We start from the raw sequence: 112,788 nt of genomic DNA, 5'->3' as shown, positions 1-112,788 counted from the left end.
GGTCAGACGGGAGGGAGAAGAAGTTGACCCAGAGCTGCAGAAATCCGTAGAGCGCTGCTACAAGGAAGTGTATCGCCGAATTACACACTGCGAGGGGGCTGTGCAGCATGGAGGTAACGACCGTGGACAAGCTTTTTTGGAGTAACCTGAACACAGAGGATCTGCTGGATCACTATACCGAGTTCGCTCGCATGGCTGTGTCTGAGAAGGAGGCACGGAAGGGCGGGGCGGCCGCAGAAGTATACGAGGGGTTCTGCGAGGCGCGAGCCGAGCTGCTGCGCCGCTTGAGTCAAGCGGAGGCTGCTAATGAGGAATAGGGCCAAGTACGTAGTATTTATACGAACAGGGGGAACAGCGGAGCAGCCGCAGTGGCTCGATAGGGACACGATGGTCATCGAGGCCACAAGCCCGGATAATGCTATTCTTCGCTGGCTGAAGTTCCATCCGCAGTACAATAATCCGAAGTACCTGCAGCGTGGCTGGGGTGGTAAAGGCTGGAGCTACTGGGGCTGGACGATCCGCGTCGGTACCCTGGAGCTCTGGGAAGGAGAGCTGCAATCGGCAGACCATGACTCTCTCCAAGACTTCATGAGAAACCTCAACAAAAATGCTGCGTACCTGCATCACCGTACCGATACCGAGTATGCTGCCTATGGTGACGACCAGCTCCTGATGCTCTTTGAGGCGGAGCTCAGCCTGGCCGAAACTCAGCCGGACAAATCCGATCCGGAGGTCATAGGCAGCCTTCGGGACGAGATTCTTCACCGCATGGCCTGTAGAAGCGGTCTACCGGAAGTAAACCATTTTTCGCCGCTTCGCGGCTAAAGAGAGAGAATGAGAGGATGGTCGGTATGGATCTGGCGACGATCTATAAGCCACATGCTTTTAATGTTGACTGGATGTTCTTTATTCCGAAGAATTGTAACCCTACTGCGTTTATCTCTGAGCTGGAAAAGCACCTGTTTGCACGGGGATGGGTCTTCCTGGGCAAACCACCGTTCTGCCTGAAGGGCGAATTCGGCGACCATATGGTGTCATTCACCGGTACTGTCGGTACTCCCGACGATGTGACCGAGGATGCCTTGTGGGAGGAGTTTGTCGCGTTTGCAGAGCAAAGGGGATGGCAGCTCGGCGGCGGCCACCAGCAGTTATAGCAGAGGAGGACGCTCACATGGATGTGGCGACAATAGTGCGGGAAATGAAGAGTGGCAGCGCCAAACTGATCAAAGCGGACATTGAGAAGGGTGACGCCAAGGCGATGAGCCTGGCCATGCAGGTACTAAGGGAATACCAAAGGCTTTGTGCTTTTGAGGACGATGAGTACCAGCGGCTTTTGTTCACGAAAGCATATGTGAAGTGGAAAACAGCTACCAGAGGGGATGGCGAGGACCTTGCCGTACGATGTGCCACGATATCTCGACCGAGTGCCCATCCGCGTAAAAGTGGGGGAAGGGGTAAAAACGGTTTGCCTAACGGACGCAACTGCTGAAGAACGACGCGAGTGGTTCAGTACCCTTGATCCAGCACGACTAGCTGCAGTGGCCGAGATGCTCGCCTGTAGACTGCGGGAGATTGGTGACAACCTGGATCTCTATGATCAGAGTCAATCGGAAGCATTAGGACGTCGCTAAACGGCTGATTTTATAGGCGAGATCCGGGAGCGTATAATCGCTCCCTGTTTTATACATCACAGGACGGAAAAACACGAACATACATATCGAATGAGGGACGTAGAGGGGGGGTTATTTTTCCCATTAAAAACCAGTTTAAACGAGGTTGGGCCTTTGAAAAATGACGCGCCCCAGTGCGTCCCTCATTTGATAACGAAATATGTAAAATGAACAATGTGCTGATTAAACACATGTAAACGGGCGTAAAACGGAGATATATGCTATAATATTAAGAAAAAGGCTTATTATCTCGTGAATTTGGGAGGCGAAATTGTGGCCCAGTCAGCGCAAGCCAGGAGACAAAAAGCGTCGAAATCGTTGAAGCAGGATAAGATTGCCCAGGCAGCCGTTGGGCTGCTCCTGCAGTTGAAGTTAAGGGAGACAATGGCGGTTAGAAATGTGCTTAATATCCAATCATCACCCGAAAAAAAACCTGCAGAACCCCAGCAACCGGCCGTGACCGCCAGCAGCACCCCCGAGCAGGGGAAAGCCGAATCATCTGCAGAAGTCCAGGCAACAGCATTCGCGGCCCCCGAGCCGGTCAAACTGTGCCCCATAGACGCCGAGATGGAGCGCTGTAGAAAGGCTGCTCATTTTATCGACGATGGGCAGTACTATGTAGGTGGATTGGTTGAGATGCGGGTGGAGCGTGTCGAGGCTCGATATGTCAAAACAAGATCCACCGATGGATTTGATACCGAAGCACTTTTATATATCAGGGAAATATCCGACACGGAATATATTGAGTCACCGCTTGACCACTTCATGTTCGGGGATATCTTTATCGCTCAGATCCTCAGCATCGACAACATTGGCCGGTTGAAAATATCGACGAAAGGCCTGCCGATCCGCAATTATCGGAAGCGGCCGACAGAGGGGAAAATTATGAGGACAGTAGCTCCGGCAAGTAATGTAACCGAGATCGCCAGTTATTCCGAAAAGCCAGCCCATAACCCGTTGAAGGATAAGCTGATTGGATTTAAAGCCGAGGAATCGAAGCCCGAGCCTGAGCCACCGGCACAGCCTGAACAAGCCAAGCTGCAAGCTGCTCATGACGGCCGTGAAATCGAGCAGGTCAAAGCATTTGTAAATCCAAAGCTGGGAGTACTCAGCGAAAGATCGGAGGCTATGATCAGGGAGCTTATGGACAAGCATGGCACCGTCGCCTTCACCCTGGCCATGGCTCAGGTCGTACCGGCGTTTGAGTGCGATTTGGGAGTATATCTCGCTAAGGAGATTGACGCGAAGCTCAGTGGCTGCCTTTGACTCGGAGACAGTGTACAGCCTGGGGGATCACTCTGTGCTAAGGTACCGGGAGAGAGTTCTGGGGCCAGAACATGCGGACCTGACAGACGATGAGGTTCGGCAGATCGCTGGAGAACATCTACGCCAGGCCTCTGTATTCCAGGAGCTCGGGGATCGCCGCTATCTGCGTGTCGATGACATATACGTCCCTGCAAACCGAATCGGTCCAGGCCGGTTTCTGGTCAGGTCCTTTCTGCCTGAGTGGCTCGTCGAAGAGCGCCGTGAGGCTGGGAAGCTCTGGATCTTCTAAAACACGAAAAAGCCTGCGGAACGCTCCGTAGGCTTTTTGGCGTGGAGGAGAACAGAGGTCATCACTCCCCTGTTATCCACGGAAATCAGGCTGGTGGACTGTATCCCCACCGCCTTTATCGTATCACGGACAGAGGTGCCTTACAATCTGACATTACTCCGCAGTATTAACGGGCTTGCCGGAGCGCTGCACAATGTACCCCAGGCTCTTTTGACGTTCCTGCAGCTTGCCCATGCCGAAGTCGTTCATGAACTCCTGGATCGTCAGCTCGCCGCCATAGAGGACTTCCTCGCCGTAGATCGTGCCGCCTTCTTCCAACCGGTTATCGTGCAGGTAAGGAGCAAAAGAGTACTCCGTGCGGCCATCTCCGAACGTTTCCTTGATGACACAGAAGGCCAGGCCCAACGGGTGCAGGATGCGCCGGTTGATCTCGAACAGCAGCCCGCTCTTTAGCAAGAATTCTGCGCCGTTCTCGATCTTCTCGCTTGGATCGTACCCTACCTGCTTCAGTACATCGATGAGGTTGTCAGCATACTTTTTCGTGTTTTCCATAGGTGTTTGACCTCCTGTGCCCTTAGGCGTAATGGGGATGTGTGGTTCGGGGTGGTTTACTCTTCTTGTTGGCCACGGATCGCAGCAAGCAGCTCAGCGACAATGTAGATGATCCCGAGGATCGGCCAGACCATAGTGACGGCAGCGGCGAAAGCAGCGTCGGCCGGTCCGCCCGATCTGCGATGCATGAGCGCTGTCGTGGAGATAACCAGTCCAATAACGAGATGAACGAGGATGTAGATCATATCAGGCCTCGTAGGGCGCAGCGTAGCCGAGCTGGATGAGCAGATCGCTCAGATTTGATGTTTGACCCTCGTAATACTCCACTTCGACCTCGGCCAGGTAGCGGCCATATTTATCTTTGCGATCCTTCATGGTGCGGATCTTGACGGTGTCGGTTTCAAAGCAGCTCCAGACGAATTGTTTGGCCTGCCGGCCTGCAGGCGTCCCCAGCTCCGGAGCGTTGATCCGAGCCAGGCGGACGTTCTCTTCCCGGAAGGTATTGAATCCCAGATCAATACGCAGCCGCAGGGTATCAGCGTCGATAACGCGAAGGAACAGTGCTTTATATTCATACATGATATTCACTCCCGAAAGGGTTCTTGTGCCCTTATACGAGGTGATTCCATAGAAATTTAGGGGACAACGAAAAAACCCCCCGACACTTGGTCGAAGGGTTTTTTGTTAAGCATCCGTATCTGGCTTGGACCCCGGTCACGGATCTGGGACACAGAGACTCGAAGGTCTTACTGTCCCACGCTTTTGAGATACACTCAGCTACACTAGGTAAGCTACACCATATGACTGCCTCACAACTTGCGTATGAGACATATTTGAGATAAATATAGCACACCTTCTCTTAACATGCAATATACCAATTTTCGGAGATATGTGCTAAGATAGTCATTAACCGACTGGACCCCGGTTATTTCGAGGAATCTTGCCTTTTGAGCACACCTTAGCTTGGAGTATATATGACGTATGTACGCGGCCACAAGACCGTCTTATTACGTATACCCCTAGGAAAGTTACACCTCTATTTTTGTCTAAGTAGAGGTGCTCAATAATCAGGTCGATCATACCTGTTATAGGCACTTTTTTCGTTTTAAACCGCGTCCGTACGGGGATTTTCACACATACATAGAGAAGATTATTAGGCACTTTTCTGCCGAATTATGAGCACTGGATCTTGCGAGAAGCGTTTGAAAGAGGTAAAATTAGGTTTAACAATTCGAGAAAACTCGCCAATTCTTGTGACAGTGCTTACAAGTCACGCCCTAACAAAATAAAAAAAACAACCCCACTGCGGGCTGTCTAAAAGTTTCCCCCTGCATCTCTAAACTCCCCGACCAAAGTTTGTTTAGAAGATGCTACCAAGAAACGTACAAGACAGTAACCAGTAGGGCCTTGCGAAAAGGTCAATGCCGATAAGGATGATGGGCCTTATCAGATGCATTTCATATGCGTTTTGATACCCTCATTTTATCACACTTTTTTGAAAAAGTGAAGCTTGTACCTCTATTTCCCTGTGCCCGAAAACCGCGGTGCCACAAGGAAATGGAGGTTTTTTTATGGCATCGAGAGCAAGTCTTAATCTCCCCTGCCAGAAGTATATCGAGCTTGACGACTGGGAACCCAAACTTGGGAAGGCCTATATCGTCTGGAAAAAACTGCAGACCATGGTGAATCGCAAAGACAGGGATCGCCCCTACGACAAGATAGACTGCAGTCAGAACATCTTGGCTAAAAGAATGGGGATCGGCAAGGTGACGTTCCAGAAGCTAGTTCGCCTACTCTGGGACTATGCACTGATCGATCTGGTTGACGTGAAAGCTAGGGACTGTTCCGGTACTATTCAAGAGTGCACTAATATCATTGTGCACAAATATCCGCAAAATAATCCTGAATTGGCAGAAAAACCTTTGGAGAAGGTCCGTGACTTTGATACGCAGCGTATAACAGCCAAGAGGAAAGCTGGCGCTCTGGGCGGTAGGCCAAAGCACCGTAAGAAAGAGCAGTATGCAGGCGATCTGCTGGAGATGGCTGTGGATAACTCTATATCAAAGCCGAGTTCCGATCCAGAGGGTGGTATCCAAACGAAACCACCCGGTGGTTCAGAAATTGAACCCAATAATTCTTCTAATTCTTTAAACCCTAATTATCTAAAAAATAAAAAACCTGATGATCATGCGCGTAAACGCGAGCTCACTCAGGATCAAATTATCGAAAACGCCTATGAAAGCTGCAGAGATCCTGTCACAGGGAAAATGGACCTAACGGATGCTGAATTCGACAAGATTGTGAAGCGAGTCTTGGACCACGAGCCCCGTGATCTGGAGGCCTACTTGAAAGCAGCCATAATCAGATTCTACGAGGACCGCGAGCGTGCGCTCCGCCGACGTTATTTCCAGCAAGCAGCCAAGGACAAAAAGCTGACCAAAGGCCGGCCGGCCGCAAGCCGCAAGCCGCACATCCCGTTCATCGGGGAGAATGCCAACGAAAAAACCAAAAACGCCCCTATTGGGGGGCGCTTGACTCGTGAGGAACGGGACGAGTTGTTACGACAGGACGCACAGTATCGGCAGGCGCGAAGGCACCCCGGGGCGTGAAAATCAGCCCGGTACCGGATTCGACGTTAAACCGCACGGCTTCTTTGTCGTACCGAAGCTGAATGTAACCAGGTCCCGGGAATAGGACAAGCGTCTGCAGGATTTCTACCTGGCTTCGATCACAGACGACAAATCCGCGAGGGTTGCTGCGGTTTGTGGGCTTCAGCTCCGTTGTCCAGTCACCTGTTACGCGGATATAAGTGCTCCACTCACAGCCTTTATACGTGTGTACGGTCCACTGTCGTTTTTGAACGTTCCAATGCAGGCGGGCTTTCATGCTTTCACCCGGTAGAGGACCGCATTAGGCTGTCCGTTGGCCGGATCGGTGCCGCTGAATGTCTCGACAAGCCCGAGCTCGACGAGCTTCTTCAGACGCGCCTCGATGTGGCGGTAGGATACGTTCATGGGGTAGGTAGACTGCATGACACGTGTGAGGGTCGGTGCGGTACAGGTCTGGTTGTGAATGTACGTTTTGAGGGCGTAGTAGGCGGGATAGGCTGGATCGCCTTTGAGGATGGTCATTCGGGGTAACTCCTTTATGCTGGGGTGCTCCTGCTATCACACAGACCCTCACCTCGGGGCTAACGGGAAATCGCCGGAATGGAGGGAGTCGAACCCCCTGTCTGTGGGACGCACGCGCTGCTTCCATGTCTGCTGGAATCGAACCAGGACCCTGAGGGTCTGCACCTTTTGCACTTACCGGTAACGATCCGGGCCCGCGCTGCTTGGCCTGTGTCGTAGCAGGAGAGCCGTCTGCCTTTCATGCCACACAAAGCCCTTCTGCGCTCGTAGGAGCCAATGGCGATCTGGCCAGTGGGAGCACGCCCTTGTTTCCCTCCTACAGGATTACGGGTTAGAGATTTTATGCGGCTTGAAAGACAGACGGCACTGGCTTACTCGTGATGGTCAACAATGAGGGACATGAGTTTCTCATACAGCTCGCTGCTGTCAAAATCCGTTCGGATCTCCTGGCCGCGGATGAAGATCTGGCCTTTTCTGTTGATTCGCAGGCCGGAGGGCATCCCCAGCCGGGTGATGACAATGTCGGTCTTTGAGGGAATCGAGGAATCCATAGGAGGCTCCTTTGCGGGGGGATTACATCAAACCTGCGACGGATACGGTATTGCTTGTCGTCGTCAGACAATGTGGGTCTACGATCTTCTCGCTGTCGCGGAGACGGCAATTGGAGATGGAACCGGTAATGGCGGCATTGTAGAGGTATATCGATCCTCTGTGGTTAGGGCCTTGCACCGTTACGTCGTTCACGACGAGGTCCTTCACGCCAGCCTCGACCTTAATGCCGTACTCCCCAGCTCGGTCGGATTGGTTGTTGTTCATGACCTTCGCACCGGCTCCGATGTACGTGTCGTGTGCTCCACCTGCAACCGAAATACCTGTGCGGTTGTTCAGTTTCACACTGGTGCCCTGAATGTAGTTATGCGGACCGTATACGCCGATACCGACATTGTTCAAGTCGATAAAGCCGCCGCGGACCTTGTTTTCACCGCCGCCCAGGACAATGCCCAGATCGCCGCAGCTCTCGACGAAGGTGTCGATAATCTCCGAATCAGAGCAGGTCAGGAAATTGATTCCGTTACCGCGGCCATACACACCGCTGTTTTGGCTGCCGATCAGTTTGAATCCGCAGTCCCGCACCTTCACCCGGTTGCAGCTATTGCCTGTGGAGCTGATGGCCAGCAAGCCGTTGTCTACATCCAGGTGCTCGAAGTAGCAACCGAGGACCTGCATCTCGAAGACGTCATCCAGCACAACAGCGCTGGTTCCTGGCCCCATTCCTCCCTGGAACCGGAGGTACATCAGAGCGTTGCCGCAGCCCTGCAGGAAGTTGCTTTTGAAGTTGAGGCATCCTCCTGTGGTGTTGATCGGAATGATGATCGATCCGTTGGATCTGGCGTAAGGGTTGGCCATATTCGCTACGGGTGCTTTCCCTTTCAGGACGACGCCTGGTGGAATATCCACGCTGCCAATGTGGTATTGGCCGAATGGAATCCAAACGACACCGTTACGAATTAGCGGGTTTTCGCAGACTTTGGGTAAAGCATTGATTGCAGCCTGCAGCGCTCTGGTCCATACCTGGCGGCCAAAAGAGTCGGTGTACACGTAACTCTTGTAATTTGTAATATTTGTTTCTGACATGGTGGCTCCTCTGGGTGTAATTGGCGGTACGGCTGGCTCTGAACCGGGAACGCGCCGGGTAGGGTATTCCCATACCGGCCGTGCCGCACCGGAAAAGGGACGGAGCGAGGCTCCGCCAAAGGGGGTTGGGTCGTGGTGCACGCTTGTTTCGGTGCGCAAACCGCCGCGATTCGATCCTTAGCACTTGCGGTCAGTGCATTTGGAGGAGGGGCCAGCCAGCATTCCTTTGCCCTGGAAGCTGGATGCAATGGTTATGACGGGGCCCCAATAGGGAGGATCGACGTAGAGGGGAATGGACGCTGGCCGCAGACGGGCTCAGTCTTTACACCGACAAAACGGAGACCAGGGGATTAGTCAAGGTAGTTTACGGTTAGTAAGGAGTCACAGGCCTTCGACAGCTTTTGATAGATCTTTGGGCCATCGAGCTGCCAGAGGGAGTGCGGCATGACCACCTCCAGCCGTACGTCAGTGCCGCGCACGGCATTGTACACCTGCAGGTGGTGGTACATAAATTCCAGATTGCTGGCGTACTGCTCCAAGATATCCTCCTTGTGGTGCTGCCAGTCGGGCAGATCGCTAGGCTGGATATCCACACAGACGCCCCTAAATTGGCCGCTGAGGTACTCATTCTCGTTATAGCGAAGGACGGACTGGACGAACTCATCGAGCGCCCAGAGGCCAGTTCTGAGGGCCCAGCATGGGCTGCCACCGAGGGCGAAAGGGCGGTATCTGAACCGTTGGCTCAGGTCGAGGAAGGCTGCGATCTGCAGGGGTTTGGAACGGTCGATTTGATGGGCGGAGGTCTCGATATACACGTCTCTGATCCAGTCGTCTGCCTCCAGCGTGGCATCGAAGAAGTCGCCGGGGCTGTGCAGGGTGGTATTGGCTGCAGCCCAGCCGCGCTGGTCAGTCGTTTTGAAGATCAGGTCCATGGATATCATCCTTTCGCGGTTATGTAGGGAGGAGGCAGGCACGGGGCCTGCCGGTATTGCGGGGGGATGCAGCTATGGGTTGCTGCGAGGAGGTGAGCGGTTTTCGCTCTTGGTCCCTTATACGACCCCTCGATCTGTTTGTTTAGTGCCGATTCGGAATATTCTACATTTCGAGGAGGAGATTTTTATGCTAGACAGATTCAGACGGTTTTTGTCCGAGACGGCCCCGCCCGAAGTGACGATCCGCGAGACGCTGACCATTGTAGCTCTGCTCGACTGCAAGTTTGACGGTCCCAGCAACCAGCGGACACGGCTGCTGATGCGCGAGTTTGCCCGAATAGGTGACGACCAGGTGCAGGTGATCATCATGCACAAAGGCATCCAGCGCAGCCCGGTAGAAACGCCCGATCCCGCGCTGCCGAACCTGAAGACCGTGCCCTACGGAACTGATATCCGGCCCCTCTACAATGGGCGGGTCATCATGTGGACTGACGCTCCCGAATTTGCGGGAACCCTGGCTACAGCTCACCCGAACTTGGTGGTATACGACGACCGGGAGAAGGGCATCAATAGTGCAGAGGATGCGGCTATGCACAAACTGGCCGACCTTGTGTTCAGCTACGATCTGGACACTCTCGCCCACCCGAAGATCAGCTTTATCTCTTCGACCGCAGATGGTGCAGCCAAAGCCTTGCTTACCATTCAGAAGTCGCCCAACCGGAAACCGCCCCGCCAATAGGGCGGTTTTTGCGTTGTGAAATGGTGCGGGGATCGGCCTATTCTACGTGGTATAAACACCACAAGGAGGCACCCTACACCATGGCTGAGAACGAAAAATCTATCGTTAGCACGACCAATAAGTCAAAGATAGTCAAATACGAGCTGGAGGCCGACGTCGTCAATTTGCGCAAGAGCGGCCTTTCCTTTCAAGATATCGCCGATGAGCTGAACGGAAGCGGCAAGGTACCGGCGAGTGACCCGCTCGACAAATTTGTTGTCATGCGATTCCTGCAGAAGATGCCTGAAATCAACCGGCAGATCATCCAGGGCGACAAGGCCCGCCTCGTTGAGGTGGTAAACACCAACATGGATATCGTCTCCGAGGTTCAGGGGCTATTCCACCGCGCCAAGTTCATGCTCGAAGTTATGGAGGAGAACGCAGCGGAACAAGGCAAGGTCGTCGATCCATACCGGTTCAAGGCAGTGGCCAGCGAAATGCGCGAGCTGCTGAAGCAAATGACGGAGATCCAGAAGGAAATCAACGATGCTGACAATGTCCGCAACTTCATGCAGATCGTGCTGGATACGCTGAAGGCGGAGTGCCCTGAGAAGATCCCTGTAATCGCCGAGAAGCTGCGCGTGCTGAAGGGCACCCAGTGGTTCTCCGACATGATGCGGAGGGGCTAACGCATGAGCGATCTGGATAACCTCTTAGAATCTTTTCTCACCATGGCCGATGGCTCGATCAATGCGGCCGGCCAGTGGCGGGAGCAGCCGGTGGATCTTCTCCAGTTTTTCACCAGTAAGGACTACCTGGGAGAGACTCCCTATCCAGGCAAGCAGACGGAGCTGCTGGAGGCCGTCAATAACATTCTTTGGTGGAAGCTCACAAGCGACGAAGGCCTCTGTCCTGAGGATCTGCGCCAGGTCCAGGAGATGGTCGTCATGTTCGGTAAGGGGTCGGGTAAAGACTTCCTGGCCTCTGGCATCCTCGCCTATGTCTGCTACCTCCTCTGCTGCATGAATGATCCCCAGAGCTATTTTGGCTTCGGCCAGGACGAGCCTATCGACTTGATCAACGTCGCCATCAACGCCTACCAGGCGAACAACGTATTCTTCAAGAAGCTCAAAGCCCGCCTCAACAACTGCAAATGGTTTGAGCGCACCGGCATGGAGCCCAAAACTCCGAACCAATACCAGCTTACCAAGAACCAGATCCGGTTCATGAAGGGCATAACCGCCCACTCCGCGCACTCCGAGGCTGATAGCTTCGAGGGATTTAACCCCCTCATGGTCATCTTCGACGAATTCGGCGGCTTTGAGCCTGAGAAAGCAGAAGATGCCTATGCCACCCTCCGTTCCTCCGCAGTATCCCGTTATAACGACAAGATCCTCCTGATTTTCATTTCCTTCCCGCGGCACCAGGAAGACATGATGATGACGAAGTATCGCGAGGCCACCGAGAAGCACGATCCGCTCGTCTGGGCGTCCATCGGCGCATCCTGGGTGGTCAATCCCCGGATCAAACGGCAGTCTCTCGACAAGGACTATGAGCGCGATCCGGAAGGCTCCAAGCTGAAGTATGAATGTATACCACCGGCGTACGCAGAAGGGCTGTTCCAATTCCCCGAGATGATCGACAAAGTCATCATGGTCGGTAAGGCCAGTCAGTGCCCGTCGCTTCTCGTACAAAACAAGATTAGCACGCGGCTGCTGGCCAACGGAGTGGAGCGGCATTTCATGGGGCTGGAGATCCACAATCTGCAGCTTGACCCGCAGTATACCTACTACCTTGGCGGCGACGGCGGGGTCACGACGGACAGTTATGTACTCGTTCTGGGTCATGCTGAGCCGACAATTGCAACAGTGATCGAGAACGGCGTGCAGGTGGAGAAGTGGATCAATAAGCCGGTCGAGGATCTGATCCTCGAATGGAAGCCGTCGAAGAAAGATCGGCTGCCCGTTGACCTGCTCAATGTGGCGGATATCCTGGAGTCGATCTGCCGCCAGGTGTATATCAAGAAGGCGCTTTTCGATAAATTTAATTCAGCCGAAGTCGTCCAGCGGCTGCTGGCCATGGGAATCGAGGCAGAAGATAAGAACTTTTCAAACCCGTTCCAGTTCCAGATTTATCAGAATTTGAAGTCCTTGATCTATACCGGCCAGGTAGCGCTGCTTGATCATACCGTAGATGATCCGCGGCGGCTGAATGCCGCCCAGGAACTGAAGGCTCTGAAGCTGATCAACGGTAATAAGATCGACCACGACCGGGATGGCAGCAAGGATATTTCCGATGCCCGGGCATCCTTCGTGTGGCTCTGCTCCACCGACGAGCCGGAGGCCACGACAAATTACTCCATGCCGTTGCTGGCAGGAGCTCAGAAAGGAACGGGGACCAAAAGGACCCACTAGTATAAAGGGGATGCCTCACGGCATCCCTCTTTCCTTAGGAGGCTGGGACTACTCTACTGACGAAATCGAGGTTTACGCCTGTAGGCCCTTCGTCGATCCCATCTACCAATAGAAAGGCGAGAGGTTCCAGTCCCTCGATTATCTTGATGCTAAATTCTCGAAAGTATCCAACAAGAGTTTCTTCTCCATCACCCATGTTGTAATACACCACGACCATAGCGCCTGATTGAAGCGCGTTACGTTCTACTCGCATCATCGAATGCTACCTCCATGTATAATTTTATCGGTTCTGGCATTGATTCCATAAGGTAACGCAATCACTTTTAGATTAACATGTACGGGTAAAGGTGCGTGATGATGGATGATACAGCCACTCAAACCAATGCTACTACATAAAGCTGATTCCCCGCCTGGAGCCGGTTACTGGCACCAGATCAAGTGGGACGGACATAGATGCCTGCTGCACAAGGAAGATAGCACGATCCGCCTGTTTACCCGGCACCAAACCGAATGCACACGCGCTTACCCGGAGCTGCAGGATATCCGGCTCAATGCAGCGAGTTGCATCCTGGATGGGGAGATGATTGTGTTGAAGGACGGGGTGCCTTGTTTTGAATCTGTAATGGAGCGATTCCATGCAGGCAGCAAGGGTATGACGAGACAGATGCAGCAGAACCCCGTGCATTTTGTGGTTTTCGATATCCTGCAGCTCGACGGCCGTGACCTGACCAGCCTGACACTTACGGAGAGATACGCGATCCTAAGCCAGGTGGTAAGCAGCTCCAATGCCCTCTCCGTCTCCCAGTGCTTTGATGACGGGGCAGCGCTCTTTGCCATGGTGAAGGAGAAGGGACTGGAAGGGATCGTATCTAAACGCAAAGACAGCCGCTATACGCTCGATCACCGCTCCGCTCACTGGCTAAAGGTAAAGAACTATTTGTTTGCCGAAGCTTCAATTTCGGGAATACGCAAAAAGGAGTTCGCCTGGTCTCTTGCCGATCCGGAATCGGGCCGGTATCTTGGGGTCTGTGAGTTTGCTCCTCCGGATGCGAAGAAGGCCTTCCGCGCTATAGCTAAGCAGCTTGTAGTGCGGGAGGATAAAGATTGGATTTGGCTGCAGCCGCGGATCAAAATCCAGGTGAAATTTCAGTGCTGGTCACGGAACCAGCTCATGCGGTCGCCAAGTTTCCAGTCTTTCATACTGCAGCAATCCTAGGGTTCCTTTAGTGGGGCCTTTTTTATTTGGAATAAGAACGGGCTGTGATGGGTAAACATATACTAGGAAGTACAGAATGTACATTCTGTGCACTATGTACACACTGTCCGGAATCTGATATGATAGGAGGTGAAGAGGAGGGGATGTTAGTGCAAGCTTTACTTAGTGCCACAGAGGTTCGAGCTAACTTTGGAGGATTCATCGACACTGTTGTCCGTGAGAAACCCCAGTTTGTGAAGCGCAATCGGGACGTGATTACGAGCGTATCCGTTGATCATTTGAAATTGATCCTGTCCGCCTATGAATTTACATTCGAGTATGAGGTCGAGGACGGTAAATATCTCGGTTCCATTGAGCAGATCGAAGATCTGATTAGTGAAGCCGATACGCTTGAAGAGATGAAGCAGGATCTGGCTCAGCAGCTTATCGAATATTCGCAGATGTTCTACGATGATTTTGAGAGGTTTATGGCGGCACCCAACCGCAAAGCCCATGCGCCGTATATTCTCCGCGTCTTGCTTTATAATGATGTGAGCGAGGTGGCGGAGTTACTGCATGGCTAGTTGGAAAGATCTAAGACGATTCTTGGAAGCTGACGGATGGACCTATTTGCCTGGTCGTAGCGGAAGAGACGACTGGTATGAGAAGACACTACCTAACGGAGAAATTCTTAGAAGTAGAGTCTCTAAAGGGACGGGCGAGATTTCCAAAGGGTTGTTCGCTAAGATTCTGAAGCAGCAGCTCAAAGTCGATAAGGAGTACTTCAACTCTAAAATCTAAAACAAGAGGAGCCCATGGCGGGGCTCCTTTTTTGCAGAATAAGTTGTCTAACATTAGGGGGGCACTTCAAAAGGAGCTGCTTTTAGCTGAAACCAAATAAAACCCCGGCATCCACTATCCGGGGTGTTTTGTGTCTTTTGAAGAACAATGGTATACTTAAAAGTAAAATACAGGGAAATGAGGTATGATAATGGGCTCTATTACCTGGTTTCATCTTCTTATGAATGTCGTCATTGTTGCTGCAGTTTTATTTTTAGCAAAAAGATTTTTTGACAGATGGATAAAAAGAAAAGGGACGTAAAGTCCCTTTTCCCTTTTCTACCCTACCATTCTCTAGTGCGGGTTGGAAGAACGTCTACTGCACCTACATCGGCTGTGTTAAACACGCTTTTCGGGAAGATGGCGTAATATACAGGTACTCCGCTCCATCCTTGTGCTTTTTGCTGGTGGCAATAATTCGCGTTCAGGCAATCGTTCGTTAGGGTAAGGTCTGCGATCAATCCAATCCCGCTTGTGCCAACAGCACCATACGCAGTGTATTTTACTTCATTTGTAATTTTTGGCACGTACTTGTTATCGGATACCCAACCTGCGAGGTTAGTTGTAACTGTATGTTGAATCCAACCCAAATCGGACGTTACATACCCTTGTGAGTAGTACCCGGTGCCGTTAACGTATCGTGAACCATCGTACCAATAGTGGTCTGTTTGCACAGAAGCTTCAGCCTCGGCCTCGAATCCGGCCCCGGCTTTTCTTTCCGGTACTTTCAATGCGTGTGCTTTAACATACGCCGCATCCTCTTCAGAGAATGCCTCTCCAACCTTATATTTACTATTGATCTCATCCAGTTTCTTAGCTACTTGAAGATCAATGTAGACTTTCTCATTCGCAGGTTTCGATGGGAGTCTGTTCACTACGCCCGGATCGATATTTTTATCGGCGGCGGACGCAGATGCAGCAAGGCACCCGAAAGCAATTACGGCAATGGACAGAGTTTTTAGTAGTTTCATAATACTAGAAAACCTCCCAATAATTGTATTTGGTGCTGTAAACAATATACTACTTGTCCACGGAAAAATTTGTCAAATTATGGAGGTTAAACGATAGAATTTGTTGTTTGTAACTATTATTTGTCATAGAAATAATTTATCATAGGTTAATTTGTCGACTTATATAGAAGCATAAAAAAACGGTGGCGCCATTATGGCATCCCCGTTTTTTCCTTTCCATCCTTAAACCCAGCTATAGGCATAGCCAGTTACGGTTGCACCGTCTGTGATCGTAACACGGGAGACAATGGACTTCCCTTCCCCAATATCACTGAGGTTAGTCATGACATTAGTCTGCACTTCCTTGAACGTTACCCCGCCGTCCCTCCAGATTTCGTACCTGTAAGTCCCTGATCCGTTCGTCTCGGTTACAAACATCACGTGGCTTGGGATGTAGTCGGCATCATCAGGTAGCGAGACCATTACAGCCTGCGTACCACCAGAGGCGCGCAACCGGCCAATTTGTAAGAGAAGTCTTTCACAATGGCCTCCGAACCTAAATTTGTGTTCTGATTTTTTAACGTCTGTGTTCTGATTTTTTCAATTTTGATGCCTGATTTTTTGCATTTTGATACCTGAAGTTCAGAACCAAATCTATATAAGAGAAGCTATATAAAAAGAAACATCATAAGGAATCTAGCGCGGCAAATGCACCGCGCATCTCACCCTTGCGGTCTTTTCACAAGCAAGGCCTGTGCCACGCTAGTCCCGATCTCCTCTAGCCTTTCTAGCATTTCCTTCTGTGTCCTCATAAGCGTGACCGCTTCCGCTGCCACCCCCGCCTCCGCCGCGCCGAGCAGCCGCTGCAGCGCCTCCGCCGCGCGGTTCGGGTCAATCAGGTTCGACCGCTGGAACTGATCCAGCACAAGGGTTGCGATCAGGTTCCGCGTGGCTGGGCTCCCTGCAGCGTAGGTTTGCTCCAATTCCGCCAGGATCTCATCAACCTGGTTATCCATTAGAAGTGCCATATACCACCCCTCCTCCTTTTCACTAACTCTACCATACACCCGAAGGTAAATCACAGGTTCGGCCTACTCTAATTGAGGACAACCAAGTGAACCGAGGGGGATTCAACGTGAAGCAGCTACAATCCGGTTACTCCGGTGACCATAAGTCTATGTTTATTTTACCTATTGGTGACGTCCATTTCGGCAATCGATGCCACAACCCCAAGTACCTGGATCAGGCTCTGCAGTTCGCAGACAAGAACCGGGCCCGCACCCGCATCATCCTGATGGGGGACCTGCTGGAGCTGGCTACCAAGCACTCGGTCGGCCGCGGCGTCTACGAGGAGACGTACCCGACGCAGCGCCAATTCGAGGTGGCTGTAGAGCGATTCAAGCCTTATGCCGATCTCATTGACTGCATCATCGAAGGGAACCACGAGGAACGAATTATTCGGGATACCTCATTTGAAATCGTAGAAGAATTCGCTCACCGTATCGGTGCTCATAACGCATATTCCCGCTTCAGCGGGATCATCAACTACACCCTCGGCACCGGCCGGACTTACTCCGGTTTCGCCTGGCACGGCGCGACGGGCGGCACGACAGAAGCCAGCGTCATTAATGCCATGCTGAAGATGCGCGAGAACGTGATCTCTCACATGTACTTCATGGGCCACACCCACAAACTCCTCTCCTTTGAGCGCGAAGTCGCTCTCCCCGCTCCGGGTCAGCCTGATCCGATCATTCTCAATCAGCTATTTGTAAATACGGGCGCTTCCCTCGATCACGGCGGATACGGGGAGCAAAAAGGATTCCCGAAAAGCCTGCCGGGCTACGGCGTTGTGCAAATATTCGCCGACGAGCACCGCAAGGTATTCCGCAAGATCAGCGACATTATGTAAGGAGGAACCCTATTCATGGCTGGTTTGTTTGATTTCTTTCGCAAAAAGCCGGATCAGGCCCTGGCCCGGCGCAGCGGCGGCAGCCGAAGTAGCTCCCAGGTCGTTTCGGTAAATGACTTCGGCGGCAGCCGTACGACCATCCCGAAGTTCGCCCAGGGCGGCGGCGGTGTTGGCGGGGCGCTGCCAAAGAAGGCACAGAGCGATCTACTGCTGGATGAACGCTCCTTGGCCTCCGCATCCATCGAGGATTTGATCGATATCCTCTCGGACGCTCATCCGGATGTGTCGTACGCCATCTGGAACTTCATGCGGCTCGGGAACACCAAATACAACATCTCCGTGCGCAAGCCGGGCGGCGACGGCAAGCCCGATGAGAATATGAAGAAGGTTATCACCGACTTCTTTGACATGATGGAGATGCCGGACCCGACCCGCTTCTCTGTAAACCGCGGTATCGACAAGATGCTCGGCCAGCTACTCTATGCGGTGATCACCCGCGGCGCTGCTTCTCTGGAGCTTGTCATGGGTCAGGGCAACACGGAAGTAGCTTTTATTGCCCCAATCGACCCGGCTACCGTCGAGTTTCGTTACGAGAACGAGCGCTATGTACCGTACCAGGACGAGGGCAAGATTTCACTCGATCTGCCAACCTTCTTTTACGAAGGGCTCGATGAGCGTATCGACGATCCAAACGGCCGCGGCCCGCTGCTTGGGGCCATCAACATGGTTATGTTCCAGCTCCAGGTGCTCAATGATATCAAGGCCGTCGTGCACAACCAGGGCTATCCCCGGTTCGATATCAAGATCCTGGAGGAAGTGCTGCTGAAGCGTATGCCGATCTCCATCCGCAACAATGAGAAGGAGATGCAGATTTGGCTGAACGCCCGGCTGAACGAGATCATCGATATGTACAAGAATCTCGATGTGGATGATACATTCGTACACTTTGATTCTATCGAGGTCGGTATGGCCGGTGGCGGCAAGAGCGGTGCTCTGTTTGACCCCGAGAAGCTCATGACGGTTATCGATAACCTGCTCATGACCGGATTGAAGACCCTGAGTACGATCCTCGGCCGCCGCAGTACCGGTAACACGGAGAGCTTCGCCAAGATCGAGATCAAGCTTTACATTCAGGGGGTGCGAGCCCTGCAGCGTGTCGTTGAGCGCCTGATGAGCCGGGCACTGACGGCCATGCTCAACCTCGGCGGAAAACAGGGGATCGTGAGCTTCACCTTTGAAGAGATCGAGATCCGAACGGAGATGGAGCAGGCTCAGTTCGACCAGATCCGCCTCATGAACATTGCCATGATGCGTGACCAAGGATGGATCGACCAGGAAGAAGCAGCCATGCGGGCGGTTGGCCACGCGCCGGTGGGTGAGCCGATCAATCCAGGCGGAGCAGCGAATCCGAAAAATGCGGATGGCGGTCGGCCAAGCGGGCAGACTGATACGAACCCGAACGCAGGGGGATCGGACGCTGCAGACTCTTAGTATTAAATCTGAAAATAGAATAAAATAGCATACGAGCAGCCGGCACCTATTCAGAAGAGGTGACCGGCCTTTAATTTATACTCGATGTGATTAGGGTGGCACGGGCAGAATAGTAGTGAAGGGATTCACCTCCGCTTAATCGTGTCTAACCTGTGAAATTTACCGAATCTTAATGATTTATCGACAAATATTAACATAAATGTAACTAATGATCTGATAAAATGTAGACGAAATTCTATAAAAACCCATATCTTGGAGGAATATGTAAATGAAGAAGCGATTTAAGGTACTATTACCCTCGGTGCTGACTGTAGTCTCCCTGATGCTTTCAGCTGTCCCTGTTTTTGGTGCAGATGGTACTGGAGGAGGTAACTCGGGCTTTACGGGGAAAGAGGTTATTAAGACCTTGGAAGAAGCCTCTAATGTAGATAACGGTGAACTGCGTCCCTTTGTTGCTAATGGCCTTAAGGATAAAGGTCTTTCGGATGCAGAGTTCGTAGAAAAGAATAAAGTAAAGAAAGAGGCTCCTGCGATTAAGAAGACTCTGGAAGAGAACCCTGAAGAGTTCTCCGGTATGTATTATGACGACGAAAAAGGGACGATAGTTGTACAGGTAACAAAAGATTCGGAAGAAGTGAAAAATAAGGTTAAAAATAAGATTAAAAATAAGGATAAAGTTGAGTTTAAGACTGTGAAGTACTCGAAGAAGGATATCGACGAGTCTAAGAAAAGAATCAAAAAAGAGTATAAGGACGGACAAGTACAAGTACTGATTCCTGATGTAAAAAATAATAAGCTTATCGTTATGGTTAAGGATGATAAAGACGGTAATTTGAAAAATAAGATAGAATCGTTAGCTACACCGGGTTTAGTGGAAATAAAGAAGGCAACGATAAAAGCCGAAAAACTTGCTACGGATGAGTTCGTTTATCCGGGAGAGATTCCGGGTGGTGCACGTATAACCGGAGAGTACTTAAGCGATCCTAGCGGAGATATTTACTTTACTGCTTGTTCTGTAGGATTCCATGCAGTGGACGCCTTTGACTCTAACGTTTTAGTTACTTCGGGACATTGTAGAGCTGTAAATCCGAATCCTAATAGTTATACGGGTTCACAGTGGTTTCAGTTTAGTGATGAGGACAGAGCAATAGGAAATTATAGCAGACGGACGTTCTCCTCACAGACTGACGGTAGTGATGGAGTATCTGACTCTGGATACATTGCGTATTATCCCGGTGTTTCGGGTAGTCCATCTGTAGCTTATCCATCCCAAACGGATAGAACGCCTATCGTTGGAGCTTATATCAGCGAGTTGGTAGGAGATACTGTATACTTTAGAGGTTCTTCTACTGGTTATCTGACTAAGCAAACTATTAGATATACAAATGTTGATTTCTTCTGGGGAGAGGGCGGGTACGCTTATAACGATAATGAGATTCTTACTACCGGACAAGATGCAATCCGCGGTGATAGCGGCGGAACCGTTGCTGCCCAGTATGCTTGGGACAATAATAGAGGCGGATATACTTTTAAAATTGCTGGTATTATTACGGGACGAGTATGGATTGAAGAAGCCGATAGTGACGTAGTAGAAGCGGGAATTTATAATGTTTATGACCCCATTTGGATGGTGTATAGAGACTTGCGATTGAAAGGTATTAAAGTTAGTCAGTAGTAAAAATGGGGCGCTGGAGGATTATCTAGCGCTCTCTATTCGTTTGGAGGGGATAGTGATTAAGTGGATTATGTTATTGATGGCTATTGTTATAACTGCGTGTAGCGGTGAAGGTGCGGTAAGGAAGGAGGACGATAAGGTGAATGCTACTCCTTATTCACTAGAAATCGTTGAAAGCAAAACGGAAGGAAATAAAATAGTAGCAACTTCTAAGTTAAAGAATAAAAGCGGAACTAGAAAGGGACTGTTATACGGAGAGTCTTTGATTGAACTACAAGTAGAAGACGAAAAGGAAAAACTGTTAACTAAAAAATCAAAATCAAAAGCAATAGGGCATAATGTAATAATCCAAAAAGACGGGGAAATAGAAAAGACTGTTGAATTTAACGTAAACAGTCCGGGAAAATATAAAGTATGGGTAATCTCTAAGTTTAACGTAGATGGTAAAGATATTGAACTTAAGAGCGAAACTGAAAATATTGAGATTCACTAAATCATGGGTTTAGTGAAGATTGTATATAGTATACCGTCTTTTTCTATGCAAAGTTACTATAAGAAATCTGAGCTGTTCCTGTTTTATCTTTTTATAGTGAATTCCACGAACTGTCTATTCTACGGAGTAGACGGTTCTTTTTATTTTCATAGGAGGTGCAATTGTGCCAAGACCCACACAGGATCAACTGGATCGCATCAACCGGTTCGCCATGACGCCTCGCACGGCCGAGGATACGTTTGTGTTTGAATCCATGATGATCGACGACCAGCCAACCTCGTACAGCTCCAAGCTCCACCCGGTGCTTTTGAATAAATTCGTTCAAGACGCAAACCGCGGAGTAGGCCTGCTGATGAACCACAATCACGGCAGCCTGCCGGTAGGGCGCTCCTTCGGCGCTCATATCCGAGGGGACTTCAGTGAGCACGGCGAGTACATCAATTCGGTTTACGGCGAGTTCTACATGGACCTCGGGCGGCGGACTGAATCCGGAATGACCACCGACGATCTGGCCAAAGGCATCGAGGCGGGGACGGTATTCGATACTTCCATCGGCTTCAATGCGACAAAGTGGGACTGCTCGATCTGCGGGCACGATATCCGCGATTACAGCAACTGCTCCCATTACCCTGGCCGCACTTATCAGGTTGAAGGTCCAGGCAGCGTATTCCATGAGGAAACCTGCTATGTCGTAGCCGGTGCTGACGGCAAGGGTGAGCTACTGGAGAACTCCCTGGTTTACGCCGGAGCGGCTCCAAGAGCGACGATCACCAAATCCACGCTGAGCGCGGGATCGAGTGATAGAAAATCCAAAGAAGGTTCTACTCTATCCCTTGTAGACACCTTCAAGAACATTCCGCTGAACGCCACGATCTATTCCTTCTACACGAAGGACGGCGCAGTGCTGTACACAGACACTGACGAACGGACAAGCGGTGTGGAGGTATTAGAGCAAAGGAGTGACACAGAAGTGGAATTCAAGAAATTTCAAGCAGTTCTCGGCGAGTTCGGTGTGAAGTTCGAGAACGAAGAGGAGCTGAAGAGCGCCCTGTCTGCAGTAGTAGACAAGAGTGAACTCGAAACGAAGCTCGCAGCAAAGGAAGTTGAAATGACGGAGGCCCTGGCGGCAAAAGACGCTGAGATGGCCACTATCGCAACAGACCTGGCTGCCGCACAAACCGAACTGTCCGCGAAGGATGAAGTGATCGGCGAGCTGACATTGAAGAACGAAGAGCTGTCCGTGAAAGCGGGCCTCGGCGAAACATACCGCAGTGAGCTGGAAAAGCAAACTATCGAGTACGGTGTTCGCGTCATGGGCAACGCCTTCAATACAGACCTGTTCAATAAGTTCCTGAGCACGCTGTCCGTTGAGGAAGTCAAAGCCCAGCTTTCGAGCTTCCAAGCGCAGCACGAGCAAAACCTGGGTGGCAATCGCCAATCGGAAACTACCGAGCCGGTTGAGCAGCGCCTGGGCAACGAGCCGACAAGTCAAGAAGACTTCGAGTCCGAAGTGGAATTCCGTGACTATGTGGCCGCAGAAGCAGTGAAGTACGCAAACGAGCATGGCGTGTCCCTGGTCGATGCGACGAAGCTGATGTACCAAAAACATTCCGCTAAGGAGGCCAAATAATCATGGCAGGTAAATTTACAAGACTGCAAAAGGCGTACCGCATGAAGGACGCTGACGGCGTAGCCCAGTACCTGGGCGTGGTTCTTGCCGGTGCTGAGCACTGCGAGAAGCCAAAGGCCGACAACCTGGTTCCGCTGGGCGTTGTCGATAGCGACGAGCGCGTAGCCAACGGTTACTCCCTAACGGGTGACCAAACAGGCAAGCAAATTTCCGTTAAGCTCGAAGGCATTGCAGCCATCAAGCTCTCCGGTGCCATCACTGCCGGTGACCGCGTCATCCTCGGCGTGGGCGGCGTAGCCAAGGTCCTCCCTTCGGCTGCTGGACAGTACAACGTTCTGGGCTTCTCCGAGTCCGACGGCGTTGACGGGGACGTAATCAACGTCCGCATGGCTTACCACGTGTTCACTGTATAATCATCCCCCTTAATTTCCCGCCTGGAACCCCCAAGCCCGGGCGGGTCCCCTAAATAAATCCTCGCAACACCATCCCCATACATCTAAGGAGTGACCTCGAAATGCCGAACGTACAGCGCGTCCACTTGGACAAAGCTCTGACAAACATCTCCATCGGTTATAAAAACGAATCCTACATTGCAGACCAAATCTTCAAGCCCGTTGGCGTTGCGAAGCAATCCGATAAGTACTATGTGTACGGCATGGAATCCTTCCGTCTGCACAATGACCTGCGTTCCCCGGGTACTGAAGCGAACGAGATCGATTGGACGTTCTCGAATGATCAATACTTCACGGAAGGCCATGCCCTCCGTACAGCGATTCCTGACGAAGTCGAGCTGAACGCTGATGAAGTATTCAACCTGGAAGCTGACGGCACGTCCCTGATCATGGACGGTATCCTGCAGAACAAAGAGTACGATGCTGCCAACACGCTGCTGAACCCTGCTAACTATGCTCCAGAGCTGCAGCTCACACTGGGTACGAACGGCACGCTGAAGTGGTCCGATCCAAACTCCGATCCACGCCTCGATATCGTAAAAGCGAAGTCCGCTATGCACAAGAAAGCCGGTATTCGCCCGAACACCCTGATCATCTCTGAGTCCGTCCTGAACGTGCTCCTGATGCACCCTAAGCTGGCTGCTATGGTTCAGTACGTACAGACTCCAGTTCTCTCCATCGAGCAGCTCAAAACGCTGCTGGGCGTACAGAACATCCTGGTTGGTTCCGCTATGTTCTCGACTTCCAACCTGGGCCAAGTACAGCCAGGCTCCATCGAGCCACTCGGCTATATCTGGGGTAACAGCGCAGTTCTGGCGTACATTGCACCGACAGCCGGTAAGAAGACGGTATCCATCGGGTACTCCTTCAACTGGAGCAAAGCCGGTCAAGGCACAGTCCAGACTCGCAAGTGGTACGAAGTGGGTCGTAAAGCGACTGTCATCGAGACAGAATACTTCTACGCCCACAAGATGATCTCCCAGGTAGCAGGCTTCCTGTTCGCCGACGCTGTAGTACCTTTCGCGTAAGACGCGAACCCAAACCTCCCGCTTCGGGCGGGACAACCTAAATAACCCAAGAGGCTACTACACTTCGGCTCAGGCCCTGCGGTAGTAGCCTCTTTCCATAAGGAGGAGCATTCCCATGGCAGCACCAAGAAAATCGAAATCCACCAAAGAAGTCGTGAACCCAGAAGTGATTGTAGACGTGCAGGACGTAGGGGAGACCCCGCAGCAGGCTGCAGAGCCGGCCAAGGCTGACCAGGCACTGTATACCCATGAGATGACGCTCAGCATCTACGAAACCCGCGTCTTTCCTGTGGTACCGGGCACCGGACGGATCGTGGTAGAGAACCTGGCAGGCGGAGATGCGTTTGTAAGCGAAACGGCACGGACTTTTTCGGAAGAGAGCCGCATTGCACCAGGAGAGGCCCGTGAGATTGTGGGCGCGTCGGTCGTATACCTGAGCACAGCTTCTCGTCCGCGGCTACGCATCTCGATGTTCCAGTAATCCAGGAGGTGGCCCCAGATGGCTAAGATTTTACAGACCGGCTATGAAGCCGCTGTCCGTTCCATGCTCGGAGTAAAGAAGGCCGAGCTGCCGGACGAAGATATCAATCAGCGCCTGATCCTTGGGATGGCTGAAGCACAGGTGATTAAGCGGGTGCCGGAATACGCCGTCATGACCAGCGAAGAGGAGCTCATCTACCTGGAGACGGCGGTCATCTCGTACATCTGCTACCTGCTCTGTCCGAGCATGGCGCGGCGGGTGAATACGGAAGTCAGCACCATTGACGTGAAGTGGAAGAAGGCAGCGGTGAATTGGGCGGATCGGGCTGCGGAATACCTGCAGCAATTCGAGAATGCCATGACTGTCCTTGTTCCGGAATCGCAGACCGGCTATACCGTGACCCTGATGGGGATCGCCAAGCGGGAGGAGACGACGGAACAATGATCGATATCAAACGCGACATTATCTTAACCGAGGGTACCGAGATGGAGATCATCCCCGTCTCCGGTACCCCGTCTCTTACAACCGCTCTGGTCGGCCGGGCCAGCAAGCAGTTTGACAGTTCCGTTTCCCTGGAGACGCACCGCAGAGGTCAGTTCCTCCCGGAGGCGGCGGTGAAGACGGGCGACGTACTGCGACACACGGTGGCTTCAGAGAGCTATCTGGTCATCTCGACCCTGAATGAAATCATCCAGAACGAGGTGGCGGCTATCGTTGCCCACATGTTTATCTGCAACTCGGCCATTACCGTCAGCGGGGTCACCGAGACACTTACCCCGCGGGGAGACGTGAAGAAGGTCGATGCTGTAAAATTCGCGGATCTCATCTGCTACTCCAGCAGTAAGAGCGCCCGGCTGCACCAGAAAGATCCCGGTGTGCTCATCGAAAATGACTATACCATCTATGCCCCAGCAACCACCCCCATCTCTACCCTCGATAAGCTGAGGCTGACTGCAGGCACCACTGCCGTGCCGCTGAAGGTCATCGACACCGACTATATCACCTACCCCGGCCTGGTTGTGATTGAGGCCTGCGTCGAAACGAGGAAGTGATCCGCATGAGAGTCCGTTATAGCAAAAAGAAAATCATGTGGTTTGATGCCGACGGCTATACCGAAGCCATCGCCAAGGTGCTGCGCAATGAAGTCCGGGATATCAAGGACGATCTGCTGGATGGCGTGCGAGCGGCCGTCGAAGGTCTGGAGTTTAAGGATAACCGGGTACGGCTCGGCGACGGCTCCTACACGAATGACCGGGAGCGGGCGACAGCACTCCTGGCTTCCGTTCTCGGGGATGATCTGGAGGTTATTGCAGGCAAGTCGATACGTACTGCGGTTCACGCCATGAGGGATAACTTCGAGGAATCCCATATCGGCTGGTATTACGAGTACGGTACCGGTACTGAGCAAGAGGAGCCCTACCCAATACCTGGCTTCCAGGGAACTCCCCGAAACCGTCTGAAGGTGCCGGGCATCGGGACGGCTATCGTGACCCGTTCCCGGTTCATCAACGGCGGGCAATGGGAAGACCTCGGGGGTAATATGCGACTTTCCTATGCCAAGCGGGCGGGTACCACCGACGCTGGCTTTCTGAAATATATCGACGGCGAGACACCGGCGAACTACTGGTTCAGGGACACGATCACATACATGCGCTTGAATTTCCGTAAGCGCCTGAATAGAGCCATCCTCAGTGTCCGCTTCCGTGACTACATCAAGATGATCCCGGGCGGCGTGTTTACCCTCGGGAAGAAATGAGGCCTCCATGGTAACCGAACTTTATACAGCGATCCACCTAGCCCTGCGTTCCGATCCGGAGTTTCTCGCCTTGATGGGCCTCGACCCCGCCGCCCCCGTCATGCAGGGCAAACGGATTCAGAAGAAATCGCGGCCATCGAACCTGGCTGAAGAAAACCTCCCCCTCACCACCTTCTACGCCATCCCCCAGGGTGGGGCCAACCGCCACAACCATCTCGTGTATGACGCCATCTTCATGTTCGATGTGTATACCTCCGACGATGTAGCCCTAGCTCACGATATCTCCAAGCGCATTGTGCAGCTCTTCCACGGCCAGATCAATCCATTCCAGGATGTAGAGAACTTTGAGACGCGGATCGTGGCACAGCATGAGTCGGTCAGCGACCTGGCAGATTCCTACTGCTTCTCGACGGTCCTGCACTTCACGATCACGCTGGAGAGCTAATGTTAGGAGATTTTCGACTCCGCCTATTCTAAGCAAGTAGAAACCGAATTCGCTGGCTGCAGCCGGTTTCCCACAGTGCAGCCTGTTATATCCATCAAAGGAGTGAAACACATTGTCTAAGAAGATGATTATCAAAGGCGTAGGTCAATTCCTCGCCAAGAAGTATGCTGCAGACGGTCATGGCGTTGAAGTCGTGTCCCTGGGCTCTCTTCAAAACCTGAAGATCGATCTCAGCGTTGAGCTGGAAGATATCTTCGGCGGTGACGGCCTCTTCGCAATCGACAAGCTCGTGAAAACGAAAGCTATCGAAGTGACAGCCACAGACGCCAAGTTTGACCTGGATCAACTCCAGCTCATGATGGGTTCCAAGGTCCAAGAGGGCGTAACCAGCTCCATCTGGGTGCTGAATGAGCAGACGGTCGGCCTTACAGGCGAGCTCGATCCTGCTGACCCAATGGGTCCGGACGTAGCGGTCGTTGACCCTAAGTTCGCTACGACGCTCTTTGGCGACGGAAACTTCTCGATCCGCCGCAAAGACAGCAACACACTGCTGGAGAAAGTGCCTTACAGCTCGACGGTTGCTCCTACTGTGAAGCAATACATGGTAGATACTACCGGCGCAACGCCACGCCTGGTTCTGAACTCGGTATTCGTGAACGTTGACGTGGTCTTCAGCTACCAGCGCACGGAAACGGTCGATATGGTTGATATCCTGGTGAACGAGGTTCCGTTCCCTGTTCATATCATCCACCACGGTTCGTTCCAGCAAAAGGACGGCACGTTCCAAGGTATCGAGACTGAGCTGTACCAGTGCATTGCAAAAGGTACGTTCTCCATCGATGCGGCTCGTGCGACGGCATCCAGCTCGTCTGTAACGCTGGAAATCCTTGACCCTGAACGTGCTGACAAGAAGCTCGGTTCGATCAAGCGCTTCACAGCACCTGCAAACTAAGAACCACACGAGCTGGTGAGAGATGTACGGAGGTCAGGACTCCCCCTGCCTGGCCTTTCATCTCACCGGCTTTTTTCATACCTAAGGGGGACCATACATTCTAAATCGGGGGAGATTACTTAATGAGCACTCCAATGTCTAAAGAAGAAGCAGAACTGAAGGCGTCGATTGCCATGAATCAAGCAGCCCTGGATCGTATCCGTGCTGAGGCAGCGGCGGAGGAAGAGCAGCCTGAACTAAAGCAATCCGAGCGCATTTGGTTTGAGGATGACGAAGAGGTCATGCTGCGTAACGGCAAGCGCTACAAAATCCCGCCAATGACCTTTGGCGATACCCGCGAATTCATGCAGCTTCTGAAGAGCGTCAATGTTAATGCGATCATTTTGAACTTTGCTCCTGGTAGCGGGGATCAAGAGAAGGATCTGTTCTACATCATTGCTATGGGTCTGCAGAGTTACCCGGAGATTGCCCGGCGCAATGAGAAGGGCGAACTTATCTACGACCGGAATTTCATCGATAGGAACGTGGACCTTCGGATCGCCAAATTGATCCTGGACACGATGATGGACCTGAACGGCTTAAAAAAGTAGAGCGGGCCGAGGGGGAAGAGCCGACCGGTACGGAAATCCGAGATACGGATACCGGAGAGCCGGTGACCTGGAGCGAGGTGTTTTTTTACCTCCACAAGCACTGCAACCTCGATAAGTGGCAGATCAGGAGATACACTTACCCGCAAATTCAGGAGCTCCTGAAACAGGTGCACAAATACATTCGGTTTGAAGTCGAAATCATGCAGGCCCCGCTTCGCGCTATGTTCGGCGGTGGCGGCAGTGAGGACGGCGAGCAGCCGGAAGGATATAACGATGAGGACTACCGGGATTTGGATGAGGATGGCGTCATGGCGCTGGCTCGTGCACTCGGTGGAGGATAAAACAAGGAACCCGCCTATCCTACGTAGGACGGGTTTTTAATATGATCGGGGGGTTAACCTACATGGCTAAATCACAAAACAATGCTGCTGATGATCATTCGCTGCGTGCGGAGATAGAGCTGGAGTTTGCCAGAGCTGATAAAACGGCAGGCGATTTTGCAACCCAGATTAACGAGATCGCTAATGCATTCGAGTCTCTTCAGTCGCAAGCTTCAAAGGTAGATAACAGCATCGGCCGGAAGCTGCAGAGCGTTCTCGATAACTTGAAGACGGCGCAAAGCCTCAATATAGACTCAACGGATATCCGTGAAAAGATGGAGCAGGCCCTACTTGCTGCTTACCTGAAATCGAATATTAACCTCACCACGCCTACTGGTGATCTGACGATGCACCTGACTCCAGAGCAGTGGGGGATCATTCATACCCGGCTGCAGAAGGAAATCAGCAAAACGATGGGTAAGGTTGAGCTGGACCTGACGAACATGAAGCCTATCGAGCTGCGGGAGACCGCCCTCGGTACCCTGAAGGACCGCCTGCGTAAGGAGCTTCATAAGGGCATTGACCAGTTTGCTGATTTCAAGTGGGACATAGAGGGCGAGAAAAACGCTGCGTTCAAGGTGGAACTGAAGCCTGAGCACATCGGTCACTTCATGGCTGCCGTACGCGACAAGCTCGTGAAGACACTCGCCGATCCGGAGATGTATGTATTGGATGAAGGAATTCCGACAGAGCGCATTCAGGTTGGCGGCCCAGAGCTGGCTAATATGGTCAAGAATGTACGTGCCTCCCTGGAAAGATCCCTGAAGTCCCTGCAGCTTAACGTGAAGCCGCTGGAGGATATCGTGCCGAAGTTCTCGGCGATCAATGCGGAGGCACTGCAGGAGCGGCTGGATGGTTTCGTTGGTCAGCTCAACAAGGTCATCGACACGATGCGAGGGGTGACGATTGATATCAGCGCGGTGAAGCTGGAGCAGATCCTCGGGGATATCAAAGGCTTCAAGACAAACCTGAATAGCGAGATCAATAGCCTGGTGAACTACGCGCAGGCCATAAGCATGTCCCTGAATAGAGGGAAAGGCGACAAGGCGACGGTCGTCTCTCCGGACTACGCAGCCCTGAAGGAGTCCCTGGTCGCGGAGATGCAGACAGCGGCTACGCAAATGTCGGAGCGGGTGGTATTCACCAAATCGAAGCGGTCTTCAGACAGCATCGAGGTGACTCTTCCGGATTCGGTAATCCAGAATGCTGAGCAGGCTGTGAAGAATATACTGATCGATCACGCTACGAAAATGATCACCGCGCTCTCCGGCCGGACCAATGGACTGGATGCGGTAGAGATGGATGCCTTGGACAAGAAACTGTACACCCAGTCGAAGCGGCTGCTCGACGTGATTGTCGATCAGGCAAACACCATGCTGAAATCCTTCACGGATGGACTTAACGGGCAGTCCTTCAAGTCCTTTGGCTCAGCGGAGCGCAAGAAGATCCATGAGAACCTGCAGAACAGTATGCAGGGAATGATCGCGGAGTTCTCCGCCGCCATGGGCGGGATCGAGAAGGGGGTAGGCGGCGGGAATTCCTTCCGGATGGCAGTCGCTGACCTCGACAAAGAGATCCGCGCTATTATTGCCTCGAACATGGACATGAAGGTCAGTGAGCTGAGGCAGATCAATACAGGCACCCCGGATAAAGGGAAGCTGACCGGCGCACAGGGGGCCGAGGCACTCATGCAGGCGAACCTGCAGGCGATCTTCAAGAAATTCCACAGCAAGATCCAGGACACGGCCGCGCAGATCGTCGGCGAATATGCTACGGCTATCGACATGGCCGAGGTGAAGACGGACCTTTCGCCAACATTCTACCTGGCATCCAAGATGGAAACGATCCAGAAGGATATGGCGGCCAAGCTGAAGCAGGTCATGGATGCGCAGTTCGGTGAGCTTGCCAAGGCGATCAAGGAACTGCAGGCCCACCCGGTCAGCTTCGGGTTTGAGACTCCGGAAGTAGATATGAAGGTGAAGCGCACGACAAGGGCGGAGCGCATGGCCCAGTCGGTGGGCGGCGTGCAGAATACGGCCAGCAGCCTTCCGAGCAATAACACGACGGTTATGCCACGGGGGTATGAAGACCCATTCGAGCTGCTGACGGCGTGGGAGAAGCAGGCACGGATCAATGCACTGAATACAAAGAACCGGTTCCATACAGGGGATCTGACCGATGGCGGGCGCGAGTCACTGCACAGCTTCCTCGATAATGAATACCTCGGACGGGTGACGAAGTTGGTAACGGACTATCACTCTTCGAGCAAAACGGACGCGGATTGGGCAGCGGCACGGGATGCTTACCGTGATGCCAATCTGGCACTGAAGTATACCGTAGAGCAGTTCCGCAAGCTGCAGTTCGGTGATTCGACGGCCAATGCCGTAGCCGACATGCGTACCAAGCTTGCAGGGTTTGCCCAGGACTCCAGACTGAATGTGGAAGGAGCGAAGACGCGCTTCCTCGACAAACTGACTCCCGACCAGTTTGCTGACCTCGAAGGATACCTGAACAGCTTCCAGGACAAGGTGGATCGTCTCTCCCGCACCGGCCTTATTGACGAGAAGAGCATTACCGACGCAAAGCTCAAAATGCGGGAATTAGGTCGTGAGCTGGCCACCATCACCCGCGGGTTCGACCGCATTCGTAAGCTGTCTTCCCAAGAAGGGGCAGTCGATAAGCTCTCCGAGAAAATGAACCGGCTCTTGGTCGGCAGCCATCTGCCAGTGAGTAAGCTGGCAAAGCTTGGGGACATGGTTGAAGCAGCCTACAGCGATCCGACAAAGCTTGGGGACGCAAAGGACTATTACGCCGAACTTGTACGGGAGAACCGTGCACTGCAGGCTGAGCTGCGCAGGGCGCAGTCCAGGGAAGAAGCGGACCGCCGCAGAACGGAATCGGAAGCCTACGGATTCAACGGCAACCGGGAAGCCCTGCAGCAGCGTCTTCGGATCTTCGAGAACAGCCAGCTCCTGAGCAGCTACAAGGCAATGGGCCGGTATGACGGTAAACTCTCTAACGATCAGATGGCCCAAATGACAGGGCAGTACAGCCGGGCCCTAGAGGAGGTCCGTGCACTGCAGGACGCTCCGATGAATTCACCCCAGCAAATCACTGCTGTGCGCGAGAATATGGCCCGACTCGCTGCGGATATCCGAACGATTGGCCTGGAGTGGGATGCCATGCTCAGAGGCACTAAGGCCTCCCGAGAAGTGGACCAGCTTGGAGAGAAGCTCGGGAAAATCCGCAGCATCGGCCGGCTTAGCGCCGAAGAGATTGGAGTCGTTCAGGCTGCTATTGACGCCGCGGCGGAAGATGCCTCGAAGCTCGTCGCTGCAAAGGATGCCTTGAATCGTGCCCTCGCACAGCAGGCGGACCTTATCCGCAGGGACAAAGAGGCAAACCAGCTTGTCGCTATGCAGAAGAGCCGTGAAGGCTACGCTGCAGGTCAGGACGTTATCATGGAGAAGCTTCGTGACCGGTTCTTACGGAAGCTGAGCACTACGGATTACAACCGGCTCGATGAGGAGCTGAATGCCCACCAGGCAAAGGTTGCGGGCGTGGTTAATGCATCGGCGAATACTCCGGAAGAGGCGAAGGCTCTGCAGCAGACCATCCGCGGACTCAACGTCGAGCTGGCCGAAATCAGCCGCCGCTTCAACCGGATTACCAATGATGACACATTCGAGGGCAAGCTGGCGAAGTTGCGAGGGGAGCTCGAAGCGCTGCGACTGGCAGCCAATGTAGACCCCTCCAGGCTCGAAGAGCTCGGACGGATGATCGATCAGGCGGTAACGAACAACGATATCACCCAGGCCAACGCACTGCGGCGCGAGCTTGAAGCCCTGAATAAGGAAGCAATCAAGCTGGCGGCAGCCGAGCGTAAGCGTGGTGACCTCCTCACCAATTCCACTCTCCTCAAAGGCGAAGGCACGATTTCGACCGACCAACTCGCTGCCGTTCTCGGGACCGTCGAAGCCCTCAAAGGATATGAAGTTCGCCAGATCCGTGTGAACAACGCCACCAACTCCTGGACCGCTACCATGCGGGATGCGGACGGTAACATGAAGTCGCTGACCGGTACGATCAACAAGGCGACGGGTGACCTGTTCAAACACAGTGAAGCCCTCTCCCGTGTAGCCACCAATGCCGCCCAGGCCGCCGCAGACACAAGCGGCGCGTATGTATCCCCTGCACTGGCCGCAGCGCAAGCTCGCAAGAACTCCAGATTCGACCTCACTGAAGCCACTGGAGAGCGGATGTACTTCCCTGCTCAGGTTAGCGATATGAAGAAGGCAGCCGAGCTGCTCCGTGATGAGAGCCGCGGATTCATGACTTCGGTAATGAACACGATGCGTTATATTGTCGCCGGATCGATTGTGGGCGGGCCTACCATGCTGATGGCCCAGGCTTATGAGTCCAACAAAGAGTTCGAGTTCCAAATGACCAAGGCACGGTCGAACTTCCTGGTGAAGGATGAGTTCATGACCGGCGTAGGTAAGGACCGCGTTAAGAAGGCTTATGAGAACCAGATTCGGGATGAGAACGGGAATCTGATGGTTACGCCGGAAGCATACGCCGACGAGTCCGAGCGTACGAAGCTGGAGGCCTCTGAGGCCAAGCGGATGCAGAGCTTCGTAAAGTACGACCAAAAGCGGATGGTCCAGAACATGGCCCTCGCTTACGGACTCAGCCAGGAGGATGCCGGTATTGCTTACCAATACGCTTCGATGCGTCTCTCCGACCCGACCGAAGCCCTGCGTGAAGCCCAGACCTACGCGAAGTTGAAGGTGATCGAGGACAATCCTATTGAGACGTCGGCGACCGGCCTCGCCGCTGCCGCATCCCAGTGGGGTTTGGAATCCGCAGGTACCGAGCAGCTCGCCGACATGATGATCATGGGGGCGAACTTGAAGTTCACCACCCTGAAGGATCTGCTCGAAATCCAAAAACGCGCCGGTGCAACGTTCGCCATGAACCAACCGGGCATCGATAAGGCGGAAGCTTTGGCCAACTCGGTTGCCCTCTCCGCACTCTTCACCGAATCGACCGGTAAATCCGGAGCCCAGGGCGGTACGTTCTTCAAGAACGGATTCGCTGCCCCGTTCGATAAGAAGACGGCTGATATGCTGGAAGAAATGTCGCAGACGAAGGGCCTGGAGGGGGTCAACCCTTACATCAAGCACAACGTCAACGGCGTGGAAGTCAAAGAGATGCGTAACGGCACCGAGATGCTCCTGGAGATCGCCAAAGCGTTTAAGACTCTGCCGGACGATGTGCGCAACGCTGCAATCCAGCAGTACGCCAAGTCCTGGTATAAGAACGACATGATGGCGCTGCAAGGTCAGAAGGATCTTCAGAATGACCTGATCCGTATCAACGAGTCCGGCGTGCTCGACGGCAAAGGACCTAAAGGCCTGGTTGACGAGCTGCTGGATACAAAGAACGTGAAATCCAAGGTGAACATTCTGCTCGCCAATAACATGGACACATGGAAGTTCCGTGAGCAGAACCTGAAAACCATGTGGGAAGTTTCGACTTCCGATGTGTTCGATAACCTGAAGGATGAGTTCTCCTCGGTAGCGGATGCCATTACCTCGTTCCTGAATGTGGTGAAGGACAACGCGGGCGGAATTGCCGCAGCTATCGCCACCCTCGCTAAAGTGGGGCTTGCCATGGGGGTCAACTTCTCTGCAGGTAAGGCGAAGGACTTCGTCAAAAACCGAGTGGAAGAGCAGCGGCAGAAGGAGATGGCAGAGAAGTTCGACCGATTCCGCTACCACCTTAATGAAGAGGGACGCGGCGTCAACCTGCGTCGGAATATGGTTGCCGACAACATGGCAGCCGTGCAAAACCGCCTCAATGTGGTGAACAGCAAGCGCAGCGGGCTCGACGTGGATGGGCGTAAGGCGAACCTCGAAGTACTTAAAGCGGAAGCAGCAGAAGCACACCGGGTGCGGGATCTGATTGAGTCGAAGGAAGGTGGCTACGGATCGGATGAGCATATCAAGGCTGTCCGGTCTGTCAACGCAGCCGATACCAGGGTCAAACGATCCGAGAGGAACCTCTCCCGGGCAGAATCCACTGACCCGAAGCTGGACGCGGAAGCGAAGGAGCTGGAGAAGACACTGGGCTTGCTCCAGCGCCAGATGAAGGACTTAGACAAGCAGGCAGCATCGGTGAACAGCCGTATGGAGCTGATGGAAGTGGCCATGACTGATGTGGATCTGGACGCCAACCGGCTCAAAAATTCCATGACGAAAATCGCGGGTGGATTCAGCAATGGATCGCTGAATGCGAAAAAGTTCGAGGATGAGCTGCGGAAGATGGGTACCGCCGCGGGCATGACTGAGAACGGCGTCAGCAAGCTGATTACCGACATGGACCGGCTCAATAAGGAGTTTGAGGATACCCGGGATATCGACACCTACATCCGTAAGCTCAAAGAACTGGAGCGGGCGAACCGGCTTCAAAACTCCCCGCTGAACACGAACCGGGTTACGGTTCCGGGCGGCGTGAATGGAGCTACGGCAAACAGCGGACTGTTCGGTCTCGATCTGGCAGACGCCATTATGGGGTATAGCCTCATGAAGGCGGGTGGAGCCGCTGCTGCCGGTGGTGCTGCTGCCGCTGGTGGGATCAGCGTCTTCGGTAAACTGAAGAACCTCTTCAGCGCCCAGTCGCTAAAGAAAGGACTTGATTCCGCCAGGTTGTTCACGGGTGGGGCAGTAGGGACGGCTGCGAAGAGGGTTCCTTTGATCGCCGCTACCATGGCTGGAATCGACATTGTTAGTGATGTGGTGGTTCCAAAGGGGATGCTGCAGTCGGAGCAAAATAATGCTCACGCTGAGAATCTGGTCCGGTTCCAAAACGAGGTCCAGAGCTCCGCGAACTCCAATAGCTGGCTGACCAAGGCCTTCTACGAACTGGGCTTCATGAAAGATTACTTCATTGGCGGGACGGTCAATAAGCTGTTTGGCGGAACCGGTCTATCCTATGACGAGATCGACAGAGGCCTGGATCAGCTTCGCACCGGCAAAAAGGGTGAGGAGCTCGCCGTTTCCCTGGAAGATTCACTGAAGGGTAACGAGAAAAAGGTCACTACCACAAATGACGTAACCAAAGAGCGGATGGCTATGGACAAAACGCTCGACCTTGCGGGTACCGGGGTTAAGGGCCAGACCACTAAGACCGATTGGAATCAGGTAACCACCTATGAGGAAGGTCAGCAGATGGTATCCCACCTGAACAACCTCTACGGCATGAAGGCTACCAACAATGCCGCCGCGTTTGAGCTCGAAAAGACCCGGATGATCTTAAACGGGGATCGCGAGGACTCTGAACCTATGCGGAAGCTCATGACAGAGTTCTTCACCAAGAATATCAAGGCCTTGGATGAGATGCTCAACGGTGGGGTAGATGACAACGGCAAGATGGTGGAAGGCCTCAACGCCAAGTACGATAAGCTGCCAGCCGGGGAAGCCAAGAACTTCATCAAATCGGAGATCAGCAAAGTACAGCAGCAAAAGGCACAGATCGAGCAGCAGCAATACGAGGCGGAGAAGAGTGCAGAGTTCAGCGATATCATGGGTCGGATGGAGCGGGAAATTTCACTAAGCGAGACGGACTACAAGATCCGCATGAACAATGCAGTCATCGGCGGGGCGAAGGAAGACTCCACCATCGTCAAGCAAATCCAGGCTGCTATGGCTCAGGATACAAACGCTCGGATCGGCATTACCCTTGGCGAGCTGCAGTCCCTGCTCGAAAAGAACAAGAATAACGAGACGCAGCGCAACAACATCCTGCAGCAGATCAAAGCGCTCGAACTGCAGCAAACGGACAACCTGGTGCAGATCAAGGAAACCCTGCAGAAAGAGAAAGCCACCTTCAACCTTCCGGAAGGCGTACAGGCCATGAGCTACTACGAGATGAAGATGAAAGAAGGAACGGCGAAGCAAGTATCTCTTGGCCAGGGTGATGTAGTTGTCCAGATGAACGTGACCGCAAACAGCGACCAGGATTGGCAGAAGATCGGGAACGACATTGCCAGCGTTGTGAAACGCGAGCGGGTGAACGTCTCCCGGGAGCTCGCCAACCAAGTGAAGACGGGGATGCAGAATAATCACCGATAGGGGGAACCACCATGCCAGCACAGTACCCATTCGGAGGAGCGAACGACCGCTATAAAAAGCGGTTGTTCGTGGAATCCGGGTTCGAGTACAAAGAGGTGAACTGCCGGATCATCGAGCCATACAGCCCGCCGACGCCGCAGCCTAGCCTGAAGGAAATCCGAATCATCAATGCACCGAGTCATATTCAGCAGATGGGGATCGCCAGCTACAAGGCGACCCTGACCCTGCTGTTCAAGGATAAAGCTTCGTACAACGAATACCTGGCGTTCTGCGGCTGGACCCACAAGTTCTACGACGAGAAGGGAGCCCTGTTCCTCGGATCGATGGAGAGCATGAAGCCCGCAACCGTCTGGACGTACAACAACGTGGATGCCGAGCAGGACCGGGGCCGCGGCTATAAAGTAGAGGTCGAGCTGCTGCTGATCAAGAAAGATGGGTATGACCGCAAGCACCGGTTCGAGTATCAGGATATCGAGGAACACTGGGCCAAAACTGACATTGAGCAGATGGCGGACATGGGGCTGGTGACGGTGGTATCCGTGGACGGCACGCCGGTCCTCTACTTTCGGCCTGAGGCATACATCACCCGAGCCGAGTTTATTGCATTTGTGAACCGAACACGCCGCTTTTTGGAGCGGATGCTGAGGGAGTAGCCGAAAGGGGCTATTCCCTTTTCGGTTCTATACTAATGAGTGAGGTGACGCTACATGATTAGATGGGCAGACGTTACAGAAAACGACTGGTTCTTTAGTGAAGTAATGGAAGCAGCAAACTATCTTCTCGAAGATGGGGAGCCCATGGTAACCGGCATTCCGTACGCCGTATTCGAGCAGGATGCGCCGTACCTCTATGAGGAAAAAGAAGGCATCGAGGGTCAGAAGATATTCACCCTCTCGAAGAAAATCGCACCTACCGAGGGAAACCCCCTTTTTGTATACCTGGACGGAGCTCAGACAGTCCATAAATCAATCAGCACGAATGCAGCAGGCACCACGGACGTGGAGCTGTACGTCGCGCCGCGGGCGGGAGCGACCGTCTCCTTCATCTTTCAGGGGAAAGCCAAGGTAGACCGGTTCGGGCGGCCAGAATCCCCGACGGATTACAGCGGATTCGGATACCCGGCTCACCCGCTCGATAGCGGTAGCAGCTATGTATTCGATCCCTTCAACCGGAACTATCAAGAATACTGCTATGCCTTTGGCCGGCCACTGCAGCGGATCAATGTCGATGAGGCAGAATGGAACGTCAGCGTGCACCAAGCCATTGCTGAAAAATACATCGGCTATCATACGGACGTGTATGTCGTCTCACCGGCTCCGAACGCAACGATCTATCTGCCGTACAACCTGAGCGGGGTGACCTGCAGGTTCAATTATGTAGTGTTCCAGAACGGATACTACCAGCTCAAAGGTGGAAATTTCAAAGCGACCAGTCAAAAAGTGTGGCGGACAGATAGGTTCTTCCCGGAAGGGTACATCAACCGGGCAGAGGCATTCTCCCTGATCGACCGGATGCGCAAAACGATTTATGGCCGGTTCAGTGATATCGATGCCCCAGGTGCGGAAATCGATCAGTACATTGTGGCAGAGGAAGGTCAGCGGCGCTTTCGGCTGAACGGCACTTACCCGGCCGGGCAAGGACAACTCGTCGTGCGGCGCAACGGAGTATTCCTGCAGCACAACGTGGATTACAAAGAAACGGACAATCATACCGTAACCTTCTATCAGCCGCAGGAGAAAGGCGTAAGCATTCACTTCGGGTACGAGAAAAAGCAGTCCACCCGCTTCGTCGATGTGGGAGCCCCATCGGCTATGTATATCCCGACCACGGACGAGACGATCCAGGTCGAAGGAGAGGGTGCGTGGTGGGCGGATGCTGTCCTGGCTCTGGAAGGCGAAACTTTTGAGAACGGGGAGTACCTCATCAACGGGTACGACATTGGCCGGTTCAAGGACGGGGCTGTCATCGTGGATAGCATGTATACCCCGCTGGACGGCGGAACGAACCTGGATAAGATCCCGCACTTCATGGCCAAGACTCTCCTCACGCGGGCACAGGCGGTCGCGTTCCTGAACCGGTTCCGTAAGTGGGTTATCGAGAGATTCAAGTAAGGGGGAACCATCGTGCAAGTCATTAATCAAGAGCTGCAGAAAGTGCTCTCCCAGCGGTTGAAACTGGGCGAGTACGCCCGGCCGATGTGCCGGGTGGAAGTTGATCGCCTGGCGTTCATCCCTGGGCGGACAGAAAGTATCGAGTTTGTGACCTACGAGGCCAAGAAAGAGGTCAACCTGGTCCAGACCTTTATCACGGAGGGGTCGGGCGGCCAGACGAAAACAAACTCCCTATCCATTGTCTTCCCTGTGAAGAACAAAAGCACAGATCACCTGACAGACCGGTACGGCGGGGATCGAAGCCACAAAGGCATTGATATCGGCACCGGCGTTGGTGAGGATATCCTCGCGGTATGGTCCGGGACCGTATCGGCTGCCAAAATGACCAACAAGTACAGCAGCTACGGCTACTATGTCGATATCCAGCACGGGGATGGGGTCGTCACTCGTTATGCGCACCTTAGTCAGATTCTCGTCAAGGTGGGCACCGTGGTGCAGCAGGGCGATCTCATCGGGCTGAGCGGCAATACCGGTGACGTGCGCTCAGGGGGAAAGGCTGTATCAGGGACCTTCGATGATCCAAACTCCGACCGCTCCAAGGGCAAGGGAGCTCACCTGCACTTTGAGATCCGGAAAGATGATGTTCCCCGGGACCCGCTGCCGTACCTGCTCGGCAATGCACGCCTGTTTACATCCTCCTCCAACGTGGGCGGCGGGATATCGCTGGGGGCGGAAGTGGTCGGCCACAAAGGGGATCTGATCTTCAACGAGATGTTCACGGGAAAGGAGTGGGCGGCCAACCCCGGTATCAAGAATGTCAGTGAGGAGACGAAGCTGTATTCATCCATTGAGTTCCGTGAGAAGCCGGAAGCAGGCAGCTACCTGGTCCACCGTTTTACGAAGCAAGGCTTCTCCCAGGCTCCGAAGACCTGCTACTTTGAGGTGGACATCACATGCTCCCGCGATTTTGTGGTCGATATCGGATACTACACGAGTTTCACCAACCAGGGAGCGCTCAAAGTTTACTTTAATGGCCAACAGCAGGTGAACATAATTACCTTCGAGGGCAGGGAGGAGTTGGAGGTCGCCAAGGAGATCCCGGTTCCTGCCGGTCAATATACGATGCGGGTCGAGGTTTTCTGGAACGGGCAGGCGAGCGGTGTGTTCGCACTCAACCATATCAAGATCAATGAAATTGACGGGACCCCTGACAACGGCAATGCGGCGGCTGCCGATCCGACCAAGCAGAAGGGCTACATGCAAGAGAAGGAAATCGAAAGCCTCGTATTCAACGAAGTGAAGAACCAGCATCAAATCCAGGTCGGTCAGTTCGTATATATGGATACGCTCACCATTGATAGCGTGATCTCCGTAGATATCGATGACCAGTACGAGATGGAGTCGCGTGAGGCACAGGTCGTGCTCTCGAATCCGGATGGATACTACTCCCCTGATTACAACCCCTTCTACTTCCCCGAATCTTACCAGCAGTCCCCTTGGAGCTATTACATCAACGGCTTTCATGTGGGTGTGCTTTCCGAAAACACCCCGATCCGCATTTTCATGGGTTATGGAATGAACCTCCTGCGAGTCTTCACCGGTTTAATCGATAAGGTGGATGGGGTAAGCGAGGAATCCAAGCTGACCATCAACTGCCGGGATATGTACAAGAAAGTTCTAAACCACGTGCTTCGGGAGGACAAGGCGTATCCCAAAGTGTCGGTGGTGCCGGGTACGACCAAGACCGGCGCACTCGGGGTGGTCGTAACCGACGCAGGCACCGGGGGCAACCAGTACGCTTACAACGGCACGCGCTTTGAGGAGATCGTCGCCAAGGCCAAGCGCTACGCCAAGCACGAGTACTGGGGCGGCAAGCCCATTGATTACCTTCTGCTTCTGGCCATTGCGCAGAGTGAGACGGAGATCGGAACCACCGGGCACGGGACGGAAGCCGCGGGCGGATGGATTCTCGGATATGACGTCCACGTCGGCGGATTCAATCCTGCCTATAAGGGGATAGATCGGCAGCTCTACTATGGAGCCAAGAGGATCTTCGACGCGCTTCCGAGCCGCGGCTATACGATCAACTCGCTTGCTGACGCGCAGTACCTGCGCCAGGGCGGTGACTATGGAGCCTATAGGTGGGCTGAGGATGATAACTGGCCGAATAACGTCTGGAAGTGTTACGAGCAGTTCAGGGCAGACCCTTCTCGGTTTGAGAGTATCCCCATGTACACCGGGCAAGCGTTCCGGTCGGCGGGATCAACCGGCGGGGGAGAGACGGTGCCGGTAGCTGGGGAACCCAAGGTGGCCTGGCTGAAGTCGGCCGTCGTGACCGACCTGATCGTGACCGCGGGTATGACCGGTTGGAGGCAGGCACCTGTGGACCTTCATTATCCAGATTACGTCATTGAGGAATCCTACTTTATCAGTGCGAGCCAGTCTAAGGGAACGGTCATCAAGGCCGTGCCGAACAAGGAAGGCGAGTTTATTGAAGAGGATATTGCGGCAGTCATGAGTCTTAACGGATGGCTGAATCCTTACGTCGAAGAATACGGTAAGTCGTTTGCAGCGTTCGAGCACAAGGCGGGGGATGCCATCTCCGAGATCATCAAGGATACGCACTACCGCTCGTACTGTGACCGATACGGTACCTACCGTTTGGAGGAGCTGAACCTGGAGAAGCCAGTCGTTGGCCAATTCACGGAACATGATAACCTGGTCTCCATCAACAAATCGACCGACTGGAGCCGAGGCCGCAGCCATGTCGCCATCTTTGATAACGACGGAAAGTACGAGAACTTCGTGGATACGGAGATCCTCATGGAGCTCAAAGGCGAGGTGCGTACGGCAGTTCTTAATGTGCCTTACGCCAAGACACCGGAGCAAAAGCGAAAGATTGCGGAGCGGTTCTTCTTCGATATCAAGAGGCTCTGCCGCACGTTGCAGGTTTCTATCCCTGGGAACCCGACGCTCGATTTACTCGACCGGATCTACGTGTCCGACCGGAATACGACGACGCGCTCCGTCTATACGATCAAAGGGATCAAGTCTTCATTCTCCACGGAGAATGGCTTCATGCAGGTAATCGACCTCATGTGGTCCAACGGCAAAGGAGCGATCATGTAATGGCAGGTTTAGCAAATGATTATCTGATTTACCCGATTATGGACCTCATCAAGTCCGAGATCAAGAAGAACAGCAGCACGAGTGGCAGTGTGGCGGCTGACCCGTTCGCGGGCACCCCCTCTGTCCGGCTGTTCCGGGATCATTATCTTGATCCCGAACGAGTGACAGGGGCCCTAATGCTGTATGAGTCTGGGTATACTGCGGAGTTATATATGAACCTCGGCAGCTCGGATATGCTGGGTGTCCCGATAGAGGTCGATCCGGAACATCCGGATTGGGAGTATTACACGATATGGAGACTGGCTGCAGTATCCGTAACGACAAAGCGTCCGGACGGCGAGGCGCTAGGAACCGTCATGATCCGCCTAAACTATGATAATGAGTCGGGGGCCTTAATTGGGACAACCGTAACTCGTATATAGGAGTGAGAGAAATGTCATTTCAACTCGTTTATGCGGCAGGCGGAACTATCGATAAGATCCGCGAACTGCCGTATCCGCACTTCTCCAAGTTCACCAGGCCCTTTATACGGGGCCGGATGATCGACGTGACGGACACCCCCACCAAGTTCACCGATACGTACTCCCTTCCGTATGCAACCGAGTTTCTCTCTGTGGCGTTTGCGGCCAGCGAATACTGCGTGGGCGATTGGTGGGAGCTTACCGTGAATGGGGACAAGGTGTGTGAGACGATCTATACAAAGGAGCTGCCGGAGAGCGTATCGATGGGCAATAGCTTCGGGATCGTATACCCGCTTCCAGCCAATGCCGATATCAAATTCGAGTATATGAATGTGAGCGGGACGGCCAAGCAGGTCTGGTACAACGTGAAGTTCTTACGTAAATAAGGAGGGATACCCTTGCTGAGCAACAATGTAGCCTGGATCGAGGGCGAGAGTAAGTCAGAAGATATTGTTTCCGAGTTGGCGGCAAAGATTGAGGCAGCTACGTGGGGCGAGCCGGGCGGTGCCCCAGTCACCAACCGGTGGACGAAAGTGTACGAAGCCAGCGCGGATATGTGGGTGACATATCAAGAGCTGTTTGCGCCTAACAAGGCCGGGATGTACAAGCATACGGATGGTAAGCTGTACCCGGTCACTGTCATGGCAGACTGGACGAAGCATCCCAAGATCGACTCTGCCGGGTTCGTACCCGAAATATCAACCAGTGGTGGCACTACAGGAAGAAAGCTGCAGGTCGATAAGATCACCTATACTGCGGGAGGAGTAAGCGTAAGCCGCCAGGTAGCGGGTCTTCTCCTGGTGCGTGTGCCAGACCCGGCCGATATCACCGGCACTAAATTTTTTGCTCTGATTGTAGAGCAGCGGCGGCAGGAGCTCGACGGGTCCTTCCAGGATGATAAGGGGTGGAATGAGTTTCAATTTGTGGCGGAAATGCCTGCAGCAGCCGGAGATTATGTGTATGCTCTAGGTACTCCTTTTTTCACGGCACTAGCATTTGGTTCGTACGGTAATCCGTCCAATCCAATCAGCCCGACCCCCTATACCTTCTCAGAGCGGTATTACTCGGCTGACCCGGTCCGCTATTACGACCGGACAGTAGTCTTAAATGCCACACCGGATGTACCGAACGGGATGCAGGTGACCGACTACTACGTCATGTTCAAGGTTCCGACAGGACAATACAATTACTTCGATGTATACCACGGTACCGGTTTTATCGGAACCAACTCCTCCGGGCTTTCTAGTACGACCTACGATAAAGCATGTGACTCTGCGACCGTGAAGTACGGAATGACTCCAACAATCATCAGCCAGAAGGAGGCGGAGGCAGCCTACAAACGTTGGAATAACCCTGCAGCAGGCAGCTTCGTCGCCCCAAGTGAAACATGGGACGTGGATGCGAACGGCACGAAAGTCATCAGTCCGCCAGCACACTTCTTCTATGCTTCTGATTCAGTGGTTGCCTGGGTAACCGACAAGAAGCGCAGGGCAGATTATTTTGTGAGCTACTGGATATCGGTTAATAATAACCGCGTCTCCATTATGCTTGAAGGCGACCCAGCTCCGGACATGGATGCCTATTATCGCAGCTTTGCCTATATCGGGAAGATGGTTCCATTTGCCGATTACGACCATCCGGGCAACTTCGGCATTACGACCGGCATGGGGCACCTTGAACTCAACAAGACCGGTATAGAACTGAAGGATATTGCCCCAAGCACGAACCCGATCTACGCCGGTTACGGTCGGTACACATCGAACGGCGTGACCTCCGTCTCCATGCTTCGGACCCGCTCCAGCGTTCTCTTCCAATCCTACTACCCCGCATTCATTACCCAGCTCCCCAATTACACCGGCGTTGGTACGATTCCTAATGTTCTGTCTACTCTAGTACTTGAACGTTCCGGATTTCAGGCTTCTGCTTGGACCGACAAGTACCATGCGAGCCCAATCTATCTTGTACACCAGTATGAGGGATACCGCGGCTATATGGACGGTGTGGTGGCAATCAGTGCTCACAACCTGATCAATCTCGACGAGCTTCTCGTCGAAACGGACATTCTAAAGGACCCTGCCGATCCGTCAAAAGGGACTTGGACCGAAGTCTACAAATTCTTCAGCATCAAAACCCCTGTGAGTTTCCTCAAATCGTCAGCCAATCCAGACGAGTGCTCCGTAGCCATCCTGAAGGAGATCAAGTAAGGGGAGGGCAGCCTCTCCGATTTCCCCGTACCAACCCCACATCTAAGGAGGATCATCCCCCATGGCAAATTTTCAGTATGTAGAGAAGATCACGACTTCCCAGGAGCTTCTCGACACCATCAAAAACGAGATCACAGCTACTACCAACTATCCGCATAATGCTGCAGCCGGTGAGACGCCTGAGGCCAACACCTGGACTGTTGTGAAGGAAGTCTTGGATACAGCTTCGGGTAAGATCAAGGAGCTCACGCTCGGCGGCGTAACGAAGATCGGCTCTACAGGAGCCACCAAGAGCTTTCACGTGAAATTCACACACAACGGCTTCACAACGCCAGCAGAACACAGCTCCCTAAAGGTGGAAGTCAAAGAAGGCTATAACTCCACAAACAGCACCTATGCGAGCGAAGGCCACCCGGTAATTTTTGAATGGGCCGACGAAGCATTCCTCGTGGGCGGAAAGCCGACAGACCGTACGATTACCAAGCCGGTCTACCTGTACATGAATATCATGAACAACCGCCTGGCTATGGTGGTCGTGGGCGATCCCGCGGTGCACTTTGACGACTACCGCAAATCGTTCCTGTATGTAGGAGCCCTGAAGCCATTCTCCTACAACGAGGATGACGTGGAAGGCAACATCATGATTACTGCAGGCAGCGTAACCGCCGAGCCAACGGCTCCGGTCACAGGCTTCGACTTTGGACAGTATACCTCCTTCGGTAATAACACATTGCAGATGGCAAAGACCAAGTCGGGCATTAAGTACCAGCGCCACTACCCTTCCTTCATCACACAGGCTCCAGCACCAGGGAATGCTTTTGTTGATACGAAGCTGGGTGACACAGGTCTGAAGCTCGAACCGCAAGGCTTTAACGCCAGCTCCTGGACGCGCAAATATCACCTGTCCCCGATCTACGTCGTTCACCCGTACGACGGGTACCGCGGTCAGCTTGATTTCTGCATTGCCGTATCCAAGAACAACATCCTCCACCTGGACGAACTGATCGTGGATATTCCTGCAGGTACGGCGGGCAAGACATGGAAGCAGGAGGTTTACCGGTACTTCGACCACAATACCGAACAAAACTTCATGAACCGTTCCGCCAACATCAAGATGGGGATCGCGGTACTGAAAGAGGTTCGTTACTAAATCATTGCCTGTTCGAGTCGTATAAGACAAAGAGGGGGAACTTCCGAATCCGCGAAGTTCCCCTTTTCTTCGGTGGAGGTGCAAGATGGCAAGCAGTCAGTATAATTTCAAACTCATCGATTTTCATGTTTCCCGAACCGGATACTTCCTGAAGGTTGCTATGCTGGCTCCGTCATCGAGCAGCTACCGCCTCGTATATATCCCTTACTCCAAATACCCGAGCCTACTCATGCTGGAATATTTAGTCGCCTCCCAAAAGGAGATGCCCGCCGAGCTAAGCGAGGCGCTGGCCGAGTCGGTTAGGCAGGATCTGGCTGCGGATGTAGGTATCGTCATCTTAGCAAATCCGGACCAGCGCGGAGGCATCCACATTGAATCCCAGTCCGCGGCCACTCCAGAGCAGCGCGAAGGCCAAACGGCGTTTGATCTGCAGGGAGGCAGCCGTCCGTCAGAACGAGCCGGTGAGGCTCTTGATGAAGGGGTGGAGGCAGCCCGGACACGGGCGGGTGGGTTTATTGAAGATCAGATGACCGAGGGCGAACGACCTATAGAGCAAGACACCCGCATCTTCCGCGAGGTGCACCTTTCTAAGAATGTGACCCGGGACCTGGCGAAGCTGAAGTTCAGTGACCTGGCTTACCGGATCAAGGATCAAGAACTCTACATTGACCGAGCGCAACCGGCGCGGCGGATCAGCAGCAACGAAATGACCGTCGCACGAGAGAGCTTTCAAGCCAAGCGGCCTACTGAAAAGGGCCTGACTGTGATGAGAGAAGAAGCTGCAGCTCGACGAGAGGACGCCAGCTTTCAGGCAGCCATTCTCCGGGAGCAATCCCGGGGAGAACGCTCTATCCACCTGAACCCTCTGCATATTGAGAGGGAGTGGGTTGGGGGGTATATCCCGGAACGTGTTCTGCGTATGCAGATACTCCGTGGCGTGCTACAGGGGGAAAAAGGCAATAACACTGCTCTGCATATCGAGCGGACTCTGCTATGGGCTGAACGGGCCTGGGGCCGGAGATCGTGGATTCATCAAGTTCTGCAGTCGCAAAAGCGGCTTGACCGGCCGATGCACATTCATCAAGAGATGATTCGGGCAAAAATTGCAGCAAAGCAGTACCCGGCGCTGCTCTTCAAAATCACGGAAGCAGAGAAGCGTGTGGATCGCAGTATGCACCTTCACCTGGATCAGCTACGTTCCACTAAGTATAAGGATCGGTATATTCACCGGCACGATATGCTGTACGGTCAAAGAGAATACCAATCGTCGAGGCTCTACATTCTACGTCAGATGGCGCAGGGACCCAAGCTTGTAACACCTCCTGGGGCGCGGCCGGTGATCCTGCACCGAGAGCATATGCTGGGCAGACGCAGCGCGGAATGGGATCTGTTTATCGATAAAAACTACGGGCTCGCCGACCGTGATAAAGAGTCCGGGGCCTGGATCATGCGGGAGCATACCGAGGGCAGTCGCCCCAACGGTAAAGAGCTCGACGTTCTAAAGGCCGCTCCCGAAGGAACCAGAGATCATAGCGGCAGCCTGCATATCCCGAAAGAAATGAACCAGGCATCTACCGCTCAAAGAGGACTGTATCTGCCGCGGAATCATTACCAAGGGCAGAAAGCTGATAAGGAAATGTACCTGGACTATGTCCGGGAGGCGCAGCGAAAGCATGAACGACCGACCCACCTGGATACCGTAGTGTCCTCGCGCATGAAGGAAAAGGAGTCGGTTCTCGATGAGATTCCTTTTGCGGGGGAAGGCGCTGCATATAGCTCCGAACTGCACGACGCTCTTGTCTCGCACCTGAATAATATCCGGGAGGGGAGGCCGTTCGAGGAATTGGTGGGTGGTATCCGCCAATCAGCAGGGGAAGGAACCTTCATTGAGGATATGATTCTTAGCAACGCGCTGAGGGAGTACCCGGCAACCTTCCTGGATGTGATCTTCGGGCATAAGGAGTTTCCTGCAGAGCTTATGGATGAGGTCCTGGTCGGCGTTCGGGATAACTTATCGCCAAGCGTCCTCGAAAACCTTGCCTTTATTGTCGGTCAGGAGGAGGCCCACCCGGGTCACATTGAGGAATTCCTAGCCGGTGCAAAGATTCGTCTGCAGGGTCTTATCTCCAGTGGCATCTTGGGTTATCAGAAGGCGAGTCCATCGATCCTGACCTTCGGCATAGAGGGCAGCGACGTCATGCGGCCGGCCGATCTGCCGCAGGGAATTTTAGCGGAGCAGCCAGGAAAATCCGCGGTGGTCGGTGAGGAGGCATTGGCCCAAGAGGTATTCCGGCCAACCGAGTTTCACGTCGAAAATCCGCTGGGTTACTTCGAGCCGGACGCTTCGTTTCTCCCTGAAGAAACACTTTCAGATCGACTGCAGGACGGCGGGGTTTTGGATTCGCTGCAGCAACCCCTCGGCAGCCGGTCAGAAGAACACGCTGCAGCAATGGGTGACAGCCTGGAAGGGTTCGTAAGAGAACGGATCGCCGAGCTGTCCTCAGAGTATATCTTCGGGCAGACTGAGGCCCGGGCCTCCTCTATCGCCGATATCTACTTCCTTGGCCAGGCAGGCATCCGCGACGGGATGATCCCCGAAGAGGACTTTGATCAATTCGCCAAACTGGCAGTGGAGCAGGCCATCATCGGAGAAGCCATGTTCGCAACAAACCCGGAGAAGGCAGGTGAACTCTTTGAAAGCATCATGGCTTTCAAGGGCATTGATCGAAGCGCCTATATCGAGGGAGACCATACAGAGGCCGACCGGCCGTCCTCGCACGAGGGTACCTGGGTGGAAGAGTATGACTGGGCAACCAGAGATATAGACGCGCCCGCATTCCTAGATGGTGGGCACGAGTTTGCCAGTCCTGTAATGAATCCGGCAGAAATATACTCCGAGGTCATAGCCCAGAAGAGAGATGACGCAGCACAGATCCTCGAAAATCTACTTGGTGACCGTGAGCTGGCGGAGGCAGTGGTCACAGATTACCTGCTTTCAGCAAGCAATCGCAGGGACCACAGCGGCCACTTGATGACCGAACCACCCTTAACCGGGGCGGAGCAGCTCCGGCAGGCATTCCTCGATAAGATCGATGAGATGGGGCAGGGCCTCATTTACGACTATACCAACGATTCGGAAGTGCTTGATGCAGGTATGGACCCTGAATATTGGGAAGGCGGCTTCGGAGTGCCCGAGGAGTACGATCCGGACGACCCATTCAACGACTACTTCCCCTGGACAGACGAGCGCACCTCCCTGGAGATGGGGCAGGATGACTGGATTCGTTTCGACAGTGAGGAGGTCAGTCTATGGCATCGAGACCGGGACCTGGGCGAGTTTTACTGTGATGCTGAGAACCAAGGGGTGACCGGCTACTACCGAAACGATTTCTCGCATGAGGATTACCTTTTTGAGGTTAGCTTCAAGGTTTATGACAGTACGGATGACGACGGGGCAGGGATCATATTCCGCTACACCGACCCGGCGAATTATTACATGTTCATGGTGCATGGCGGGGACATGGAAGGGAACCTGAGGCAGAGCAAACCAATGCAGCTATACAGGGTTGTTGGTGGAGACACGCAGCAGATGGGTGCCCCAATGAATCCATTCACCTGGGAGCTGGGAAAGTGGTATCAGCTTAGGGTGTCAGTGGTTGGTAATCGGATTAGGCTTTCCGTTAATGGACGGCTGCAGTATGACTTTACGGACTAGAGGTGGATTATGAAATCAACTTTCGGCATATTCACAAAATCGCAAGGGAACGTCGTCTTCGGTCGGATGAACGCATCACTCGTACAGGGCCGCGAGAACCCGAACCATCCGGACAGCCCGGGCAGCCCAAACCGTCCACGAGGGGAGAACCGGGAGGAGGGGTATGCCGACCCGATCCTCGGTGACCCGGGGACAGGGAAGATCGGCCGCTGGCAGACGATTAAGCTCGATGCATTGGAAACAGTTATTGACCAGATGATCGAGCAGTACCTGCGGGATAAATCGTGGTATGCGTCGATTCGTTGCAGGGAAGCGCTTTGGAATATGTACCGCCGTCTGGAGTGGTGGGTCAAGCAGCAGGTAGACCCGAACCGCAGCGACTACCAGCGGGCCCTGCTCATGATTCAGGACTGCATCCGCCGTATCCTCGAAGAAGCGCAAGACCCTGAGCTTTCCCATAACATCTCCCTGCCGCTTTGCCCTGCCCCGTACTACTTTCCTTTCAACGCATCATATTTCAATCACTTTGACGGAAAAGACGTCGAGCGGACTCTTTTTGATATGGCCAGCCTGCCGAAGTCCGACGACTTCCCAGGTATGTTCCGGTACGTCTCCTCGGTAGAGGATCAGGAGTGGGAGCTGGTACACGGCACGGCCGCCGATGAGTTGCAGGGCAGTGAGAATATCATGAAGCTGACCCTCGATCGCCTGCTTCCCTCCAACTCTTCAAAGATCACCTTTAACTGGCGCTTTAAGCGTAACGGCTATATCTCTTTCAAGTACTGGTCGGGAGCAGCTCCTGGAAATGGCCTGAATTTCTTTATCAATAACAACCAGGTGGGCGGCGAGTGGAGTCGGGGCACCGGTTGGCAGGAAGTTCGCTTCAACGTGTCGCCCGGTCAGACCTACAAATTTGACTGGTTCGTACGTAAGCAAACCGAGGAGCGATTCGGTAAGAATGCCGTTTACGTGAAGGATATCAAATGTATCGAGGTCATCAAGTCTTTAGGCGGGGAAACGCCTCCGGACTATGACACTATGGGGAGTGAAGCATACGACGTACCAGGGTTTGATTGGATCACCTATTCGAGCCAGAGTGTTGTCCGGACGCATTTCAACGGTGTCGTGATGGACGATGCTCGCCAGCGGACATTCGTATACCATCTCGATAACGAGTGCGACGGTAACGTCTCCTTTGCATACCGCATGGGCGTGGCACAGCCAATCCTCGAAAGCGAAAACTACTTCATGTTCCAAGATAATCTCCGTGACCGCTCGCAGCAGGGGCGGGGAAAACGTGGCAGCTCAGTCCTGGCCACGCATGATCAGGTGTGGAACTTGGATGGGAAGAGCTCCAGTACCCAGGGAAACATGGCTCGGATCAACTATGAACTCAACGTCGGCAACGGCTGTACTCTCGATGCACAGGGTACCGTGCAAATGGTTTGTCCTCCGCTGGAGATTGATCATTATGTTCCGACCATAGTAGGGACGACCGAACGGAACTGGACCTGGTCCGGTACGAACGCATGGAAGCTCGGCGGGACAGCAGGGGACAGGAATCTGCGGCTCGATAACCCTACAAAAGGTGCTGGGTCAATCGCCACTTCCGTCACACTGCCGGATGATGGGTGGTTTACCTTCAGTTTTGAGAATCGGTTGCGCCCCTCCGAAACCCTCCAAGCGCGGGTGGATGGCGTGATCGTATTTGAATCGAGAGGGACCAACAGCAATAATGCCAAGATTCCACTTAAAAAGGGAACCCACACAATAGCTTTTGTTGTGGTAGATACCTACACGGAGGAAGGCATTAGCGGAATTGTATCCAGGAATTTTGCCTACGGCCGTCGTACGGAAAGTGTTTACGGCCCATTCGGCAGTAATTTTAGTTTAAACCGGGATTGGAGTATGACTAATGCCGGTACGTACTCCAGCACCAATAACCAGGAAATTCGATACAGTGTATTTCTGCAGCCGGGTGCCTCCCTAGCCTTATCTGAGAAGCTTCGTCTCTCCCCTCCAGTGGAGAACGTTACGGCCTCTCTTAAATTTGCTGAGGATTTTAACAAAATGGGGGGAGTTCATGACCCCAAGATCACCAAGAGCTCGAACTGGCAGTGGGAAGACTTAGCGCTCCGCTTTAACCCGAACTACAATCCTGCGGTTGTAAACGATGGTGTTATGAAGGTGGAGAATAAAAATGGTTCACACAATACCATGACGCTGGCGGGAGTTGATATGGACTATGACGGATTCGTCTATTTTGAGTACGGGGGCAGCTTTGGTCCTTACGAGAACTTGGAGTTGTTCATTGACGGAAACCGCGTGTGGGCGGATGCCAAGTCCACGTTAGCTGATGAGGACAACAAGATCCGCGTACCTGTAAGCAAAGGCAGCCACGTTTATGCTTGGGTGTACCGGGACCTTGGCGGCTCTGCTTACCTACCTCCAAGCGCAGGTGACGATGGAACCGGTGGTGTGGTGATTGACAGCGGGGAATCCTGTTCCGGATCGGGCTCGGCAAGCCATCCAGTTCCATACGATCAGGCAGAATGGAGCGCCACTACGCCTCGAAATACCAAGTTCCGGACGGGCGGATCGCACTTCTACACTTCCGAGACAATGCAGGTCATCGAACGAGATGGCGCGACGATCACTCGCAATATATGGACCCCAAGCTACGGGAATACCGACTTCTATGAAAAGCTCACACTGCGGGCTGGTATCGGCGTGACCGAGCCCCCTTCAGTGGGAAGTGTTACCCCAAGTTTCCAGACCTACATTCCTTCTGTAGGTGGAACCTATAAGGGCCGTGATGGATCAGATTCTTATTACGCTTTTGATTCCAGGACCATTCCTGACGGTTTTGAACAGGGCTGGATAACAGATGGATTCCATACAGAGGGCTATATGGAGATATCGTTCAGGTACCTGGCCTATATGGTCGATAGCACCGGTATGCGCATTAAAGGGGGAGTGAATACAGCCGGATTGGACGGAAACCATCGGGGGCAATTTAGCGTTTACCTAGTACCGATTGGGGAGAAACCAGGTATAACAAATCGCAAGTTCCAGTATGTAGAGAATGTAGGTAAGCGGCAAAATGTATCCAAAATTGAAAGCTGGGATGGAAGCCAAGAATTTACGATAAAGGAAAACGTACCTGCGGGCGGGTATTATCTGTGCTTCGCGTACACGGATATTTTGCCGGATGGGGATAAGGACGCCCAAGGTTATCCGTACTATGCAGCTTTTAAGGACGTAAGAATAAGCGCAGCACAGAAGCCTGTTTTCAACACAACGACTTACGATAAGACCCAAGTGAAAGTGGAGCTTGTGAAGTCATCTACCGGAGAAGTTGTTAGCAGCTCCATCTACTCGGCGGCAGCCAATGGGGTGGGTAACTTTAATGTTTCTTTCCTGGACCTAAAACCGAACACCGACTATCAGATTGTATATACACTGCTGCGCGGCGAGAGCTACCAGGGAGGAACGTATGGCCGCGGCGGGACGGTCGAGGTGTATGACGGAAAATTCTACGAGTCCTGGGGGTCCTACTGCAAAGATAAGGACGGAAATTACTACCTCAAAGGCAGTTCTCCCTATAAACCCCCTGCAACGACTAACCCAATTCCTGTCCCTCCGGATGATTCATATTGCTGGCTTGACTCCATTCGCCTCTACGAAGTCCGGCGCGAGGTTTGCCCAGGCACGGGTGTACAAGTCACCATCAAGCAGGGCGACTCCATCCTCTCGAACGAGACTTACGCAGAACCCGGAGAGCAGCTCCTCAGCGCATTTGTTGAAAATAACACCGGTTCTACCCAACGATACGAAATCATCATGAAGAACCTGGTAGGTTGCACGGGTGACACAGCCTCCCTTTACGAGGGTTCATTCGTGCTGACAGACAAGCAGCCGCCCCCGCCTGCCTATGCCCTCATTTACGATCTGAAGATCGTCAGTAACAAGCCGATTTGGATGGGAGGCTGTTACAATAGCAAAATTCACGTCAGAGTGTTGGACGACCTTGGCCGAGAGATGAGCCACACCGTACTGGCAAGCGAGGGTCTCCATACCTTCAATGTTAGCAAACTCCCCCATTCTCCCTATTCTAAGTACAAGATACAGATCGAAACCGAGCAGCGCGGGGTTACGAGTGGTGTGACAGGGAAGCAGTATCTAACGACATTCAAGCTCATCGACTTCAAAGTTTTCGAGAACTGGAAGTTCATCCCCGATCGATTTAACGGAAAGCTGGAGTTTTTCATCGACAATACCTTAATCGATACCTATACGGGTCCGGGTGGGTTCTTCACCAAAAGCTATTCGGTACCGAAAGGGCCGCACGAGTTCAAGTGGGTATTTACCGAGCTTGGCAACGGATTCTCATGGGACTATTGCGATATCGATTTTCTGGAGCTGACCAACTGGGTCTGTGATCGAGTGCGTGTCACGCCTTACTGTGAGAAGGGTGGCGGCGACAAGTGTATCGAGGAGCTCATCAAGTGCTTGCTTAGAATGTGGAGAAATCGGCCAAAGGCCTGCTCCATTGGAAAGAAAATTTGGCTATTCACGTAAAGGAAGGGGTGTCACAGTGGGTATTGTCGCACTGCAGCAGCGGGGGCTCATTTACCAAGATGACTTTTCAAACCCTCAGCTCGATAACCGTTGGGAGCTCGCCCCCAACGACACTACCCGAATTTCCTTAACAGAGGCGGCAGGGGTGCTTCGCGTAAAAAGCGGGGTTACTCCTGCCCGTCTGTTCTTTACCCCGCTGACGGATTTGAAAGAATTTGTGCTCGATATGCGCAACTCATTCAACCCGGCGGCCGAAGGAGAAGCGGGCGGTCTAATCGTGTACTCGGACGATTCCGACTACATGGCCATGGAAGAATATTTTGATGCAGCCGAGGGAACGGCGGCCACATACCCTTGGGTGCGTATTAAACGGGATCATAATGTCTACAGCGCTTACTGGTCTGGGGACGGCAATGTGTGGAATATTGAAGGGACAGCCGGGTTTGACGCGGCTGTGCCGAAAATCGGCATGTACCTAGGTAGTACATCTGGTGCGCCGCTTGATGTAGAGGAGATCCGCATTTTCAGCTCAACACATATCACCGTGAGCAATGTGATCGCGGGTTGTAAGGTAACGTTGAAGGATGGATCGGGACAGACTTTGTCCTCCCAAGTTTGCAGGTACGGTCAGACGGAAGTGAAGATCGATGCTTCAGCGCTGCCGCAGCCAGTGCAAGGAAGTTTTACGGTCGAGTTGGCGAATGGGCAGCTCTATGAATCAACGGAAGTCCTAACGATCTGGGGCGGAGACAAGTACTCATTTGAGCCCAACGTGGACCTATATTTTATCGACGAGAGTGGCGTGGAGCGGGCGCTCAGTGAGAATGTTGAGGAATTTCTAGGGGTCATGAATACGGGTATGCTGAACTACCGGAATATCCAGATGATCGCTCGTAACCACATGACTTCAGGGATTATCGAGAACGTGAAGCTCCGGCTTATCTCCTATATGATGACGGATCAATATCAAAGGCTGGTGAGTCTTGCTGTGGATTCCTCAGGGACGATGGGCCCACTGTCCGATGAGATCGCGCTCAGCGCGGTACCTGCCGGTGGAGAGCAGCGTTTCTGGCTACAGGTGCGCCGCGAAACGTCCGCGAACCTAACGGGAAATCCGCCGCGGGATGCTTATTTCGGAATTGATGTATTCTCGACCTATAAAGTCTAGGGTGCTGTTCGTATATACGAGTATAGTCATGTCTTGTCACTTTTGGAAACGTAGTGTGACGAGTTACAGGGAAGGCACCAGGAGGTGAGGAATTTGGCCGTTAGATTTAAGCGGACAGGTAATAACTCAAACATAACAGACCATAATGAACTGCTAAACAAGGGGACAAGGACTCACGCGGAAATTGACGCCTACCTCGACGAGATAGACAAAGCCCGCGGCTCCTATGCAGACCTCGATGCCCGGATCGGTCAGGGAGGAGGAGGGGGCGGAGTACCTTCAACAGGCGGTGGAGCAGGGCTTGTCGCGGTGGCCTATGGCGAGTCTCTCCCAGGAACTCGGGCGGAAAATGCCACAGTCTTTAGCGTTCCTGACCACGATCTCGGTAAGAGTCAGCTCGCGGTATATATAGATGGCGGGTATGTTGCTGAGCGGGATTATATAGAAATCAGCAGAACATCTATAGAATTGTCGTATGGAATTCCGGCAGATGCGCATGTTGTCTTCAGGGTGCTGAGAACACAGGCAGTCAGTAGTGGACAGGCCTCATATTCAAATATAAACGCTTCCCCAGGCTCACCATATGTCGCAGAATTGCAGATTACAGAAGCGCCGGATTATAAGATGACCGTTCCCCACGTCCTTCACCAGCAGCCTAACGGGGCTTGGCGTGGTGCTGTGGCAGGGATGACATTCGATTACGAATATCCGAGCCCGAGCCTGCTGCGGGTGATGATTTATCAAAGTGGCAGCTACAAGATCAATTACTAGGAGGTGCAGCCATGAATAAATTTCTGACGAATTTGTATGATGTTATTGCTGCCCGTGGCGCTAAAGCTTCCCTCCAGGACGTCATCACCGGAGTGGTTCAGACGGAGTCAGATCTTCCGGTTATTGGGGTCGAGGATAAGTTTTACGCAGTACGCGCAGACAGCACGAACAGCGGAAAACCGATGCTTTACATGTTTACCAGCGGCCAATACGTAAAAGTCGGGGGCGGAGGCGGGGCTGCGGACCCTGCAATGGAAGGGCGGGTTACGCGCATCGAGAATGCTTCTCAGACGATAGCCCGTAACTTTGTCGAGGACTTTATCAAGCAGGGCCTGGTGGATGTAGCTCTAACCGACGCTACGGTTGGTACCGGGTATGTGCGGACGGATAAGCTCGCCTCATTCACTGAGGATTATTCAACGAGCGGACAGTTTGACCCGGCCAATTCTGCAGGTGTGAGCCTGGATACCAATCTGAGAAGAATGACTCTTGCCAGCGGGATGGCGAGTGGTGTGGCGCTTTCCACAGACCTGGTGACAAGCGGAACGGATTTCGCAACCATCGATGCTCAGATTGATCTACCGTCTTCTATGGCTTTCAGCCAGCATGACATGATTCACAGCAGCTCTTCGTCTCATCTGCTGCCCAACGTGATTGTGGATCGCTCCAACCGTACTTGGTACTTTACGGCGATTGATAATGTAGGGCTAAGGATTAAGGTGCTTCGGCGGGATGGAACAACTGATTTTGAGACAACCATATCGGTAGCTGTTCAAACTGCCTTCAACTCTGTTAACGTCTATGCAAACCGGAGCATAGGGCTGGCGGTAGATTTGAATAATAGGGTATGGGTAGCTTTCCCACAATATGCAAATACCAACGGGGCGTGGGCTTACTTGGGGCTCAATAGCGACGGAACGATTTATAAGCCATCCACCCTGATAACTACAAATACGAACAGCATGAATATCCAGTACATGCTCAGTATCACTAACGGTGTCGTGGATAGGAACGGTAGGGTCTGGTTTTATTATGCAGCAGACACGACTACCCGAAATATTCTGCTAGTTCTGAATCCTGATGGGACGATCTACTCATCTACGGGAAGTTCAAATTTGCCAGCCTCTTCGCTTTATGCGACCACTTTAATTTACGACGAAGCTCGAAGCCAGGTGGTTTTGATATATGCATACAACAACGCGATCTACTACAGCGCTTGGAATTTGGACGTCACCATAAAGAAGGCTACGACGAGTATTTACACTGCTGCAGTCTGGCCTAAGCCTTTCTTTGATGGGGCCGGGAGTAAGCTATATATCTTAGCCTTCAGTACAACCACCACCGGCCAACTCCGGTTCGGGGCGCTAAATTTAGCAACCTGGGCGGTTGATACCATGCTCGATATTCCCTCTATAGTCAGCCCGACCAGCAGTTTTCCGACTTACACGTGCAGATTGACGTCTGGAATCATGGATGGGAATGTCCTTCGTTTAGCTTATCCGGTCGGGTCGGGGGCGGCATCAGGGGTGTCACTCCGGTATGTGTCCATCTCGCTAACCGGAACTGTTGTGGATGTGGATACTGAAGTAGCAGGGTATGACGGTCAGTGGAAGGAACGGCCTGCGATGTACCGCGATGCAGACGGTGCGATAAAACTCCTCTACGCGAGCTATACAAACGTAACAGGCTCCACCAACCCGCCAGGTAAGTCCATGCGGGCTACGAACATGAACACCCCTTCAAGCGTGAGTTTCTTCCTGTCCAACGATGGCGGGGTCACCTATATCCCGGCCTCTTTGGGAGTTCAGGCAAATTTCCCTAAGACAGGGAATAAGGTGAGGGTCCGAATGGAGCTGAAGAGCCCCAATACCTCCGTAACCCCTGTGGTGCGAGGTTACACGGTCATCGAGGGTAACAATACAACGAATTCGGAAATTACTCGAACCTTCATCAGCTCGTCAATTCCTGCAGTGACGCCTGTGTCAAAGGCAATGCTATTGGTGGACCAGGAGCTCAATGGTGGATCGATCATGTACTATCTTTCCAATGACGGAGGACGCACCTGGGCGGAGGTAACGCCGGGTAAAGAGCTGGTATTCCCGGATTACATCGGTTCCGATCTGCGTGTAAAGGCTGTTCTGCATTATCCCCTCACAGCTTCTCTTTCCCCATATCTTCGAGGATACTCGATCACTTCCTACAACCTCGTCACGTCAGCAGATATCAATACAGTTAACATCAACCTCATGAAAACGAATTTTAAGATCGATAGCCAGATGAATGCAATGCGAAATTCGATGAAAAACATGATGGTTGACGTGTTCTCGGACGAGACCGGGATTGATAAGTCGAAGAGCACGCACACTTATGATACGGTTGGCCGGTCTGTATCTTCAGGAGTGGTATACAGCCTCCCTGAATCGACTACATTTACGCCAGTGTCAGTGGTCTTAACGGTCGATGCAACGGTACCTACGGATGGCAATATCACTTACGAGGTTTCACGAAATGGGGGTAACACCTGGACGACGATCTATCCAGAGACCTTGCTTAATATCAGCAAACAGACAACGGGCCAGCAGCTCGTGATCAGAGCAAATATCACCGGAACCGCCGTGCTCCGAGCCTGGGCCTTAGCCTGGGCATAAAAAAGCAGCCTCAATGAGGCTGCTTTTGCATTTTTGCGCGTGGATGGGCGGACGCATATTCTTTTTGATTTCGAGAATGACTTACTTTTGTATAAACTTGCGTGGTATTTACATTCGCATGTCCCATCATGTCGGCCACGGCTTTTATGTCTGCCCCACCTTCAAACATATGTGTACCGAATGAGTGACGAAATTTATGTGGGGTTATCCCCTTTCCCTCTAAACCGGCCTCTTTTACACATTTACTCACTATTTTGTTTAATGCTCTACATGAAAGATGCTTTGTTTTATATTGATTGCTTGGGAAAAGCCATTCGCTATTATGTGTTTGAAGAAAATCTTTTATTTTTGATAATGCCTCATCATGGATCGGGACGATCCGCTCTTTATTGCCTTTGCCTATTAGTCTAATTTGTTTGGATCTAAAATTTATATCTCGTCTTCTTATGCTTATTAGTTCTTCTCGCCTACAACCTAAACTGTACATTAACTCAAATATTAGATTATCTCTTGGATTACTAACTGTATCAAATATGATTTCGATATCAAATAAATCAACAGGCTTAGGTAATTTTTGATCTAATTTTGCATTTTTTATTTCTGCAGCCGGATTCATGCTGACTTTGTCTATTTCGATTAAATAATTAAAAAATGTCTTGATTGAGGATAATCTCCGATTTCTTGTACGAACTTCCTGACCTCGATCTGCAAGTGCTCTTATAAAATCTATTACTGTTTGTCTAACTATCTCATCGTAGGGCTTATCTGCCCACTCAAAAAACGTTTTCAAATCAAGTCCATAATTATAAGATGTTTGTTTAGATAAATTTCTCTCTTTAACTAAATGACTTTTAAAATCGCTTATTAGCTGAAAAGTTTCCTCCAGATAATATTCAGATTCCATCCCTTTACACCCTCCCCAGGACTAAAGTTGCGATGTACTAGATCATCTTCAAAGTAATTTAGTGCACATAATTTGCGAGTGCACATAATCACTTTTTAATGATGGCTATCATCATAATTCCTAAAATATAGCATTGTCAAACTAAATTTTGATGCCTAAAAATTCCGCGATTCGCCTCGTATAAGACGTATAAGAGAGAATTCTCTGAGAGGAGGATCACGTTGAACACTGAACAATTTGAAGTTCGTTTCAATGCCAGAGAGGCGGACTATCTATACAATCATGGCATTAATCGGGGCCACACGCTGTCATACAGCAAGGTCAACCGATGCTATTTCTTGTCCGCAGAGGCGAAGCAACTCTATCACAATCTCTGCAGTTATGCGTGGGGAAACAAGCGAGATTGCTCTCCCTGCCAGACAACGTTGAGAACCGAGCTTGGGTGGAGCAAGTACACTCTCGACACATATCTCAACGAATTGAGAAATGCTGGACTCGTCTGGTCAACAACACAAGGTGTCAAGAAACCCCTCGTCTACAACCTCGCCGACCTCTCAACCGTACCTGCAATCGTGCACTCTGAGATCGTTCATGAGATTCGCAAGGATCTAATCGGTGGAAGCAACGAGGAATTTTATAGAGCTCTAAAGGCTTATAAGGATTCTGAACTCTATAAGAGATTCCTCGCGTTTCATGAAGATCCTTGGCAATCAGACGATTCTGTAGTGCACTTCATTGCAGAAATCAGGAATTGGTTTGAGCAAATCATGAAGGGCATTACAGAAGCCCCAGATAGGCCTTCTAAGGAAGATCCCCCTCATATTGTACAAATAGCGCAAGAAGCTCCTGAGACAGCTACAGTGCAGCGCAGGAAGCCTACAGGGCCCTCATCGACTGCTGACGTTACTGCAGCATCCGATCCAGAAGGGAAAAGAGGCAAAGGCTCTAAAAAGGCCCACGACCCTGAAGATGCCGATACCTGGACGAGTCATCATTTCTATGTCTACTTTGCCGAGATGTACGAGCTTCGATATAAAAGTGCCTATCTTACGACAGAGAAAGATCGAGCATTGTTTGGTCGTCTGCTGCGCGGACGAAATAACGAGAAGCGAACTGTTCGGCAGTACCTTGACTCCTTTATGGAATTAGATTTTTTTCAGACAAAAACTTTGGCGATCTTTTGCTCGACACACTCACAGTCTGTCCTCGATGCGTACTTCCATACTGGCAAGCTGCCGGTGTTTGGTGGGAAGAAGGACCCTGGATCGAATGTGGGTATCAAGCGTGATTATGACGAAGATGAAGACGACTTCCTCTTTGCAAATCAGAGGAGGAATAGTGAATGACCGCCCCCTTTCAAGAATGTCAGGGCTGTGTAGCCACGCCCTTTTGTAAAGCATACAGCGGCGAGGCGAAGCTGTCTTTGCTGACCTGGTGCCGTCCAAAACTGAGGCTGGATCGGGCCCTGGATCTCGCGGAGATTCCGAAGAAGTACCGAAACGCCAATATGTACAACTTTCAGGTGGACCCATACAACTCCCACATTTTTGATGAGGTCAAGCCCTACCTGGATGATATCGAGGCGACGGTGGCGACAGGGAAGAACTTCTTCTTTTACGGCCACAAGACAGGGACTGGTAAGACCTACACCGCTATGTGCCTACTTAACCAATTTATCTATAAAACATGTCAGACTGTCTTTGATTTTGAGAATCCTCTAGCTTTGTATGTGGTTTATTCGGATCTGGCCCATGATATGAAATTTGGACAATTCGATGACCAGGTTCAAGCTCGCTTCGACACTCTCCGTAAGGTTCCTCTTCTTCTCCTCGACGATATCGGCACCGGCAATATGACGGATACCGTCCGCGATCACACCTTTCGCCTGATCAATTCGCGTGTGAATGACGGGCTCTCCACTATCGTAACCACAAACTACACCACAAAGGAATTGGATCAAGACCAGAAGCTGGGGTCCCGTACGGTATCCCGCCTTTTCGAGGACGCTGTAGGTTTGGAGCTGGTCGGTAAGGATCGGAGGAAGCTTAGATGATTGAAGAAGTGCAGCTAATCAACCACTGGCTGCAGGCGAAGGACCCGCATTTCCTGTATAAAGCCCAACTGGATAGTACGTATTTTCTCGGCACCTCTCACATTGTCGAGTGGGTAGAGAAATTTGTTAGTGATACGGGGGGGATGCCGACACTCGACACAACGGCGACCCACTTTCCCGAGTTTACGAAGATGAGGGACTTGGACCCTGTGCCTTACCTTGTACAGGAGCTGCGGGAACAGCGAGCCTATATCGACTACCGGCCTTTGTTAACGGCGGGAGCGCTGGCCCTCAATGATGAGCGCACATCAAAGCTCGAAGCCATGTGGAAGATGAGAAACGAGCTAGACCAGGTCCTGAAGAATTACGCGAGCAAGACGGAGCACTACGACTGGGTGAAGAATGCGCTGGATCGCTACCAGAAGTATATGGAGAATCACGGGAAAGAGGGGCTGACTGGCCTTCCCACAGGTATCAAATCACTCGACGAACTCACGGGTGGCTGGCTCCCTGATGACCTCATTTTGCTTGTGGGGCGACTCAATGAAGGTAAATCGCTCATAGGTGGGTTCTTCTCATTCCACGTCTGGAAGGCTCTACAAATCGCCAAGGTCAATGATCCAGTCGTTTTCATCTCTACGGAAATGAGTGCACTATCCGTATCGTACCGACTCGATACGATGAAAGCCCATTTCTCGAATCGAGCCCTCAAAGAAGGTAAGCTCGCAGAGCATGAGCTCTACCAGGAATACCTAAAAGACCTCTCTAAGAAGGACACCTCCTTCAAAATCCTCACGCATGAATCCAACGGTAACAACCCGTACACTCCCAACGATATCAAGGCGATAGTCGAGCTGGAGCGCCCAGCATTTCTCTGTATTGACCAGCTATACGATATCAAGGACCCAAGTGGTGAGAGGGATCGACGGATCAGGATCGTGAACAACACCGCAGCGATTCGAGAGATCAACCTCAATACGCAGACCCCAACGATGCTGCTGGCCCAGGCCGGCCGTGAGGCAGCCAAGGATGCGAAGAAGAATGCGGGGGCTGCACCTGAAGCAGACCAAGTTCAAGAATCGGATGCACCGGCTCAGAAGGCAACTCGAATGCTCTCCATCAAACGTACAGGAGATATTTTCAAGATCGCATTGAAGAAGAATCGTGAGGGGGATAAGGACAAAGACGTGTTCCTGCGAGCCAATATCGACACCGGTAATTACGAGGAAATGGACGAAGCTGAGACCGTGTTTTAGGAAAATATTAGTGAACATTTAGGAATCCGTTAATATGGATTCCTTTTCTATTTTTGTGCGAAAGGTGTCGTTTCTGCCTACTCTATCAGTATCAAGCCGCTTGTAAGGAGAGGAACTATGGTACACAAATTCCTGAAAAAGCTCAAACCCGTAGAGGTGACATTGTCGGCGATCTCAGGCTACTGGGGCGTCATGCTGCTCCTACCTTTCGATACATTCGCAACAAGCCCAGCTTATGACAAGATGGCAAACCTGGCGAGCGAGTCGAACTGGGGCATTTTTATGCTCTTGGTTAGCCTGTATATCTTACTTGGCATGTTGATTGGGCACTTTCGGATGAGGCGGATCGGCCTGTTATTCTCTACAGCCAACTGGCTCTTCGTCTCCTCGATGTTGTTCATGGGCTCACCATCGAGTACGGGCGGGGGCTGCTATTTCATTTTTGCGGTTCTTTCGAGCTGGGCGTACATGAAAGTGGGGGAACAACGCTATGGACGTTAGTGCTCTGTTAGCTGGCGCAGGAGCTATTGCCACTGCAATTTTCAGCTACATGGTCACCAAGTCAAACAACAAGAAAGACCTCACGGTTAGTGATCGCCAGCAGCTCTCCCAGGAGCAGAAGGAGATCCGTGAGGAGCTTCGATCCGAGATCAAGATCCTCCGTGAGGAAATGAAAGTCTGGCGTGACCGAAGTCTGCAGGTGGAGGACGAACTGCGAAGCTGGAAAGAACGTTACACGCACCTAGAGATGGATTACATGAAGGCCACTGCCCGTATTGTTGAGCTGGAAAAACGCCTTGATCAGAAGAAGGAGGCATGAGCATGATCCCTATTCAGACGCTATTTATCCCAAAGAACCAGTTTAGTCGGCCAGGTACCCTCCTGGCTGCTAAACGAGGGATCGTGATGCATTACACGGCTTCCCCGCGAGCATCGGCCCTTGCTATCGGTAAGTACTTTACCGGTCTGAAAGACCAGAATCCAAACGACAACGTTCCTGACAAATACGCGAGTGCCCACATTCAGGTAGACCGGATAAGCAAGGTACAAAGTATTCCGTTCAATGAAAGGGCCTATCACTGCGGCAGCTCTAAGCCATACATGAAGGACGCCATTGCCAAACTCGGTTCCTATCCAAATAACAGCACTGTAGGGATCGAGATGTGTATCGAGGCAGACGGTTCGATTCATGAGGAAACCTTCCAGAATGCTGTAGATGTGGTTGTGTATTTAATTCAGCATGAAGGATTTCCGGAAGTCATCTTCACGCACAAGGAAGTCGTTGGCTGGAAAGACTGCCCGTTACCTTGGGTTAAGAATCCGGCCGAGCTGGACAGATTCAAGAAGGCCGTCCGCTCCCGCTTGCACGCTGTCATCGTATCCGCAGCACCTACCCCTGCACCCCCGATCATCCCCATCCCCGTACCGATCAACCCCGAGGAGGACGAAGACATGAAACTCTCAGACGATCAATGGACCCTGCTAGCCAAATCGCTGCACGAACTCTACGTAAAGAAGCTGATCACCGACTATGGCTGGGCAGAGAAGGCTGCTGCCCGCAAGTTGACCGTGTCTGAACTACTCTTTGTGAACACGGTCGTCCTGAATAGAAGCATTGAAGCGTAAGGAGTTGAAGTCATGCCGAAGTGGACGAAAACCTTTTTGAATGATGATGACGGATTTTCCGCCAAAGATTTCATCATGGTCGCATTTTGTGGAGTCTACCTCACGTTCTTGGTCGGGGCCTTCGTCTTGGCTGTGCTTGGCCGTATGCCAGCGGAGCTGCTGGGGTTGATCTCCAGCATGACCGGGGTCGTTATGACGATCATTGGCGGGGTATTCGCAATCCAAACTGTCCAGTCGTTCACCCATCGTAGCGCAGGCACGGACGGTCAGTATTCCGTTCCGGAGCCTGAACAAGAGCCTCAATCTGAAGCAAGAGTATAAGGAGGATCACATGAATAAAACCGTCATTGCACCTATTGTTAGCTTCTTGCTTGTCGCCGTGAACCTGTTCTTCGGAATCGAGATCCCTGCGGAAGTGGGTGGACAGATCACGGAGTACGCCGTGACCGGCGTTGCTCTCTTCTATGTCCTGAAGGGTATTATCGAGAATCACCGGAAGGAACAGCCAAAGTGAGTAACACCAAGGGGCGAAAGCCCCTTTTTTACGTGAAAGGAGACAGACACCATGAGTTACGTTGACGTTGTTGCAGATTGCGGGGCCGTAAAGGGCGGGATGGTAGACAACACTTCTGCCTTCCAGAGAGCCATTGATACGGCCAAGTCCCTTGGTAGGAAGGTATATGTCCCTGTCGGCGAATTCCTCGTTATAGGGCCGTTATTCGGCCTGGAGGACGTTGTGATCGAGGGCGTGGCCTCAAACAAACAGTACTGGCTGAGTGGCCAAAACGACACCTTTGCCCGGAACGTATCGGTCATCAAGGGGAACGGCACTTCCGTTCTTTTCGGGTGGATCGCAGCCGAAAGTCGTGCTCTGGTTAGAGACATATGCTTCACAGGTTACAAGAAGATTATCGAGAAGTGTAGTCCTCGATACTTTGGTTTTCTGAACTGCGCATTTAAAAATATGGTGGTCCTCGAAGCTAAGGCGAATGAGACAGGCGCATACCATAACTTCAAATTCATCAATTGCGATTTCACCAACTACGGCATAATCGTTACGTTTATTGGCCGTATCATTGACAGTATGTGGTCGGGGTGTACGTTCGTTAGCGCGGCTGCCTTTGATCTCCACCAAGCCAAGGCGAACTTCATCCTGCACAATCGTCTGGAGTGGATTGACCGGGGTTACGCGATCTCGCTCACCGGATGTGAGGTAAACCTGATCGCCCATAACTTCTTTGATCGGGTGGCGGGCAGTGGCGTGCAGCTCAGAGAGGACAATAAGCATAACCTGATCACGGCCAATCAGTTCAATCGCTGCGGAAGCCTCCTAAGATCGGATGGGTCACTGGCGAGTGGGCTGACTGAGGCTCACCGTGCACACATCCGGATCATGGAAGAGCAGACCAATACGGCCGTTCACAATAACATCTTTAGCCGCGGATACTCGGGCGATCACTCGGGTGAGATGACACCGAAGTACATCATATCCAAGCTGCGCACGAACCCAGGACTCAATCCTGGAATGGTTCCCTGCGAGTTTAGTTTCAAGGGCAACACAATCAACAACGGCTGTGCGGAGCGCTTTATTTACGTGGAGGATGGGAACTATGATATGGTCCAGATCGATATGGAGAGCACGTATGGCGAGGTGAACGTCTTTGTGGCTGATATTGCTCGCGTGATCAAGGGAAGGGTTACCGCCTATAATTCCGAGGTAGCCTGCGCCTGTGTAGATGAAATTCCCGAGAGGATGACCGTCATTAACCACGGGGGCGAGCTCATGATAACGGGCAAGCAGTACGGCATGGTGTATGGCGGTAAGGTCAACGGCAAGCACCGATACACCAAGGATAAAGTGGTATATGAGAACGCCGGTCATACGACCGTCCTGGGGGACGGGATAAACCGTAAGATCAGCTACTCGATGCCGAATGCCCGTAAGAGCTTAGCTGGTTGCCCGATTACCGTGACGGTCCTTTATAAGACTAAGGGCAGTGTGGAGCGGTCTGTAGAGGTAACGGATGGCACTACGGTGCTTGCTCAGCTCCCGAGTCTGGAACAGACTAATGATGCTAGATTCTTGTATAAGCAGAGGTTTGTTTTACCAGAGGATTACGCGGGAGCTCCCTTGCGCCTAAATTTGGGCGTCACGAAGGATACTGCACTCACGACGGGGGATTACGTGAAAGTCGATGCAGTAAATATCTCATATGGCGAGACAATATCGGATACAATTATAGACCGTTTAAACGAGTTTTCCGCATAGGGAAGCGATAAATACGACAGGCCGGGGGATCTCTCCCGGCTATTTGTTATGATAATTATCATAAAAATGTACGATGAAGATAAGATATAAGTATGAATAATATGAATAATATCATACATAAATCATACAAAGTTATGATAAAGGTATGAACAATGTATGATGAATATGATAGAGTTCATATTGAGTTATGATAGTTAATAAGGTATGATGAATATATTACCAATGGGGAGGTTGTTCAGATTGGCAAAAACACCAGTAATTCGTGCTATTGATGATGGCTATGGGGATACGAAACTGTATGACGGTAAGGAGTTTACCCTTCTCCCATCCTATGCGACTGCATGGAGGGAGCCAGAAAGAAGCGAATTGAAAGAGCTTCAAGAAGACCGCCTCAGTTACATAAAAGCAGAGACAGACGGAAAGGCCTACTTGGTAGGCAAAGGGGCTGTCGAGCAAGACTCCCGCGGATCTTGGGTTGGCGGGGACAACAAACATAAGGACAAGCGGTTCATTGTTATTTTCCGGACATGCCTTGCTCTGATTGCTCCAAAGGACACCGATGTTATCGACCTTCTGGCCATGAGCTTGCCGGTAGAAGTAGATGAAGATGAGAAGCGCCATGAATTCTTGCGTAATCTGGTAGTAGGTTGGCACAAAATTAAAGTTACGCTGGCGGACGGCACTGTTATAGATCGTGAAATCAACGTAAAAGAGGTTATTATTAAGAACCAGCCATTTGCAGCGTACTGCAGCAAAGTGCTGAACAAGCAAGGTGATATCGCTAACCCTGAGTTGGCGAGCGGCTTTAACGTGCTGGTAGACATTGGTGCCCGTACAAGAAACGTCTTCGCATGGAAAGCATTAAAGCCCCAAAAGGACTATAAGACTCAGTCGTTTGATGGGATGTTCGAGGCGTTTAGTGAAATCGGCCGGAGAATCAAACAAGAGACGGGTGCCCGGGTGGCCGACATTAAGATCCAATCTATCCTCGAAGAAGGTAACTTCAATGGTCTGACAGAGCAGCAGCTCCAGGAGATCAAAGAGGACGTGTATGACGATCATGCCAACCGTGCGGTAGGTGATGTAGAGAAGCTCCTGGTAAACGCCAAGGGCCAGATCCACAACGTACTTTGGGGTTGCGGTGGCGCTGAGCTGCTGAAACCGTACATCGAAGAGTACATGACCGACTATAACCTCATCTTCCTGAATCGCTTTAGCGTTGTAGAAGGGCTGTACTATCTTGCAGTCGTAGCCTGGAACAAGAAGGAAAGCACATCTAAGACTGAAAGCAAACCCGCCTCTTCAAAGGCTCAACCAGTTGAAGCACAAGAGCTGCAGGCTTAGGGAAACACCAAGAAGAAGTCCTGCCTTTTCGGGCGGACTTCTTTCTTCTACATCAGAGATGGAGGGAGGAAGGTACTTATGGCGGGCTATCGCACAACAATTTCTCTACGGCAATACGACGACCAACACCTCATCCAGCTACTCACAAGCATGGACTCTGGAATGCGATCCCGATTCTTACGTGACCTTGTCTATGACGGGTTTAAGTATCGAGCAGAGAGAGGTCTTCCAACAACATATCACCTACCCGTTTCTTTACCGACACCCGATCTTTTAACACACGTCCCGGCTGCTGTAGCTGCAGCAGCGCCGGTTATAAACCAAGAAGTCCCTGAGAGGAAGGCACCGGCACGGTCGAGGGGGAGGGGTAAGGAAAGGCCTGAAGCACCTGCGGAAATTGTGGTCCCGGCAAATGATAAAGCACCCGCTCTAACCGTAAAAGACCCTGAGACTCTAAAAGCGGAGTTATGGGATGGGATATAGGGAAGTGCTGTGTGATCAGAGGGCTGCGCGGCGAGGGCATTTGATGCAATGGTGACACATCTGCATCAAGCCCTTGCAGCAAGGGTACTAATTTTTGTACTATAGAGGGGAACTTATGTTCTGGGTTGGGCCAAAAGATGGATGGTTTTTCAGCCCGAACTTGGATCTGAATTACTACCAGAAGGTCAAGGGAAAGGTTGTCGTTTACGTAGAACGGATGCCGTACATTTATCGAACCACGCTCTATCTGAAGGGTGAAGTCGGTGTATGTTCCCTGGAGGCCAGGATTGAGAGGCAGTATGGTCCGCAGGTGCTTTTTGAGCTGGCCGATTCGTGGCTGGAAAAATATCATTCAGGTGATTCAAACCTCATCAAAATGGATAATTATTCGATTGACAACTTGCAAGGGGTATGGGGACCATGCCAGGCCAGTTCCAAGTTGTACTATCTGAATAACCAGGAGGGCTTCCTTCCGGTTACGACATGACGGAGAGGGGAATAGACGGTGAACAGCGAACGTAGATGGGAAGATGACGAGCGCGGACACTATGATGAGGAAGGCAATAAGATAAACATAGCCAAGACTGCACGGATGTACGGACTTTCCCCGCGTATTCTTGCGCAGCGATTAGACTACGGGTGGCCTTTAAAGAAAGCAATACATACACCTCCGCGTAAGCTGGAGATGACAGGAAAGTACTCACGATATAATGAGTATGAGTTCAACGGGGAAAAGAAAACCCTGGAGGAAATCGCAGAGATCCTGGAGCTAGACCTGTCTATGCTCATTCAGCGTATCCGGAAAGGCGTTACTCCAGAAACCGGCCTTTTTCTAAGCTCGGACGAGTACCGCTTCAGAAATCGGAATCGTAAAATGAAAAAGCCACCGATTACCGCATATAAACCGAAAGAAGGGCATGTGATTAAGTTCGTTGCTCCGCAAGAGACAGAAATGGAACGTATCGGCCGCGTTGAGAAGGTATACAGGACGATTGAATACCCTACCTTGCCTTGTGCTCATTATGACGTGGTGACGGAAGAGGGGCAGCTCTATACGATTGTGGCGAAGGAGATCAAAGGATATGCAGATCGGTAGGTGGGCCGGCCAATGCTGTCCATTGGTTTGACTTGTTTATGCTTAGGGGCTATGTTGCGAACCCTGGCCATTGCTAAGCTGCTCGATACGACCCAGACGCCACCAGGAGCCATTGAACGGATCAGCCGAATCATGCTGGCTGTGGGAAGTCTGGAGATTATGCTTTATGTTTTGTGGTTCTTTTACCCGGTAGGGAGAACTATTGAGTTTATCGCCGGAGGCGCAGTAATTTGCCTTTCGATTCCACTGCTTCTCATGGAGCTGAACAAATCGTACCGCTACTACCGCGACTATATGGATAAGTATTAGGGGGGACCGTTATGCCTGACAGGCTGCGGATCGCATTAGACATGCTAGATGGCTGCCAGGAGCTCGAATGTGATGGCATGACGCGGATCATCAGTGGATTGCTGCAAGAGGCTGAAATCGGCCATTATGTGGTTGTGGGAGGCATCGAGGACACTCGTACAGGGAAATTCTTCCGACCACATATGTGGATTGACCTAGAGGACGGCCGTCGGATCGATTACAGGGCCCGTATGTGGTTCAAGAATGATTTGTTAGCCCCGCATGGTGTCTTTCGGCCAGAAGAAAACAGGTACTTTTTCTACAGCGGGAACCGGCACGATCCAGTACCTGGGGATGCGAAGGTTGGACGAATCCTTTCACAGCATATGGATGGAGTGCCGTATGAAGAAGTGCTTGAACTGCTGCGGACGATTAAGGTGACAATCGAAGGGGATGCGTCATGAAACGAATCTGCTGGTGCGGCCAGGATCTGCCGGATGAAAAGGACATGCTCTGCATCAAGTGTCAGGCAGACAAGGCTGCCCTGTCCGAAATCAAGGAGATTACATGGGACGGGGAACCATTAACCGAAAGCGATCTTAAACAAGCTATAGAGTTTTTCAATATGCTTGCAGAGAGAAACAAGCAGAAGCTTCACTGATAAACTACCAAGGTGACAAATTAAATAATATGTATACAGTCATAATGATATTTTTATTATGACATATTCACAAAGATCGGTTTTTGTACAAATGTCTATCAATTTATCCAAGTAGCTCTCCTAATACTGATCCTACAAACCATGCTAAAAATGAGAATCCCGTAATGAATTGCACTGCGAATATCGTATACTCGCTTGCCTGCACTAAATAAATAACTCCCCAGGTAGTAAGAGCGCTTAACAGCAGAACCCAGAATCCTTTTGAAAGGCTTTTATAGCTGGTAACAAAAAAATACAGTGCGATAATGCCTCCGAAGATTTGAGTAGTCAAGCTTAAATCATTAACGGTCACTGATAACACCTCCCTCTCACTCTATTATCGGTGAGCTTTCATGGAACTTTAATCCTAATTCCATGCCGGATGGCGCAGGAGGAACTATGCCCGCATTAGAAACAAATTTCATGCTTCAGGAAATCGAGCTCCGTATCCAGAAACTCTCCGATCTGAGCGACGAAGAGATGCGGATGGTGAATTTTGAATGGCTGCTGGGCCGGATCTATGAGTTGCGCTCTCTGTACCATTTCTTCCAGCAGCATCAGACTATATATGGCGGGGACGGTTATACGCACAAAAATATTGATGATTTAATTATTCGGCCCGAAATTCGGTTGCGGTTTGGCATATAGGCGGGTGTCTGCTCCATCCTCTGTGTAACTGTTATTGACTCCAAGTACGCATGTAATTAGAATTAGATTTAAGGTAGTCTATAGCCACAAGGCCCTGTAGTCTACCGAGTAATTATCATTTATATTGCAGTACAGTATTGTTGGGACATTATTATGGCCTTGTAGGATTGAAGCCACTGTAAAGTGAGACTATCAATCAAGTCGTGGAGTCTTGTTTTTGGGAAAAGGGACTCGGCGCATGCGGAATCCTTTTTAGTTCCATTATCTCCTGGGTGCTTTAAAATGCATTGAAAAAAAGACCCCACCGCCAAGTATGGGTCTTTTTTTCGTTGGATAAAATGTTTAATAGAGTTGGTAGGGCGTCAGGCACATCAGGTAGGGAATATCTCTAGCCCCTCAGCAGGGGGAATTGGGAAAAGACAACGTTTAGGGATATCACCGCCAAGTTACTACCCCTAAGCGTTGAGGTGAGCTTATTCGCTTACATTAGTGACCGTTGACGACACCTACAACTTATCAGGTGTTAATGCGGCAATCCGAGCAGCAAAAACACTAACCGGATAACCTGGAAAAAGGCTGCGGCAGCCGCTCCGATAACGGCAAAGCCTGCAGCTACTACGCCAAGAATCAGCTTGGCGCGGGTTAACCGCTGTCTAAGTGTTTTTTGCTGTTGTTTTAGTTCCATCGGGAACCTCCTGGGGGTCCCCTGCCTTGGAGCACTCACTTATATTCTATCGTAAAGCTTTGGAAAAAAGAATATATTTGCCGGAAAAGTATACCAAAAATTAAATAGGTGCGGTTCATTATAGAGCATTTATTGCTAGGGTACTTTGCTTATTCAAACAATCTCCTTATTTGGCCGATAAATACATTGATAGACTAAAATCAGACAGATTTGGGGATTGATGACACCCATGAGGAAATCGATGTATGCCGCCCTGCACGCCCTGTCACTCACCACCACCTACCTCCCTGCCGCAGCTTCAGCCGTTTTTGTACACAAGTCTGGAGTCCGCTGTCTTCGGGGGATACACATCCGTTCCGACGAAGCGCACGAAACATTTTCCAGTGCGCGCAGTCTGCAGGAATTGAAAAAGACGCCCTTTTGGGGCGTCTTTTAGCGTTTGTCATCAATCTGGTGTTTGTGGCGCTTCCACGTGCTTTCTCTTCTCGACAGTTATTTCGTTCAGCTGATCGACAAGCCCGTTATTTCGTAAGTAGTGGTACTTGGTCCCTGGCTCGTCGTTAAACTCCACAACCACGCTGATTCCATAATCCCCACCGACGGAGTTTATGGCGGTGATCGATGCGATATCAGTTTCCTTGTAACCCCTCTGACTAATCAAATAATCCCTTACCTGTTTTTCAAAAATACCGTGCTGATAATTCAAGAACAGATGATACCCACCATAAAGAAGAACTACTGTCAAAATTGCATAAACAACCATTCTAACCGGTATAGTTCTTGTTTTTGTGTTATTCAACAAAAATCTTCCTTTCGAAGGAGGAATTTGGTAATTTATGCAGAATACCAATTTGTGTAAGATATTAATATATTAGGAGGAATTATGCAATGAAGGCATTCAAACGTTTGTTATTTCTCTGTTCTGTTTTCTGCTTTCTCCTGATCGGTGCGTCTGCTGTTTCTGCCAAAGACCTTAATTTCTATTATCCCGGCACTACCAACATCGCAAAGGCTGGGGACATAATTATCGCCCCTTCTTGGGATTGGCAAACCTCATTTGTAGGTCACGTTGGAATTATTGATGATGAGGGGTATGTCATTGACGTCAGAAGAAACGGTACAAACAAACTTACGAGAGTATCCTATAGTAGCTGGGTTAATACATTTGAAGACTTCCAAGTAGTTCGTATACCCAACAACACTATCGCTGAAAAATCTGCAGCATGGGCTAAATCCAAATGGAGCAGTAACTATTCGTTTACATACCAAATTGGCAATCGCCTCGACGATTTCTCTAAAAACTACTGCTCTAAGTTCATTGCGCAAGCAATCATTTATGGCGGCATGTCCGGTACTAGCTACTACTTGGGATCTTTTAGCCAACCGACAGTAGCCAAAATGAGCGGATCTGACTCCATGATTCTCTACCCAGACGCAATTGCTGATCAATGGTATATTTTTCAGGAGAGCGCAGGTACATTCCCAATCCGTCAGAGCATGCTCCCCATCTACAACTAAAGATCAAAAGCTACAGGAGATATCTCTTGTAGCTTTTTCTTTGTATGCTTATTCTGACTTTCTAACCCAAGCCAAGCTGATTCTTAGCGTTATAGCTGCAGCCTTCGCCGTTATTGGCGCTGTTGCCGCAGCCTCTTTCCAGGTTTATCCACCGTCTGAGTGTTTTTGCTGTTTTATGAGTTCCATATTTTTCACCTGGGTAGGTCCCCTGCGTTGGAACACTCTATTATATTCTACCGTAAAACTATTGAAAAATGAACATTGTGGTAAAAAAGTACCCCAATATCTCTAGGGGTTCAAAGACAGAAGTCACTTCAGCTCCTGCTTTCTTTATTATGTATTGCCTCTATTTTACCGATAAATACAAAGATAGACTTAATATTCGACAGATTTGGAGATTGATGACACCCATGAGGAAATCGATGTACGCCGCCCTGCTCGCCCTGTCACTCACCGCCACCTCCCTCCCTGCTGCAGCTTCAGCCCAGGCATTCACCGACGTAGATCGGAACCAGTACGCTTGGGCTGTACCGGCCCTGGATGCAATGGTTGCCAATGGTGTAATCAATGGCTTTGAGGACGGATCGTTCAAGCCGACAAAAGAAGTCACCAAGGCGGAGTTCGCTTCCATGATCACCCGTCTCTTCGATAAGTACCACGCTTCTGAGAAAGACCTGCCCGGGGATGACTGGGCAGCGAAGGCACTAAGAAAGATGGGTACCTCCCAGTTCTTATCGGAGGAATTCGATAAAAATAATGGGTACCAGATGACCCGGCTAGAGATCGCTAGGTGGATCGCGGAGAACTTCGACGGCCGTTTCGATCAGGATCTGCCCGCTAACGAATTGATCCAGTACACATCGGGTATGAGTGATGTGAAGGTATATGTGCTTGATAATTCCTACGGCCCGGAGGAGTATGCGAAAGTCATGGATGAGATACAGGCAAAAGTCGGCGACAATTATCTAATGGGAGGCCATTACATTCTTGATAAAGACGCCGAGGGTGGGATTTCTGGGAGCGACATGGACCTTCCGATGGTCCGCACGATTGCTAACTTCAACAAAGCCGGTCTCATGACTCCCTACAATGGCCAATTCCGCCCTACTGATAAAATCTCACGGATCGAAACGGCTGTCTTTCTGACCAAGCTCGCCACCTACATGGAGAAACAAGGGTTCCTTAAAGAATATTCAAGCAAGTAAAAAGCAGGGGGTCTCCCCCCTGCTCTTTTAATGCTTGCGGATCATTATATCAAGGGAGAACTTTCCTGCGCCCTTCCCCCTCCCTCCCTGCAGACATGCCCTACTCAGCTACCCTGAAATTTTCAAGAACCGATGTGAAATCAAGATCAAGACAGCTTTCGCTGTTTCTTGCGTCAAGCAGTAGTGAGGCTACTTTCTTGATAATGCGACCGACTCGCATTTGTGAGATGCCCTCCTGTTCTGCAGCCTGTGTTTGATTTAATCCGGAGATGCGAAGCATTAACACACGCATTTCCTGTTCGCTGAGCCGGTGGCGGATCGATTCAACCACGGAATCAACATAGCTTCTATCCATTGCAAGCTCTTCCGTGTCTGTGCCATCCTCCAGCAGGTCGAGGTAGGACGTGGCCGGCTCGTCAGGCTCGCGCATGTAACAGTGGATTGCAGTCTCATGAAGGTATTTGACGTTGCGGCCAATGGCTTGGGCTTTCTTGATTCGTTCAATGGGTTTGTTGAGGGCTTCGGAGAGTTCTTCTGGGGAGAGGTTTTGACCTTGCTCGGTTTCCAGGCGGGAAATGCGGTTGAGGAGATCGTGCGCGGTGCGTGTGGGGCGGATGACCGGGGCTGAATCGCGGAGGAAGCATTTGATCTCGCGGACGATGGCCGTCACGCTGAAGGAGGAGAACTTGACGCCTCTGGTCGTATCAAAGGCCATGATCGACTTGATGAATCCTAGTCTGCCGAGCTGGGCAATATCGTCCTTCTCAACGCAGTACTGCCGGGTCAGTTTCTCAGGCTTGCCAATGTACTTATGTACACTATGCCAAATCAGGTTCTCGTTCACTACGAGCACGTCACCGAGGTAATCCGAATCCACTTTGGCACGCTCAATATTGGACATATCGTCTAGCGAATAGTAATCCCGGTTGATCTCCAGGTTACTCTGAATATGGTCTGGATGCTTGCTCACAGTTGTACTTTCACCTCGTGAAGGTGGCTGCGGGGCAAGCGCCCCGACCTACCTTGAATTATTGTTTGCCTTGGATTCGGGATTTAAGGGAACGGGTCATCGTGGCGATAACCGTGCGGGTGCGGGGAATAGTCATAGGGGCTCCAGTGGAGGGGACATTCGCGGATTTTGCGTTGAGGATGCGGGTCTTGAAGTTGAAAAAGCGGTGGAGTTTGACGTTATAGCCGTTGACCAGGTAGGCCGTTATGATTTCGAGGATATCGGTGATCCGCTCTTTGGCTTCATCGTTGGAGATGCCCCTCTGCTGGGCGTAGACGCGGGCAATGTCGTCCTTGAAAACCTCTGCGTGGGCAGTCTGGACGTGCACCTGCATTACACAAACCCGTTATCGATGAAGGTCATCACGGCCTCGTGAATGGCTTCAGGAGATCCGTTGGCATCGAGCATAAAGATGAGTTGGTCGGAATCGTAAGGGAGGGTTTTAGCGAGGGATCGGTATGCCATGCGGCTGCGGAGTAAGAGGGAGAAATCTTTCTCGTTCTTGTCTTGGCGCTCAGGGCGGCGCTTGAAGGAGGTTTTCGGGGATACATCGAGGACGAAGGTGATATCCGGCTGGCGGATCTTGTTCTGGAGGCCTTGGAGCCAATCGAGGTTTACGTCACGGGCAGTGCCAAATGCGAGGTTTGAGAGGGTATAGCGGTCGATCACGAGGTAATCGATGCCTGTTTGCTCGTAGCGGTCAATCCAGCACATGAAATCTTGGCGGTCCGCTTCGTAGAGCATGTGAGCAGCCTCGGTCGTGAGGCTTACCTCCCCTTGCAGCCACTGGCGGATGAGGGTGCCGATAGGCTGGTCATATCGGGGGAACGCAATCGTAGCGGTCAGGTGGCCTTGATCCTTCAGCTTCTGCACGAGCATGGCCGTCTGAGTGGCCTTGCCCGAGGCATCCAGGCCTTCAAAAGCGATAATCTTCATTGGAGATGGTCCTTTCTCTTGCTCATGCGAACGACTCTCTCGATGAAGTCCTCCCCTGTCGTATCTTCAAACAAGGCGATCAAGGCGGTGGCGGCGGCAAGAATATCCAGGCCGTCCACTTTGTCTGCGAACACGGAAACTTCTTCGTTTTCATCGATATGAATGGCCAGTCCCCTGTTAAAGGCGAAGGCGTCGCCATTCTTAGAGACTGCAATGGCCAGGCCGTGATCAACTTGACTGTAGATAGACATGGGAATGCTCCTTATCGTTGTGGGTTAAAAGCGTCGAGGCGAACTTTGAGCTGGTTATTGGATTTCAGGTCTTGGTTGGCTGCGTGGATCGTACGCTCGATCTCTTCCCGCTCTGCTTCCTTTTTGGAGATCAGTTCGGCCAGGTGGATGTTCGCCTTGCTCACTTCGTTAGAAGCGAACGTGAACAGGCTCAGCGCGTCCTGTACACGGAGGCGTGCTTCGTCGAGCTGTTGCACGTCACTCACTGGAGCTGCAGGTTTTTTGAAAAGGTTCTTTACGTATCCGAGGATTTTCATTGTGCGTTTTCTCCTTTTTCGTTCGCGTTATCAAAGCTGGTGCCAAAGCCGCCGCGGTCAGTGCCTTCAAGCTTGCGTTTCTCCAGCAGCACCAGGTCCGCCAGCTTAAAGAACAGTGCCTGACATATCTTATCTCCGGGGTGGATCGTGACCGGCTCACTGCTTTCGTTCTTCACTTCCGCTCCCCACTCGTCCCCGTCCCCACTGAAGGAGGCATCGATTACGCCGACTCCGTTGGTCAGCTTTACTTTCCATTTCCGGTAGGTGCTGGAGCGTTGGAACAGGAGGCCGACGAAGCCCATGGGAATCTCGGCAGCCACGTTGAGCGGGATGACAACGGCTTCACCCGGAAAGATCAGGGTCGGAGCGTCGAGGCGGGCGAACAGGTCGTAACCGGCATTGCCCGGGTCTTCCTTGTAGAAGCCATGCAGCTCCTTATCGAAACGCTTGTAAGCCAGGGTCTCGGGAGCACTGCCCTGGATCATGGCGTTGACTCCCTCCCTCCTCTTCCCTGCGATCTCCTTGAAGATCTGGCTGCTGTTCGGGTTTGGGAAATCCATTAAAAGTCCTCCCCGGGCAGCAGAATCTTGTTCTGTGCACGAGTGACGATCTGTTCGACTTCAGCCTCAGCCTGATCCAGGAGTGCTTGCTTGGCCAAGTGCTCGGTCAGCATTTGCTGGAATTTCTCTTCCGTGATTTCCTCAATAATGAGCTGCTTGTTCGAGAGCACCCAAGTTGCACCGTCCGTCATATGGACATTGAAGTAAACTTGTACATTTTCAGGGGTAAAGAATTCACCATTCACGTAGTCGTAGCCAATGACGGCCTTTTCATATCCTGCAACCTGACCGGCGAACCACATGTTGACTGTCTGGCCATCCGGAGGAGTTATATCGTTCTGCGGGACGTGGATGAATTTTCCGACCAGGCTTGCTGCAGTCGTCTCATCGATCCCGCCGAGGTATGTGTTTGTGTTTTCCATTAGGTATCAATCCTCTCAGGTATTTACTGCCTCGGGTTTTATATACGACCTGACCCTAGGTATTTTAAGGTCAGGCCTTAACATTTTTGTTTAGCCGCGGCCACCGCGGAGCCGGTCGAAACCGTTGGCTTTGGATACCTTACCGTAGTTGCGGCTCTTGCCTTCAAAGAAGTCTGTCTTGGTGGAAGCCAGAGCTTCATCCGTGAAAGGTCTGATCCACGGCATCACGTTCTCCGGCACATCCACGTCGTACAGTTTCTCCAGGCCCATCTGCTTCAAGCGCTTGTTGGCGGTCGCTTTGATGTACTCTGCGAGCTCATCAAGATCGATGTTCTCCACATCAGTAAGAATGTGGCGGCCCCAGTTCAACTCGTGCTCAACCGCCCGGGCAATCGTTTTGCGGGCCCCATCGATATTCTCGGGGGTAGCCAATTCCGGGTAATCCAGGAGCAGCAGCTTGAAGATTTCAGCCATCCCATACACGTGATGCTGCTCGTCGCGCTGGATATAGCTCATCATCTGCGAAGTCGCCAGCATAGCGCCGTCACGGGCCAGGGAGTAAAAGAAGGCGAACGCGGAGTAGAAGTCGATGCCCTCCAGGATGATATCCATGACCAGGGCTTCAAAGAAGGTTTGCGGGGTCGGGTTGTCGCGGAATTTCTGGTAGACCGTGGTGATGAACAGGTTGCGCTCCAGGAGGATGGGGTCGTGCTTCCAGTATTCAAAAACACTCTTCTGCGTATCGAAGTCCACGACCGAGGAGAGACAGTATGAGTAGGATTGGTTATGCACGATCTCCTGCTGACCGATAATGCCCATGATGGCCTGCAGGGAGGAGTCCGTAAGGTATGCACCCACGTCGCCGACGAACACTGTTTGAACGGAGTCCAGGACGGCCAGCAGCCCGATGGTCTTCAGGTAGGCGTTCTGGCGTGCCGGTGAAAGGGTATGGAAGATTTTTGCGTCCTTCTCCATAGGGATCTCGTCCGGAATCCAGTGGTTGCCCAGCATAACGCGATACAGTTTATAGAATTTCGGCTCGCGGATATCGTCCCAGTTCAAGATGCCAGAGCACTCGCCGCCAACAACCTTCGTCGATTTGTTCGGTGCTGTAATATCAAAAATTTGTGCTTTCAGCAAAGCTGAGCTCATATCTTCTGCCATAATTCATTTCTCCTTCATGTTTGAGGTGGTATGTGCCCTTATACGACCCCTGGCAGGCAAATTTAAGAGGACCCACGAAAATTCGCAGGTCCTCTTTGGGTGGTTCGGATTAAGCGGAGCAGCTCTCGCATTCTTCCGGCATTTCATTTGCTTTGTTACGGACATAGTAAGTGCTCTTCAGGCCGCTGTCCCATGCATCCAGATGCAGGTCGAGCATCTCGAATGCATCGATCTCCGGATGAACGTACAGGTTGAAGGATTGAGCCTGATCGATATGGACCTGGCGGGTGGCGGCGTGGCGGATGGACCAATGCTGGTCAATATCAAAGGCACTCTTATAGTACCAGCGCGTGGCCGTGGAGAGGTTAGGGACGGGGTTGGCGATCTTGTAGGTTTCCTTCTCCTCGTAAGCCATGAGGGAGTAAACCGGATCGACGGAGGCGGTGGAGCCTGCAATGATCGAGGTCGATCCATTCGGGGCAATTGCCATCAGGTAGCCGTTACGGATACCATGCTGCATTACATCCAGGCACAGGTCATACCAGTCTTCTTTGCCTGGGATCGGCACAATGACACCTGCTTCATCCAGGGCAACATAGCCGCGGTCCACAAAGTATTGTCCGGTTGCCCATTCGCTGCCTGCAAAGCGCATATAAGCGCCCTTCTCTTTGGCCAGCTCCATCGAGGCACGGATCGCCAGGAAAGCAACTGTCTCGTACAGTGCATCGTTGAAGGCGACGGCTTCTTCGGATTCCCAGTTGATCTTTATCAGCGCGAGCATCTGGTGGTAGCCGCTGGAGCCGAGGCCGACGGCGCGGTACATCTGGTTGGTGATCTCCGCCTGCGGGACTTCGATGTAGTTCAGGTCGATGACATTGTCCATCATCCGCATCTGGAGTCGTCACGCGCGCTCAATGTCGTCGTCGGTGTAGACGCGGCCGAGGTTGGTCGACGACAGGTTGCACACGACGAAGTCGCCGGTCTTCACCTGCTGGGTCACGATGATCTGGCTGCCGTCTTCATCGATCTCCAGGTATTCCGTGATGATTTGGGTGGCGCTCATGTTCTGGGCGATCTCGGTACACAGGTTAGAGGAGTAGATCATGCCGTGGGCTTTATTCGGGTTGGCGCGGTTGACCGTGTCACGGTAGAACATGAACGGCGTGCCGGTTTCGAAGGAGGACGTCAGGATACGGGTCATGATGTCGAGTGCGGGGACGGTGATACGGGAGAGGGTTGGGTGCTCAACGCATTGCTGGTAGCGGTCGCGGAAGGTACCCTTGCCCTTCTGCTCATCATAGGAATCTTCGATGGAGTAGCCTCTAGCCTTGTGGATCTCGTGCGGGCCATCAGTACCAGGTGCCAAGCAGCATCCTCGACGCGTCTTCATGAACAGGTCCGGAATACATACGCCAGGGAAAATATCATGCGCCTTCATCCGGTCATCCCCGTTGTTCGTCTTGAGGTTCAGGAAGTCGAGAATGTCCTTGTGCCATACATCGAGGTAGACGGCAACCGCACCGGAACGTACGCCGAGCTGGTCGACGGCGACTGCCGTATTGTTGTAGTTCTTGATCCAAGGCACGACACCGCCGGCCACGCCCTTGTAGCCGCGGATGTTGGAGCCGCGGGAGCGGACCTTGCCGACATAGATGCCCATGCCGCCGCCGTGCTTCGATACCTGCGCGAAGTTCTGGTCGACGTTGTAGATGCCCCAGAGGTTGTCAGGCACAGTATCGATGAAGCAGGAGGAGAGTTGACCGCCCTTGGCTTTACCGGAGTTGGAGAGCGTCGGGGTGGCAACTGTCATGTACAGGTTCGAGAGGGCCCAGTAGGCTTCCTTAACGAGCTCGATCCGCGTCTCTGCCGGTTCATGGATCATGAGCTGCATGGCGATAACCATCCAACGCTCCTGTGGTAGCTCCAGAGTCTTCTTGTCATAGTCGCCGGTGAGGTAACGCTCATCCAGGGTGAGGAGGCCGATGTAAGTCAGCAGATTGTCGCGCTCGACCACCATCTCCTTCTCCAGCTCCTGGATCTCGCCGTAAGTATATTTGTCGCACAGTTCTTCTTTGTAAATCCCCTTGTCGCGCAGGGCCTTCAGCAGCTTATAGAAGGAACCGTACCTCTGATTGTGGTAGGACTTATATCCGCGGTTGATGGCGGCTTCTTTGTACAGCTTTGTGAGGTAAGCAGCCGAGGCCACGAACGTCCAATCCGGCTCCTCAACGGAGATCAGCTCCAGGGCCGTCATATAAATCGCGCGTGTGATCTCTTCGGACTTTACGGTTTCAGCTTTCAGCTTGCTCTGCACGCCGCGCAGCAGCCGCTTCTGGTCCAGGTCCGGATAGAGGGCCATAATGCGGGCGACATACTGCGTTAGGCGCTCCGGATCGAACTCCATAACCCGGTTCTGGGGTTTTGTTACAAACTTCACTTGTGCGTCACTCCTTGTGTTATAAGTAAAAATCCACGATGTGCTGTAGGGTCTGGTTAAAATCCAGGAATGCGTTCGATTCAAACGCATGAATCATCTTGCTGCTGAGGCAGTCGCCGATCAGGAAGATCGGGATTTGCTTAGAGTAGGCCAAATGGAGAAATACTCCCTCGTCAAAGGAGGGGTCACCGTGCTGCACATTCAGCACGAGCATATCGGCCGTCTCCACGGCTTTCTTGTTGGTCAGGTAGTTTTCTATGTCCGTTAATTGGGACTCCAGGGAGGGGCTGTATATGAGCCAGGCGAGCCGGTCGTCGGCCTGATAATCGATGGGGAGGTTTTGTCCAATCAGCATGATGCGCAGTGCATTCATTCTTTGACCGCCTTTCGCAGTTCAATCAGCTCTTCATAAAGTGCCAGAAAGTCCCGGTCGCGGAGGACGAAGTAATCTGTGCGCGTACCAAAGGAGATGACCAGGGCAGGGAGCTTGCCGTTCTCAAAGGCTTCCTCGTCGATCTTATCGAGCCATTCCTTCTTGACCGCTATGGACTTGCTCGCCTTCTCCTTGGTTTTGCACTCGATTTGGAAGGATTCCGATACCACATCACTCTTGGCGATCCAGAGCGCCCCGGAAACCATCTGGGTCCGGGCCTGCTCCTCGCCAATTTGCTTCAGGCTCTTGGTGATGCGTCGTTCCTGCATCCTGGATCTGATTTGACCTTCTGATTTAGCCATTAGCTGCGGATCACTTCCTGCACGACCTGCAGCATGTGATCATACAGCGTGCCGCCTGCTTCCACGTCCTCGACAAGCGCCTCGCGGGTCTTGTCCTTGCCATTGAAGCGGCCTTCCTTGCCGTACTGCTCAAACACGTCGCCGGTTCGTGGGTCCTGGAATGTCAGCCAGCTCGTGCCAGTGAGAACGTTGATCTCCTTGGCTACCTGAACCAGTTCGGTGTAACGGTCAATGCCGTGCTCGAAGTAGAGATCGAGGTTTGCCTGCTTGTGCGGCGGGGCGATCTTATTCTTGGTGACCTTGACCTTGGTCTGCTGGCCGATCACATCAGTGCCTTTTTTCTTGTACTCACCGATGCCGACTTCCAGGCGCTGCGAGTAAGCGTGCTTGATCGAGCGGCCACCGGTGGTATCCGTAGGGGTTCCATACATAGAAAAGCCGCCGATCTTATCACGGAGCTGGTTGATGAATACGAGGGTGGTACCGGAGTGAGTGAGGAGGCCGGAGTTTACGAGCTTACGCATGGCCTTGGAGAGGATTTTCGAGGCACCGCCGACGCGGCTCTCTTTCTCCCAGTCTTCATTCTCAAATTCGTCTTTGAGGATGAGACCGGACACGGAGTCGAGTCCGATATAGGCAAACCGTCCGGAGCGGATCATGTACTCCAGCATGTCGAAGATTTTCTCTGCATAGGTATCCGGCTGTGTGATGAACAGCTTGCTGATATCCACGCCAAGCTTCTCGCCCCAAACGGGATTGAAGGATTGCTCCAGGTCGATCAGCGCATTCTCCTTCTCGGGTTCAGCGATCTGCGCTTCGGCTACAGCCAAGTTGAAGAGGGTGGTTTTACCGGCCCCTTCCCGGCCGCTGAGCTCGATGATTCGGCCCTTAGGGTAACCGCCCCCGAGCGCCAGATCGAGCAGCAGGGAACCGGAGGAGCGAACCTCAACGTTACTCAGCTTCTCATCCTGACCGAGCAAGAACATGGACTGCTGACCGAACTCTTTGCGGATCTGGTTGAGGAGGGTATCGCGGCTAATAGGGGATTCGGACATTTATTTCAGCTCCTTAAAGCTTCATGGGGTTAATATCTGCGGTGAGGGTGGTGGTGACACGGAGGATGCCGTGCTTATCGCGTCGGATAGAGGCTTTATTGCCGAGGCCGTCGGAGACGGAGAGGGAAACGAGGGCATTCTTATCGACCAAGGGGAGGAGGATCTCTTCTACAAACTGATTGAATGGCTGCTTCTCGTTCATGGTCAGCCCTTCTTGTCTTTCACGATGCGGCGGCGGACAGTGACAAACTCGGATCTGCCTTCTGCCTGGAACTTGCCGACTTGCTCAGCCGTGAGGCGGCCATTCTCGACCAAGGCCGATACGCCTTCGTAGCTCAGCTCGGTGCGGTCTACGCCAACCTGGCCGGAGAGGCCGTCTTTATCGAATTTCACATTGAACCGGACATTGTTTTTCAGGCGAAGCTCATCCCGGCCATTGAGTGCACGGACGGTCACGTCGCCGCTGTTGATCTCGACCATTTCGGTATAGATAAGACCTTTGAGGAAGTCGGCTTTGTCAGCCAATCTGCGGCGCTCTTCGTTCACGTTCAGCAGCTCTTCACCGAGCTTTGTCAGGCGGTCATTTTCGGTAATCATTTGAAAGCTCCTTTCAGGAAGGGAAGAATGGTCTCATAGTAGAGGGCGTGCAAGAGGATGGGGGCGCTGGTGACCAGCATAACGAGCAGCATGATTCCGGGGCTGCTCACGACTTTGAGGAGGAACTCGTCATCCTGGAACTGTTCAATAAGAGGCTCACGGCCAGCAGTCAGCTCCATGGCTGCCCAGTGTACCACCCCAACGATCAGGTAAACGGCGAGTAGGATCAGGAACATTGAGCTTCGACTCCTTCGGCTTTACGCTTCTGTGCTTTCTCTGCAGCAGCAATCAGGTCTTTTGGAAGATGGAGGATGGTGATGACGGTTGTACCGGCGAACAGATATACGTACCGGTGATAAATGCGAATATTGTTCGCGGTTTGATGGCGGAAATAGAGGGAGGTGAAGTACTTGTTTAACCGGCCGCTCGTCTCTGCGTGGGATGCACCAAAGTCGAGGGCTTCCTGTGCTTTCTTATCGGCGAGCTTCTTACTAAGGCCCATGCGGTCCTTCGTACGCTGCTTCCCGTGGTGAGTCATGGTGGCTGTCATGCGAGGACTCCTCGGTTCATGCCGCGGCGAGCATCCATCACGTCGGCTCCACGGCGGGTGATTTCTCGGGAAATGGCATTCGCTCTCTGCTCATAGCCTTCACGCAGACCCTTCATGGCCGTATAGATCGCGTTGGCTTCAAGGTACTGCTCCTGCCAGTGCCGGTAGAGCTCTTCTGTGGCTACGGTGGCTGCCCGCAGCTCCCGGTTACCTTCCTGCAGCGGATATAGCTGGTCCTGGATGGTGTTGCGGATCTCCAGAGCCGTGGTCCGGTCGAGGTCGGCTACCGATTCACACCAGCGTGCATAGGCGATCATGGCCGTCCACCGGTCGAGGAAGTCCCCGAGCTCGGTAAAAGGAATGTTCGCTACGCCGCCGTGCCGCTTTTTCAGGTTGTCCCACTCGGTAAAGAGGTTGCGGCCTTCCACGCTATCCTCAGGCTTCGGAGGCGTTGGCAGTCCGGCCGAGGCCAGGCGGTTCATTGCTTTCCTGCGAACAACCAGCTCCTGGGCACCGGCTTCGATTTCTTGACGATTCATGCTTTGCCACCTCGCAATACACGGAGTTTAACCGGCGCTTGTTGCGGCTCGGCTTCATGTTGGGGATCGCTGTTGCGCCGCTGGACGACCGTGGCTTCGTAGAAAAGGTCTTCCAGTCGCTCATAAAAGGATGCCTGCGAATTGGCGGGAATGAGGATATGGTAGGCGTACATACCGTCCTCACCGGCAAGTGGGGCGGCGGTGACTGAGGCACCGGCCAAGAGGAAGAGGGGGACCAGATCAAGGGCAGGATACAGGCCGGTCACGTCAGCCATATCCTCGAACATCAGGGTGCCAAACTGGTAGAAAAGCGATTGGATCTCTATGTTCGCTACTTGGATCGCACCCGGCGTGATGAGCGCGACGGGGATGAGGTCTGACATGATGGAAGGACTCCTTTCTCAATCAGGTGGGTGAGTACGACGGCGCAGGCGTCTGATGCGTCGGAGGAGCTGAACAAGTAATCGTCCGGCAGCCTCAGCAACCGGCGCACACCGGCGGCTACTTCATCCTTCTCTGCTTTGCCGTGTCCGCCGACTTTGGATTTCAGTTTGGAAGGGGAAACTTCATGCTCCTGTTTTTCTGTTATGTACCCGTGGCGGCCAAGGGCACGATCTGCAGATGCCCAGGCTCCAAACACACGACGCTGGGTATCCGGTATTCTTGAAACGAACTGTTCTCGGACGATTTCGTGGATCGGCTTGTAGGTGTCCACCAGGGAGGTGAACTGGTCCTCAATGTCGGCATAACGAAGAGCGAGGGAATGCTTAGGCTTCGTTTTGAAATTGCCTGCAGTCACGAGATGGGGGATGTTATCGATCAAGTCGATGACTGCGTAGCCGGGGGAGCCGAGACTCAGGTCGAGTCCCAGGTATCTAACCGAGGGCTGTGAATTCACTGGTGATGGTCTTTTCTTCGACTTGACGTTCTGCCTTCGCTACCAGGCCGTCATTTCTCAGTTCACGGAGGCGGCGGCTGATCGTGGCTGCTGGTGTCGCCTTGATGATCTGATTTGCGGTATTCACGTTATCGAACAATACCCAGTAGGCATGGAGAAGTTCGTTCTCGTTTTCAAGTAGTGAGGGCATGGCCGTCACGAGCTGAAGAACATTTTCTTTAATGGGTTTCATCGTGGTGTCTCCTTTATAATCAAAATCCCTTTCGAGTCCTTATACGACCGGAAAGGGATTGATTTTAGGGGAGGGTTAAAATTAATCAGGTTGCTTCAGGTCCTTCTCGCAGAGCTTCTTGTAAGGACAGAACCTGCAGTTTTCTTCGCTCTGTTCCTTCGGCGGCAGCTCGTCCAGCTCGTAATAGTCCTCGATCACGGAGAGCTTCGCCTTCACCCAGTCGTGCTGCGCCTGCGTGTACTGGACCATATAGGCTTTCCAGTTCTGCGTGCCCTTGCAGAAATACACGAAGATGACGTAGGGGATGCCCAGGCAAAGACTGTATACAGCCCCTTGCTTCACGTGATTCTTCAGCGGCTCGATCATGAATTGAAAATCGGTGGGGTTGATCGTCTTGAACTCGAAAATCATATAGGTCTGGTCGAACTCGATGGTTCCGTCGGTCATGGCGGAGATGGGGATGAGACGGGTGTGCCGCTTATCGAGGAATTTAAGCTCCATAGGTGGGGCGTGGTGCTCTTTGATAAACTCGATGCCTTCCTGGCCGTAAGCGGGGATCTCTTCGAGGGGGATCATCTTAATAGGGGAGCCGTCCTCGCCATCCATAGCCATAATCACGTCACGCTGAATCCACTCGTGAAGCTGCGTGCCGACATGCAGGATGCGTACGTTGCGGGCTTTGTTCTTCTTGGAGTGCTTGATGTTTTTGAGTTTGTACCAGATTTCCCGCTGACATTTGTAGATCGAGGAGGGGTTAAAAGCGAGGCGCTGGGGGCGTTCCATATTTCCGATCCGCTCCAGGTACTTATCGAGGGCGAGGAGGAAACGTTCCTCCAGGGGTTTGACCGTATCTGCTTTCTTCTGCTGCTTGATTTGGTCCAGCAGTTTTTTCATGCTCATGGGCGACCCTCCTCCAGGAGAATCCCTTTGGCCATGTAATGGAGCATGGCTTCCTTGTGGAATCGAATAACATAGCCCTTGTCAAAGACATACTTCAGTTCCAGCTCGGAAATCAAATGACTGATATTGTAGACCTGCTCACGGGTGGTCACTCGAAGTTGAATGACCCAATAACCGTTTGCAAGGTAGGAGCTCCACTGTTTTTTCATCGTATTCCCATCTCTTTCTCTTTGGCTTCGACGGCCAGTTCATCCGCCCGCTCGTTGTATTTATGACCGGCGTGGCCGGGAACCCAGTGGTAATGCACCAGGAATTTCTTACTCAGGTCGTAGATTTGCTTAATGATCTCCAGATTCGCACGGGGCTTCCAACCCTCATGTGCCCAGCGGTCTGCACGAAAGTCGAAGCCTTTCTGTACATACTCGCTGTCCGTATACACGTGCACCTCGATGCGTCCCGCGTGGCCAGGGGCGAGGGTGGTCAGCCCCTCCAGGACCCCGCGCAGCTCCATCTCATTACTGGTGGTGCCAGGTGCACGCTTTGCTCCGGACATTTCCTTTTCCCGGACGATCTCACCGTTCTGCTTTGCCAGCATGATGCAGGCCCAGCCGCCAACCGCTTCCGGCCGGCCGTTCTTGTGGATCGCACCGTCGGTCCATAGCTCGACGATCATGCTGCATCCTCCTCGTCGTCGTCATCGTCAGATCCATAACCGCCACCACCGCCGCCTTCTTCATCAAGGAACAGCAGGTCGATATCGTCTTTGGACATTTTTTGTCCCCACTTCGCGCCGACCTCGATATCGGACTTCATGCCACAATCGAGCTGAACAGCGTTACACATGATATCTGCAATCTTCTGCAGTGCTTCCATACCAACATTCTCCGGAACATCGAAGATGATTTCGTCATGCACCCAGAGCACAATGTGAGCATCGATTGACTGAAGGAATTCCTGCAGGAGCAGGGAGGCGATTTTGACTTGGTCTGCCGAGCTTCCCTGGATGACGCTATTGATCCCTTGGCGATAACCCCTCTGAACGAGCCAGAAGCGCTCGGAGGTGACTTCCTTGTGCACGCGGCGCTTGCGGCCGGTATGGGTGGTTGTGAAGCCTTCTTTCTCCATACGGCGGCGCTGCGCGGCCATCCAGCGCTTAACGCCAGGGTACTGGTCGAAATAGGCTTTGATGTAGTCGTCCGCTTCCTCGACGGAGATTTCGAGGGTATCAGCCAGCTTGTATTTTGACATGCCATAAATTATCAGATAACCCGGCCCTTTCGGGCCGGAGTAGACTATACCTTCATAACGCCAAGAGATTGTTTTGCGAGAAGTTTAAAGGGGGATCTGCTGGAGGAAACCCGGTTGAGGTTATTGATAAAACGTGAGTATTTCCTAGGGAGGGGGGTAATCGCGTGGGTTTTGCTATACATCCAGGTTCCGATAGTATAGTAGTCGCTGTCCTGGAACCGAATCTGCATTAATCCATATCGGTTTCCTGTAATAGGTTTGCACCAGTAATCAGTAACCTGAAGTGGGATAAAGATCCTCTCATGTATAGCTGCCATGAGCTTGCTGGGGAGTAAGAAAGATATGACGCTTTTATCTTTCGAGATGGAGCCGTCTCCTTCAAAAAGACCAAGTAGGAGGTAGGGGTAGTGTTGTTCCTGCAGGAGATCCCAAGATATGTCGTAATCAGTGAACGACTTTCGTGGCTTTACACCCAATGCTATCAAGGATTCATATATCTCTACTGCTGTAACGCTAAAGCCTACCGAGAACTTTTCATCACCGACTGGCGCATTCGTCAACAAGGATCTCAGGTATTCGGTGTGTTCACGGTCCTCTTTGGTAATACGGAGACGAACTGACTTTAGCTTTGACCCTAAGGTTCCATCCGCCAAGATCCACCCAAGTAGGTAGGCTCCTTGATTCGTCATGGGATCGAATATGTTCTTATGCTCGTATATTCGATTTAACTTTTTGGCTTCCCTGATTGTTCTAATTTCAAGCCCTTGCTTTAAAAAATGCTCCCTAATCACGTCGTATTTCACGCCGTATTTCTTACCTATATTCGTCAAGGATAAACCGCTTTTATAGTCGCTATAAGCAGCATTCCAGTCGATCTCACTTGCGAATTTAGCAGATTTCTGCCGATTACTCAGCAGCGTATAACCTTTAATCTTCAGTACCTGGGCTACCTTATGGTGATTCATATTAAGTTGCCTTCCAATAGCCCTGGCTGAGTGTCCCTCATTAAATAATTTCTCGATTAACATCTCGTCCATGTGCCACCGCCTATTATGTGCTAGGGTGATATTAGCACACACGGTAAGTGGTATCAATTACGGAATGGTGTTATGCCCCACATTAAATGTGCTCGATTGATTTACCCTTTGGGTAGGCGGCACATTATAAGTCGTTACACCCGCCACCGCATTTTTGCGGCGCTTCAGCACGGTATTAGCATGGCTTACGCTATAGCTTTCACCGTTAAGAGTGGGGTTTTGCTTCGGCATAACTCTTGGCGTTTACCGAAGTTTACTACTTTTGCGTTCTTCCGGTATTTCTCGTAGTAGATCCCGAGCTCCGTGGCTTCCCGGAGGAGGCGGGGGTCGGTGAACGTGATCTTGCCTTCATCAAGCAGCTTTTGGATGTAGGCAGCATCCGTGAAACGCTCCTCCACGATGTTGCCGTCCGCATCCAAGAACAGTTCTTTCATCTCGCGGCGGGACTCGAACAGGTCGTAGGAGACGTTCTGGTATTCGGGGTTCTGATTCCACATGGACACGGCCGTCATGGAGTGGACGTCCTTGCCGCTGCGGTAAATATCAAGCAGTACTTGGTCCTGGGAAAGATGGGCCAGCCAGCGCAGCTCTTGCTGCGAAAAGTCGATGGAAGCCAGGAGACGGCCGTTATCGGCAACGAAAGCATTCCGGATCAGGCCACCGACACGGGTGGGGATCTGCTGCAGGTTCGGAGAATTACAGCTCATCCGGCCAGTCTTGGTACCAACGGGGTTGAAGCTTGTGTGCACGCGGCCTTCGACGACGGCCTTCGGCAGCTTGTCGGCAAACGCCGTAACAAGTTTGATTTTCTGCTTGAAGTCCATGAGCAGGGGGACTACGGGGTGTTTCTTTTTCAGCTTGCCGAGGGTGGTTTTGTCAGTGGAGTTCGGTTTGTCTGCATTGATCCTGGGGAGGTCGAGCTTAACGTATAGGGCTTCAGCCACCTGTGCCGGAGCGTTGAGGTTAATTTCGCCGGTATACGAGAAAATTTTCTGGCGGAGCTCCTCCAGATCCCGCCGCAGATCGACGGCGACCCGGTTTGTGAGGTAGTCGGTATCGAGCTGCACACCGCGAGCTTCCGCGTTGACGACCACCTGCAGGAATGGCATTTCGACTTCGTACATGAGCTTGCGGACCTGCTCCAAGCCGGGGCGGCGGAGAGCGCGTCCCTGAAATTCGGCCATCTTGTAGGTGAGCTCGGTATCCTTAATGGCATAGTAGGAGGCCAGGTTGCCGGTACGGTCCGGGTTCAGGCGGATCGGGACTTTATCAAAGGTGGTCTTGCCGAAGAGCTTGCCGAAGGTATCAGAGGGGATTTTCAGATAGAGGGTGGCCATGTCTTTCAGTCGCTTGCTCTGGTTCTCATCGAGCAGTGCCTGGCCGATCATGGTATCGAAGAATGCTATGATATTGATGCTCATCCAGTTGCGAAGGACGTGGCAGTCGAATTTCGCGTTATGGAGCAGCAGCTTTTTGTTGCGATCCTCCAGGATCGGCTTCAGCTTGCGCTGCACGGTTTCCATAGGGAGACAGCGCACATAGTCGGTGCCAAGGATGGCAGCCCCCAGGATGCTGCCGTTCTCATCGGTGGCGTGCACCGGCACATCTTCCAAACGTTCGATGTGCTCCATGTGTTTGAGGGGAATGTAGTAGCCGCGGTGCGGGGCGTAAAAGGAGATCCCAACGATTTCGTCACTGAAGGGATTGACGCCCATGGTTTCGGTATCCACGGCGAGGATCGGCTGCTCTTCGAGCCACTCGCAGCACTCACGAAGATCCTGCAGGGTCCATACGGTATGGTAGTGATCGGGAAGGGGGGTGGTTTTCGCCATCTCTCCGATCTGTACTTGTTTCTTGGTCGGTTTCTTGGTTTTGGGAGCCTTTGGTTTTTCGGTAGCGACCTTCTTGGCTCGCGCCTTCTTCTTTACGGCTTTTTCATCCGCGCTGTCAATCAAAGCGAGAATGTCCATATTACTGCGAGCGGGTTCACTCATGGAAAGCACCTCCTGGGCCCTTATACGACCGCGGAGAGCTGATTTTAAGGCTGTGCTTCAAAAAGAACAGAGGTGTGTAATAATACCCGATGGGTCTTATTGACATAGAAAGACGCCCCCCGAACCGGGAGGCGTCTTCGTGTTGTGCTCAGCTTTGCTTAGAAGGGGTAGTTGTCGTCTGGGGCTTCCGGCAGCGGGGCGTCTTCCTGCTGGGCCGGTGGGGCGTCATGATCGGCCGGAGCTGCAGTAGATCCGCCTCTTACAGCGGCAATGATATCCTCACGGCTTCGCGGCTGTGGCACGATATCGCTGAAGTTCGGCAGATCATACTGCGAAAAGTCCTCTTCGGTCTTGTCCTGCGGGAAGAACTGGTATACCGTGCTCAGCTTTTCGCCTTGGCGGTACACTTTGTAATCCCGGCCAGTCAGGTCGCCGTACTCCTCGGTCAGAGCCACGAGCTGGCGGGCCACCGTCATGCTGACCTTCCAGTACTTCACCTTATTCTCCGGACGCTCAATTACAGCCAGGTAAGCCTGGAACTTGCCCTTTTCACCGGCTGCGCACAGCGGGCAGTTCTGCTTGCCGAGGCAGCGGAACGTTCTCCACTTCCCACCAATCTGAATCGAATGCTCGTATACCGAAACGACTTCATCTGTTGGAGTCGCAAACCGGATAACGACCGCCTTGTTCGGGGTGATTTTCAACATGGATACCGAATTGCCACTCGGAATTGCACCCAGACCTCTTCCTTCATAAACACTCATCTTTCTCGTCTCTCCTCTGCTCGTCTAAGGTACGATGGAGTGTACTACCACTCCCTCGAACCCTTATACGACATGCAGAAATGAGATTTTAGGCCAATTTAAAATTTCATTCATCAAGGCTTGTCACGCAATCAAAAGCACTTTACGGTTATTGTAATTGTCTAGGAAGGCTATGCGGTCAAGCTCATACCGAGAGAGATTCTTTCTTGTAAGAGTTAAAGAATCCTCCAGTACCCCCAGAACAGCTTTTTTGTAATATATGGTGATGCTTTCGTCGGTATCTACTGTTACCTTAGTAATTTTGTAACTCGCGAAGTCGTAAATACTATCGAATCGAAATTGTTTCTGTTCGAGGTACTTGCAATTCATTAATAATCGGTCGAACTTCTTTGATATTTCTCTACGTTGATATCTGTGGATCATAAATAGAGCTATAGCTGAAAATGTTAGAAATGTAAAAAGGAAACCAATCCCACCGCCGTTAATCACCATCAAGCAAAAGAAGAATATGAAACCAAAGAAAGACCATGTTTGAATTACTTTCACTATAAATCCTCCATCTCTAAGCGAATATAATATAATTTGTTATCGGCCCTCGCAGCCTCAAAATTAAACACAAAAAAACCGCCCGGCTAGGGGCGGCGGATTATGCTGGTTACATAGCCATTTGGCATTTGGTTGTGATGTTCGACCAGATTTGGCTCATCCGGCCGCGGCTTATCTTGAAGACCTGGGCGATCTCACCGAAGTCATAGCCCGAAGCGTGAAGGCGAAAGATCTCCTTTTCACGATCTGTCAGGCCGACGTTCTCCATGAGGTCGGTCATCACTTCAAAGGCTGTGTAGCCAACATCCTCAGTCCCTACCTGGAGCGTCATTTCTTCGGCCCCATCCATGGAGTCGGTAGCGTAGGCGTTCAGGCTCATGGCATTCACAACGCGCAGGTTCGTTCCGGAACCGGCTTTCTTCAGGCAGTCGCGGATCGTGTTGGAGATGATGTGATCCAGGAAGGTGCTCATCTTGGCTTTGCTGCTGTCATACTTGTCCAGCGAGCGGTACACCTTCAAAAGGGCTTCCTGCTTCACGTCATCGGCATCCATACCGGCAAACTTCATACCGCTGATCTTCTTGGCGACTTTCTCCTCGGATTTTTTCAAGAAGGCGTCCAATTCACCAAGGGCAAACAGCTCATCCAGTCCCATTTCCTGCGCGTTGTTCTCGATCATTTTTCTTCCTCCCCAGGATCTCTGTTATCGATTTTTCATTTTGGGTCTGCATCAGGACGAAAGTATCGAAGGGCACGACGGTGACCTGCTTCAACAATCCAGCTTTCAGCAGATTATTCGCATCTTTATACAGCAGCTCGTCCTCATTGACCGTGTCGATGCCCCAATGACCACCAGGGTAGAGAACAACGTTAACGCGGATCGCTGACATTTTGCTTATTGTATTGAAGGATCGGAGGGTAGCGAGCACTCCGTAAATATCGTTGTCGAAGAAGAGGTTGACCGTTTTGATCCCGGCCTGCATAAGCTCCTTGACCTGCTCTTCGCTGATAATCTTACCCATCGTTGCTCCGGCAGGCCGGCCACCTTGGTAGCAGCTCATGGTGTCCGTTTCGGATTCGTTGATATCGATCTCGGTGATCCGGCGCGGGGCCTGCAGGATGTAGTAAAGGCCGTATATGATATCCTTCTTGTATATATCCTTCTCATTTAAGAACATTTTGCGGTCGATGAGGCGTCGTTTCACAAACCGGAGCAATCCCTTGCTCGTCCGTACCGGTATTGTGATAGCGTTCCGCTCTTTGTCGTACCCGATTTCGTATTTTGCGAGTGTGCGGGGTGAGAACCCGCGACTTGCCATGTATGGGTGGCTGTAAGCCGTATATTTTGTAGCTTCGCTGTCAGGAAGTGAGCGTCGTTTGCTCGCGTCCGTTCCGTCTATTAAGGCGTCAATGTCCAGGGGTGGCCGCTCATCTGCCGCGGTACTTAAAAACTCCCGAAGCAAGAACTGCATTCCCTGAAATTCTCCCGGGAGATCAAGCACATGGGCGGCGAGTTGGGCCAGGTTGCCAGTCACCTCACAGCCAAAGCACTGAAATCCGTACGGGTATTCAGTCATCATCCCGCAGGAGGGGCTACCGGTCTGTGCGTGATAGGGGCAGCAGAACATGACGTTGGTTCCCAAGTTCTTTACCTTGGTCAACGCTAGAGGGTTGTAAGCAGCATCCGGATGATCCTGCCAGTGAAGCCTCAGCTCCTCTAGTACCTCTTCGACGTCGAGCGGAATCGATGATAGGTCTAGCATGTGGTACACTCCGTTCGTCTCAGGCAAGAATGAGTATATCAGGTAATTATTTAGAATTTGTTAGGTTTTCCTCACATCCTAAAATTTTCTTTAGCAGGTAAGGATATTATACAACAGGAACTAATGTTCTTGTATTATTTTGTGGAATTTTTTCTTTTGAGGTAAGGGAGAGCCCATTTGCCCGTCTCATCGAGCTGAATCAGGCCGCATTTCTTTGCTTCGGGACAGCCACCGGCCATGTAGCAGGGCATATTCACGTCGCCGAAGACGGTCGGAAAGACCTTGGCGAGCTGATTGACCTCCTGGCGGCGGAGGCGGCGGATCTCATCCTGTGCCCGGAGGCAGAGGCGCTTCTCGGAGTGGTGAATCCAGCTCCAGAGGTTACGAGTATCCATATAGACGGTATTGATACCCACCGGCAGCCGGGAACGTTGCGTCTCGCGGACGCGCTCCGGATTTAATCCAAGGGCATCCCACATGCCGTTCAGCTCGTCGTCTGTATAGCGGGAGTAACGCTGGATGGCCCGTTCATGATCCTCGATCCACTCGTCACGCTGCAGCCGCAGCTCGTCGGCGTAGTGGCTGAGGCCTTTCTCGTCGGCGCTTTGGATGAATCGATCAGAATAATAGTGCGGGATAAAGTAAGTGAGGCTGCCGTCGGTGGCGCGGCAGTAGCGGAGAGAGCGCTCGTCAAAGGAGGCATGGCGGGCACGCAGATCCTGGCGGGCGACGAAAATAGGGACCTTCTTGACGAAGGTAGCCGCTCCGTGTTCGATAACCGTGTTGTGATGGCTATCCCGGCAGTGGGTGGTTATCCGCTTACCGATTTTGTTCGGCTGCAGCGTCTCCGGATCGTGGGCGACTTGGACGGTATCGTAGCAGAGTGCACCGGCATTGGCCAAGAGGACCTCGGCTCCGTCATAGTAGCCTACCATGACAGAAGTCAGCAAGGGCATGGCTCGGGTCAGTTCGATGGCGTTCTTGTAGGTGACGCCGTTATATTCAAAGTTGACTGCCATTAGAAAACCCTCGATGGGGTGATTTCACCGGTGAGCTCGTGGATGTAATTTTCGATTTGCTTATGTGTAGAGGAAGTCATGAGGAGATCTCTCCTTTGATTTTCTTGGGGCAGACTGCGAGGGTATGTTTCACGGGTTTGCCGTTGAGCTGCATCCAGGAGGCGCACTTACGCTGCTGGAAGAGGACGCAGTCCCGGCAGACCGGCTGGACAATGTTCTCACAAGACATGGGGAAGGAGGTGTATTTGGCGAAGAGGGGGGAATTATCTTTTTCAAGCTTCAGGGTCTTTCTGCAGGCCGCGAAGTAATCACAGCCTGCGCAGTTTGGATTACCAGCCTCACGCATCGGCAGGCTTCAAGCGCAGGATACTAAACCCTACGAGGTCTTTACCGTGCTCTTCTTCAGCGACCATGCCGATGGCCTCCTCGATCACAAGCTCCGTACTCGTTGCAGCGGAATCAAACTCAAAAGTAACGATGTTCTCCTCGTCAATGGCGTATACCACCCGGTAAGTGTAAGTCATTTCTTCCCTCCGAACTGGGCAAGCTGCGAGGCGATTTCGGCCCCCACCATGTCCCATGCTTTGTCATAGATTTGATTGATTTTGTCGCCTTCTTCGATGATGAGGGTGGCGGACGCGCCGACCTTCACGTTCTCGTAATTCGGCAAACTCTTCAGGTACGTGCACTCCACGTGAATTTCTTTGACTTTGGCCATTAGAATGTATCCTCCTCATAGATACGGCTGAGGCAGGTCTGGCAAGTCGTGATGAACTGGCCGGTCGTGTCCGCGCCGCAGCTATAACATGTTGTCTGATCTTCCTTGTGGTTATTATAAAACGCTTCGGTTACCAATTCATTCTGGTCAAAGTAGTAGATGATTCCGTTATGGTCGAATTGAACGCCAATGGGGAGCTGCTGAGTTTCAACGATTTTGTTCACGAATCCCCAGCGGCCGCCGAAGCGAAGGGAGGCGGAGGGCAGGATATAAACCAGGATGCCGGGGAGGATCATACGGATTTCACCGTTAGGCGGGCAGTGCCGCTCTTCTCGATCCAGGCAGCCTCTTTGAGGTCGTCCAGGTCGATCCGGCCATTCTCGATGCACTCGGCTAGGGCGGCCTCGTTTACGACGATCTGCGTGCAGGCAATGTATACCTCAGGATCGATATGCTCCTGCTCCAGGTATTCGAGCACCTTGGCCATGTCGAAGCGGGATTCATCCGGAGTGACTACGGATACCCGGTAACTGCCGAAGTCCTTCTTATCGCGGCCGATCTCCGTCATGGCTGCCAGGATCGCTGGCTTGTTGGATTTGAGCCATTTGTCGTCTTCCGTTTTGCGCTTGCTGCGCTCGTGGTATTCCTGGATGAGGGAATCGTCCACGGAGGCCTGAACGTCGAACACGTCGTGCAGGCTTGTCTGGCTGGCTAATAGCTGCAGTTCAAGCTGGGAATATTCGCGTTCTGGCGTATCTTTCGGCACAGTGAAATCATAGCCGAAGAGACTGTCTTTTTCGATCATCTGAGAATCGCCTCCTAGGTCCATATACGATTCCTAGGTCCGAAAATTTAGGGTATGGTACGTGAAATTTTTTAGTGGAGTGTGTAGGTCGGACGGGGGAAAATGGCAATAAAAAAACCCCTGGGGAGGGGTGGGGGATCACTTTAACGAACGAGGACACCCCCGCCTCTTAGGGATATCCTCGCTTGCTTAGGTGAAAGGATCAGGCACGAAACCCGATTGAGCCTGGGATTTATTACCCTGGCCTACGGCTTGTGAATCGGACGAACTTTATAGTTCGGGATTGGATTTGCGAATTGTATCATGCCGTTTTTCAAGTTTCTTCTTGTAGTTCTGCAGCACGAGTAGTAGCTCGAAGGCATTGGAGAGATCATCGTAGTATTGCTGGTGTATCACGCGATATTTATCCTGCATCCTCTTAATTAGCCTCTCAGGAGCAACCATATCCGAATCCATGAAAGATTTAATCTCCCGATCTACCTGAACAAGGTCATCCATTTCTGTACGGTTCTTCGATACAACTGGGTAATATTTTTCGAGCTTCTCTTCAATTTCAGTAATGACCACCCAGTCAATTTTTCCAATCATATGCTTAATGTTTTCTTCTAATCTACCAAAAAATATATCAAGTTTACTGTAAGAATCACGATAGTTAACCGCCCAGTTGGATGTGCCGTGGGACGCCTTTATGTCTTCCACGTTGAATTGAATAATGCTTGTTCCAAGCACTTTCTCGTAGCTGGTGACATTTAGGTGAAGAGTCGGCATTTCCCTGTTGAATCGTTCAAGAAACTTTTCATCTTGTGCTTCTCTTTTCAGTTTGTCTGACGCTCTACTGCTGATACCAAAAGTCATAGAAACAATGATGACTGAAGCAAATGCCAGAAGGGAGGTGGTAGAACCGCCATATAAATCACCAACAGGCCCGAGTTTGGCAGTAGCTTCAAGATCGAAGGTATTAACCTTGTATTTTTCTGCAATGAAAGTCGGCATCCAGGCAGCCGCTATAAGGGTGCAGAAAAGAATAAAACCAAGTATTATGTTGACTGGGTGTAGCAATTCCTTCCATTTTGCTTTCATATAATATATATATCCCCTTTTCTTATGTAGTATTTCAAAGAATATCAGATAAGGACATAGTTTTGCGGAAAATTACGATTTTTTTAGAATACTTATTGTGCCGCCATACCAACAAGTAGCCGTACGTTACGTGCCATGATTTCCAGCCCATCCAGCAGGTGACCCATCGGCTTCTGGCCGTCCGGGGTCAGCAACCGCCCACTTTTCCGCCCTTCGATCCAATTCGTGGCATCCGTTGAGAAAACCCCATCCAATTGGAAAAGGATCTTCGAGCCGACGCCCAGCAGGTGAAAGTCCTGCTCCGGATGGCGACGGAGAGCCTCATCGATCCGCGGCAGCCGCTCCCCATCCTTCAGAAGAGCGGACCCACCGATACCTACCAGAGCTGCGCCCTTGTCCACGATCCGGTTCAGCTCCTCCAGCGGGCTGCAAACATGCCAAACCTCGTGCGGTGATAGGCCAGCTGCCTCCATGGCTTGCATGTTCGCCCGGCTGGCATAGAGATCGCCAATCACGTCCAGGTTGAAGTATCCGATCAGCACATCGAGATGCCGTTTCACGAAGGAAATGTACTCCTCCAGCAGGATCGGCTTCACAATCCGGCCTTTAGCTGCAGCCTCCCATAAGGAAAAAGCACCGGAGTCCAGAAGCACCTTCAGACCGTTCTCCTTCACGTGATATTTCCACCGCTCCGAGTGATCTTCCCGGAGGTGGTAGTAGCTCATCATGACCACCTCTGCTCCGTTTTCCCTGGCCACGCGCATATCCCTAGGGGCGCGATCTACTCCTGAGAAAACAAATCGGGTACCCTTTAGTGAAAGACGGATCAGGCCGGTCTTGGTGATCCGGATGCGGATGATATCGATGAAGATAAGACGCAGCAGGGCGAGCAATGCAGAGGAGAAGCGGGAGAATTTCTCCATCTCCTTTCGGGTTACCGACCGGCGTTCCATCATGTACGCTATAGCCTTCACGATACCGGTGCGGGAGATCCGGTTACGGCGGCCCTTGGCGGTCTGGAAGAACAGTGCCTGGTTGCTGGCCTCCTGGATCGTGCTGCAGCGGCCGGTGAGTGTAGGGAAGGAAGCGGGAGGGCGGCGGAAGAATCTCCGTGCACGTTGTTCGGCTTTGATGGTATGGTTCATAACAATTCCTCCTTCAAATTTGGGACAAGCAAAAACCCCTACCTCATTGGCAGGGGTCAGTAATTATTCATAACGCTGGGCATGTACTTCAACAAGTCCATCTTCATAAACAAAGAGGTGATATACTAAGCGGTTTGGCAGAGTAAGTGTGTAGCAGTACTTTTCAGCACGTAATCCTTCTCGTCCAAAATAAACTAACTTACCTCGCTCTTCGAGGTAGGATATTGCCTCATCATTTGAGGCGAACTGTCGGCGATACCTCTTCACCTAGATCTCTCCTGTTGATGATCCTTGCGGCTATAGCTTAATACTCGTCTGGCGCAGGGTCGGTATGATTCTCTGGAATGCCGCCGTCATCTCAACTACATTAGCATACCTCTTTGTAATATCCGCATCTATCCCTTGATCTATGAATCCACGGACCTCTTTATCTGTGACGGTGACAAGATTCTTTCTTCCCGTAAGGATAAAGTTAATCACAAAAGTGAGTGCGTAAATGTCATGCCGCTGCTCAAAATTCTCAAACCCTGTCGAAGCTAAACTAGGGTCATTCAATACCCCTTTTATTTGTGTCCCTTGTCGAGTTAGGCTACTTCCAGGATGTTTTGCAAGTCCAAAGTCGGAGATTTTAAGGAATACGGTACCGTCCGCGTGAGTTTTCACAAGGATATTGGAGTATGATATGTCACGGTGCAGCAGTCCGGTTTTGTGTATGTATTCAAATGCGCGTAAAAGCTGGGTTATTAGACGGATACGTTCTACCATAGGTAGGCGGTCATTCATTCTGGTTATATATTTGTCTAGAGTTTCATCCGCACACTCCATGCTGAATTCCATTTTATGTTCGTTGAACTCATAGGCTTTGATAATAAAGGGGCTATCAAGTTTTTTTAGGATCTCAAATTCATTTCGGAAACGGGTAAGCTCCTCAGGGGTTAAGTTAGATTTGGCCCTCTTTACGATAACCGGGAGATTATATTGCTTGTCTGTATACTTGTACACGTTAGCATACGAACCCGAACCTATATGGCGTAGTGGGTATGCGACCATAGGGGAACTCGTTACGGTGAATGAATCGGTGATATGGAATATGGGCTTGTAATCAACTAAGGCAATAATGGGTAGATCGTTCGGTATTGGGCTGCCTTCGGTCATTCTTAAAAAGGTTTTACATAGTTCAAGAAGTGCATTATATGAAGGTTCCACTGTAAATTGATATTGTGTTCCATCTAGAAAGGGACGCACTAAGTCAATTAGTCTAATGAGGTACATGAGTTGCCGACTTTCATGAGCGGTGTAGCGATTCCCAGCACCCCTGTTATACATATACCCTAAGAGATCGTTCAGATGATAGTGCAGCAGAGAAAACAGAGTCCTCTGCTGCTCATTTGGCACATGCCGATATAAGTGTGCAAAAACTGCGATATGGTCATCACCATTAAATTTAGAAGTTAATTCATTTATTTTGTTTTCCAAGTAAAGGGTATGTTCGTCAGCGACAAGTTGTTGGTCGTCCATTATATCATCTCCATGTATGATTATGCCCCAATAAGTGCCTCAATCAGTGCCTTGGCCTGCATAGCGCCAACATAATCGACTCCGTCGTCGATCATTGCCTGGGCCAGGGCTTCCTTGCGTTTCAGCACGTTCTGTACATGCTCGTCGATAGTAACTTCACACACCAGATAATGAACGGTGACGGCGCTTTTCTGGCCGATCCGGTGGGCGCGTGAGTACGCTTGCTCCACGTAAGCCGGTGACCACTCACAGTCGAGGAAGATGACGTGCGTTGCTGCAGTAAGCGTCAGACCCTCGCGGCAGGCAGGGGCGCAGCCCAGGAATAACCTGCAGGTAGGATCGTTTTGGAACTTGTACACTTCCTTCTGCCGCTCGCTCGCCGTATATTCATCGATCAGCTTCTGCTTTGTCCTCGCTTCCAGACGGTCGAAGTCCGGGTCCTGCTTACCCAGGTGGAGCAGGGCGGAGCGCTCTGATTTACCACCGGCATCCACGTCACCATGAATCACGGATGGATTATACTTGGCGAACCGCTCCTGCATCAAGGTCGTCATCTCGCGGAACCGGCTGAAGACAATGACTTTCTGGCCACTCTGCTCGATCAGATCCCCTAACATTTCATCCAGCACTTCGAGCTTCACGCTCTTGGTCTTGGTGTCCCCGATTAGGGCGGGGGAGTCGGTAACCTGCTGCAGTCGGAGCAGTTTGGCCAAGGCCGAGGGGATCTTCTCCAGGGTGGTATCCTTCAGATCCTCCAATACCTCGTTCCGAACAGCCTCGTAGAGCTTGCGCTGCTTCTTATCCATCTGGATCGGCACTGTCCGAAAGGCGACGTCTGGCAGCTCCTTCAGCTTGTCGCGCTTCAGCCGCCGCAGCATGTTGCTTTGAATCAGGCGCTTCAACTCGCGGATATTCTTGTAGGCGACGATCTCTTTCTTGCCGAAACCACCCATGACGGCAAAGTGCTCGCGGAAATTCAGCCACCAATCGAGATCATCCGGTAAAACCTTCCCGAGCTTCAGGTAGTTGAACGATTCGAGCGGATTATTCGGCAGCGGGGTGGCGGTCAGCACGTACCGGAATTTGAAGGGGATGTTGTGGACCTTGTCGCCGATACCGCTCTGCGGATTCTTGATCTTGTGCGCCTCATCCAGGATGATGAAGTCCAACGACCTCATATTATCGAGTAGCTGGAGACAAGCGACGTCCGCACGATACGTCTCATAGCTCATGATGAGGAAGGTCCACGTATCGTCCTGACGTAGTTGGTCGTATATTTTGTAGCGCTTCTGGGGGTCATCCGCCACGACGACGGCACGCTCATCCGTGTGCATATGGATCTCATCACGCCAGTTATAGAGCAGGGAGGCCTTCACTAGGACGATGCCGCGGTGCAGGTGGCCGAGTTTCTTGCGGGCAGCCATAGCGTTGGCGACCTGCCATGTCTTCCCGAGCCCTGGGTCATCTGCGAGGATGAGAAAGCGGCGGGAGAGCAGGCAGTTAAATCCTTTGACCTGGAACTCGCCCCAGGGCTTCGTCTTAAAGCCGGTAGAGGAGACGATATTGCCACTCTCGTCATATGCGACCGAATATCCAGGCATCTCTGGCTGATCCGGAATGCCACCTTCATCGATACCACCCCGGCTCGGATTGCTCTCATCGGACCAAACGATCAGGTGGTCTCCCATCTTCTCCTCGAAGTGGGCCAGGCTGCTCCACGGCAGCGCCCAAGCGTTCTGCTGGACACTGAAGCGTGCGCCAGGGATAGACCGCATCTTGACGGTATATGCTTCGCTGGCGCGGAAGCTGACTCGGATAAATGCGCCGGTGCCGTCCCGGCCGGTTACGCGATCTGCGTATATCATGTTGTAATCACCTCGGTCCCTTATACGCGGCGCGCTATTGTGATTTAAGCTCCTGAGTGGCTTTCTTGTAGTGGTTGTGGGCGGACGCTCTGGATATACCGAGGGCCTCAGCAATCTCAGAGAAGGATTTCTTTTGCTCATCCCGGAGCTCGCGGACCTTGGCGGTATCGATTACGGGACGGGGCTTGTACGAATAACCGAGCTCCTCGACCAGATCGACCAGGGAGATTCCCCGCTGATTCGCCCGGTAGAGCAGCGCACCGTACAGCTTGCGTGAGAGCTTCACCTTCCTGTTCTCGTCCGCCTTGGCTGCCAGCTCCTTCTTCAGCATGTCGTCGGTCATCAGATGCTCGTATACCACCCGGAAGCCCCAGCTTGCGATCACATCCCGGACCGCCCCCCTGTTTTGAATGACAAGGTAGGCTGCCCGGTGGTTCAGCATCAAATCGGTTACATTGACTTCGTTTCCGTAGTGATACTTCAAGTAGCGGCGCTGGGATTCCTCCGAGTAGAGGGGGGTTAGATCATCCAGTACCTCAATCCCTTGATCCCATAGCTCTTTTTCAACAAGCTTACGCTGGCTCTGAAAGAGCTGGAGATGCCGAATGTTCTCCTTCTTCATTCGGCGCGTAGATACGACGCCATTACGCTCATAGTTACGAACCAAGCTCGTAGTCTTCTGCACTTTTCTTCACCATCTCCAGTAGAGTTTTTTCCGAGAGATCCAGCTCCCCAAACTCCCTGCAAACAATCTGAATTGCTTTGACCAGCGGCATGTCACCGAGCAGCTTTTCGCCGTCGATGCCAGCCAAGGTCAGGGAGCGTTTCAACTCCTCGATGTCCACATTCATGCCCTGGGACATCTCCATCATCGTATGAATGATTGCCATTAGCAGGTAAGCGCGGGTCCCTTCATGCATCTTGATCTCCTCCTGGTAATGTCTACGCAGCTCATCGTATTGTTCAACGTGGCCACAACGGTTTTTCCATACATTTACCCGCAGGTAGCCTCGATCCCAGATCTTCCCCCATTCTAACCTGCCGCGGGGGCCGCCGCAGTGAATGCATGTGTGCGGAACATCCAGGCTAAGAAAGAACAGCCCTTCATGGTGGTTTCGATCCGGGATGACAATCGTTTTCTTCGCAGGTGCTTCCACAAGCATGTGCCTCCTGGTGTATTGAAATAAAAGGACCTCAGTGAAATGAGGTCCTGACTTCATTAATGATAGAGTCCACCACATCGGGCCCAAGGAACTGCTGAGCCTCGATAAGCACGGCCAGGATTTTCACCTTATCGGCGTACAGGGTGTTCAGTATTTTTTGCATGTGCGAAGCATCCAGCTTCCCGGCCTTCACCATGGAAACCAGGGCAACGACCACGGTAGGTCCTTCGGCTTCGCCGGTTGTGAGGCGGCGCTTAAACTCTTTGCCAATAGCCTCTACTTGCCGGTCGTTATATAGCTGATTGCTCATGCCTGTGCCCCCCTTATCACGGTGAGCTTCTTACAGCTCCGACACCGTCCGCGGGCAGAACCGGCAACGTACGTGAGCTTGTCCACCTCAGCAATCGTCTTGCCGCAGTGATTACACGGCACATAAACCCAATCCTTTTTCACGGTGTCTACCTTGTTAAAGGGGAGGACAAAATTTTGTCCGTTTTTGGTGACCACGACACTGAAATTCCGCACGGCCTCAACCAAGAATTGCTCATCCTTGTGAAAAAGCTCGTTAGGCGGGACAGTAACCCGTACGGTTCCCCTGACAGCAGGTAGGTCAATCTCCTGCATCTGAATCATCATCCTCCTCTGCTGCCAGGTCTATGGCAAAATCATTCAATTCGGCCTTCATCTCGCTCAATCGCACTTCGATGTTCGACAGTCCCAAGGCGGCCGCAACCCGACGCGCATCCTCCATTTCCATCATGACTACGTTCAGGTATTCCGTAAAATCCGTCTCTGCCGCAGTGCGGAAGTAGGAAGCAGGGAAGAAGCCTGTCATACCGTCTGATCGGGATACAAATAACATGTCGCCGGTTCTCGAAACAACGTCATAGGCCCAGTCATGAACAAGACCACTGCCGGGTTCTGCAAACTTACAAAATACTACTTCACGTTTTTCTGCCTGATTTTCCATGGATAAGCTCCTCATGATGAATTCCCTGGTGATGAGTCAGGGTGTTGGATTTTGTTTGGGGTGGCGCTCTTTATTGTACTGGATGAGGCGTTGCCGCCCTTGTTCACTTAGTTTGTCCCGGGTTCGGCCTTGATGGCCTTCCTGATAACGCACACCGCGGGACAGATTCTCCAGTACAACCTCCAGATTCTTGGATACGGCAGCTTTCAACTTGCTTTGAGTCTTTTCGGAGAGGATACCTTTTGTGACATTAAGCCCGTAGGTGAGCTTGTACGCCCGCGGCTCCATTTTGTGTACATGGCGCACATGGGTGAGTAGGGCATTAAAGCTCCTTCCGCACACATGACAAATCGGTTTCCCCGCCTGGTCATAGGCAACCATGCCGTAATGCCTATGGCCCGTTTGCGGTGTGATGTTGTCCATGGCAACTCCTCCTTTCCTCATTTTATCACATTGCTGTTCACATTACATAAAAAATACGGGATAAATCCCCTATTGTTGTGAAAACAAAAAAGGACCCCGGCAGGAGTCCACTTCTTATTTAGCCAAAAATTTCGTTCTTATGGTTCCTAAGAAAACTTACGTCAAGAAACGTTATCGCTGTTTGTGCACTAAACTCGGTGTTGTTTCCTTGCCCAAAATCTAGTGTGGGATTTCGCGTCGTTACCTTAATAGCCCCGGCGAGTTCGTTTGCTTCAAGTTGTTTCAATTCTTTAATTAGATCGTTATTACATAAACCAATTTTCAGCCTTATTTCTTGAATTTCGGGATTCATTCCCGTGAGGTACTGGGACACATCACCTTTATGGCTGATCATTTGAAACAAACGCTTATAGTGGGAAACGATAGTGTATCTTCTTTCAAAATCATTTACCTTTGCAGCAAGGGCAGAAAAATCAGTTCTCAGATCTCCACTTCCTCCAACGGCTTTCTGTAAACTTCTAAATGCAAATTCAAGTTGTTCGGCATTTCCGCCAAGGACGGAGTTTAAGTTCGAGATAGGTTGAGGTAAGCTTCTGAGCGTCATGCCGGAGTGACAAACAGGTAACGTTGGAATATGCGGTTGGCCAGTCGACTCATTGAGTTTGTTCCGAATCCAAAGAGCCCCTAATTCAAAGTTAACCCAACTCCTACTTACTGATTTTGGGCTGATCAGATACATACCGGCTATGCATGTTGTTAGTCCGTTTTCAATCTCTCGCAGGAAATTAGTGCCCGCGGTAATTGTTACTCCGTCCGAAGAAACAAAAATATCTACAAAACCGCCAAATTCTCTTACGAGTGCGTCCTTGAAAATCAATGCTAGTTCACGTTCTTCGTGAATGTGGGATAAAAATATGAGGCGGCTCATTCGGTTTCCTCCAAATTTTTCTTATTATCCGTCATATACATATTAAATCCTTATATCTGATTCTGTCATCTTTTCCATACTTCTTTTCCTCCCTCGATGACCACATGACCTGTTAGAATTTTGCGATAACTAGGAGCGGAGCCAAGCAGCTCCGCCAGCCGCGCCTGGGCCACCTTCTTTGCTGCCCCGAGGGAGGCGGCAGGAACCTTCAAGTTGTATATGTTTTCCTCAGTTTGGAAGTACAGCCGGTAGGAGGTACTCATAACGACACCATCTTCTTCGGTGTTCTGCGGTAAGGCCAGCGGTTGGGTTCTATTTTTCGCCGGGTGCTTACGTATCGCTGCAGCTTCTGTACACTATCAAGCCACATGAGCTCGGCCATTTCAGGGAACGTGTAACCGTACATAAACATCTCGTGAATTTGGGTGTCCTGATCGAGCAGATCCCTAGGTAAGCTCTTTAGCACATTGCTCTTTATCAACCGGTGCCCGGGGCAGGCGAAGGTGGCTGCGTCTACGCCGATCCAGCCCTCAATATATCCCTTCCCGTAGCAATCCTCGCAGTCGTACTTGATGCAGTCCTTATTTGGTTTCATGAGATACCTCCTCAGGCCGGACGTAGTCGTCATCTGTCTCCGGAAAGAGCTCAGAGATGGCCGTTTCAATGCTCTCCAGTTCCATGTAAACCTGGCTGATCCGCTCCTCGATGCGGGTATCCGTGAGGTGGGAGAGGAGGAGGCTTTTATTGCTCGCTTCGTCCGTATAGTACTTGGCTTCGTGAATCGAGCTCAGCATATCCCTTGCTTGGGTCAGGTCGTCCTCTTCCAGGCCAGTGACTGGCTCGTATACCACCCTCGGCTCCCCGTGCATGATGAGCTGCAGTAACTCCTGCATTTTGGGCAGCTCTTCGCGTGCCTGGGCTACCGCATGACGCTCCAGGTTGTTTACCATGGCATCCCCAGGCAGGGCATCCCATTCAGCAAGAACAGCCTGCAGGTGAATGATACGGTTATGTACCAGCGGGTAAAGCAGGTTTCTGTCGGTGTCCAAAAGTTTCATTTTGTTTTCCCTCCAAGTTGGTTTTTGAGAAACGTATTTATGCTATATTAGAGATAGAATTGTTGAGGAAGGGGACGCTGGAACCGTCACCCTTTCCGGTGGCTTATGCCGCCGTCCTATGGGCGCCCTTTCCGCTTTGAGCGGTGAGGGCTTTTACTTTTTTCCCAAACCTGCCTGTGCAGTCCACTCCTTTAATCAACAAACTCCCACCAACCAGTAGCCGCCCCCTCAGTCTTAGGGTCATACTGGTTTAACTCCTCTTCATACAAACCCATCTTCAGAAGACGGGAGATGAGCTTTCGATCCACAGCATCAATTCCACGATCTTCACCATCATCCCACCTGAATTTAATAGCGTGAGAATCTATAGTGGTTTCGTTATCAATGGTCTGCTTCATAAAGATCCTCCTTCGTTGCCCTTAAATGCTCCTGCAGGCAACTCCCATTTGTCTAAGATTAGACTTTCCGGAGTAAACCGGAAGCCAGGGTTCAGCGCTTCATACACGAGCCTGGAAAGCCGCTCGCCGGCAGGCAGCCGGTGCAGTGATCCTTTGTTGGCCAGATCCTCGATACTAATGCGGACGGTTTTTCCCTTCACACGTTTGCTCTGGATGGTATGGTCTATCTCCCGTTCGGCATCCAGGAGCTTTTGGAATCTTTCTGGCGCAATCTCTCGCATCATGGCCCAGAGATCCGGGGTAGAGAAGATGCAGCCAAAGCAGGACGTACGTGACCAGCCGAGCTGGTAGGCGGGGTGGGGCCGGAGCCGGTATTTCTCGTACAGGTCCCACACATCACGCTCCTTGTAATCAAGGACCGGACGCCAATGGTGGACTGTGCGGCTCTTGCAGTGCGTGGTATGGAGCTGCACGGCGTTATACTTGGAACGGAACTCGCTCTCCTCCCGACGCTCCCCGGAGATATACAGGATCTTCTTCGGATCGGCCAGGGTGCCTTGGTAGCGCTCGTCATTAGCGATTACCCGTTTGGCCACATCCATCTTCAGCTCCCCGGAGCACCAGCGCTTGGCGAGGTCGAAGCCGAGTTGCGGGAATTTCATCCGGGTGGTGGGCGGCTGCTCCCTGGACGGTAGATACTCGATACCACCCCCTGGGGCGTAATAATAGACACCGCCCTTGATGCTGTCCTTGCGGTAGAGCTCGCCTTTAAAGCCACCCTCACGCCACTGAAAGTACACCTCAACCCCCATCAAATCCCCGAAAGCCTGGACATAGCTCTCCGTGCAGGCCCAGTCCATAAATTCCTCACCGTCATCAATGGACTGGTGCCAGATCTCAATTTTGCGCCGATCCACGCCCTGGTCGATAAGGTCGAGGATGCAGGCCACAGAGTCCTTTCCTCCGCTCAGGGCCACGATAATCACGTCGTAGTCATTTAGGTTATTCAGGAGGCGGACGAAGAGGGCATCCTCGTGTTTGTCCTGCAGCATTACTTCACTCATGCGTACACCCACTCTCCCCACAGTGCGAACTGCAGCATTCCACTGGCATCACCGGCATCGACCATGGCCATCTCGATCCTGCCGTTGTAGTCAATGTATCCGTCGAGCTCCTTCTGTTCGGTGCGCAGCCGGATGAATTCCTGGAAGCCACGGCGGCACATGGACAGGGTCAGCATCGTGTTGGGTTGGCAGCCGTCATCGTCATCATCGATAAATACCACCCCGTCCGTAAGCAGGGCAGCGGCGGCCCAGGTTGACTGCGGCACGCCCCTTGGCTTTTTGTCGATGCTAGGATGCACGGTCCGGATACGGCCGGCCCATTCCTGGATACCACCCTCAAAGGCCGTGGTAATCATGCAGTCCAGATCGTAATCCGTAACAAGGACCGGGCGGCGGCCAGCATAGATAGTGAATAGAGGCTTCGGGTCGTTGAAGCTTACAGCAGAGAAACTCATTGTTCATGTTCCTTTCGTTCGCTCTAGGCGAGTAGGGTAGCGGTGGTTAGTCGCTCCATAAAAGGCCCGCCGTAGCGGACCCTTCAGCAATGACTAACTGCAGGTATGACGGTCGATCCCTGACTGAAGCAGCAGCTTCAAGTTTGACCTTATGGCCTTGTCCCCCAGAAGAGCGGTGATGATGTTCTCCAGCTCCTCGGGGCTGTGATTCTCCCAGAGTCTTTTGGTGGCATAGAGCCGAATGAAGGCATCCAGGGCGGCGGTGCAATCAGGGAGCACCTGGCACTGCGTCAGCAGCGGAATGATGGTTACGTGCTTACTAACCACATCCTGCGGCAGCACGACCAGCTCCTCTGTCTGGAAGCTGGAGAATCTCATCAGGTAAAAGAACGTGAGCTTGTCCTCTGTTGCTTTGGATAGCAGGCTCACAGCAGGGGTGGTATTCTTCCTGCAGACCAGGTAGGCCTGGGTTTCCTTGAATTCGGCCAGGTCGAACTTGGGGACCGAAACGTTCTTCACTTGGGTATTAATCATGGCTGCCTGCCTCCTCAATTCTGTACTCCTCTTTGAGCCCGGTAATCCTCCCGTGTTCGTCGTACTGCAGGGGGTGGTGGGCCACACCGATCAGATCCAACAACCACTGCTGGCAATAGGTCGTCAGCGTATTCTCAAAAGCTTCAAGCTGCTCGGGTGTCTCCGTCTCCATGCTCTTGATCTGCTGCTGCAGCGCAAACATGATGTAGCGCGGGCTGGCTGGCAGCGTCTCGAAAATACTGTCTGGATGGTTGGGAGGGGCAATCGGCCCCAGGTTAATCTTGGCGATGATGGCGGCAAAGTCCACGCCGTTTTTCTTTTCTACCCGAATCTCGATGGTCATGTGAAGAATCCCCCTAGTTCACTGTGATTTTCTTTGTTGTGAAGTCGTACTTCATGCGGATGGGCTTCTTATCCAGGGTGAAGCGCCATACGATTGCTTCGGCCGTCTCGATATTGACTGCAAACTCCATCCGGTCCTCTTGTTCCTTTGTGAAAAGCTCCTGGAACCTCTTGTTCAGGGCGCGATCAGCCGCTCGCTCTTGACGGTTCATTCACATTACCTCCAATATTCTCAAATGAGGGGCGCAATGGGCGCTGCGGATTTAGGTGTGCAAGTCGCCCCAGTTTGCCATCCGCGACCAGTTTGCTGTATATCTTGGCGAAACTGGCGGTCTTATTCCGGGGGTGGCCGATGATTCGTTCTGTCTCGACCCACTCTTCGAGCTTCTCCGGATCGTACTGACCCAGGGTATAGATCTCCTTGGTGCTGGCAAAGATGCAGCCTGCGCAGGCTACGCGCTTGATTCCCTTTAGGTAGACCTCGTTCACCGGTGACTGCATCCAGAAAACAAGCTGCCATACCTCGTCAATCGTCCAATCGAGCACCGGACGGTGGGTCCAGCGCAGCAGCGTCTCGTTTCGTTCATCAAAGGGAAGGCTGGCCCGGTTCTCACTTTCCTGCCAGCGCTCGCCGCTAACCATCTGCGGAGCCTGGAGGAGGACGGGGTACTTATGCTTTCCCTTTGCATTCCGAAGCATGGCAGGCTGCCGGTCGTATCTTACTTGGTCGTAGCCGCGGTCATCCATCCAGTCACGCTGCGGCAGCATCTTCAGGTTCTTCGTACAGTGCCTGGTGCCTGGCTTGGGGAAGAACGGCATTACTTCCCGCAGCATATGATGAATGCCCATGGAATCGGCCCAGTTAATCGGGATATCCATCCATTCTGCGAACACGTTAAGGAAGACGTACGTGTCTTGCCACTCGTCTTTCGTATCTGCGAACAGAGGCACGATTACATGCTTCGAGTACCTCATTCGTGCCAGTATGAAAATGGCTTGGCTGTCCTTTCCGCCGCTGAAGCTGACGATGATGTGCTGTCCTAGATCTAGTTCTGGCATCCGCTTCAATGTGGTAATCATCTTATCAGCGAAGTCGTCCGTTATTTGTCCCATCTTCCCTGCATCCTCAATCACCTGCAGCCACTCCGGATAGCTGAGTTCCGGCATGTAGCTTAGTGCCCAGTACCCTTCCGGCAGAGTGACCACCTGAATCTGCTTATCTTCCTCTTGGCAGGCCATGCCGCACCTCCTTAGGCATACATGTATTGCATCCGTGAACGGACCTCGCGCTGCTCCAGCATCTTCACGAGGCTGCCGCGTTATGAAAGCCTTTTCGTGTAACGGCGCAATAAAATAGCAGCCCGCTCAGGGGAAAGTCTTCCCTGTGCAGCCTGCCTGACGACAATCTCGTATGTGCGGCCTGGCAACCGGAGCATGTAACCATTCTTCAGGAGAAAGGTGTCACAAGCGATTGCGGCCGTTCTTTTGTTTGCATCCACAAAGGCATGGGCCCTTGCTATAGATATAAGATAAATGGCGGCCTTCAGGAACAATCCCGGATACAGTTCCTGCCCGAACGATTCCATGAAAGGCTGCTCGGCAAGAAAGTGAATCCGGCCATCGTCGTACACTCCTGATAGGCCGCCATATAGATCAAGCATGAGTTGATGCATACTGCATATATCCTGGTAGGTGAGAGGGGTCGGCATTATTTCTTAGCCAACCGCTCGTACATCTTTCCGTACCGTTGGATCGAGAGAGCCATAGCCTCCTCGGTGCTCATCTTCCGCTCCCGTGGGGTAGGGATGATCGTGGCTTTGCACTTCTTTTTATCCATGTTGACTCCTCCTTTCTTGATAGTATACCACGGTGGGGAGCCCCGTAACACAAGCGGTTTACTCAGCCGGAAGGTAAAATTCGTGGTGCTCGACACATTCGTATTTTTGAACCGTCTGCTCAATGGCGTAGCTTTTACCATCCCATTCACCCTCCTCCACGAAAGCCTCACTGATGGCCTTGGCAACCTTAGAGCAACGCGGGCAGTGGATCGTCGGTCCATTCCTGCGACTATCCAGGATAATATCCTCAAACGTGTGACCGCCAGTAAGGTCCACGATAACTCGTTCAATGAAGGAGCGTTCAAAGCTATTCGACTGGTCATAGGCATCCATGATGCCCTCCGCTGCTGCAGTACGGTGGTTGTTGGCTTCGATCGCTTCAAACAGGACGGCTGCAAGACGGTCTGGATCTACGTCGTATTTCCCCATGCCCTCGCACAATGGGCACCCCATATCCTTACCGCAAATGCAGTTGATCGTCATCAGGTTGAGCTTGGTTTCGGTTGTCAT

The 112,788-nt window shown here is 52.0% G+C and carries 130 protein-coding genes and 1 pseudogene; 57 read left to right on the top strand and 74 right to left on the bottom strand.

The window, feature by feature from the left end; all coding sequences use genetic code 11:
• The first annotated feature begins 107 nt into the window (after positions 1-107).
• The 5 genes from ACP26L_RS36545 (at position 108) to ACP26L_RS36525 (ending at position 2,936) form a co-directional block, all read left to right on the top strand.
• Entirely contained in the window at positions 108-317 is a 210-nt protein-coding gene (locus tag ACP26L_RS36545; protein WP_426455344.1) for a hypothetical protein, read from the top strand.
• Complete coding sequence (locus tag ACP26L_RS36540) at positions 307-825, top strand: hypothetical protein (RefSeq protein ID WP_426455342.1); 519 nt, start codon at positions 307-309, stop codon at positions 823-825. Before ACP26L_RS36545 ends, ACP26L_RS36540 begins: the two co-directional genes overlap by 11 nt.
• A gap of 26 nt (positions 826-851) precedes the next feature.
• A complete protein-coding gene (locus tag ACP26L_RS36535) occupies positions 852-1,154 on the top strand; it encodes a hypothetical protein (RefSeq protein ID WP_426455341.1) in 303 nt (100 codons plus the stop codon).
• Between the two features lie 17 nt (positions 1,155-1,171).
• Positions 1,172-1,489: a hypothetical protein gene (locus ACP26L_RS36530; RefSeq protein WP_426455340.1), complete on the top strand. Its 318-nt coding sequence runs from the start codon at positions 1,172-1,174 to the stop codon at positions 1,487-1,489.
• A 454-nt stretch (positions 1,490-1,943) separates the two neighbouring features.
• Positions 1,944-2,936, top strand: a complete 993-nt coding sequence (locus tag ACP26L_RS36525; protein ID WP_426455339.1) for a hypothetical protein — start codon at positions 1,944-1,946, stop codon at positions 2,934-2,936.
• Between the two features lie 442 nt (positions 2,937-3,378).
• Here ACP26L_RS36525 and ACP26L_RS36520 read toward each other — a convergent pair whose 3' ends face one another.
• Genes ACP26L_RS36520 through ACP26L_RS36510 form a run of 3 tightly spaced genes read right to left on the bottom strand, consistent with a single transcriptional unit; the run spans position 3,379 to position 4,356 of the window.
• Positions 3,379-3,777, bottom strand: a complete 399-nt coding sequence (locus ACP26L_RS36520; protein ID WP_426455338.1) for a hypothetical protein — start codon at positions 3,775-3,777, stop codon at positions 3,379-3,381.
• A 56-nt stretch (positions 3,778-3,833) separates the two neighbouring features.
• Positions 3,834-4,022, bottom strand: a complete 189-nt coding sequence (locus ACP26L_RS36515; RefSeq protein WP_426455337.1) for a hypothetical protein — start codon at positions 4,020-4,022, stop codon at positions 3,834-3,836.
• A gap of 1 nt (position 4,023) precedes the next feature.
• A complete protein-coding gene (locus tag ACP26L_RS36510) occupies positions 4,024-4,356 on the bottom strand; it encodes a thermonuclease family protein (protein ID WP_426455335.1) in 333 nt (110 codons plus the stop codon).
• Between the two features lie 992 nt (positions 4,357-5,348).
• On the opposite strand from ACP26L_RS36510, the gene ACP26L_RS36505 reads away from it, so the two are divergent.
• Entirely contained in the window at positions 5,349-6,386 is a 1,038-nt protein-coding gene (locus ACP26L_RS36505; RefSeq protein WP_426455334.1) for a hypothetical protein, read from the top strand.
• Positions 6,387-6,659: 273 nt separating this feature from the next.
• On the opposite strand, the gene ACP26L_RS36500 is transcribed toward ACP26L_RS36505, so the two are convergent.
• The 4 genes from ACP26L_RS36500 to ACP26L_RS36485 all read right to left on the bottom strand — a co-directional run bounded on the left by ACP26L_RS36500 (position 6,660) and on the right by ACP26L_RS36485 (position 9,484).
• Positions 6,660-6,908: a hypothetical protein gene (locus tag ACP26L_RS36500; protein WP_426455332.1), complete on the bottom strand. Its 249-nt coding sequence runs from the start codon at positions 6,906-6,908 to the stop codon at positions 6,660-6,662.
• A gap of 371 nt (positions 6,909-7,279) precedes the next feature.
• The gene (locus ACP26L_RS36495) at positions 7,280-7,459 is read right to left on the bottom strand and encodes a hypothetical protein (protein WP_426455331.1); all 180 of its coding nucleotides are present in this window, start codon (positions 7,457-7,459) and stop codon (positions 7,280-7,282) included.
• Positions 7,460-7,481: 22 nt separating this feature from the next.
• The gene (locus ACP26L_RS36490; protein WP_426455330.1) at positions 7,482-8,315 is read right to left on the bottom strand and encodes a hypothetical protein; all 834 of its coding nucleotides are present in this window, start codon (positions 8,313-8,315) and stop codon (positions 7,482-7,484) included.
• 578 nt (positions 8,316-8,893) lie between these two features.
• Positions 8,894-9,484, bottom strand: a complete 591-nt coding sequence (locus ACP26L_RS36485) for a hypothetical protein (RefSeq protein ID WP_426455328.1) — start codon at positions 9,482-9,484, stop codon at positions 8,894-8,896.
• Between the two features lie 178 nt (positions 9,485-9,662).
• Between ACP26L_RS36485 and ACP26L_RS36480 the strand changes: the two genes are divergently transcribed.
• From ACP26L_RS36480 to ACP26L_RS36470, 3 genes are all read left to right on the top strand, one after another.
• Positions 9,663-10,214, top strand: a complete 552-nt coding sequence (locus tag ACP26L_RS36480; RefSeq protein WP_426455326.1) for a hypothetical protein — start codon at positions 9,663-9,665, stop codon at positions 10,212-10,214.
• An 80-nt stretch (positions 10,215-10,294) separates the two neighbouring features.
• Entirely contained in the window at positions 10,295-10,882 is a 588-nt protein-coding gene (locus ACP26L_RS36475; protein ID WP_426455325.1) for a hypothetical protein, read from the top strand.
• A 3-nt stretch (positions 10,883-10,885) separates the two neighbouring features.
• Positions 10,886-12,607, top strand: coding sequence for a hypothetical protein (locus ACP26L_RS36470; RefSeq protein WP_426455323.1), 1,722 nt, complete (start codon positions 10,886-10,888; stop codon positions 12,605-12,607).
• Between the two features lie 34 nt (positions 12,608-12,641).
• Here ACP26L_RS36470 and ACP26L_RS36465 read toward each other — a convergent pair whose 3' ends face one another.
• Positions 12,642-12,863, bottom strand: a complete 222-nt coding sequence (locus tag ACP26L_RS36465) for a hypothetical protein (RefSeq protein ID WP_426455321.1) — start codon at positions 12,861-12,863, stop codon at positions 12,642-12,644.
• A gap of 126 nt (positions 12,864-12,989) precedes the next feature.
• Here ACP26L_RS36465 and ACP26L_RS36460 point away from each other — a divergent pair, with 126 nt between their 5' ends.
• Entirely contained in the window at positions 12,990-13,823 is an 834-nt protein-coding gene (locus ACP26L_RS36460; RefSeq protein ID WP_426455320.1) for a DNA polymerase LigD, read from the top strand.
• 143 nt (positions 13,824-13,966) lie between these two features.
• A complete protein-coding gene (locus tag ACP26L_RS36455) occupies positions 13,967-14,386 on the top strand; it encodes a hypothetical protein (protein WP_426455319.1) in 420 nt (139 codons plus the stop codon).
• 540 nt (positions 14,387-14,926) lie between these two features.
• On the opposite strand, the gene ACP26L_RS36450 is transcribed toward ACP26L_RS36455, so the two are convergent.
• From ACP26L_RS36450 to ACP26L_RS36440, 3 genes are all read right to left on the bottom strand, one after another.
• On the bottom strand, positions 14,927-15,613 hold the full coding sequence (locus ACP26L_RS36450; RefSeq protein ID WP_426455317.1) for a hypothetical protein: 687 nt from the start codon (positions 15,611-15,613) through the stop codon (positions 14,927-14,929).
• A gap of 222 nt (positions 15,614-15,835) precedes the next feature.
• Positions 15,836-16,033 (bottom strand): hypothetical protein, encoded by a 198-nt coding sequence (locus ACP26L_RS36445; RefSeq protein WP_426455315.1) that lies wholly within the window; start codon positions 16,031-16,033, stop codon positions 15,836-15,838.
• Positions 16,034-16,314: 281 nt separating this feature from the next.
• Positions 16,315-16,620 carry a hypothetical protein gene (locus ACP26L_RS36440; RefSeq protein WP_426455314.1) on the bottom strand — a complete coding sequence of 102 codons (306 nt, stop codon included), beginning with the start codon at positions 16,618-16,620 and terminating at the stop codon, positions 16,315-16,317.
• A gap of 149 nt (positions 16,621-16,769) precedes the next feature.
• Here ACP26L_RS36440 and ACP26L_RS36435 point away from each other — a divergent pair, with 149 nt between their 5' ends.
• From ACP26L_RS36435 to ACP26L_RS36300, 28 genes are all read left to right on the top strand, one after another.
• Positions 16,770-17,501 carry a hypothetical protein gene (locus tag ACP26L_RS36435; protein WP_426455312.1) on the top strand — a complete coding sequence of 244 codons (732 nt, stop codon included), beginning with the start codon at positions 16,770-16,772 and terminating at the stop codon, positions 17,499-17,501.
• 15 nt (positions 17,502-17,516) lie between these two features.
• Positions 17,517-18,992 (top strand): hypothetical protein, encoded by a 1,476-nt coding sequence (locus ACP26L_RS36430; RefSeq protein WP_426455310.1) that lies wholly within the window; start codon positions 17,517-17,519, stop codon positions 18,990-18,992.
• A 268-nt stretch (positions 18,993-19,260) separates the two neighbouring features.
• Positions 19,261-20,667 (top strand): hypothetical protein, encoded by a 1,407-nt coding sequence (locus ACP26L_RS36425; RefSeq protein WP_426455309.1) that lies wholly within the window; start codon positions 19,261-19,263, stop codon positions 20,665-20,667.
• Between the two features lie 70 nt (positions 20,668-20,737).
• A complete protein-coding gene (locus ACP26L_RS36420; protein WP_426455308.1) occupies positions 20,738-21,160 on the top strand; it encodes a hypothetical protein in 423 nt (140 codons plus the stop codon).
• A gap of 163 nt (positions 21,161-21,323) precedes the next feature.
• On the top strand, positions 21,324-22,790 hold the full coding sequence (locus tag ACP26L_RS36415) for a hypothetical protein (protein WP_426455306.1): 1,467 nt from the start codon (positions 21,324-21,326) through the stop codon (positions 22,788-22,790).
• A 2-nt stretch (positions 22,791-22,792) separates the two neighbouring features.
• Entirely contained in the window at positions 22,793-23,203 is a 411-nt protein-coding gene (locus ACP26L_RS36410; protein WP_426455305.1) for a hypothetical protein, read from the top strand.
• Positions 23,204-23,304: 101 nt separating this feature from the next.
• Positions 23,305-24,270, top strand: a complete 966-nt coding sequence (locus tag ACP26L_RS36405; protein ID WP_426455304.1) for a hypothetical protein — start codon at positions 23,305-23,307, stop codon at positions 24,268-24,270.
• Between the two features lie 115 nt (positions 24,271-24,385).
• Complete coding sequence (locus ACP26L_RS36400; protein WP_426455303.1) at positions 24,386-24,751, top strand: hypothetical protein; 366 nt, start codon at positions 24,386-24,388, stop codon at positions 24,749-24,751.
• Between the two features lie 18 nt (positions 24,752-24,769).
• Positions 24,770-25,195, top strand: coding sequence for a hypothetical protein (locus tag ACP26L_RS36395; RefSeq protein WP_426455301.1), 426 nt, complete (start codon positions 24,770-24,772; stop codon positions 25,193-25,195).
• A complete protein-coding gene (locus tag ACP26L_RS36390; protein WP_426455299.1) occupies positions 25,192-25,803 on the top strand; it encodes a hypothetical protein in 612 nt (203 codons plus the stop codon). The genes ACP26L_RS36395 and ACP26L_RS36390 overlap by 4 nt, the downstream gene beginning before the upstream one ends.
• Before the next feature lie 5 nt (positions 25,804-25,808).
• Positions 25,809-26,507, top strand: a complete 699-nt coding sequence (locus ACP26L_RS36385; RefSeq protein WP_426455297.1) for a hypothetical protein — start codon at positions 25,809-25,811, stop codon at positions 26,505-26,507.
• Positions 26,508-26,514: 7 nt separating this feature from the next.
• Positions 26,515-26,952 (top strand): hypothetical protein, encoded by a 438-nt coding sequence (locus tag ACP26L_RS36380; protein ID WP_426455295.1) that lies wholly within the window; start codon positions 26,515-26,517, stop codon positions 26,950-26,952.
• Between the two features lie 112 nt (positions 26,953-27,064).
• Positions 27,065-27,904, top strand: coding sequence for a hypothetical protein (locus tag ACP26L_RS36375; RefSeq protein ID WP_426455293.1), 840 nt, complete (start codon positions 27,065-27,067; stop codon positions 27,902-27,904).
• Between the two features lie 122 nt (positions 27,905-28,026).
• Complete coding sequence (locus tag ACP26L_RS36370; RefSeq protein WP_426455291.1) at positions 28,027-28,494, top strand: hypothetical protein; 468 nt, start codon at positions 28,027-28,029, stop codon at positions 28,492-28,494.
• A 167-nt stretch (positions 28,495-28,661) separates the two neighbouring features.
• Positions 28,662-28,835: a hypothetical protein gene (locus ACP26L_RS36365; RefSeq protein WP_426455289.1), complete on the top strand. Its 174-nt coding sequence runs from the start codon at positions 28,662-28,664 to the stop codon at positions 28,833-28,835.
• A gap of 62 nt (positions 28,836-28,897) precedes the next feature.
• On the top strand, positions 28,898-37,009 hold the full coding sequence (locus tag ACP26L_RS36360; RefSeq protein ID WP_426455287.1) for a phage tail tape measure protein: 8,112 nt from the start codon (positions 28,898-28,900) through the stop codon (positions 37,007-37,009).
• Positions 37,010-37,020: 11 nt separating this feature from the next.
• A complete protein-coding gene (locus ACP26L_RS36355) occupies positions 37,021-37,662 on the top strand; it encodes an S-layer homology domain-containing protein (protein ID WP_426455285.1) in 642 nt (213 codons plus the stop codon).
• A 54-nt stretch (positions 37,663-37,716) separates the two neighbouring features.
• The gene (locus ACP26L_RS36350) at positions 37,717-39,120 is read left to right on the top strand and encodes a hypothetical protein (RefSeq protein ID WP_426455283.1); all 1,404 of its coding nucleotides are present in this window, start codon (positions 37,717-37,719) and stop codon (positions 39,118-39,120) included.
• A 12-nt stretch (positions 39,121-39,132) separates the two neighbouring features.
• The gene (locus ACP26L_RS36345; RefSeq protein ID WP_426455281.1) at positions 39,133-42,249 is read left to right on the top strand and encodes a M23 family metallopeptidase; all 3,117 of its coding nucleotides are present in this window, start codon (positions 39,133-39,135) and stop codon (positions 42,247-42,249) included.
• Positions 42,249-42,671 (top strand): hypothetical protein, encoded by a 423-nt coding sequence (locus ACP26L_RS36340; RefSeq protein WP_426455279.1) that lies wholly within the window; start codon positions 42,249-42,251, stop codon positions 42,669-42,671. Before ACP26L_RS36345 ends, ACP26L_RS36340 begins: the two co-directional genes overlap by 1 nt.
• 11 nt (positions 42,672-42,682) lie before the next feature.
• Positions 42,683-43,096 (top strand): hypothetical protein, encoded by a 414-nt coding sequence (locus ACP26L_RS36335; RefSeq protein ID WP_426455277.1) that lies wholly within the window; start codon positions 42,683-42,685, stop codon positions 43,094-43,096.
• A 12-nt stretch (positions 43,097-43,108) separates the two neighbouring features.
• Positions 43,109-44,914: a hypothetical protein gene (locus tag ACP26L_RS36330; RefSeq protein ID WP_426455275.1), complete on the top strand. Its 1,806-nt coding sequence runs from the start codon at positions 43,109-43,111 to the stop codon at positions 44,912-44,914.
• A 61-nt stretch (positions 44,915-44,975) separates the two neighbouring features.
• On the top strand, positions 44,976-46,064 hold the full coding sequence (locus tag ACP26L_RS36325) for a hypothetical protein (protein ID WP_426455274.1): 1,089 nt from the start codon (positions 44,976-44,978) through the stop codon (positions 46,062-46,064).
• Between the two features lie 85 nt (positions 46,065-46,149).
• Positions 46,150-49,779: a family 16 glycoside hydrolase gene (locus ACP26L_RS36320; protein ID WP_426455272.1), complete on the top strand. Its 3,630-nt coding sequence runs from the start codon at positions 46,150-46,152 to the stop codon at positions 49,777-49,779.
• A 66-nt stretch (positions 49,780-49,845) separates the two neighbouring features.
• On the top strand, positions 49,846-54,360 hold the full coding sequence (locus tag ACP26L_RS36315; RefSeq protein ID WP_426455489.1) for a hypothetical protein: 4,515 nt from the start codon (positions 49,846-49,848) through the stop codon (positions 54,358-54,360).
• Between the two features lie 16 nt (positions 54,361-54,376).
• Positions 54,377-55,528 carry a hypothetical protein gene (locus tag ACP26L_RS36310; RefSeq protein ID WP_426455487.1) on the top strand — a complete coding sequence of 384 codons (1,152 nt, stop codon included), beginning with the start codon at positions 54,377-54,379 and terminating at the stop codon, positions 55,526-55,528.
• A gap of 93 nt (positions 55,529-55,621) precedes the next feature.
• Complete coding sequence (locus ACP26L_RS36305; RefSeq protein ID WP_426455486.1) at positions 55,622-56,299, top strand: hypothetical protein; 678 nt, start codon at positions 55,622-55,624, stop codon at positions 56,297-56,299.
• Between the two features lie 11 nt (positions 56,300-56,310).
• Entirely contained in the window at positions 56,311-58,947 is a 2,637-nt protein-coding gene (locus tag ACP26L_RS36300) for a hypothetical protein (RefSeq protein ID WP_426455484.1), read from the top strand.
• 10 nt (positions 58,948-58,957) lie between these two features.
• Here ACP26L_RS36300 and ACP26L_RS36295 read toward each other — a convergent pair whose 3' ends face one another.
• Complete coding sequence (locus tag ACP26L_RS36295; protein ID WP_426455482.1) at positions 58,958-59,851, bottom strand: tyrosine-type recombinase/integrase; 894 nt, start codon at positions 59,849-59,851, stop codon at positions 58,958-58,960.
• A gap of 221 nt (positions 59,852-60,072) precedes the next feature.
• Between ACP26L_RS36295 and ACP26L_RS36290 the strand changes: the two genes are divergently transcribed.
• The 15 genes from ACP26L_RS36290 to ACP26L_RS36220 all read left to right on the top strand — a co-directional run bounded on the left by ACP26L_RS36290 (position 60,073) and on the right by ACP26L_RS36220 (position 70,927).
• The gene (locus tag ACP26L_RS36290; RefSeq protein ID WP_426455481.1) at positions 60,073-61,197 is read left to right on the top strand and encodes a helix-turn-helix domain-containing protein; all 1,125 of its coding nucleotides are present in this window, start codon (positions 60,073-60,075) and stop codon (positions 61,195-61,197) included.
• Positions 61,194-61,904, top strand: coding sequence for an ATP-binding protein (locus ACP26L_RS36285; protein WP_426455479.1), 711 nt, complete (start codon positions 61,194-61,196; stop codon positions 61,902-61,904). Before ACP26L_RS36290 ends, ACP26L_RS36285 begins: the two co-directional genes overlap by 4 nt.
• Complete coding sequence (locus tag ACP26L_RS36280) at positions 61,901-63,160, top strand: DnaB-like helicase C-terminal domain-containing protein (RefSeq protein WP_426455478.1); 1,260 nt, start codon at positions 61,901-61,903, stop codon at positions 63,158-63,160. Before ACP26L_RS36285 ends, ACP26L_RS36280 begins: the two co-directional genes overlap by 4 nt.
• 117 nt (positions 63,161-63,277) lie before the next feature.
• Positions 63,278-63,661 carry a hypothetical protein gene (locus ACP26L_RS36275; protein WP_426455477.1) on the top strand — a complete coding sequence of 128 codons (384 nt, stop codon included), beginning with the start codon at positions 63,278-63,280 and terminating at the stop codon, positions 63,659-63,661.
• Positions 63,651-63,980 (top strand): hypothetical protein, encoded by a 330-nt coding sequence (locus ACP26L_RS36270; protein ID WP_426455475.1) that lies wholly within the window; start codon positions 63,651-63,653, stop codon positions 63,978-63,980. Before ACP26L_RS36275 ends, ACP26L_RS36270 begins: the two co-directional genes overlap by 11 nt.
• A 2-nt stretch (positions 63,981-63,982) precedes the next feature.
• Positions 63,983-64,786: a peptidoglycan recognition protein family protein gene (locus ACP26L_RS36265; protein WP_426455473.1), complete on the top strand. Its 804-nt coding sequence runs from the start codon at positions 63,983-63,985 to the stop codon at positions 64,784-64,786.
• A 12-nt stretch (positions 64,787-64,798) separates the two neighbouring features.
• Positions 64,799-65,107: a hypothetical protein gene (locus ACP26L_RS36260; protein WP_426455472.1), complete on the top strand. Its 309-nt coding sequence runs from the start codon at positions 64,799-64,801 to the stop codon at positions 65,105-65,107.
• A 10-nt stretch (positions 65,108-65,117) separates the two neighbouring features.
• Positions 65,118-65,300: a hypothetical protein gene (locus tag ACP26L_RS36255; RefSeq protein WP_426455471.1), complete on the top strand. Its 183-nt coding sequence runs from the start codon at positions 65,118-65,120 to the stop codon at positions 65,298-65,300.
• Between the two features lie 51 nt (positions 65,301-65,351).
• Positions 65,352-67,055 (top strand): glycosyl hydrolase family 28-related protein, encoded by a 1,704-nt coding sequence (locus tag ACP26L_RS36250; RefSeq protein ID WP_426455470.1) that lies wholly within the window; start codon positions 65,352-65,354, stop codon positions 67,053-67,055.
• A 240-nt stretch (positions 67,056-67,295) separates the two neighbouring features.
• On the top strand, positions 67,296-68,399 hold the full coding sequence (locus ACP26L_RS36245) for a hypothetical protein (RefSeq protein ID WP_426455468.1): 1,104 nt from the start codon (positions 67,296-67,298) through the stop codon (positions 68,397-68,399).
• 643 nt (positions 68,400-69,042) lie between these two features.
• A complete protein-coding gene (locus tag ACP26L_RS36240) occupies positions 69,043-69,369 on the top strand; it encodes a hypothetical protein (RefSeq protein WP_426455466.1) in 327 nt (108 codons plus the stop codon).
• Between the two features lie 18 nt (positions 69,370-69,387).
• Positions 69,388-69,978, top strand: coding sequence for a hypothetical protein (locus ACP26L_RS36235; protein WP_426455465.1), 591 nt, complete (start codon positions 69,388-69,390; stop codon positions 69,976-69,978).
• A 12-nt stretch (positions 69,979-69,990) separates the two neighbouring features.
• Positions 69,991-70,287 carry a hypothetical protein gene (locus ACP26L_RS36230; RefSeq protein ID WP_426455463.1) on the top strand — a complete coding sequence of 99 codons (297 nt, stop codon included), beginning with the start codon at positions 69,991-69,993 and terminating at the stop codon, positions 70,285-70,287.
• Between the two features lie 11 nt (positions 70,288-70,298).
• On the top strand, positions 70,299-70,730 hold the full coding sequence (locus ACP26L_RS36225; RefSeq protein ID WP_426455462.1) for a hypothetical protein: 432 nt from the start codon (positions 70,299-70,301) through the stop codon (positions 70,728-70,730).
• Entirely contained in the window at positions 70,727-70,927 is a 201-nt protein-coding gene (locus ACP26L_RS36220; protein ID WP_426455460.1) for a hypothetical protein, read from the top strand. The genes ACP26L_RS36225 and ACP26L_RS36220 overlap by 4 nt, the downstream gene beginning before the upstream one ends.
• A 103-nt stretch (positions 70,928-71,030) precedes the next feature.
• On the opposite strand, the gene ACP26L_RS36215 is transcribed toward ACP26L_RS36220, so the two are convergent.
• Positions 71,031-71,279, bottom strand: a complete 249-nt coding sequence (locus ACP26L_RS36215; protein WP_426455459.1) for a hypothetical protein — start codon at positions 71,277-71,279, stop codon at positions 71,031-71,033.
• Between the two features lie 86 nt (positions 71,280-71,365).
• On the opposite strand from ACP26L_RS36215, the gene ACP26L_RS36210 reads away from it, so the two are divergent.
• On the top strand, positions 71,366-71,614 hold the full coding sequence (locus ACP26L_RS36210) for a hypothetical protein (protein WP_426455457.1): 249 nt from the start codon (positions 71,366-71,368) through the stop codon (positions 71,612-71,614).
• A gap of 523 nt (positions 71,615-72,137) precedes the next feature.
• Here ACP26L_RS36210 and ACP26L_RS36205 read toward each other — a convergent pair.
• Together ACP26L_RS36205 and ACP26L_RS36200 are read right to left on the bottom strand one after the other, a co-directional pair.
• Positions 72,138-72,299, bottom strand: a complete 162-nt coding sequence (locus ACP26L_RS36205) for a hypothetical protein (RefSeq protein WP_426455456.1) — start codon at positions 72,297-72,299, stop codon at positions 72,138-72,140.
• A gap of 445 nt (positions 72,300-72,744) precedes the next feature.
• A complete protein-coding gene (locus ACP26L_RS36200; protein WP_426455454.1) occupies positions 72,745-73,098 on the bottom strand; it encodes a DUF3139 domain-containing protein in 354 nt (117 codons plus the stop codon).
• Between the two features lie 89 nt (positions 73,099-73,187).
• Here ACP26L_RS36200 and ACP26L_RS36195 point away from each other — a divergent pair, with 89 nt between their 5' ends.
• Both ACP26L_RS36195 and ACP26L_RS36190 read left to right on the top strand, forming a co-directional pair.
• Positions 73,188-73,817, top strand: coding sequence for a hypothetical protein (locus tag ACP26L_RS36195; RefSeq protein WP_426455452.1), 630 nt, complete (start codon positions 73,188-73,190; stop codon positions 73,815-73,817).
• A gap of 422 nt (positions 73,818-74,239) precedes the next feature.
• Positions 74,240-75,022: an S-layer homology domain-containing protein gene (locus tag ACP26L_RS36190; protein WP_426455451.1), complete on the top strand. Its 783-nt coding sequence runs from the start codon at positions 74,240-74,242 to the stop codon at positions 75,020-75,022.
• 100 nt (positions 75,023-75,122) lie between these two features.
• Here the strand turns inward: ACP26L_RS36190 and ACP26L_RS36185 are convergent, their stop codons facing one another.
• The 59 genes and pseudogenes from ACP26L_RS36185 to ACP26L_RS35895 all read right to left on the bottom strand — a co-directional run bounded on the left by ACP26L_RS36185 (position 75,123) and on the right by ACP26L_RS35895 (position 112,788).
• Positions 75,123-75,992: a sigma-70 family RNA polymerase sigma factor gene (locus tag ACP26L_RS36185; protein WP_426455449.1), complete on the bottom strand. Its 870-nt coding sequence runs from the start codon at positions 75,990-75,992 to the stop codon at positions 75,123-75,125.
• A gap of 58 nt (positions 75,993-76,050) precedes the next feature.
• Entirely contained in the window at positions 76,051-76,365 is a 315-nt protein-coding gene (locus ACP26L_RS36180) for an HU family DNA-binding protein (protein WP_426455447.1), read from the bottom strand.
• The gene (tmk, locus tag ACP26L_RS36175; protein WP_426455445.1) at positions 76,365-76,967 is read right to left on the bottom strand and encodes a dTMP kinase; all 603 of its coding nucleotides are present in this window, start codon (positions 76,965-76,967) and stop codon (positions 76,365-76,367) included. The genes ACP26L_RS36180 and tmk overlap by 1 nt, the downstream gene beginning before the upstream one ends.
• Positions 76,964-77,218: a hypothetical protein gene (locus tag ACP26L_RS36170; protein WP_426455443.1), complete on the bottom strand. Its 255-nt coding sequence runs from the start codon at positions 77,216-77,218 to the stop codon at positions 76,964-76,966. Before ACP26L_RS36170 ends, tmk begins: the two co-directional genes overlap by 4 nt.
• An 11-nt stretch (positions 77,219-77,229) precedes the next feature.
• A complete protein-coding gene (locus tag ACP26L_RS36165) occupies positions 77,230-77,463 on the bottom strand; it encodes a hypothetical protein (protein WP_426455442.1) in 234 nt (77 codons plus the stop codon).
• Positions 77,464-77,510: 47 nt separating this feature from the next.
• Complete coding sequence (locus ACP26L_RS36160) at positions 77,511-78,074, bottom strand: dUTP diphosphatase (RefSeq protein ID WP_426455440.1); 564 nt, start codon at positions 78,072-78,074, stop codon at positions 77,511-77,513.
• On the bottom strand, positions 78,074-78,496 hold the full coding sequence (locus ACP26L_RS36155) for a hypothetical protein (protein WP_426455439.1): 423 nt from the start codon (positions 78,494-78,496) through the stop codon (positions 78,074-78,076). The genes ACP26L_RS36160 and ACP26L_RS36155 overlap by 1 nt, the downstream gene beginning before the upstream one ends.
• A 90-nt stretch (positions 78,497-78,586) precedes the next feature.
• Positions 78,587-79,660, bottom strand: coding sequence for a ribonucleotide-diphosphate reductase subunit beta (locus ACP26L_RS36150; protein WP_426455437.1), 1,074 nt, complete (start codon positions 79,658-79,660; stop codon positions 78,587-78,589).
• 109 nt (positions 79,661-79,769) lie between these two features.
• Positions 79,770-82,064, bottom strand: a pseudogene (locus ACP26L_RS36145) (ribonucleoside-diphosphate reductase subunit alpha).
• A 52-nt stretch (positions 82,065-82,116) separates the two neighbouring features.
• Positions 82,117-82,470, bottom strand: a complete 354-nt coding sequence (locus tag ACP26L_RS36140; protein ID WP_426455435.1) for a hypothetical protein — start codon at positions 82,468-82,470, stop codon at positions 82,117-82,119.
• Positions 82,467-82,799: a putative PDDEXK endonuclease gene (locus tag ACP26L_RS36135; protein ID WP_426455434.1), complete on the bottom strand. Its 333-nt coding sequence runs from the start codon at positions 82,797-82,799 to the stop codon at positions 82,467-82,469. The genes ACP26L_RS36140 and ACP26L_RS36135 overlap by 4 nt, the downstream gene beginning before the upstream one ends.
• Positions 82,800-82,831: 32 nt before the next feature.
• Positions 82,832-83,887 (bottom strand): recombinase RecA, encoded by a 1,056-nt coding sequence (locus ACP26L_RS36130; RefSeq protein ID WP_426455433.1) that lies wholly within the window; start codon positions 83,885-83,887, stop codon positions 82,832-82,834.
• Between the two features lie 13 nt (positions 83,888-83,900).
• A complete protein-coding gene (locus ACP26L_RS36125; RefSeq protein ID WP_426455432.1) occupies positions 83,901-84,089 on the bottom strand; it encodes a hypothetical protein in 189 nt (62 codons plus the stop codon).
• Positions 84,090-84,091: 2 nt separating this feature from the next.
• Positions 84,092-84,484 carry a hypothetical protein gene (locus tag ACP26L_RS36120; protein WP_426455430.1) on the bottom strand — a complete coding sequence of 131 codons (393 nt, stop codon included), beginning with the start codon at positions 84,482-84,484 and terminating at the stop codon, positions 84,092-84,094.
• A complete protein-coding gene (locus ACP26L_RS36115) occupies positions 84,481-84,720 on the bottom strand; it encodes a hypothetical protein (RefSeq protein ID WP_426455429.1) in 240 nt (79 codons plus the stop codon). The genes ACP26L_RS36120 and ACP26L_RS36115 overlap by 4 nt, the downstream gene beginning before the upstream one ends.
• Positions 84,711-85,034, bottom strand: coding sequence for a hypothetical protein (locus tag ACP26L_RS36110; RefSeq protein ID WP_426455428.1), 324 nt, complete (start codon positions 85,032-85,034; stop codon positions 84,711-84,713). Before ACP26L_RS36110 ends, ACP26L_RS36115 begins: the two co-directional genes overlap by 10 nt.
• Positions 85,031-85,573 carry a hypothetical protein gene (locus tag ACP26L_RS36105; protein WP_426455427.1) on the bottom strand — a complete coding sequence of 181 codons (543 nt, stop codon included), beginning with the start codon at positions 85,571-85,573 and terminating at the stop codon, positions 85,031-85,033. Before ACP26L_RS36105 ends, ACP26L_RS36110 begins: the two co-directional genes overlap by 4 nt.
• Complete coding sequence (locus ACP26L_RS36100) at positions 85,570-85,956, bottom strand: hypothetical protein (RefSeq protein WP_426455425.1); 387 nt, start codon at positions 85,954-85,956, stop codon at positions 85,570-85,572. The genes ACP26L_RS36105 and ACP26L_RS36100 overlap by 4 nt, the downstream gene beginning before the upstream one ends.
• Positions 85,905-86,471 carry a crossover junction endodeoxyribonuclease RuvC gene (locus tag ACP26L_RS36095; RefSeq protein ID WP_426455423.1) on the bottom strand — a complete coding sequence of 189 codons (567 nt, stop codon included), beginning with the start codon at positions 86,469-86,471 and terminating at the stop codon, positions 85,905-85,907. The genes ACP26L_RS36100 and ACP26L_RS36095 overlap by 52 nt, the downstream gene beginning before the upstream one ends.
• A complete protein-coding gene (locus ACP26L_RS36090; protein ID WP_426455422.1) occupies positions 86,449-86,703 on the bottom strand; it encodes a hypothetical protein in 255 nt (84 codons plus the stop codon). Before ACP26L_RS36090 ends, ACP26L_RS36095 begins: the two co-directional genes overlap by 23 nt.
• Positions 86,704-86,784: 81 nt before the next feature.
• Complete coding sequence (locus ACP26L_RS36085; protein ID WP_426455421.1) at positions 86,785-87,603, bottom strand: hypothetical protein; 819 nt, start codon at positions 87,601-87,603, stop codon at positions 86,785-86,787.
• Positions 87,600-87,812, bottom strand: a complete 213-nt coding sequence (locus ACP26L_RS36080; RefSeq protein ID WP_426455419.1) for a hypothetical protein — start codon at positions 87,810-87,812, stop codon at positions 87,600-87,602. Before ACP26L_RS36080 ends, ACP26L_RS36085 begins: the two co-directional genes overlap by 4 nt.
• Positions 87,809-88,276, bottom strand: a complete 468-nt coding sequence (locus ACP26L_RS36075; protein ID WP_426455418.1) for a ribonuclease H family protein — start codon at positions 88,274-88,276, stop codon at positions 87,809-87,811. Before ACP26L_RS36075 ends, ACP26L_RS36080 begins: the two co-directional genes overlap by 4 nt.
• Positions 88,273-88,860 (bottom strand): DNA polymerase, encoded by a 588-nt coding sequence (locus tag ACP26L_RS36070; protein WP_426455490.1) that lies wholly within the window; start codon positions 88,858-88,860, stop codon positions 88,273-88,275. The genes ACP26L_RS36075 and ACP26L_RS36070 overlap by 4 nt, the downstream gene beginning before the upstream one ends.
• Positions 88,861-88,895: 35 nt before the next feature.
• Positions 88,896-89,888 (bottom strand): hypothetical protein, encoded by a 993-nt coding sequence (locus tag ACP26L_RS36065; protein ID WP_426455416.1) that lies wholly within the window; start codon positions 89,886-89,888, stop codon positions 88,896-88,898.
• A 185-nt stretch (positions 89,889-90,073) separates the two neighbouring features.
• Entirely contained in the window at positions 90,074-91,882 is a 1,809-nt protein-coding gene (locus ACP26L_RS36060; RefSeq protein ID WP_426455415.1) for a DNA polymerase, read from the bottom strand.
• Positions 91,883-92,040: 158 nt separating this feature from the next.
• Positions 92,041-92,589, bottom strand: a complete 549-nt coding sequence (locus ACP26L_RS36055; protein WP_426455413.1) for a hypothetical protein — start codon at positions 92,587-92,589, stop codon at positions 92,041-92,043.
• 180 nt (positions 92,590-92,769) lie between these two features.
• Positions 92,770-93,192: a hypothetical protein gene (locus tag ACP26L_RS36050; protein WP_426455412.1), complete on the bottom strand. Its 423-nt coding sequence runs from the start codon at positions 93,190-93,192 to the stop codon at positions 92,770-92,772.
• 109 nt (positions 93,193-93,301) lie between these two features.
• Complete coding sequence (locus tag ACP26L_RS36045; protein ID WP_426455411.1) at positions 93,302-93,871, bottom strand: sigma-70 family RNA polymerase sigma factor; 570 nt, start codon at positions 93,869-93,871, stop codon at positions 93,302-93,304.
• A complete protein-coding gene (locus tag ACP26L_RS36040) occupies positions 93,834-94,982 on the bottom strand; it encodes a toprim domain-containing protein (protein WP_426455410.1) in 1,149 nt (382 codons plus the stop codon). Before ACP26L_RS36040 ends, ACP26L_RS36045 begins: the two co-directional genes overlap by 38 nt.
• Before the next feature lie 107 nt (positions 94,983-95,089).
• The gene (locus tag ACP26L_RS36035; protein WP_426455409.1) at positions 95,090-95,974 is read right to left on the bottom strand and encodes an FAD-dependent thymidylate synthase; all 885 of its coding nucleotides are present in this window, start codon (positions 95,972-95,974) and stop codon (positions 95,090-95,092) included.
• A gap of 338 nt (positions 95,975-96,312) precedes the next feature.
• On the bottom strand, positions 96,313-96,498 hold the full coding sequence (locus ACP26L_RS36030) for a hypothetical protein (RefSeq protein WP_426455408.1): 186 nt from the start codon (positions 96,496-96,498) through the stop codon (positions 96,313-96,315).
• Positions 96,495-96,692 carry a hypothetical protein gene (locus ACP26L_RS36025; RefSeq protein ID WP_426455407.1) on the bottom strand — a complete coding sequence of 66 codons (198 nt, stop codon included), beginning with the start codon at positions 96,690-96,692 and terminating at the stop codon, positions 96,495-96,497. The genes ACP26L_RS36030 and ACP26L_RS36025 overlap by 4 nt, the downstream gene beginning before the upstream one ends.
• Entirely contained in the window at positions 96,692-96,988 is a 297-nt protein-coding gene (locus ACP26L_RS36020) for a hypothetical protein (RefSeq protein ID WP_426455406.1), read from the bottom strand. Before ACP26L_RS36020 ends, ACP26L_RS36025 begins: the two co-directional genes overlap by 1 nt.
• Positions 96,985-97,497 carry a hypothetical protein gene (locus ACP26L_RS36015; RefSeq protein WP_426455405.1) on the bottom strand — a complete coding sequence of 171 codons (513 nt, stop codon included), beginning with the start codon at positions 97,495-97,497 and terminating at the stop codon, positions 96,985-96,987. Before ACP26L_RS36015 ends, ACP26L_RS36020 begins: the two co-directional genes overlap by 4 nt.
• A gap of 270 nt (positions 97,498-97,767) precedes the next feature.
• Positions 97,768-98,577: a hypothetical protein gene (locus tag ACP26L_RS36010; RefSeq protein WP_426455404.1), complete on the bottom strand. Its 810-nt coding sequence runs from the start codon at positions 98,575-98,577 to the stop codon at positions 97,768-97,770.
• 92 nt (positions 98,578-98,669) lie between these two features.
• On the bottom strand, positions 98,670-99,722 hold the full coding sequence (locus ACP26L_RS36005) for a hypothetical protein (RefSeq protein ID WP_426455402.1): 1,053 nt from the start codon (positions 99,720-99,722) through the stop codon (positions 98,670-98,672).
• Between the two features lie 63 nt (positions 99,723-99,785).
• Positions 99,786-99,989: a hypothetical protein gene (locus ACP26L_RS36000; protein ID WP_426455400.1), complete on the bottom strand. Its 204-nt coding sequence runs from the start codon at positions 99,987-99,989 to the stop codon at positions 99,786-99,788.
• Positions 99,990-100,019: 30 nt separating this feature from the next.
• Positions 100,020-101,240 carry a protein kinase domain-containing protein gene (locus ACP26L_RS35995; RefSeq protein ID WP_426455398.1) on the bottom strand — a complete coding sequence of 407 codons (1,221 nt, stop codon included), beginning with the start codon at positions 101,238-101,240 and terminating at the stop codon, positions 100,020-100,022.
• A gap of 20 nt (positions 101,241-101,260) precedes the next feature.
• Entirely contained in the window at positions 101,261-103,105 is a 1,845-nt protein-coding gene (locus tag ACP26L_RS35990; RefSeq protein ID WP_426455397.1) for a DEAD/DEAH box helicase, read from the bottom strand.
• A 34-nt stretch (positions 103,106-103,139) separates the two neighbouring features.
• Positions 103,140-103,727, bottom strand: a complete 588-nt coding sequence (locus tag ACP26L_RS35985; RefSeq protein WP_426455395.1) for a hypothetical protein — start codon at positions 103,725-103,727, stop codon at positions 103,140-103,142.
• 34 nt (positions 103,728-103,761) lie between these two features.
• Positions 103,762-104,262 (bottom strand): hypothetical protein, encoded by a 501-nt coding sequence (locus ACP26L_RS35980; RefSeq protein WP_426455394.1) that lies wholly within the window; start codon positions 104,260-104,262, stop codon positions 103,762-103,764.
• Between the two features lie 37 nt (positions 104,263-104,299).
• Positions 104,300-104,578 carry a hypothetical protein gene (locus ACP26L_RS35975; RefSeq protein WP_426455392.1) on the bottom strand — a complete coding sequence of 93 codons (279 nt, stop codon included), beginning with the start codon at positions 104,576-104,578 and terminating at the stop codon, positions 104,300-104,302.
• Positions 104,575-104,892, bottom strand: coding sequence for a hypothetical protein (locus ACP26L_RS35970; protein ID WP_426455390.1), 318 nt, complete (start codon positions 104,890-104,892; stop codon positions 104,575-104,577). The genes ACP26L_RS35975 and ACP26L_RS35970 overlap by 4 nt, the downstream gene beginning before the upstream one ends.
• Positions 104,879-105,238: a hypothetical protein gene (locus tag ACP26L_RS35965; protein ID WP_426455389.1), complete on the bottom strand. Its 360-nt coding sequence runs from the start codon at positions 105,236-105,238 to the stop codon at positions 104,879-104,881. The genes ACP26L_RS35970 and ACP26L_RS35965 overlap by 14 nt, the downstream gene beginning before the upstream one ends.
• A 36-nt stretch (positions 105,239-105,274) precedes the next feature.
• Positions 105,275-105,661 carry a hypothetical protein gene (locus ACP26L_RS35960; RefSeq protein ID WP_426455387.1) on the bottom strand — a complete coding sequence of 129 codons (387 nt, stop codon included), beginning with the start codon at positions 105,659-105,661 and terminating at the stop codon, positions 105,275-105,277.
• Positions 105,662-105,779: 118 nt separating this feature from the next.
• Positions 105,780-106,589, bottom strand: a complete 810-nt coding sequence (locus ACP26L_RS35955) for a toll/interleukin-1 receptor domain-containing protein (RefSeq protein WP_426455385.1) — start codon at positions 106,587-106,589, stop codon at positions 105,780-105,782.
• Between the two features lie 259 nt (positions 106,590-106,848).
• Positions 106,849-107,184, bottom strand: a complete 336-nt coding sequence (locus ACP26L_RS35950; RefSeq protein WP_426455384.1) for a hypothetical protein — start codon at positions 107,182-107,184, stop codon at positions 106,849-106,851.
• Positions 107,171-107,647 (bottom strand): hypothetical protein, encoded by a 477-nt coding sequence (locus tag ACP26L_RS35945; protein WP_426455383.1) that lies wholly within the window; start codon positions 107,645-107,647, stop codon positions 107,171-107,173. Before ACP26L_RS35945 ends, ACP26L_RS35950 begins: the two co-directional genes overlap by 14 nt.
• Before the next feature lie 191 nt (positions 107,648-107,838).
• Entirely contained in the window at positions 107,839-108,045 is a 207-nt protein-coding gene (locus ACP26L_RS35940) for a hypothetical protein (protein WP_426455382.1), read from the bottom strand.
• The gene (locus ACP26L_RS35935; RefSeq protein WP_426455380.1) at positions 108,042-109,109 is read right to left on the bottom strand and encodes a phosphoadenosine phosphosulfate reductase family protein; all 1,068 of its coding nucleotides are present in this window, start codon (positions 109,107-109,109) and stop codon (positions 108,042-108,044) included. The genes ACP26L_RS35940 and ACP26L_RS35935 overlap by 4 nt, the downstream gene beginning before the upstream one ends.
• A complete protein-coding gene (locus tag ACP26L_RS35930) occupies positions 109,106-109,564 on the bottom strand; it encodes a hypothetical protein (protein WP_426455378.1) in 459 nt (152 codons plus the stop codon). Before ACP26L_RS35930 ends, ACP26L_RS35935 begins: the two co-directional genes overlap by 4 nt.
• Positions 109,565-109,657: 93 nt before the next feature.
• Positions 109,658-110,098 (bottom strand): hypothetical protein, encoded by a 441-nt coding sequence (locus tag ACP26L_RS35925; protein ID WP_426455376.1) that lies wholly within the window; start codon positions 110,096-110,098, stop codon positions 109,658-109,660.
• Positions 110,091-110,441 carry a hypothetical protein gene (locus tag ACP26L_RS35920; RefSeq protein WP_426455375.1) on the bottom strand — a complete coding sequence of 117 codons (351 nt, stop codon included), beginning with the start codon at positions 110,439-110,441 and terminating at the stop codon, positions 110,091-110,093. The genes ACP26L_RS35925 and ACP26L_RS35920 overlap by 8 nt, the downstream gene beginning before the upstream one ends.
• Before the next feature lie 13 nt (positions 110,442-110,454).
• Positions 110,455-110,652 (bottom strand): hypothetical protein, encoded by a 198-nt coding sequence (locus ACP26L_RS35915; RefSeq protein ID WP_426455373.1) that lies wholly within the window; start codon positions 110,650-110,652, stop codon positions 110,455-110,457.
• Complete coding sequence (locus ACP26L_RS35910; protein ID WP_426455371.1) at positions 110,627-111,679, bottom strand: phosphoadenosine phosphosulfate reductase family protein; 1,053 nt, start codon at positions 111,677-111,679, stop codon at positions 110,627-110,629. Before ACP26L_RS35910 ends, ACP26L_RS35915 begins: the two co-directional genes overlap by 26 nt.
• Positions 111,680-111,759: 80 nt before the next feature.
• Complete coding sequence (locus ACP26L_RS35905; protein WP_426455370.1) at positions 111,760-112,149, bottom strand: type II toxin-antitoxin system death-on-curing family toxin; 390 nt, start codon at positions 112,147-112,149, stop codon at positions 111,760-111,762.
• Complete coding sequence (locus ACP26L_RS35900; RefSeq protein ID WP_426455368.1) at positions 112,149-112,277, bottom strand: hypothetical protein; 129 nt, start codon at positions 112,275-112,277, stop codon at positions 112,149-112,151. Before ACP26L_RS35900 ends, ACP26L_RS35905 begins: the two co-directional genes overlap by 1 nt.
• 58 nt (positions 112,278-112,335) lie before the next feature.
• Positions 112,336-112,788: a hypothetical protein gene (locus ACP26L_RS35895; protein ID WP_426455367.1), complete on the bottom strand. Its 453-nt coding sequence runs from the start codon at positions 112,786-112,788 to the stop codon at positions 112,336-112,338.

The organism is Paenibacillus sp. S-38 (genome assembly GCF_049942825.1).
GTDB lineage: Bacteria > Bacillota > Bacilli > Paenibacillales > NBRC-103111 > Paenibacillus_G.
Note: the sequence above shows the minus strand (reverse complement) of the source record. Positions and strands in the feature narration are given on the sequence as shown.

Excerpts from the sequence above, each read along its gene's own strand:
- ACP26L_RS36545 (WP_426455344.1), top strand. The coding sequence starts at position 108 with ATGGAGGTAACGACCGTGGACAAGCTTTTTTGGAGTAACCTGAACACA.
- ACP26L_RS36540 (WP_426455342.1), top strand. The coding sequence starts at position 307 with ATGAGGAATAGGGCCAAGTACGTAGTATTTATACGAACAGGGGGAACA.
- ACP26L_RS36535 (WP_426455341.1), top strand. The coding sequence starts at position 852 with ATGGATCTGGCGACGATCTATAAGCCACATGCTTTTAATGTTGACTGG.
- ACP26L_RS36530 (WP_426455340.1), top strand. The coding sequence starts at position 1,172 with ATGGATGTGGCGACAATAGTGCGGGAAATGAAGAGTGGCAGCGCCAAA.
- ACP26L_RS36520 (WP_426455338.1), bottom strand. The coding sequence starts at position 3,777 with ATGGAAAACACGAAAAAGTATGCTGACAACCTCATCGATGTACTGAAG.
- ACP26L_RS36515 (WP_426455337.1), bottom strand. The coding sequence starts at position 4,022 with ATGATCTACATCCTCGTTCATCTCGTTATTGGACTGGTTATCTCCACG.
- ACP26L_RS36510 (WP_426455335.1), bottom strand. The coding sequence starts at position 4,356 with ATGTATGAATATAAAGCACTGTTCCTTCGCGTTATCGACGCTGATACC.
- ACP26L_RS36505 (WP_426455334.1), top strand. The coding sequence starts at position 5,349 with ATGGCATCGAGAGCAAGTCTTAATCTCCCCTGCCAGAAGTATATCGAG.
- ACP26L_RS36500 (WP_426455332.1), bottom strand. The coding sequence starts at position 6,908 with ATGACCATCCTCAAAGGCGATCCAGCCTATCCCGCCTACTACGCCCTC.
- ACP26L_RS36495 (WP_426455331.1), bottom strand. The coding sequence starts at position 7,459 with ATGGATTCCTCGATTCCCTCAAAGACCGACATTGTCATCACCCGGCTG.
- ACP26L_RS36490 (WP_426455330.1), bottom strand. The coding sequence starts at position 8,315 with ATGGCCAACCCTTACGCCAGATCCAACGGATCGATCATCATTCCGATC.
- ACP26L_RS36485 (WP_426455328.1), bottom strand. The coding sequence starts at position 9,484 with ATGATATCCATGGACCTGATCTTCAAAACGACTGACCAGCGCGGCTGG.
- ACP26L_RS36480 (WP_426455326.1), top strand. The coding sequence starts at position 9,663 with ATGCTAGACAGATTCAGACGGTTTTTGTCCGAGACGGCCCCGCCCGAA.
- ACP26L_RS36475 (WP_426455325.1), top strand. The coding sequence starts at position 10,295 with ATGGCTGAGAACGAAAAATCTATCGTTAGCACGACCAATAAGTCAAAG.
- ACP26L_RS36470 (WP_426455323.1), top strand. The coding sequence starts at position 10,886 with ATGAGCGATCTGGATAACCTCTTAGAATCTTTTCTCACCATGGCCGAT.
- ACP26L_RS36465 (WP_426455321.1), bottom strand. The coding sequence starts at position 12,863 with ATGATGCGAGTAGAACGTAACGCGCTTCAATCAGGCGCTATGGTCGTG.
- ACP26L_RS36460 (WP_426455320.1), top strand. The coding sequence starts at position 12,990 with ATGCTACTACATAAAGCTGATTCCCCGCCTGGAGCCGGTTACTGGCAC.
- ACP26L_RS36455 (WP_426455319.1), top strand. The coding sequence starts at position 13,967 with ATGTTAGTGCAAGCTTTACTTAGTGCCACAGAGGTTCGAGCTAACTTT.
- ACP26L_RS36450 (WP_426455317.1), bottom strand. The coding sequence starts at position 15,613 with ATGAAACTACTAAAAACTCTGTCCATTGCCGTAATTGCTTTCGGGTGC.
- ACP26L_RS36440 (WP_426455314.1), bottom strand. The coding sequence starts at position 16,620 with ATGGCACTTCTAATGGATAACCAGGTTGATGAGATCCTGGCGGAATTG.
- ACP26L_RS36435 (WP_426455312.1), top strand. The coding sequence starts at position 16,770 with ATGTTTATTTTACCTATTGGTGACGTCCATTTCGGCAATCGATGCCAC.
- ACP26L_RS36430 (WP_426455310.1), top strand. The coding sequence starts at position 17,517 with ATGGCTGGTTTGTTTGATTTCTTTCGCAAAAAGCCGGATCAGGCCCTG.
- ACP26L_RS36425 (WP_426455309.1), top strand. The coding sequence starts at position 19,261 with ATGAAGAAGCGATTTAAGGTACTATTACCCTCGGTGCTGACTGTAGTC.
- ACP26L_RS36420 (WP_426455308.1), top strand. The coding sequence starts at position 20,738 with ATGTTATTGATGGCTATTGTTATAACTGCGTGTAGCGGTGAAGGTGCG.
- ACP26L_RS36410 (WP_426455305.1), top strand. The coding sequence starts at position 22,793 with ATGGCAGGTAAATTTACAAGACTGCAAAAGGCGTACCGCATGAAGGAC.
- ACP26L_RS36405 (WP_426455304.1), top strand. The coding sequence starts at position 23,305 with ATGCCGAACGTACAGCGCGTCCACTTGGACAAAGCTCTGACAAACATC.
- ACP26L_RS36400 (WP_426455303.1), top strand. The coding sequence starts at position 24,386 with ATGGCAGCACCAAGAAAATCGAAATCCACCAAAGAAGTCGTGAACCCA.
- ACP26L_RS36395 (WP_426455301.1), top strand. The coding sequence starts at position 24,770 with ATGGCTAAGATTTTACAGACCGGCTATGAAGCCGCTGTCCGTTCCATG.
- ACP26L_RS36390 (WP_426455299.1), top strand. The coding sequence starts at position 25,192 with ATGATCGATATCAAACGCGACATTATCTTAACCGAGGGTACCGAGATG.
- ACP26L_RS36385 (WP_426455297.1), top strand. The coding sequence starts at position 25,809 with ATGAGAGTCCGTTATAGCAAAAAGAAAATCATGTGGTTTGATGCCGAC.
- ACP26L_RS36380 (WP_426455295.1), top strand. The coding sequence starts at position 26,515 with ATGGTAACCGAACTTTATACAGCGATCCACCTAGCCCTGCGTTCCGAT.
- ACP26L_RS36370 (WP_426455291.1), top strand. The coding sequence starts at position 28,027 with ATGAGCACTCCAATGTCTAAAGAAGAAGCAGAACTGAAGGCGTCGATT.
- ACP26L_RS36360 (WP_426455287.1), top strand. The coding sequence starts at position 28,898 with ATGGCTAAATCACAAAACAATGCTGCTGATGATCATTCGCTGCGTGCG.
- ACP26L_RS36355 (WP_426455285.1), top strand. The coding sequence starts at position 37,021 with ATGCCAGCACAGTACCCATTCGGAGGAGCGAACGACCGCTATAAAAAG.
- ACP26L_RS36350 (WP_426455283.1), top strand. The coding sequence starts at position 37,717 with ATGATTAGATGGGCAGACGTTACAGAAAACGACTGGTTCTTTAGTGAA.
- ACP26L_RS36340 (WP_426455279.1), top strand. The coding sequence starts at position 42,249 with ATGGCAGGTTTAGCAAATGATTATCTGATTTACCCGATTATGGACCTC.
- ACP26L_RS36335 (WP_426455277.1), top strand. The coding sequence starts at position 42,683 with ATGTCATTTCAACTCGTTTATGCGGCAGGCGGAACTATCGATAAGATC.
- ACP26L_RS36325 (WP_426455274.1), top strand. The coding sequence starts at position 44,976 with ATGGCAAATTTTCAGTATGTAGAGAAGATCACGACTTCCCAGGAGCTT.
- ACP26L_RS36320 (WP_426455272.1), top strand. The coding sequence starts at position 46,150 with ATGGCAAGCAGTCAGTATAATTTCAAACTCATCGATTTTCATGTTTCC.
- ACP26L_RS36315 (WP_426455489.1), top strand. The coding sequence starts at position 49,846 with ATGAACGCATCACTCGTACAGGGCCGCGAGAACCCGAACCATCCGGAC.
- ACP26L_RS36300 (WP_426455484.1), top strand. The coding sequence starts at position 56,311 with ATGAATAAATTTCTGACGAATTTGTATGATGTTATTGCTGCCCGTGGC.
- ACP26L_RS36295 (WP_426455482.1), bottom strand. The coding sequence starts at position 59,851 with ATGGAATCTGAATATTATCTGGAGGAAACTTTTCAGCTAATAAGCGAT.
- ACP26L_RS36285 (WP_426455479.1), top strand. The coding sequence starts at position 61,194 with ATGACCGCCCCCTTTCAAGAATGTCAGGGCTGTGTAGCCACGCCCTTT.
- ACP26L_RS36280 (WP_426455478.1), top strand. The coding sequence starts at position 61,901 with ATGATTGAAGAAGTGCAGCTAATCAACCACTGGCTGCAGGCGAAGGAC.
- ACP26L_RS36275 (WP_426455477.1), top strand. The coding sequence starts at position 63,278 with ATGGTACACAAATTCCTGAAAAAGCTCAAACCCGTAGAGGTGACATTG.
- ACP26L_RS36270 (WP_426455475.1), top strand. The coding sequence starts at position 63,651 with ATGGACGTTAGTGCTCTGTTAGCTGGCGCAGGAGCTATTGCCACTGCA.
- ACP26L_RS36265 (WP_426455473.1), top strand. The coding sequence starts at position 63,983 with ATGATCCCTATTCAGACGCTATTTATCCCAAAGAACCAGTTTAGTCGG.
- ACP26L_RS36260 (WP_426455472.1), top strand. The coding sequence starts at position 64,799 with ATGCCGAAGTGGACGAAAACCTTTTTGAATGATGATGACGGATTTTCC.
- ACP26L_RS36255 (WP_426455471.1), top strand. The coding sequence starts at position 65,118 with ATGAATAAAACCGTCATTGCACCTATTGTTAGCTTCTTGCTTGTCGCC.
- ACP26L_RS36250 (WP_426455470.1), top strand. The coding sequence starts at position 65,352 with ATGAGTTACGTTGACGTTGTTGCAGATTGCGGGGCCGTAAAGGGCGGG.
- ACP26L_RS36230 (WP_426455463.1), top strand. The coding sequence starts at position 69,991 with ATGCTGTCCATTGGTTTGACTTGTTTATGCTTAGGGGCTATGTTGCGA.
- ACP26L_RS36225 (WP_426455462.1), top strand. The coding sequence starts at position 70,299 with ATGCCTGACAGGCTGCGGATCGCATTAGACATGCTAGATGGCTGCCAG.
- ACP26L_RS36220 (WP_426455460.1), top strand. The coding sequence starts at position 70,727 with ATGAAACGAATCTGCTGGTGCGGCCAGGATCTGCCGGATGAAAAGGAC.
- ACP26L_RS36210 (WP_426455457.1), top strand. The coding sequence starts at position 71,366 with ATGCCCGCATTAGAAACAAATTTCATGCTTCAGGAAATCGAGCTCCGT.
- ACP26L_RS36205 (WP_426455456.1), bottom strand. The coding sequence starts at position 72,299 with ATGGAACTAAAACAACAGCAAAAAACACTTAGACAGCGGTTAACCCGC.
- ACP26L_RS36195 (WP_426455452.1), top strand. The coding sequence starts at position 73,188 with ATGAAGGCATTCAAACGTTTGTTATTTCTCTGTTCTGTTTTCTGCTTT.
- ACP26L_RS36190 (WP_426455451.1), top strand. The coding sequence starts at position 74,240 with ATGTACGCCGCCCTGCTCGCCCTGTCACTCACCGCCACCTCCCTCCCT.
- ACP26L_RS36180 (WP_426455447.1), bottom strand. The coding sequence starts at position 76,365 with ATGCAGGTGCACGTCCAGACTGCCCACGCAGAGGTTTTCAAGGACGAC.
- tmk (WP_426455445.1), bottom strand. The coding sequence starts at position 76,967 with ATGAAGATTATCGCTTTTGAAGGCCTGGATGCCTCGGGCAAGGCCACT.
- ACP26L_RS36170 (WP_426455443.1), bottom strand. The coding sequence starts at position 77,218 with ATGTCTATCTACAGTCAAGTTGATCACGGCCTGGCCATTGCAGTCTCT.
- ACP26L_RS36160 (WP_426455440.1), bottom strand. The coding sequence starts at position 78,074 with ATGGATTTCCCAAACCCGAACAGCAGCCAGATCTTCAAGGAGATCGCA.
- ACP26L_RS36155 (WP_426455439.1), bottom strand. The coding sequence starts at position 78,496 with ATGGAAAACACAAACACATACCTCGGCGGGATCGATGAGACGACTGCA.
- ACP26L_RS36150 (WP_426455437.1), bottom strand. The coding sequence starts at position 79,660 with ATGGCAGAAGATATGAGCTCAGCTTTGCTGAAAGCACAAATTTTTGAT.
- ACP26L_RS36140 (WP_426455435.1), bottom strand. The coding sequence starts at position 82,470 with ATGAATGCACTGCGCATCATGCTGATTGGACAAAACCTCCCCATCGAT.
- ACP26L_RS36135 (WP_426455434.1), bottom strand. The coding sequence starts at position 82,799 with ATGCAGGAACGACGCATCACCAAGAGCCTGAAGCAAATTGGCGAGGAG.
- ACP26L_RS36130 (WP_426455433.1), bottom strand. The coding sequence starts at position 83,887 with ATGTCCGAATCCCCTATTAGCCGCGATACCCTCCTCAACCAGATCCGC.
- ACP26L_RS36125 (WP_426455432.1), bottom strand. The coding sequence starts at position 84,089 with ATGAACGAGAAGCAGCCATTCAATCAGTTTGTAGAAGAGATCCTCCTC.
- ACP26L_RS36120 (WP_426455430.1), bottom strand. The coding sequence starts at position 84,484 with ATGATTACCGAAAATGACCGCCTGACAAAGCTCGGTGAAGAGCTGCTG.
- ACP26L_RS36115 (WP_426455429.1), bottom strand. The coding sequence starts at position 84,720 with ATGTTCCTGATCCTACTCGCCGTTTACCTGATCGTTGGGGTGGTACAC.
- ACP26L_RS36110 (WP_426455428.1), bottom strand. The coding sequence starts at position 85,034 with ATGACAGCCACCATGACTCACCACGGGAAGCAGCGTACGAAGGACCGC.
- ACP26L_RS36105 (WP_426455427.1), bottom strand. The coding sequence starts at position 85,573 with ATGAATCGTCAAGAAATCGAAGCCGGTGCCCAGGAGCTGGTTGTTCGC.
- ACP26L_RS36100 (WP_426455425.1), bottom strand. The coding sequence starts at position 85,956 with ATGTCAGACCTCATCCCCGTCGCGCTCATCACGCCGGGTGCGATCCAA.
- ACP26L_RS36090 (WP_426455422.1), bottom strand. The coding sequence starts at position 86,703 with ATGAAACCCATTAAAGAAAATGTTCTTCAGCTCGTGACGGCCATGCCC.
- ACP26L_RS36085 (WP_426455421.1), bottom strand. The coding sequence starts at position 87,603 with ATGAGCATGAAAAAACTGCTGGACCAAATCAAGCAGCAGAAGAAAGCA.
- ACP26L_RS36080 (WP_426455419.1), bottom strand. The coding sequence starts at position 87,812 with ATGAAAAAACAGTGGAGCTCCTACCTTGCAAACGGTTATTGGGTCATT.
- ACP26L_RS36075 (WP_426455418.1), bottom strand. The coding sequence starts at position 88,276 with ATGATCGTCGAGCTATGGACCGACGGTGCGATCCACAAGAACGGCCGG.
- ACP26L_RS36065 (WP_426455416.1), bottom strand. The coding sequence starts at position 89,888 with ATGGACGAGATGTTAATCGAGAAATTATTTAATGAGGGACACTCAGCC.
- ACP26L_RS36060 (WP_426455415.1), bottom strand. The coding sequence starts at position 91,882 with ATGAGTGAACCCGCTCGCAGTAATATGGACATTCTCGCTTTGATTGAC.
- ACP26L_RS36055 (WP_426455413.1), bottom strand. The coding sequence starts at position 92,589 with ATGTTGAAAATCACCCCGAACAAGGCGGTCGTTATCCGGTTTGCGACT.
- ACP26L_RS36045 (WP_426455411.1), bottom strand. The coding sequence starts at position 93,871 with ATGATCGAGAACAACGCGCAGGAAATGGGACTGGATGAGCTGTTTGCC.
- ACP26L_RS36035 (WP_426455409.1), bottom strand. The coding sequence starts at position 95,974 with ATGGCAGTCAACTTTGAATATAACGGCGTCACCTACAAGAACGCCATC.
- ACP26L_RS36030 (WP_426455408.1), bottom strand. The coding sequence starts at position 96,498 with ATGACTTACACTTACCGGGTGGTATACGCCATTGACGAGGAGAACATC.
- ACP26L_RS36025 (WP_426455407.1), bottom strand. The coding sequence starts at position 96,692 with ATGGCCAAAGTCAAAGAAATTCACGTGGAGTGCACGTACCTGAAGAGT.
- ACP26L_RS36020 (WP_426455406.1), bottom strand. The coding sequence starts at position 96,988 with ATGATCCTCCCCGGCATCCTGGTTTATATCCTGCCCTCCGCCTCCCTT.
- ACP26L_RS36015 (WP_426455405.1), bottom strand. The coding sequence starts at position 97,497 with ATGATCGAAAAAGACAGTCTCTTCGGCTATGATTTCACTGTGCCGAAA.
- ACP26L_RS36010 (WP_426455404.1), bottom strand. The coding sequence starts at position 98,577 with ATGAAAGCAAAATGGAAGGAATTGCTACACCCAGTCAACATAATACTT.
- ACP26L_RS36005 (WP_426455402.1), bottom strand. The coding sequence starts at position 99,722 with ATGAACCATACCATCAAAGCCGAACAACGTGCACGGAGATTCTTCCGC.
- ACP26L_RS35995 (WP_426455398.1), bottom strand. The coding sequence starts at position 101,240 with ATGGACGACCAACAACTTGTCGCTGACGAACATACCCTTTACTTGGAA.
- ACP26L_RS35990 (WP_426455397.1), bottom strand. The coding sequence starts at position 103,105 with ATGATATACGCAGATCGCGTAACCGGCCGGGACGGCACCGGCGCATTT.
- ACP26L_RS35985 (WP_426455395.1), bottom strand. The coding sequence starts at position 103,727 with ATGAAGAAGGAGAACATTCGGCATCTCCAGCTCTTTCAGAGCCAGCGT.
- ACP26L_RS35975 (WP_426455392.1), bottom strand. The coding sequence starts at position 104,578 with ATGAGCAATCAGCTATATAACGACCGGCAAGTAGAGGCTATTGGCAAA.
- ACP26L_RS35970 (WP_426455390.1), bottom strand. The coding sequence starts at position 104,892 with ATGCAGGAGATTGACCTACCTGCTGTCAGGGGAACCGTACGGGTTACT.
- ACP26L_RS35965 (WP_426455389.1), bottom strand. The coding sequence starts at position 105,238 with ATGGAAAATCAGGCAGAAAAACGTGAAGTAGTATTTTGTAAGTTTGCA.
- ACP26L_RS35960 (WP_426455387.1), bottom strand. The coding sequence starts at position 105,661 with ATGGACAACATCACACCGCAAACGGGCCATAGGCATTACGGCATGGTT.
- ACP26L_RS35955 (WP_426455385.1), bottom strand. The coding sequence starts at position 106,589 with ATGAGCCGCCTCATATTTTTATCCCACATTCACGAAGAACGTGAACTA.
- ACP26L_RS35950 (WP_426455384.1), bottom strand. The coding sequence starts at position 107,184 with ATGAAACCAAATAAGGACTGCATCAAGTACGACTGCGAGGATTGCTAC.
- ACP26L_RS35945 (WP_426455383.1), bottom strand. The coding sequence starts at position 107,647 with ATGAAACTTTTGGACACCGACAGAAACCTGCTTTACCCGCTGGTACAT.
- ACP26L_RS35940 (WP_426455382.1), bottom strand. The coding sequence starts at position 108,045 with ATGAAGCAGACCATTGATAACGAAACCACTATAGATTCTCACGCTATT.
- ACP26L_RS35935 (WP_426455380.1), bottom strand. The coding sequence starts at position 109,109 with ATGAGTGAAGTAATGCTGCAGGACAAACACGAGGATGCCCTCTTCGTC.
- ACP26L_RS35930 (WP_426455378.1), bottom strand. The coding sequence starts at position 109,564 with ATGAGTTTCTCTGCTGTAAGCTTCAACGACCCGAAGCCTCTATTCACT.
- ACP26L_RS35925 (WP_426455376.1), bottom strand. The coding sequence starts at position 110,098 with ATGATTAATACCCAAGTGAAGAACGTTTCGGTCCCCAAGTTCGACCTG.
- ACP26L_RS35920 (WP_426455375.1), bottom strand. The coding sequence starts at position 110,441 with ATGACCATCGAGATTCGGGTAGAAAAGAAAAACGGCGTGGACTTTGCC.
- ACP26L_RS35915 (WP_426455373.1), bottom strand. The coding sequence starts at position 110,652 with ATGAACCGTCAAGAGCGAGCGGCTGATCGCGCCCTGAACAAGAGGTTC.
- ACP26L_RS35910 (WP_426455371.1), bottom strand. The coding sequence starts at position 111,679 with ATGGCCTGCCAAGAGGAAGATAAGCAGATTCAGGTGGTCACTCTGCCG.
- ACP26L_RS35905 (WP_426455370.1), bottom strand. The coding sequence starts at position 112,149 with ATGCCGACCCCTCTCACCTACCAGGATATATGCAGTATGCATCAACTC.
- ACP26L_RS35900 (WP_426455368.1), bottom strand. The coding sequence starts at position 112,277 with ATGGATAAAAAGAAGTGCAAAGCCACGATCATCCCTACCCCACGGGAG.
- ACP26L_RS35895 (WP_426455367.1), bottom strand. The coding sequence starts at position 112,788 with ATGACAACCGAAACCAAGCTCAACCTGATGACGATCAACTGCATTTGC.